The organism is Spiribacter curvatus, assembly GCF_000485905.1.
GTDB classification, from domain to species: Bacteria; Pseudomonadota; Gammaproteobacteria; order Nitrococcales; family Nitrococcaceae; genus Spiribacter; species Spiribacter curvatus.
Genome location: NC_022664.1, coordinates 339,698 through 451,972, shown reverse-complemented (window position 1 = coordinate 451,972; position 112,275 = coordinate 339,698). Strand labels below are relative to the sequence as shown.

Here is a 112,275-nt window from a genome sequence, read left to right as displayed (position 1 = left end):
ACCGGGTCCGGACACTGCTCGGCGCGGCGGCCATGGTCGGCGTGCTGGCGTTGTCGCCCGCCCCGGCCTCCGCCCAGCAGAACGGTCTCGACCTGTCTCTGCCCGACCTCGGCACTCCATCGAGTCAGGCACTGCCGGCGAGCGAGGCCGCGCGCATGGGCCAGGAGATGATGCGCGAGATCCGTCAGGAGGTCGATCTCGTCGACGATCCGGCCGTTAACGCCTATATCCGCGACCTGGGATCGCGTATCGCTGCGGCGACCGATACCCCGGCCGCAGCGTACCGTTTTTTCGTAGTGGATGACCCACGCATCAACGCCTTCGCGATGCCCGGTGGTTATATCGGCGTCCACAGCGGGCTGATCACCGCAAGCCGCAACGAGAGTGAGCTCGGGGCCGTCATCGCCCACGAGCTTTCGCATGTCACCCAGCGGCATATCGCCCGCCGGATCGCCGCCGCCGAACAGACCAGCCTGCGTACCGCCGCCATGGTCCTCGCCGGGCTGGTGATCGGCTCGCAGAGCCCCCAGGCGGGCATGGCCGCCGTCACCACCGGTATGGCTTCCGGTATCGACAGCCAACTGGCCTACTCCCGCGATCACGAGCGTGAGGCGGACCGAACCGGAATGCGGATCCTCGCCCGCGCCAATCTCGATCCCACAGGAATGGCGGATTTCTTTGAGGTCCTTCAGGCCGACAATCGCTACCGCAGCCGTGCACCGGCATTCCTCAGCACTCACCCGCTAACGCGGGCCCGTATTGCTGATACACGGTCGATGGCTCGGGACATGAAGCCGGAGTCGGTGTTCGAGAGCCCCGATTTCGCCTACGTCCGGGCGCGGGTCCAGGTGGCGACCGCCAGCAGCCCGGAGGACGCGGTCGAGGATTTCCGCGCCCGGCTCGAGGCGGACGCGTCACCGGCACTCCGCTACGGGCTCGCCATCGCCCTGATCGCGGACGACAGGCCGGATGCCGCTGTCGATCGCCTCGAGACACTGCTCGATTCAGAGGGGGCACACGACCTTCTCCATGTCGGCCTTGCCGAGGCGGCACTGGCGGATGATCGGATCGACCAGGCGCTGGCACGGATTGAGGATGGCCTGAGCCTGTTCCCCGAAAGCACCGGATTACGGGTGGGTCGCGTCGAGGCGCTCCTACAGGCGGACCGGGCTCAGGATGCGCTCGCCACAACCCGTGACCTGACGCATCAGCAGCCCAATGCACCGGGGATCTGGGCGCTGCACGCACGTGCGGCCAGCGCCGCCGACGACCCCAACGAATCGGCGCTGGCAATGGCCCATCACTACGCGGTACAGGGCGATCTGCAAGCCGGTCTCTCTCAGCTCCGACGGGTGAGCGAGATAAGCGCCACCCCGCAGCAGCTGGCCCGCGCGGATGCACTGCGCAGCCGCTGGGAGGAGCGGTTGACCACCGCCGGCTGAGCGGCCGGGTGATCGGGGTGTTAGCATGACCCTGTCTGAAAGGAGGGGGTCATGGTCAGCGACGGGTCAAGCGAACAGCGCGGTACCGAGTCCAACGTCTGGGCAGCGTGGCTGAATGAGTTCGCGACGCATGCCGATCCACTCGGCATACACGGGCTGATCATCCGCAGTGCGGAAGCACTGGATGGTGTCCGGACGCCGGCCGGTGCGATTCAGGCGCTGACTGATGCGATCGAGGCGGAGCGCGCGCAGCGCCAGGCGCATGGAGAACAGCTCGAAACACTACTCAAGCAGTGGTCGAATACCCTGCAGGTGATTGCCCCCGCCTTCCCCGACACGCCTGCCGCGGACCTTCCAAGCCTCGGTCCCTACCCGCGCCGCCAGACCCAGTTGCGCGCGCTGACCGAACAGCTCGACAACTACCAGACAGCGCTTTGCGGTCATCTCGAGGCCATGACGGACCTTGGCGAACGATGCATTGCCGATCTGCAGACCGAGCTTGGCAATCAACCGCCAACCCAGGTCGATCCCGCGTGGCTGGCAGAGCGCTGGTCCGCCATCGCCGAGCCGCGCTACGAGGCCTGGCTGGCAGAGCCGGATACCCAGCAGCGCATCGCCGATCTCGTCAATGCCTGGAGCCAGCTGGTCCAGATCCTGCGTGGTCTTGCCGATGAATGCCTTGAGGGTCTGGGTCTGCCCTCGGGCCGTGGCATGGACGACATCGCCGCGGAGCTCCAACGCCAGCGGCGCCGTCAACGCCGCGAAACCGCCGCCCTGCGTGCGGAGATCGCCGCCCTGCGCCGCGAGCTCCACGGCGATGGTGAGTCGGCGATCTAGCGCCCATGGCTTCGTCATCGATGCCGTTTCCGGATGACCTCCAGCGCGTTCTGAGCCGCGCCGCCCGCATCGGCCGACGCAGCGAGGACATCACCCCCAGCGAGCCTGTCGCTGACACAGACAATGGCACGCTCCATCGCTACGGCGATCCCAGCAATCCACCATTGCTCATCGTCTATTCGCTGGTCAATCGACCCGCCATCCTCGATCTCAGTCCCGAGCGCTCAGTGGTGGCGCGTCTGATCGCCGGCGGCTTCTGCGTCTACCTGCTGGCCTGGCACCCACCGGGGGCCGCACGGCGTTATCTCGGGCTTGCGGATTATATCCTCGGGGATATCGCAGATGCCGTGGACTGGGTGACCGACCGGCATGAACGCTGCCCGCACCTGCTCGGTATCTGTCAGGGCGGTGTACTCGCCCTCTGCCACGCCGCCCTGGCCCCGGACCGTATCCGCAGCCTGGTTACCCTCGCCACCCCTATCGATACCGCCAGTAACGACGACCGCCTCGCGCAGCTGGCTCGAAGCATTGATTTCGATGCGCTGGTGGCGGCCACGGGCAATGTCACCGGCCAGGGACTGGCAACGGTATTCGCGAGTCTCAAACCGTTCGCACTTGGTCCGCAGCGCTATGGCGATCTGGCGGCGCTGGCCAGAGCCGATGATGCAGCGCTTGAGGCGTTCATGCGCATGGAGCGCTGGATGTACGACGGGCCCGATCTAGCCGGTCGTGCATTCGCCGAGTTCGCCCGCGAGATCTATCAGAACAATGCGCTCATGCACGATACGCTGGTCCTCGATGGGCAATCGGTCCGTCTGGCTGCGATTGATACGCCGGTGTTCAATGCCTGGGCAGAGCACGACCACCTTGTTCCGCCGGCGGCGGCGCAACCGCTGAGCGCCTGCATTGACAGCGACTGCGAGTGCCATGGTGTCCCCGGTGGACATCTGGGGCTTTTTATCGGTGGGCGGGCCCACAAGCAGCTCTACCCCACCCTCATCAACTGGCTGAGGAGCCACTGACCATGTCCACTGTCACGGTACTCGGCCTTTTCTGCGCCGATCTGATCACCCGAACCACCCGCATGCCTGCCTGGGGAGAGACCCTCCATGGCCGGGGTTTCAGCCTGATGGCCGGCGGCAAAGGCTCGAATCAGGCCGTCGCCGCCGCCTGCCAGGGTGCATCGGTGACGTTCATTTCACGCCTTGGCGACGATGCCTTCGCGCCGCTGGCGCAGGACCTGTACAGGCAGGTAGGCATCGATACCACGTATATCGGGATCGATACGGCGGCCAGCACTGGCACGGCCACCATCCTGGTGGATGACACAAAGGGTGATAACGCCATTGTGATCGATCCCGGCGCATGCGCTGGAATGACCGAGGACGACATCAGCGCCGCCGCCGAGCGCATCGCCGCGGCGGACGTCTTCGTCTGCCAGCTGGAGCTGCCCCTGGCACTCTGCAGGCACGGCATCGCACTGGCACAACGCGCGGGAGTGCCCGTCATCCTCAATCCGGCCCCCGCCTGCCAGCTACCCAAGGCGTTTTTCCAGTCGATTGACTATCTGACCCCGAATGAGTCCGAGGCCGCGGAACTGGTCGGCCATACGGTGGAGACCGATGACCAGGTGATCCGGGCGGCGAAAACGCTTCGTCAGTGGGGCGTGGGCAATGTCCTGATGACTTTGGGTGCGCGAGGCGTGTATATCGACAGCGACGGTTTTCAGGGGATCGTCCCAGCGATCAGCGCTGGACCGGTGGCGGATACCATTGGCGCCGGCGATGCATTCAACGGTGCTCTGGCAGCGGCCCTGGCTGACGGCGAGGATCTACCGGCCGCGGCGCGCCGGGCATGTGCGACGGCTGGGATCTCGGTCACCCGGTCGGGCGCGGCCGCTTCCCTACCGACCCGCGGCGAGGTGGAGGCGCAGCTTGCCAACCCGGTCTGAAAGGCTGTGACAGCGTCGTGCGGCGCAACAACGAAAATCCTTGCGTCGGGCTGGCCAGCCCATTACGGTCAAAAGCGTAGAACGATAAAGCGCCAAGAGGAGGAGGCGGCGCTCTCCACCGATGATCCGTCATCAGAATGCGTGGAACGTCCATGGATAAAGCACCCCGACACGAGGGTGCGGTTTATCAGGGAGACTCGGTCTCCCCTTTTTTGGCGTGACGTGCTGCAGCGCAGCACGTCGGCTTCATCAGAAGCTGCAGAAAAGCGCACCGTTGACCGGCAGGTTAGCGCCATTGATGTAGCTGGCTTCATCCGCGGTCAGAAAAGAAACGGCACGGGCGATGTCTTCGGGCCGTCCCATATCCCCGGCGGGGATCTGCGAGACGATGGCCTCACGCACTTTATCCGGCATGGCGTCGGTCATGCTGGTCTTCACATAACCCGGCGACACCGTGTTCGCCGTGACCCCCTTGGGGGCGCCTTCCTTCGCCAGCGCCATGGTGAAGCCGTGCATGCCCGCCTTTGCGGCCGAGTAGTTGGTCTGGCCAAACTGCCCGCTCTGACCATTCACCGAGGAGATGTTCACAACCCGGCCAAAGCCCTGCTGACGCATCCCGGCAACGAACTGGTGGGTGACGTTGAATACACCGCTGAGATTGATGTCGATGACTTTCTGCCAGCTGTCCGCTGACATCTTGTGAAGGAAGCCGTCACTGGTAATGCCGGCGACGTTAACGAGGATATCCACCGTTCCGAAACGTTCCTGAACCGTCTCGGCCATCCTGACGCAGGCGTCGTGATCGCTCACGTCACACTGGACCCAGTCGGCCTCAATCCCATCACTGCGCAGCGCCTCGACCCAGGCCTCGATATTCTCGGCCTCCGGGTCTACACAGGTGCTGACGATACGGCGGCCGTCCGCGGCCAGCTGCCGGCAGATCGCGGTACCGATACCACCCGCTCCGCCCGTTACCAATGCCAGTCGCTGCGTCATCATTCATCTCCTTATCAGTTGTGCGTTGCACAATAATTTGTGCTGCGCATCATAAGGAGGATGCAGTTGTGCTGTCAACGCCCGCCAGGAGCGTGGTATCACCTCGCGGCGGTCAGCAGAAAATGACCGGCACGGAGCCGGTCATGACGATCAGGCTGGACGGGGTCAGTCGCCTTTACTCCCGACCATCATCGCTCGACGATGAATCATTGCCCTTCGCGTCATCGGTGGATTGCTCCTTGCCGGTTGGGTCAGCCTGCTCCTGACGGAACCGATCCATGGTCTGCTGCCACATCGACAGATTCTGTTCGGTAATCTGCGAGAGCACATGTACCGGGTTGCTGGCGTCCATGAAGGTTCGGGCCCGCTCGCGGAGTTCCTTTTGCTGACCAGCCCAGAGATCCATGCTTTTTTCGAGATAGCTCGTGAGCAGGCTCTGCATATTGCCGCCGTAGGCACGGATGACTTGCGCCAGTAGCTCACTGGAGAAGATCGGCTCGCCCCCTTCCTCCTCTTCGCTAATGATCTGGAGCAGAATTGTACGGGTCAGATCAGTGCCGGTCTTGGCATCAGTCACCTTAAAATCGACACTGTCGAGCACCAGGGCTTTTACGTCCTCCAGCGTGACGTAACTGCTGATGGCCGTGTCATATAACCGGCGGTTTGGATACTTCTTGATCAGACGCTTGTCCGCCATGGCTCTTCACCCTCTCTGGGTTAACGTTCCACGGCCAGCGCTACGCCTTGACCGCCACCGATACAGAGCGTTGCGAGACCGCGATTGACATCCCGACGCCGCATCTCATGGAGCAGCGTAACGAGGATTCGTGCGCCGGACGCGCCAATGGGATGGCCGATCGCGATCGCGCCACCATTGACGTTGATCTTGTCCGGATCCCAACCCAGCGCCTTATTAACCGCGAGCGCCTGCGCCGCAAAGGCCTCGTTGGACTCAATCAGCTCGAGGTCGTCGATCGACCATCCGGCCCGCTCGAGACAGCGCTGTGTGGCCGGAATGGGCCCGCTGCCCATGACACTTGGTGCGACACCCGCGTTGGCATAGGCCTTGATACGGGCGATGGGCTCAAGGCCGAGCGTCTTCGCCCGGCTCTCGGACATCATGAGCACAACGGCGGCCCCATCGTTAATCCCTGAGGCATTGCCGGCGGTAACGCTACCTTCCTTATCAAACGCTGGCCGCATCCGTCCGAGTCCCTCAGCCGTGGTGCCATGACGCGGGAACTCGTCGGTATCAAACACCACCGGATCACCCTTGCGCTGGGGAATCTCCACCGGAATGATCTCGTCATCGAAGCGCCCGGCCTTCTGCGCGGCCTCGGCGAGCTGCTGGGAGCGTGCGGCAAACGCATCCTGTTCCTCGCGGGTGATGCCGTATTCCTTGGCCAGGTTCTCCGCGGTGACGCCCATGTGATAATTATTGAAAACGTCAGTCAGGCCGTCCTTGAGCATCGTGTCCTCGAGTTTCCAGGGCCCCATCCGCTGACCATTGCGGGAATTGGGCAGGGCATGCGGGGCCTGGCTCATCGACTCCTGGCCACCAGCCAGCACAACGCCCGCATCCTCCATAGCGATGGACTGCGTGGCCATGTGGGTTGCCTTCAGACCGCTCCCGCAGACCTTGTTGATCGTCATCGCCGGTGTCGTCTCGGGCAGTCCGGCATTGAGGGATGACTGACGCGCGGGATTCATACCACAGGCCGCGGTAAGCACCTGACCGAGCACAACCTCATCGACCGCCGCTGGATCCACATTCGCCCGTGAGAGCACCCCCCGAATCACCTGCGTGCCGACGTCAGCGGCTGACAGGGGCGCCAGCGTCCCACCGAATGATCCGACCGCACTGCGTCCAGCCGCTACAATGACCACGTCTTCCATTGATTCACCCTCCTGTCCGACCGAAGTCGCTGCTTGATTGTGTCTTTACCCTATCACTGCCGGTGCGCCGTTGCCCCGCGCTGGAATGCTCCTCACCAATGGCGATCAGATGCCGGAAGGCGGCCGCCTTGGATTCGGTCTCGTCAAACTCCGCCCGGCAGTCGGAATCATTCACCAGACCACCGCCGGCCCGATAGTCGAGCTCACCACCGCGAGCGGTCAGGGTTCGGATCGCGATACTGGTGTCCATGGCCCCATCGTCGCCGATATAGCCAATCGACCCGCAGTAGATCCCGCGTGGCTCACCCTCGATTTCGTCGATTATCTGCATGGCCCGGTACTTTGGTGCGCCGGTGATAGAACCGCCCGGCAGGCAATCCCGCAGCAGGTCGGTCGCGCTCCGGTCGCCCCTCAACTGTCCGGTCACGGTGCTCACCATGTGATGTACCGTGACAAACGATTCCAGCGCGAACAAGCGCGGCACCCGGACAGAGCCGACCTGGCAGGCCCGGCCCAGATCGTTGCGCAGCAGATCCACGATCATCAGGTTCTCGGCCCGATCCTTCGGGCTTGTCAGCAGATCATCGCGCAGGAGCTCGTCCTGAGCCGGATCCGCCACCCGCCGGCGTGTTCCTTTAATAGGCGCCGTTTCCACCCGTCCGTCGCGCAGACTGAGGAAGCGCTCGGGTGAGCCACTGAGGATGGGCCCACCGGGGAGCTCGAGGTAGGCCGCAAACGGGCCACCGGCAGCGTCACGAAAGTCGGCATAGACGCCGAGCGGATCACCCGCAAACGACGCCCGCAGGCGACGCGCGAGATTGACCTGGTAGCAGTCACCGGCCTGCAGATAATCGCTCACCCGCTGGAAGGTCCGGCCATAGGACGCGTACCCCGGCGTCGCGCACACATCGCCCGGTGACCACCACGCGCCCGGTGTGGCATGCGGACTGTTGCCGAGCCAGTCCGCAATGTGCGCGGGCGGCTCGCCCGCGAGCCAGGCCCTGCGCTGGCGATGGTCCAGTACCAGTGCCCAGTCGTAGAGTCCCACCGCCATGTCTGGCATCCCCGCGTCGGCGCTCGGCTGCTGCTGCAGCCGGCGGCCCAGCTCATAGCCAAAATAGCCGATCGCCCCGCTCGCGAAGGGCAGGGAGGGGTGCGGACGGTCATCCAGATAGGTGTTGAGGATGGCGAGCGGGTCACCGTCGCCAAGATCGCGGCCGGCCTGGGGATCATCGGCCACGCTGCGGTGAGCATCGCCCGGAAACCACCGCGTGCGCCCCCAGCGACTGACCAGCTGGCCGCGCGGGGCCGCACTCATAATGCTGTACCGCCCTCCGGCGGCCCCGTCGAGCCAGACCGCCGCCGACTGATGCGCACGCAGTGCCGCGAAGGTCGTCAGTGGACAAGCCGGGAAGGCGAGCGGGATGTCGGTCATGGGCTGTCAGCCACCCATCGGTGCCGGGTATGCGGGCATGGTAATCTTATCCGTCGACAAACACGATCAGCCGGTTGAGACGAGGGGGATCATGGCAGGGCACAGCAAGTGGGCCAACATCCAGCACCGCAAGAAGGCCCAGGACGCAAAGCGCGGCAAAATCTTCACCAAGATGATCCGCGAAATCACGGTGGCAGCCCGTCATGGCGGGGATGACCCGGATTCCAATCCGCGGCTGCGCCTGGCCGTTGATCGCGCGCTCGCGGTGAACATGCCCAAGGACAAGATTGACAAGGCCGCTGCCCGTGGCGCCGGTAATGACGAGGGCACCGCCTATGAGGAAGCCCGCTTCGAGGGCTACGGCCCGGGCGGCGTCGCGATTATGGCTGACTGCATGACCGACAACCGCAACCGGACCGTGGGCGAGATCCGCCACGCCTTCAACAAGCATAACGGCAACATGGGGACCGACGGCTGTGTCGCGTTCATGTTCCAGCAGCGCGGCGTCATGATCTTTCCGCCCGAGACCGGCGAAGATGCATTGATGGAGGCAGCTCTCGAGGCCGGTGCCGAGGATGTCATCAGTAACGATGACGGCTCATTCGAGGTGCTCACCGCACCCGAGGACTTTACAGAAGTCCGCGATGCACTCGTGCAGGGTGGCTTCGAGCCCGCGGATGCCGAAGTGACCATGCGGCCCGAAAACACCACCGAGCTGGCGGATGATGACGCTCGCAAGGCAGTCAGGCTGATAGAGCGGCTGGAGGACCTGGACGACGTTCAGCACGTCTACACCAATGCCGAGCTGCAGGCCGCCGCCTACGAGGATACCTAGCGCGACATGACGGCGATGGCGGATGAACGCCGGGTGCTTGGCATCGACCCCGGTTCGGTGCGTACCGGCTTTGGCATTATCGCCGTCGATGGCGTCCGCAGCCGCTATGTCGCAAGTGGCGTCATCCAGGCAGGACGGGGCGCCTTCGCCGAGCGCCTGCATACGATTTTCACCAGTCTCGCTGCAGTGATCGCCGAACACGGCCCGACCGAGAGCGCTGTCGAGGAGGTATTCGTCAACCGCAATGTCCAGTCAGCGCTCAAACTGGGACAGGCACGGGGTGCGGCCATCTGCGCCTGTGCCAGCGCGGGACTGGCGGTGGATGAGTACAGCGCCCGTGCCGTCAAACAGGCGCTGGTCGGCCGCGGCGGCGCTGATAAGGATCAGGTCGGTTACATGGTGCGCACCATACTCACGCTCAAGGGCGACCTGCGCGAGGATGCCGCCGACGCCCTCGCGGTCGCTCTGACTCATGTCCAGCATGACCGATTGACCGCACAGCTCGCCGGCCAGAGCCGCGGGGGAGCGACATGATCGGTCGTATCACCGGAGAACTGGTCGAAAAGCAGCCACCATTGATCGTCGTGGATGTGCATGGCGTTGGCTATGAGATCGAGGTTCCAATGTCCACCCTCTATCAGCTGCCGACGCTGGGCGAGACCGTCGGTCTGCGGATCCATCAAGGGGTGCGTGACGAGGTGGCCGTCCTCTACGGGTTTTTCAGCGAGGGTGAACGCGAGCTGTTCCGAGCCCTGATCCGGGTCAACGGCGTTGGCCCGAAAATGGCACTCGCTATCCTCTCGGGCATCAGTGCCGAGGAATTCCGGCGCTCGGTGGAACAGCGTGACACGGCCACCCTGACCCGACTGCCCGGCATCGGCCGGAAAATCGCCGAGCGCCTGACCCTGGAGATGCAGGATCAGCTCGATGGTCTCACCAGCACCCCGGGCAGACTGCCCGGGGCACCGGCCGGAACCGCCGCCGGCACAGTCCCCGACGATCCCATGGCCGAGGCCAGCGCGGCGCTGGTCGCGTTGGGCTATAAACCCGCCGAGGCACAGCGGCTGCTACAGGGCCTGGAGGGCGACGACAGCGAACAACTGATCCGCGCGGCCCTGAAAAAGGCGGTACGCTAGTCCATGCAGCGACCCGAGACGCCATGATCGATAACGACCGCATCACCACCAGCAACGCAGCCCCCGACGATGAGGCCGTGGATCGTGCGATCCGGCCCCGGAAGCTGAGCGACTACATCGGTCAGCAGGGCGTTCGTGAGCAGCTCGAGATCTTTATCGGCGCAGCCCGAGGCCGGGCTGAGGCACTGGACCATGTCCTGGTATTCGGCCCACCCGGCCTTGGCAAGACTACCCTCGCGCACATCATTGCGCAGGAGCTGGGCGTCAACCTGCGCCAGACGTCAGGCCCGGTTATCGACCGTCCCGGCGACCTGGCCGCACTGCTCACGAATCTCGAGCCCGGTGACGTGCTGTTCGTCGACGAGATCCATCGCCTCTCTGCCGTGGTGGAGGAAGTCCTCTACCCGGCGATGGAGGACCAGCAGATCGACATCGTGGTTGGTGAGGGCCCGGCGGCCCGCTCCATCAAGCTCGATCTACCGGCATTCACCCTTGTCGGCGCCACCACCCGCGCCGGGCTATTAACCTCTCCGCTACGCGATCGCTTCGGTATCGTCCAGCGACTCGAATACTACTCAGTGGATGAACTCACCACCATCGTCGATCGCTCGGCTGGTCTGCTCAACCTGGCGATGGAGGCGGATGGTGCCACCGAGATCGCCCGTCGGGCACGGGGCACCCCACGCATTGCCAACCGCCTGCTGCGCCGGGTCCGCGACTATGCCGAGGTACGCGCCGATGGGCGTATCAGCCAGGGCGTCGCGGCGGCCGCCATGGACATGCTCAAGGTCGATGACAGCGGCTTCGATATCCAGGATCGGCGACTGCTGTCCGCCATTATCGAGAAGTTTGACGGTGGGCCGGTCGGCGTCGAGAGCCTCGCCGCCGCCATTGGCGAGGAGCGTGGCACCATCGAGGATGTCATCGAACCCTATCTGATCCAGCAGGGCTTTCTGCACCGGACACCGCGGGGGCGTATGGCCACCCGTCATGCCTATGTGCATCTCAATGTTCCAGCGCCGCCGCGTATCGAGGATCCTAATGGTGAGCTGTTCCGGGGCGATTGATGGCGCTGGTTGCGCGGTCCCGGAGCGATCGTTAGTGTTTCTAAGCAATAGCACCGCCGGTGGCCCCGCCATGGCGGGGATTGTCCGACCCGGGGAGACCAATGTCCGTTGACCTGTCCATCACTCAACTCATCATCGAGGCGAGCTTTGTTGTCCAGCTGGTGATGCTGGTGCTGCTGTTCGCATCCATCAGCTCCTGGGCAATCATCCTCCGCAAGAGCCGGACGTTCCGGCAGGCCCAGCGCGGCGCGGTTCGATTCGAGGACATGTTCTGGTCGGGCGGCAACCTCAACGATATTTACGCGCAGAGCGAACAACCGGACATCACCACCGGCGGCATGGAGCGCATTTTCCGCGCCGGGCTCCGCGAATTCAGGCTGATGCGCCGCCAGAACGCCCAGCCCGAATCCACCATCGAGGCCGCGCAGCGCGCCATGCGAATCGCCCTGAGTCGTGAAATGGACCAGATCGAGCAGTCGGTCCCCTTCCTTGCGACCATCGGCTCGACCAGCCCATATATCGGGCTTTTCGGGACGGTCTGGGGCATCATGAACGCATTCCTGGCACTGGGGGCGATGCAGCAGGCGACACTCGCGACTGTGGCGCCCGGAATCGCTGAGGCGCTCATCGCGACCGCCCTTGGCCTGTTTGCAGCCATTCCGGCGGTGATTGCCTACAACCGCTTCGCCAACCGCTCCGAGCAGATGACCAGTCGCTACGAGATCTTCATCGAGGAGTTTACCGGGATCCTCCAACGGCATCTCCAGGGCGGGTCCGCCAACGCCAAGGGACGACTGGATCGTGAACCGTAACCCGCCGCTGCGCCGCCGCAGCCACCGCAAACCCATGGCGGAAATCAATGTCGTTCCCTACATCGACGTCATGCTGGTGCTGCTGGTGATCTTCATGGTGACTGCGCCGCTGCTCTACCAGGGCGTCGAGATCGATCTTCCCCAGTCCAGCGCCGAGCCGCTCCCGCCCCAGGACCAGGAGCCGGTGATCGTCGAAGTGGACGAGGCGGGCCGTTATTACTTGAGCATTGGCGAGCAGGCGGACGATGAGCCGGTCAGCGCCCGTGAGGTGGTGCTCAACATCACCGCGGTGATGCGCGCCCGCCCCGAGACTCCGGTCTATGTCCGTGGCGACGGCGATGTGGCCTACTCGCGCGTGATCGATGTCATGTCCGCATTGCAGCGTGCCGGCGTGCCACAGGTCGGTTTGATGACTCAGCCGTCGGGCGATGGCTCGACCCGTAGCGGGTAGGGTACGGCGCCGATGCAGGGCTTCAGAGAGATCGGTCTATCAGTGCTGGCACATGCCGTACTGCTCGGTTTTTTCGCCGTCAGTTTCCAGATGAACGGGGTGACCGATCAGGCTACCCCTGGGACCGAGCAGGCGGTGCAGGCAGTGGCCGTTGACGAGGCCGACGTCCAGCAGACCATCGATGCGCTCGAGGCGCAGGAGGCAGCAGAGCAGCGTCAGCAGCAAGAGGCACTCGACGCGTTGGAGACCGAGCGTCAGCGCGAGGCCGAACGGCTGGCAGCGGAGCGTGAGGCGCTGCAGGCGGCGGAGGAGCGTCGGCGTCAGGCGGAGGCGGAGGCGGAAGCCGAGGCCCAGCGCCAGCGCGAAGCTGAGCAGGCACGCCGTGAAGCGGAAATAGCAGAGGCAGAGGCAAAGGCCGAGGCACAGCGCCAGCGAGAGGCTGAGGAGCAGGCCCGCCGTGAGGCCGAAGCGGAGGAACGGCGCCAGCGCGAAGCCGAGGCCCGGGCACAGCGTGAAGCCGAGGCCGAAGCCCAGGCCCGCCGTGAGGCCGAAGCGGAGGAGCGGCGCCAGCGCGAAGCCGAGGCCCAGGCACAGCGTGAAGCCGAAGCAGAGGCGCAGGCCCGCCGTGAGGCCGAGGCCCGGCAACAGGCACAGGCCCAGCGCCAGGCGCGCGGGACTTATGATGCCGCTATCCGCCAGAAAGTCGAAGGAGTCTGGCGTCGGCCTGCCGGTATTCCCGACGGGCTGAGCGCGCTGGTAGCCGTCCGCCTGGGTCCCGGCGGGATCGTCCTCTCCGTCGAGGTCACTCGGTCAAGTGGCAACGCCGCGTTCGATCGCTCTGCTGTGACCGCAGTGCGACGGGCCGACCCGCTGCCGATGCCCGACGATCCGGCACTCGCCGAGCCCTACCGGGAGGGGGTGGAAATGGTGTTTGCACCGGATGCCTGACAAGCAGCACAAGCCACCGCCATCCGTTACGATAGAGGTCCAATGAAAGCCCTTGCCGAGGTGGGATCGTCCCCCATGAAAGCGCTCGCCCTTGTCCTCATCATGTTGATGGCCTCGCCGGCCATGGCACAGGTCCGCATCGAGATCAGCGGTGGCGAGGCCGCCGCGCTGCCCATCGCGGTGGTCCCATTCACGATGGAAGAATCCGTAGCGCCCGACGTCGAGATCGCCGCGGTCATCCGCGATAACCTCTTCCGCAGCGGGCTATTCGCGCCGCTTGATCCGGCCAACCATCTGGGCCAGCCGGCTCAGCTCGGGGATATCCGCTTTCAGAACTGGCGGGCACTGGGCGCCGACACGATCGTGGTCGGTCGAGTCGCACCGCTGGAGGATGAGCGCTACAGGGTCCGCTATGAGCTCGTGGACATCTATGCCGGCGAACGCATCACCGGTCAGCGCTTTCGAGTGACACCGAATGGGCTTCGCAACCTCGCCCATACCATCAGCGATCAGATCTTCGAGTCCCTGATCGGTCGGCCCGGCGGCTTCAATACCCGCATCGCCTATGTTGAGGAAGCCGGCGGTGTTGATGAGCCCTCGTACCGGCTAACGGTCGCCGAGGCCGACGGTCAGCGGCCGCAGACCATCCTGACCTCGAACGAGCCCCTCCTCTCGCCAGACTGGTCACCGGATGGCGGGCGCATCGCCTACGTGTCGTTCGAATCCGGTCGCAGCTCGCAGATCTTCGTGCAGGATGTCGCCTCGGGTGATCGCCGGGCGGTGGCGCGCTTCGAGGGGATCAATGGTGCACCCGCCTGGTCCCCGGATGGCGAACAGCTGGCTGTGACGCTGTCCCGCGACGGCAACCCGGACATCTTTCTGATTGATCCGGACGGCGAACGCGAGCCACGAGCACTGACCCGGCACTTCGGCATCGACACCGAACCGGCCTGGTCCGCGGACGGTGATGCGATTTACTTCACATCGAACCGTGGTGGCAGCCCGCAGATCTACCGAATGCCCGTTGATGGCGGTGACGCGGAACGCATCACATTCGAGGGCGGCTATAACGCCAGCCCCAGCCTCTCTGACAACGGCCGTTTCCTCACTTTCGTCCATCAGGGTGGGGACGGCTTTCAGATCGCCATCCAAGATCTGGACGAGGACGTGATGCGCGTTCTCACCGATGGCCCACTGGATGAATCGCCCAGCTTTTCGGCGAGTAGCAGTATGATCGCCTATACGCGGGATACGGACGAAGGGACCGAGTTGGCAACCGTCTCGGTCTTCGGCCGCGTTCAAGGCGAACTGACCCGCTTCGAGAACACCGTGCGCGAGCCCGATTGGGGTCCGCTGCCCTCAGACAGCAACAACTGAATCATCTGACTCAATGGAGAACGACCCATGAAACCGATCCGATACTGGCTGATCCCGCTCGCATTGACCGCCCTGCTGGCCGGCTGCGCAACCACCGATGACGCGATTGACGACGCCGAAATGGCAGAGATCGATCAGGCAGCCGCCGCTGAGGCAGAGACTGGCGGTGACGGCGCCGACAGTAACGGCGCTGATGCAGCCGGCGCCACGGACGCCACCGGCGTTTCCGGCGAGCCGCTCGAAGATCCGGACAGCCCGCTGTCTGATCGGGTCATCTATTTCGAGTACGACAGCTCCACGCTGAGTGACGAAGCAATGACGCTGATCGAGGCGCATGGCGAGTATCTCGCCGACAACGGCAACCGTCAGATGCTGGTTGAGGGACATACCGATGAGCGCGGCGCCCGGGAATACAACCTTGCACTCGGCGAGCGGCGCGCGGAATCGGTCAAACAGGCACTGCTGATTGCCGGAGCCGACGAGGAGCAGATCGAGATCGTGAGTTATGGCGAGGAAAGCCCGGCGGTCAGTGGCAGCGGTGAGTCCGTCTGGTCTGAGAATCGGCGGGCCGCGCTCGTCTACGAGCGCTGATCAGTGAAGCGGAGAGCACTACCCATGGCGTTTGCACTATCCAATCAACACGCTGCCGGCCGCTCGCGCGCCGGTGCGCTGGGACTGGCCGTTATGATCGGGCTCGGCTCGGTGCTCGCCGTCAGTCCGCAGACCGGGATGGCCCAGACGCTTGAGCGTCGGGTCGACCGGCTGGAAGAGCGTGTCTCGGGGCCCGCCATGATGCGGATGATGAACCAGACCGAGACCCTGCAGCGCGAGATCACGACCCTGCGGGGTGAAATCGAGCGCCTCCAGCGCCAGATAGACGACATTCGCGATCAGCAGCGTCAACTCTATCTGGATCTGGATGGGCGGTTGCAGGCACTGGAAACCGCTGACAGTGGCGACAATGCTGATGAAGCTGCCGAAAATGCTGCTGAAAACGCTTCTGACAGTGCTGCAGCCGATCAGGCAGAGCCGTCCGACAGCAGCAGTGAAGCGGTGGATGACAGCTCGTCAGCTGATCAAACGGCGGCCCGCGACGCCTATGAGGCGGCCTTCAGCGAGCTACAGGCGGGACGATACGATGCCGCTGTAGAGGCCTTCCAGCAGTTCCTTGACGATCATGCCGATGCGGATCTTGCCGCCAACGCCCGCTATTGGCTCGGTGAATCACACTACGTCGTTCGCGATTTTGACGCGGCCATGACGGCCTTCCAGCAAGTGGTTGATAACCACGCCGACAGTCGCAAACACCCCGATGCGCTGCTCAAGATCGGCTATGTCCACCTGGAACAGGATCGGAACGAGGAAGGACGCGACACCCTGCAGCAGGTTATCGAGGCATTTCCTGACAGCACGGCCGCCAAGCTTGCCAGGACACGGCTCGACGAGCTCTAGAACCGGTTCATCGCGACGTCATAGAGGATTAATAATCCTGTCATAAGCGCTCCGCAGAATGACGGTTTAATTCGTCAGGAAGCGGAGCAACAACATGTTCAAGACGATCCTCAGCGGCGGCGCAGCCGCCCTTGCACTCAGCGGTGGCCTGATGGGGACCGCCCTCGCCGACAATCATCCGGCCGATGTCTGCCCATCGTCCCTGTCGATGGCCGATACGGGCATCGAGGGAATGGGAACGCTTGAGGAGGCATTCGCCCCGTTCGCCAACGACTTCGAAGAGATGACGGGCGTTGAGCTCGAGCTCTACTCGATCGCCAACCGGACCGCTGCCGGTACGGCCCTACAGTACGACGAAGTCGACATGGTCTTTGCGGGCCCCTCGGAGTACGTACTGTTCGAAGAGCTGGCTGACCTCGATGTCCTTTTCTCGATTGTCCGGCCAAACTATGGCTCGAGCTTCGTCGTCAAGGCGGATAGCGACATTCAGGAGCTCTCGGATCTCGCCGATAAGCGGATCGCGCTGAAGGATGTGGGCTCCACTTCCGGGCACATCTTCCCGTCCAAGCTTCTCGCCGAAGCCGGTCTGAATCTCGACCAGCTCGACATCGTGATGGCTGGAGACGCCCGCGTGCAGACCCTCATCAATGGTGACGTCGATGCCATGGGTGGCGGTAACAAGGACTGGGATGCGGTCCGCGAACAGGATCCGGATACCGAGTACCGGCTGCTCGCTCAGACCGACACGCTGCCCGGTGATCCGGTCATCATGCGCGCTTCACTGGCCCAGGACTGCCGCGATGCCCTGCGCACGACGCTCTCTGAGAATAGCGATCAGGTCTGGGAGTCGCTGACCTCCACCGAGCGCAACGCGGATAAGTTCATCGAGCGTGACGCCTACCTCTCGTTCGAGACGGATCCGGCGATCTACGACCAGGTCCGTCAGGCTTACGACGCCGCCGGCATTCCGCTCGGCGAGTAAGCAGTCCGTCTTTGCCGGTTGCGCCCACAGGCCAGCCGGCTGAGCCCTGAAGGCCGCCCCGACCGCGTCGGGGCGGTTTCTTGTTTTCAAGCAGGAAGCACTCCATGAGCGATACCAGCCATCCCGTGAGCGTTGACTCTGTTCATGTCCGCTACGGCAGTCTCGAGGTGTTGCGCGGCGTTACCTTCGACATCCAGGCCGCACAAGGCGTTGTGCTACTGGGGGCGAATGGCTCCGGCAAATCGACGCTGATGCGCACTCTCAATGGCCTCTCCCGCGCGCAATCCGGCCAGATCCGGATCGGAGGCGAGGCGGTCACCACCGCCCGCGGGGCTCACCTCCGTGGCATTCGCCGACGCATGGGCTACGTTTTCCAGCAATTCAACCTGGTCGCTCAACTGACAACCTTTCAGAACGTCCTGATGGGTGTCCTCGGCCAGCGCCGGTTCGGCCTGATCAACTGTGTGGGCGGATTTGCATCGGCCACCGATCGCGAGCAAGCCATGGCCTGTCTCGAGCGGGTCGGCCTCGCTGATCGCGCAGGTCATCGACCCGCCGAGCTCTCCGGCGGCCAGCAGCAGCGCGTCGCCATTGCCCGAATGCTCATGCAATCGCCCGAGGTCGTCATCGCCGACGAGCCCATTGCCAGTCTCGACCCCCGCGGTGGACGTGAGGTCCTCGAGCTCCTCTGGGAAATCGTTCGCGAGCGCAATCTCGCCATGCTCTGCACGCTGCATCAGCTGGAACTGGCCACGGACTACGCCGATCGCATCATCGGTCTCAAGGATGGTGTCGTGGCGCTGGACGAGGCGACCACGGACGTGAGTGAGGCCCGCCTCGGCGAGCTCTACAACCGGGCAGACGACACCCCGGTCGAGCCCGCACGCCAGCCAGTCGGCACCCGTGATATGCCGGAGACCATGACCTCATGAACACCACGACCACCCGCAACGCCATGCCGCCGCGCTTCCGGCGCCCCTCCCCCATCGCCTGGGCCATTGGACTGGGCTTTTTCGCGTTCTTCATCCAGGGGATCATCGCGGCCGATATGACGATCGGCAGGCTCATCGCCGGGGCTGGCAATCTCGTCCGCTTCCTCGGTCAGGCGATGCCGCCCGACTACAGCGGCGCTGGCGGCATCGCCTCAGCCATGCTCGAGACATTGAATATCGCCATCGTCGGCGTGACTTTCGGATGCCTCTTCTCAGTCCCGCTCGGACTACTGGCCGCGCGCAATACCACCCCCAATCGCGTCGTCCATGCCGTTGCGCGACTCGTCATCGCTATTGCCCGAACCATCCCCGATCTGATCTGGGCACTGATCTTCGTGGTAACCGTCGGACTCGGCCCGCTCGCAGGGATACTCGCGATCATCATGGATACCATCGGACTCGCCGCGCGCTTTTACTCGGAGCGATTCGAGGAAGTGAGCGATGGTCCTTCACAGGCACTGACATCCACCGGCGCGGGCCGTATTTCGGTGATTTTCGGTGCGGTCATCCCGGAGAGTTTTGCATCGATGACGGCGGTCTCGCTGTTCAGCGTGGAGAAGGCGATTCGTTCGGCCGTCACGCTCGGGCTTGTCGGTGCCGGCGGTATTGGCGTTGAACTCTCCACCGCCATGCGGCTTTTCCGCTACGACGAGGCCGCTGCCGTCATCCTCTCGATCCTTGTGGTTGTGATTGGTTTCGAGCAGCTGTCATCGGCCATTCGGCGACGCATCATCGGCGGCGCGGGCGCGATGGGCTGACCCATCCGCCCACGCGGCACGATTCAATATTGCCGCAAAGCCGGGCGCGCCGTATCATATCGGGCTGTTGGGTCGTTAGCTCAGGTGGTAGAGCATCGGACTTTTAATCCGCTGGTCGCAGGTTCGAATCCTGCACGACCCACCACTTCTCAAGGCTGAGAGCCAGTGAGAGGTTCGCGCTGCATGCTCTGATATTCCTTTCGGTCCCGTAATTTCGAGAGACGGACCGATGATCCGCACCGCATCCCCGAATGCCGCCACCCCCGACGGCCGCACACGCCGCGGCCAATTCCGTGTGCCGATCGTGACGGTTCTAATACCCGGGGTTTTGGGGTAAAACCGGGGATATGCGCGCTCATCCACCCCCGGGACTCCGCCCGATGGCCTATGCCGTCCTGGTCGCGCTGGTGCTACTGACCCCCTCGCTGGCATCGGCCTACACAGCGGAGTCAGCACTTGCACACCAGCTCTACTACTGCCCGCCGGAGGGACGAGCGGATACGCCCGAAGCCCTGCGCCGCTGCACGCTGACCGAACGCCCGGCGGCGCAGAGCGGCCAGCTTGGCAACCAGCCCCAGTGGATGCGCGTGCAGATCGACAACCCCCGCTCCATCACCCAGCCCGGCCGTCTGATCATTGGTCCTTACTATCTGGCCACTGTGGAGGTGTTCAGCACCAGAGATGGCATCCAGCCGATCGGAACGGGCGGAGCGTATGCCGGCGGGGCCAGGGCCAGTGCCCGCATCGGCGGGCATGCCTTTGCGGTTGCGCTCGATCCCGGTCGCAATGACTTTCTGGTGCGCATCGCAGCGCCAGGGGTCGCGCATCTCACGGTGCGTGCCGAGGCGATCGGCGGCGCCGGTGCCGGTATGGATCCGATGGCCTTTTCCATCGGCCTGCACCTGGGCATGCTCGCGATCCTCGCCGGGCTCGCGCTCGTCCCGGTCGTGCTGCGACCGGGGCCCGTCAGCCGCCGGCTTCTGCTGCTCAATAGCGTGATACTCGTGCAGGTCGCCCTCGGCAGCGGGACCCTCCCGACTCTGCTGCCCGAGCTGCCCGGCAAGGCGGCGATGCAGGCGTTCATGATTTTGATCATGCTCCGGACGGCCGCATGGGGATGGCTCTATCAGGCGCTGATCAGCCCGCACTATGCTGCTCCCGGCTATCGCTGGAGCTGTAACCTGAGCTATGCCGCCGCGGCGCTGGCGGGCGGCCTGTACCTCATCGACTGGCTGGAGCCCGCCCGGGTGATCAGTCTGCTCCTGGTACTTGCGATCCCGGTGATTCACACCATTGCCGGTCTGCGCGCGCAGACCCTGATGCCCTCGCTCAAAGGCGCGCTGGTGGGCTCGCTGATTGTTTATGATGTCCTGCAGATCGCCGCCATTGGGCTTTTGATGCTGGCCAGCGGCCAGTCGGATCTGCCGGTCATGATCTCACGGTTTCTGGATCTCGCCGTACCGCTGCTTGCCATCGGCATCGTGCTATTACGCAACCGCGCGAGCGATCACCAGCTTGCCGCCACGGAACAGGCGCTGGCCCGCCGCGAAGCGCAACTTGCCGCCGAGACCCATGCCCGCGAGGAGATGCGCACCCTGATGGACATGCTGACCCACGAGATCCGCAACCCGCTCGCGACGCTCAAACTCGCCACCCGCGGCCTCCAGCGGCCGTTGGTGGACGCCGGGGCAAGCGCGCAGCAACGACTCGATCGGATCGGCGAGAGCATCGGCGCCATCGACGCGGTCATCGAGCGCTGTGATCAGCACAGTCGACTCGAGACACCGGGTATCGCGGCACAGTCACGGCGGGTGGATATCAATCGCCTGCTCGATGACCTCATCCACCGATATGGACTGACGGCACGGGTCCGCCGCGAGGGGGATGACTTGCCCGAAACCGACACCGATCCAGTGCTGCTGGAGATCCTGCTCAGCAACCTGCTCGACAACGCACTCAAATATGCCCCCGCCGGTACGCCGATCACCGTGACACGTCTCGCGCCCTCGGTACCGACGCCCGGAGAAGGTTGGGGTATTCGGATCAGCAATGCGGTCGAGCCCGCGATGATGCCTGATCCCGACCGGCTCTTTGAGCGCTACTACCGCCACGATCACGTCCGTCGCGAAGGGGGATCAGGCCTTGGGCTCGCGCTCAGCCAGCAGGTGGCCGGGCTGCTGGGCGGTCGTCTGACACCGCGCCTTGAAGCGTCCTGCATCCACTTCGAGTTGCGTCACGAGGGGCATTGATGCGTCACGAAATCGCGGTGGTTGAGGATGATGCGCTGCTGCGCGAGGAGCTGGTCAGTCTGTTTGAGGACGAGGGCTATGGTGTGCACGAAGCCCTCAATTACGAGGGGCTGCTGGATGTGCTGCGCCTGCACGCGGTGCGCCTGGTGATTCTTGATCTCAATCTACCGGGCGTCAGTGGCTATGAGATCGCCCGCAAGCTACGCGAGACCCAACCGGCCATCGGGCTGATCATGCTCACTGCCCGGGCGCGCATCGGGGACCGCGTCAAAGGCTATGATGTCGGTGCCGATCTCTACCTCACCAAGCCCGCCGACCCACAGGAACTGACCGCCGCCGCGGCCAGCCTCAGCCGCCGGGTGCTCTCGGACCAGCGCGCCGATGATCTGTGTCTGGACTGCGCCCGCCAGTGCCTGAGCGCCGGTGGTGGCGAGGGCGTCATCCTGACCGGCGCAGAGACCCTCATCCTGCGATCGCTGGCGCTGGCACCGGACATGACGCTGGACAGCGGATCGCTGATGGACCTGCTCGCGGAGAAGTTCCCCGACCGCACGCCGACTCAGCGGTCGCTCGAGAACACGATCAGTCGCATTCGCGGCAAGGCCACAGGGCAGTTGCCCGCCGACGCCACCCTGATCCGCTCCGTCCGCGGACTGGGATATCAGCTCGGCCTACCGCTGCGATTGATTGACTGACCGATCCGCGTGAGAGGCATTGAGAGGCTGGCGCCGACCGCTGTGCTTTATTGCCGCCTTGAACCTGTAATCGAGCGGTTTGCAATGGCAAGGCGAGAGGACAACATTACGGGGCACCCGCGATGGCAGCCAGACGGACCCATCCGCAGCCTCGATACGCTTGAGCCCGATGCCACGGGTCCGCGGGAGCGTCTCCGTCGCGAGGCAAGCAGTGCCCGCCAGGTGGACGCCGATCTGGCCGCGGCGGGGTTATCACCAATGGATCGCGTCGACGCCCTTCAACTGCCCTGGCTCGAGGCGCTGTTCCACCAGCCCCAGCACAGTGCCAGCGTTCTCGATGCGCGTGCCCTCGCTGTTAAGGTCGATGAGGACGCAATGGCCGCGGCCCAGGGCTTACCTGCCTCCGCGCTGACCTCGGAAGTGGCATTGATGGAGGCCGTCTACCAACAACTCACGGTCGCCCGTCGACTGTGCCGGATCACCGCCCGACCCGGACTCGTTCGCGCTCAGCTCAAGCGCCGCTGGACGACGCTCACTGGTTTGCTGGCAGTCTGGGAAGACACTCTGCGCGATTGAGGTGCGCGTGTAACCAACACAGCTCCTTGTGCTCGCGCTCCAACGCCTTTCTTTGGAGATCCGGATAGCGATGTAGTCGAATGTCCATTGTTAATGGGCAAGGTCACGCTCGAAACCTGCACGACCCACCCCATATCAGTCAGTTAATGAGGCGCGCCAGGGCGCTGGCTTCAGCCAAGAGTTTTTCGTCCTGGCCTACGGGCCGGAGAAGTGTCAGGCCGGCCGGAAGCTCGCCCTCCCGAGTCGCCATGGGCACCGTGATGGCCGGCCAGCCGAGCATGTTGGCCGTCAGATTAGAGAAAGTCATCGCGTCTTGGGTGGATACAGTCCCACTTGGCAACTCTACTCTGCTCTGCCCCACTTTTGGGGCGACAATGGGCAGCGTAGGCATACAGATGAGATCGTAACTGGCAGCAAGCTCGGCGATGTGACGACCATAAAAGGCGCGGAAACGCTGCGCCTGCAGGTATGTCGTCGCGTTAACGTGTCGGCCTGCCTCAAGCTGGGTGCGGACGGTAATGTCGAAATCACTATAGCGCTCGTCGAGCAGGCGCTCGTAACGAGCGCTCGCCTCAGGGTACATGATGGCGAGCCAGCTCTGATGACCCTCGCGGGTATAGGTCAAATCGAAATGATCGACGACATGGCCAGCCCCCTTGAACGCAGCCAGAGCCTGACCAAAGCGCTTGCCTACATCGGGATCAAGGGCTAAGTCCGGGAAGCGAGCGACACCGATCCGAAGCTCCGATGGCGATGGCGTCAAGGCTGCGGTGTCACCCGATCTGGTTAGAACAGCGGAGAGGGTAGCGGCATCCTCAACGGTTCTGGCAATGGGTCCGACGTGATCCAAGGTCCAGGATAGGGGCATCACGCCGCGGACGGAGATATGATCAAAGCTGGGCTTGAACCCAACCACACCGCAGGTGGCAGACGGGATACGCACGGAGCCGCCAGTATCTGAGCCGAGCGCGGCTGGCACCATGCCCGCAGCTACCGCAGCGGCGGATCCGCTGCTCGAACCGCCTGCCAGGCGGCCGGAGTCCCGTGGATTACGGATCGGTCCAGCGCTGGAAACCTGCCCGGTACCGCCGTAGGCAAGCTCGTGCATGTTGGTCTTGCCAATAATGATGGCGCCGGCCTCACGCAGTCGGGTAACGACCTCGGCATCCGACGCGGCGATATTGTCACGCAGAGCTTCACAGCACCCGGTGGTGGCATGACCGGCACAGTCGAAGTTGTGCTTGAGTGCAACGGGAACGCCATGCAGCGGCCCGAGGTCGAGACCGGATGCGCGTTTCTCATCGGCTCGTTTGGCGGAGGCGAGAGCCTCCGCTTCGAAAACGACCGCAAAGGCGTTGATCCGGGTATCATCCGCGTCGATGCGCTCAAGGCAGAGCTTGGTGAGATCCACGGCATCCAATTGACCCTCGCGCAGGGCGCGGGAGAGACTTGTGATGGTTTCGTCGGGGGTGGCGCGCATCACTCCCGCACCGCGGCTGCGCCAGGTTGAGGCTCATAGGCCAAAGGTAGGTCGCCATCAAGCAGTTCGTCGGGGATCATGTTGACCCCATCGATATAAGCAACGAACCCGCAAATGGTCTCAATCTCCCCAGCGTCGATGCCACGGCTGCGCAGCGCCTCAGAAAGCGCCCGGCTCTTTTCTTCCATCTCTGCGTCCTTCATACACCCAACATCTCCTGAACCAGCTGGGGATTGCTCTGGATATCCGCCATAGGCATCTGCTGCTCCATTCGACCTTTGTTCATGAGGTAACACTCTTGAGCGAGGCCGCTGACGAAATCCAGATTCTGTTCAGCGAGCAGTATGGTCACGCCTTCACTGCGATTGAGGTCCCGGAGAATGCCTTGTATCTCCATGATGATCGAGGGTTGGATGCCCTCGGTCGGTTCATCAAGGATCATGACACTCGGCCTGAGCGCTAGCGCCCGGGCAATGGCGAGGATCTGCTGCTGACCACCGCTCAGGTTCCCGCCCATCACATGAGCCCGTTCGCGTAGCGCGGGAAACTGCTCGAATGCACTCTCCACAGCATCATGGGCATCATGACCACAGGCGTGGGCGGCCACCTCGATGTTCTCGATGGTCGTCAGTCGGGGGAAGATTTCTCTGCCTTGCGGGACGTAGGCAACGCCAAGTCGAGCCCGGTGGGCCGCCGAGACCGGTAGGTCCTCACCCCGTAGGGAGACTGTCCCATTTCGCGCCGGCAGTACGCCAGCGATGCATTTCATCAGCGTACTCTTGCCCACACCGTTGCGCCCAAGCACCGCTTTTATCTCCCCCGCGCCCAGGTCGAGGCTGACTTTCTCGATGATGATGGCGGATGTATAGGCAGCGGTGATGTCGCGTACCTCAAGCATCAGTGGGCCTCCCAAGGTAGATGTCGAGCACGCGCTCGTCCTCTCGCAATTCGTCAATGGTACCGCTGGCGAAGACACCACCTTGGTGAAGCACTGTTACAGGCGAGTCCAACTCGCGTATGAAATCCATGTCGTGCTCGACAACCACCACACCGGCGAACTGCGAGATGCGCTTTAGCATGGCTACGGTGTGCCGGCGCTCCTCACCGGTCATGCCCGCAGCTGGCTCGTCCAGAAAGATGAGTTTGGGCTCGAGACTGAGCACGACGCCGATATCGAGCCACTGCTGCTCACCGTGGGATAGTGCGCCACCCAGTTCATCCGCCCGGGCGGCGAGCCCGATGGTCTGGAGCACGAGCCCTACCCGCCGCTCGGCAGCCGCCTTATCCCTGAGCTTGCTGTAGGCGGCGAGCCAGAGGTTTTCCCGGACAGTGCATTCCTCGAGGATGCGCGCCACCTGTAACTTGATGCCAAGCCCTTCGCGTACTCGGCGATACGGCGCCCAAGCAGTGATTTCCTGGCCCTCGAACAGCACCCGGCCATTGTTGGGTTTCAGCAGACCCAAGCAGGTAGTAAGGAAAGTGCTCTTACCAGCGCCGTTGGGGCCGATAAGGCAGTGGATGCCACAGTCCTGGAACTGAAGGGAAACGTTATCAGTGGCGGTAACGCCGCCGAAGCGCTTCTGCAGGTCCACGGTCTCAAGGAGCACACGACCCGTGACCTCCCGACCGAAGAGCTCGTCTACGCCAGAGAGATCTCCGCGCTCGGTCGTCGTGCTGTGCTGCTCGCCGCCGGCAACACGGCGGCGCCTGACGATACCAAGGATCCCCCGAGGCGCAAGCAGGATGAGCAGGATAAGCCCGCCACCAAGCACGAGCGTGGTCTGACCACCGACCACGCCGCCACCGAGCCAGAACGAGAGCCCACCGACAAAAACTGCCCCGAGAAATGCGCCCCACAAGCTACCGCGACCACCCACGAGTACGTATATAGGAATGAGCAGTGCTTGAGTGACACTGAATATATTGGGGCTGACATACATGGCCCAGGCGCCATAGATCGCGCCACCGATGCCAGCGATCGCTCCGGAGAGAGCGAACAGCAACAGGCGGTAGAGCCGAACGTCATAACCCAGTAGCTCGGTTTTGAGCAGATTCTGGCGTATGCCGCTGATCACCAATCCAAATGGGTTGCGCAACAGCGCCAGAACACCGATGAAAATCACCAGCGCCAACGCCAGGGTCACCAGAAAAATACCGTGGGGTGACAGCGGCGCAGCCCCGTCACCGAATCCGAGGGTCAACATGGGCACCGTCGTCATGCCGTTGGCCCCGCCCACATAGGCGTCACCTACGTTGAAGGTTAGACCGACAGCCGCTGTATACATGACCAGCACGAGAGCATACGTAATAATTGTCGTCTGAAGCGGGCCAAGCCGGCCATAGAACAGGAAAAAGGCGACCACGGCCGCGGCCAGCGCGCCGATAAGCGCGCCGGCGACGATGCCAATGACAACTGTGCTGCCGATGAGCGGCGCCAGGTTGGTCCCCGCGATGCCATAGGCATAGGCGCCCAAACCAAAGAAAACGGTATGACCGAGACTTAAATCACCGCCCTTGCCCCAAACCAGATCGAGGCCCAGGGCCACCAGACCGAAAGCGAGCCAGGAAGTGGCGATATGGGCAACGTACTGGTCTGCATTCCAACCGAGTACGGCGGCCATGGCGGCGACAGCGATGGGTAACGACCACCAGCTGATTCGTTTGAGTCGCTTAGAGCTTTCCACGCCACCCCCTGGAAATGCCGTTCGGGAAGAAGCGCAGGATAACGATGGTGACGACGAAGAAAGCCACATCACCGGCCACTGAGGTGAAGATACTGCTCGTTAGACTGGATAGCCCACCAAGCCCGCCCATGGAGGCGAAGGTACCGGTCAATGTCAGAGGACCAGCCATAACGACCGCCAGGAAAGCCTTGGACACGAAAGCAAGGCCCATGTCGGGCGTTGCCGGAAAAGCCGGCACCAACAGCCCGCCGGCAAGCCCGGCGAGGCCGGCCCCGAGGCTGAAGGTGATGGTATTGATGCGCTTGGTTTCGATGCCGACAGACGCGGCCATGGACGGATTCTGGATCGCTGCCCGAGCCATTATGCCGTAACGCGTCTTCACAAAAATGAGGTATACCGCAATAAAGGTTATCCCGGTAACAGCTGTGAGGAACAGGTAATACACCGGCATGGAATAGCCCCCGACATGGAAAGAACCCATGGGCAACCCGATCCCGGAGGTAGAAGCACCGAACATCAAAATGGCGAGCTGGTAGAGGATCATGCCAAGCCCCCAGGTCGCCAAGAGGGTGTCGAACAATCGTCCGTACAGGAACTGAATGATAGATTTTTCGACAATGGCACCGAAGACGGCAAGGCCGAGTGTGGCGAGGAGTACGGCGAGTGGGAACGGCACCCCGGCCTTTGTGGCGACTAAAGTGGCGTAAGCACCCATCATCAGGAATTCGCCGTGGGCGAGGTTGATGACGCCCATCATCCCGAATATGACCGCGAGCCCCACGCTCGCAATCAGCAGAAAGCTGACGCTGAATAATGCCGTCAGAGCTGTAGAAGCCAGCTGATCGATTCCCATGCGCCCCCCTGTGCTTGCGAAAACCTCGGAAATGGATAGCCGCGACGGCGGTATCACCGCCGCGGCTATAGGTCTGACCACTTATTGCTGTGGCGTAAACTGCTTGGAGACCTGGGGATTCTCAACGAGGTTGCAGACGTCCTGCTCGTAGCTTGGCAGCACGTCCTCGAAGTGCTGAATGACCTCAAAGCTGTGGTTGTCGTCGCCACGCACCAGATAGACCTGATGCATGAGGTGGTGGGATGGCAGCATCTCCACCCGTCCCTCGGGGCTATCGATGCCGATACCCTGCTCGAGAGCATCGATCACGGCCTCGGGCTCGACGGAACCGGCTTCCTCGGCCGCTGCCGCCCACAACATCACCGCGTTCCAGGTGTCGTTGGCTTCGGAGATGATGGGCTCATCGATGCCGTCGTACTCCTCACGCCAAAGCTCGGTGAATGCCTCGTTCTTCGCCGTATCGACCACCATGAAGTAATTCTGCGAAGCATGGATGCCATCGCCGGCCTCCGGCGAGACCACAACCTGCTGGTTCCCCGAGCCATAATTGGTGGAGATAATGCCGGTGTCCGCCTTCATCCCCGTTGCGGCGAACTGCTCATACAGAGACGTCTGGCTGGCTCCTACGGGTAGGGCCACGACGACGTCTGGCTCGGTGTTCTGGATCTTCTGCAGAGTGCTGGAGAAATTGCTCTGGGACAGCGGCAGGAAATCCGTACCCACTACCTCGCCACCCATTTCCTCAGCGTATTGCTCCACCCAATGCGTGGAGATGGTGCCGAAGTTGTAGTCCGGCGCCACAACATAAAAGCGATCCCCGTACTCTTCCGCCGCCCAGTCCATCATGACCCCGAGCTGCTGCGAGGGAGTCACCCCGGTGAGAAAGGTATAGCGGTCGCAGACACCTCCCTCGTAGAGCGCACTGTAGAAGTAAGGAACCTTGCTCTGCCGCGCCACCGGTCGCACTGCCTCACGTGAAGAGCTGGCCAAGCCGCCGAACATGGCGCTGACGTTGTCGCGGAGGTTCAGCGTACGGGCGTACTGGGTGTATTTGGAATCATCAGACTGTGTGTCGTACTCCACGACCTCAACAGTGCGTCCGTTGACACCTCCATCCGCATTGATCTTTTTGACCGCCAGATGCAGGGCCTGACTCTGTTGGATGCCGTAAATGTTGAGGCCGCCGGTGAGGTCGTGCATAGCGCCGATGGTGACACTATCCTGGCCCTGCACAACGCCGCCGACGAGCAGCGAAAGCGCGGCGATACCACTTTTGATAATCCCTTTGCGGTGCATGAGATGGCTCATATTCGTTCTCCGTTAATGATGTAACATATCAAGCTGGAAAAATGGCTCACAGCAATCGGTCGGCGAGAAAGCGGTAGCTCGTCCGCGCCTCCGCCAGTTCCTCCGTGCTGAGCACTGCGCCTATCACCTCCTCTTCCGTTCCACCGGCCCAGGCCAGTCGCCGGCCAGTTGGCGCTACGATCTGGCTTAAGCCGAGACGCTCCCAGGTGCCTGCCTGGGTGCCCATATCCAGATTTCCACAGGCACTGCAGGCAACCACAAATGCCTGATTCTGGATGGCGGTGACCATGGGCAGCGCTGACCAGTAGTCCCGCTTGAGGTGCTCCACGCCAACTCCGCCCTTATCACCACCCGCCCAGATCGAGCCGGTGATGACCGCAATGTCGGCTCCCTGATCGGATAAAGCCTTGAAATACTCCGGGAACATGGAGTCATAGCAGATCGCGATTCCGATACGGCCGAGCCCGCATTCAAAGACTTCCACAACCTGGCCCGGGGTGTAGTAGAGCTTCTCCAGCCCCGGCATATGGAGTTTCCGGGTAATCCCGACGATGCCTTCGGGACCAATGAGGGCTGCGCTGTTATGGATGATCCCCGTCACTGATGTCTGTTCTGCGAAGCCGACGACCGTATAGGCATCCAGCTCTCGAGCCGCGTCGGTGATGGTTGTCAGCTCCGGACCGTCCAGCCTTACAGTGCCCTGTTCCCAATAACGGCGCAGTCCGCCAGGCTCGTGACGGAAGAAGCTGGTGATTCCGACCTCAGGGAAAACGACGAGCCGGCTGCCGCGGCCAGCTAGCTCATGGAACCGGGAAAGGATGTATTCGACGTTATTGCTGCGCCGGTCCATCGCCTCGGGCTCGTGCTGGACCACCGAAACCTCAATGTCCTGCTGCATCATTCGCCCGTTCCACGTTTCCAGATCGAAAATTACGTCTGGATTAAACGTAGCGCCTTACCGGGCCTAGGGGTACAAAAATAAAGTTACACGCCTTATAAGCTGAATTACAGGCGGGGCAACCAGGAACTAATTGCGGAATAACAGCCGTTGATCGGCGGCGCATTGCTTAATGATGAAATGCCAGACAAGGCTCACCGCCTCGAAACGGTGCAGATCTCGGTTGGTTGAGATCCAATAATGACGCACGAACTCGACCTCCGGCAGCACCCGCACCAGTCTGGAATCGTCCTTGGCCATGTAACTCGGGAGTATCGATAGACCGAGACCTTCCCGCGTCGCCTCCTGCTGAGCGCGGATACTAGTACTCTGAAAGATAAAGTTGAGCTCCGAAGATATCTCGTAATGGTATTTGAGCTCTTCGGCAAACAGCATGGTTTCGATGTAGCCGATCCAAGAGTGCATCACCAGCTGCGAACGATTAGTAATGGGTCCGTGGGCATCCACATAGCAGCGGCTGGCATAAATCCCAAGCAGGTAGTCGGTCAGCACACGGCGAATCACGTATTCACCCTGGGGCTCTTCGAGCGTAATACTGATATCCGCCTCACGGTTGGTCACACTCGTGGGCTTGGGCAGGGAGATGAGGTCCACATCCAAGGCATGGCCGCGCATCCAGGCGGCGATCCGTGGTGAGAGATAATTATCCCCAAGCCCTTCGGTCACACCTACTCGAACCTTGGGCCTAACCCGGACGTCCCGCTCCGAGCCCTCCAGGCCAAGAATCAACTGGCGCTCGAGCTCCTCGGCGTGACGAAAGAACTCGGCGCCGGCCTTGGTAAGATCAAAGCCACTGTCACTGTGACGCAGCAACTGCGTTTCCAGCGCCTGCTCGAGGACGGCCATGCGGTTGGCTACGGTCACGTGGGTAATGCCGAGCGCCCTCGCGGCCCGTGTCAGCCTACCGTGGCGTGCGAGCGCCACGAACACTTTCACGTCATTCCAATTCATCGCGAGGAGTTTGTCCTCGTTCGGCATTCACTCGGCCTCGCTTGAAACCCGGTAGCGCTCGAGACACTCTCCCGAAACGCTCTTTCTCTAATGGCGTGAGCGGCCGAGCTAGCCTGCCGCCGCCAGCGCCTGATCGACGTCGGCGAGGATGTCGTCGATGTGCTCGATACCCACCGATATCCGCACCATATCGCGGCTGACCCCGGCGCTCGCCAGCTCCTCGTCGTTCAACTGCCGGTGCGTGGTGGTGGCCGGATGGCAGGCCAGAGACTTGGCATCGCCGATGTTGACCAGACGCACGATGAGCTGAAGCGCGTCGATAAACTTTGCCCCCGCTTCTTCGCCGCCCTTGATCCCAAAACTGAGAATGCCACCGGCATTGTTGCCGCCCATATATTTCTGCACCAGCGGATAGTAGGGACTGTCAGGCAGGCCAGCGTACTTCACCCAGGTCACGCCCGGATGCGCTTTCAGATGCTCGGCCAGCGCAATGGCGTTTTCGCCGTGACGGGCCATGCGCAGGGGCACGGTCTCAATGCCCTGCATCAGCAGAAAGGCATTCATCGGCGAGAGCGCCGCGCCCATGTTGCGAAGCGGTGCGACCCGGCAGCGCCCGATATAAGCCGCCGCCCCCAGCGCCTCGGTGTAGACCACGCCGTGGTAGGAGGGATCGGGCTCGGTGAGCATGGGGAATTTCTTGGCGTAGTCGGCCCAGGGGAAGTTGCCCGAGTCGACGATTACGCCGCCCACCGTGGTGCCGTGCCCACCCATGGCCTTGGTCAGCGAGTGGATGACGATGTCGGCGCCCTGCTCGATGGGCCGCCAGAGCACGGGCGTCGGCACCGTATTATCGACGATCAGCGGCACGCCGTGGCGATGGGCGATGGTGGCAAAGGCCTCGATATCGACGACGTTGCCGTTGGGATTGCCGACGGTCTCGGCGTACACCGCCTTGGTATTGTCATCGATCAGCGCCTCGATGGCGGCTGGATCGTCGCCGCTCGCAAACCGCACCTCGATGCCCATATTGGGCAGCGCGTGGGCGAACAGGTTATAGGTGCCGCCGTAGAGCTGGCTGGTGGTGACGATGTTGTCGCCAACCCGAGTGATGCACTGAATGGCGTAGGTGATCGCGGCCATGCCGGAAGCAACGGCCAGACCGGCGATACCGCCTTCCATCTCGGCCACGCGCTGCTCGAGTGCCCCGTTGGTCGGGTTCATGATGCGGCTGTAGATGTTGCCTTCGACCTTCAGGTCAAACAGGTCCGCCCCATGCTGCGTGTCGTCAAAGGCATACGAGGTGGTCTGGTAGATCGGCACCGCCACCGCCTTGGTGGTCGGATCTGGCGAGTAGCCGCTGTGGATGGCCTGGGTTTCGAGTTTCATGGAGGGATCTCGCTGTTGGTCTGTGATCGGAGCGCGTTATCTCTCGAAACTCTAACGCGTTTGAACGCAGGCGTCTGGAATATGTGGTGATAAGGAAAGACTGGGATGGAATAAAGGCCGGCTATCAGGTGGTGGGCACCGCCTGGCGTCGCGGGCGGCGATATCGAAGGGGCGTGTTGTTAACTGTCTTCCGCAGCCCGCGCACACGCTGAATACACACGCCCGATACACACTAACCAGGCAGACGAAGACATGGTTCTCGGCACTCGAACACCCCGTATGCCGCTTGAGAAAAAGCGGATCAATGTCAGCATCGATCCCGAGCTCCTCGACGAGGCCCGGGCGCTGGAGATGAACCTCTCAGGATTCTTTGAGGATCATCTGCGTGAATCCCTGCACGCGCTGCGCTGCCGTGCCTGGCTCAAGCGCAATCGCCGCGCCCTGATTGAGAATCGGATCGACCCCCCGAGCGCCCGGAACAATCCGCCGAGCAGGCCAAGACCATTCATCAATATCGACGATATCGACGATGCCGATGGAGCCGATGGAGCCGATGGTCATGACGATTTTCTGACCGACGAGTGGGTCCGGGCGATGATCGATCGCGTGCCGATTCTCAAGGAGTCGGTGGATCGACGGCTAAGCGGCCAGCTAGCCGCGACAACCTACCCGGTATACCGCGCCGACAAATTCCGCATCGACTCGCGGGCGCCGTTTCTGGTCAGCCTGCAGAACGCCCGGCTCCAACCCCTTGGCCGGGCGATTGTCGCGCCGCTTGTACCCACGGGCCATTTTGAACGCCCGCTGCAGGAAGCCCACCCAATCGTTGCGCTCGAGTGCTCGCCCGGCAGCCATTTTGTCGTGGTGGTCGACCGGCTCATGACGGTATCGGATAACGCGCTCGGCAAACCGGCGGGATCCCTCACCGGCGAGACACCGCAGATCATGCGCGCCATCGACTTTGTGTTCGGCGGAATATAGGCGCGCCTCTGCCCCGCGTGTATATCGCACCCACATTCTAGTGATGTGGACTAGGCGTGTGGATAGCCCGTGTGTTGCGCGCGTGTTCACGGGACAGGAAAGGGGATGACAACGCGCCCTCCACAAAAAAACGACCGGGGGCAGACGCATCCACCCCCGGCCGCGACGGCGATCAACGCCGTATCAGCTATTCAAGCCGAAGCATCACTCCTGCGAGCAATCCAGCGATCACTCCAGCGATCACTCCAGCGATCACTCCAGCATGCTGCGCAGCATCCACGCTGTCTTCTCGTGGAGCTGCATACGCTCGGTCAGCAGATCGGCGGTCGGCTCGTCATGCGCCTCATCCGCCGTGGCAAACACCTCGCGCGCCGTGCGGGCGACGATCTCGTGGCCGGTGACCAACTGACGGATCATCTCCTGGGCATCCGGTGTGCTGCTCTCCTCGGGGATCGAGGTCAGCTTTGCATACTCACTGTAGCTGCCGGGCGCGCGGGCACCGAGTGCGCGGATGCGCTCGGCGATGTCATCCACCGCCGTGGCGAGCTCGGTGTACTGCTCCTCGAACATATTATGCAGGGAGTTGAACATCGGCCCAGTGACGTTCCAGTGGAAGTTATGGGTTTTCAGGTACAGCGAATAGCTGTCGGCCAGTACGCGACTGACCCCATCCGCGATCTCCACGCGGGCGTTTTCCTCGATGCCGATATTGATTGCCGGTGTGGCCATGATGACCTCCTTTTTGCGTCGTCCTGACGCGCTGTTTGAAACCATTCCAATTTAACATTGCGGCATCCCAAGCCCAAGCTCAAACCATTGATGCCCTGTCCGTGAGATATCCCACCTCAACCGGCCAGATTCAACCCCACCAGCCCCAGGATGATCAGCAGCAGGCTCCCCGCCTTAACCCAGCTCATCGTCTCACCAAAAAAGAAAACCCCCACCAGGGCCACCAGTGCGGTGCCAAGCCCGGCCCACACCGCATAGGCCACGCTCACCTCCATACGCTTGAGCACCAGACCCAGCGCGATGAACGCGAGCCCATAGCCCGCCACGACAATGAGGCTCGGCCATAGGCGTGAGAAGCCGTCGGATAACTTGAGCGCCGTGGTGCCGATCACCTCCATCGTGACCGCTCCCACCAGCAGCAGCCAGGCAGGCATAGGATCTCCTTGTCTGAATCAACCGACCCAGCTTAGCAGCAAGTGAATCAACCGCGGCAGACGTCACCCCGCCGATCCGGTAGCCTTTAGCCCATGAAACGCTGGATAGTCCGTATTATCGCCGGTCTCGTCCTCGCCGGCGCCATCCTACTGGGCAATGCCGGGTTAGTGGGCGATAGCGCGGGTGCCCGCTCCGAAAGCGGGGCGGCGGAACGGCCGACGGCCTGGCAGTCGATGGCCGCTGGCGAGGTCATCATTGAACCGACCACCGACGCCGAGTCGCGGCGGATCCGCGTACGCATCGCCGACGAGGCCTCAGAACGCGCACAGGGTATGCAGCACCTCCCGCCGGAAGTCATCCGCGCGACGCCGATATGGTTCGAGTTTCCAGTACCGCGGCGTACAAGCTGGCACATGCGGAACGTGCGTGCCGCCCTCGATATCGCCTATGTCGACGATAACGGCAGGGTCATCGGTATCGAGCGCATGACGCCCGGCGGTAGCGGCTATGGTAGTGATGCGGCGATCGCCGCCGCCCTGGAGCTTGCCGCCGGCGAGGCCGAGCGGCTGGGCATTCAGGTGGGAACGCGCCTGCGCAGAGCACGCTGACGCATGACCGGGTGCAGGGTCAGCCCTTCTGCGGGCGCCGGACCCGGATATGGAGGTCATCGAGTGCGCCGCTATCAACGCCGGCTGGCGCCTCGGTAAGCAGACAGGTGCCGGTCTGGGTCTTGGGGAAGGCCATGACATCGCGAATGGAGCTGGCGCCGCCGATGAGCATCACCAGCCGATCCAGCCCGAAGGCAATCCCGCCATGCGGAGGGGCCCCATATTCCAGCGCGTCCAGCAGGAATCCGAATTTCTCACGCGCCTCGTCCGCGTCGATTCCCAGACGCTCAAACACTGCCCACTGCATCTCCGGGCGATGGATACGGATCGACCCCCCTCCCAGCTCAGTACCGTTCAACACTAGATCATAAGCGCGGGAGATCAGCGCTTCGGGATCGGCAGCGCGCAGCTCGTCCACCGAATCGGTCTGCGGCGCCGTAAACGGATGATGGAGCGCATAATAGCGCCCGTCGGCCTCGTCGTACTCGAACATCGGGAAATCCACCACCCAGAGCGGCTTCCATTCGCCTTCGAGCAGATCGAGGTCATGGCCAACACGCACTCGCAGCGCCGCCAGCGACTCGTTGACGACTTTGGCGCTATCGGCCCCGAAGAAAACGAGATCCCCGGCCTCGGCGCCGGTCCGCGAGAGGATGTCGGTCACCACCGATTTCGGCAGGAACTTCACAATCGGACTCTGCAGACCATCGACGCCGGCACTCGGATCATTGACCTTGATATAGGCGAGCCCCTTAGCGCCATAGCGGCCGACGAAATCGGTGTAGCCGTCGATCTGCTTGCGGGTCAACGAGGCACCACCCGGCACCCGCATCGCCGCCACGCGGCCACGGGGATCCTCAGCCGGTCCGGCAAAGACCTTGAAATCCACGCCAGTGAGGAGATCGCTCACGGTCACGAGTTCCATGGGGATGCGCAGATCCGGGCGATCGATCCCAAAGCGCTCGATGGCCTCCGCATAGGTCATGCGCGGGAAGGCATCCGGCAGATCGATCCCGGCGACGTCGTGCATCAGCCCACGGATCATCTCCTCCATCAACGCTGTAATCTCGCCCTCGTCCATGAACGATGTCTCGACATCGAGCTGGGTAAACTCGGGCTGGCGGTCTGCGCGTAGATCCTCGTCACGGAAACAGCGCACGATCTGATAGTAGCGGTCGAGTCCCGACATCATCAGCAGCTGCTTGAACAGCTGCGGCGACTGCGGCAGGGCGTAGAAGCTGCCCGCATGCAGCCGGCTTGGCACCAGGAAGTCACGCGCTCCTTCGGGCGTCGCACGGGTCAGCATCGGCGTCTCGATATCGAGAAAGCCATAACCATCGAGGAAGCGGTGCATGAAACCGGTCACCCGCGCACGGGTGACCAGGTGCTGCTGCATTGCCGGGCGGCGCAGATCCATGTAGCGATGGCGCAGACGGACGTCTTCACCAACGTCATCCTCATCGAGCTGGAACGGCGGCGTCTTGGCCTGATTGAGCACCTCAATGGTCTGCCCGAGCACCTCGACCTGGCCGGAACCGAGTGTGTCGTTGGCCGTGCCCTCGGGCCGGCGACGAACCCGGCCCTTGATCTTTAGCACCCACTCGGGCCGGACCCGGTCAGCGGTGGCGAATGCGGCCTCGCGATCGGGATCGAAGACCACCTGCAACAGGCCTTCACGATCGCGAAGATCGATGAATATGACGCCACCGTGATCACGCCGCCGGTGCACCCAGCCGCAGATTTCCACATCCTGATCAAGCAGGGCCTCGGTGACATCGCCACAGTAGTGCGTGCGCATAGGGATCAAACCGCCATTAATGAATCGTTGTAACCGGCAAATGTTAAGCGGTGGGGGGTCGGCAGGCAAGCCGCCGGAAACGGCGGGGCCAGTGCGATTCAGCTATCCTTCGCGCGACTGGCCTGCTTGCCCGAGGCCTGCCCAGCCCCCTTAGCGCTGCCTTCGCCCTTGCCGGAGGCGCTCGCGTTATCAGCGGGCTTCTTTGCCTCCTTGCCCGTGTCCTTACCGCCCGATGACTGCTCGCCGGCGATATTGCGGCGGTTGTCCTTTTTGAAATCGGTCTCGTACCAGCCGCTGCCCTTCAACCGGAAAGCCGCGGCCGAGATCTTGCGCCGCAGCGTGGCATGCCCGCAGTCGGGACAGTCAGTCAGCTCCCCGTCCCTGAGCCCCTGCAGAGCCTCGAGCTCGTGGCCGCAGTCGTCGCAAACGTATTCATAAATCGGCATGCTGTGAATCTCCCTGATATCGACACACTATGATAGCCGAATAAAGACCGCCCATGCCGCTTCAGATACTCGCTGCGATCTTTCTATTCGCCACGCTGTTCGTGTTCATCCAGATCGGCGTGGTCACGGTTGCCTTTGACAAGCTGGGCCTCTCGCAGGGATCGGCCATGCTGCTGCTGATCACCTCACTGGTGGGCAGTGGCATCAACCTGCCGCTGTTCACCGTCGATGCGACCCGCGAGCCCGACCCACGCTGGGCCGAGCGGCTGCGCTGGATGGCTGCTTTTTACCGCAACCTCGATCCGAAAAAGGTACTGATCGCGATCAACGCCGGTGGAGGCATCATCCCGGTGGCATTCTCGGTCTATCTACTCAATCACAATCCGTTGTCGCCGCTGATCGTACTCGCGGCGATCGCGATCCAGAGCGGCATCTGCTACGCATTCAGTCGCCCGATCGCCGGCGTCGGAGTCGGCATGCCGATCCTGATTGCACCGATCAGTGCAGCGGTGACCGCGGTCACGCTGGCGCCCGATAACAGCGCTCCGCTCGCCTATATCTGCGGAACCCTGGGCGTGCTGATGGGGGCCGATGTGCTACGGCTGCGCGACGTGCGCGGTCTGGGGTCGCCGCTCGCCTCGATCGGCGGTGCCGGTACCTTTGACGGGGTTTTCATTACCGGGCTCGTCGCAGTCCTCCTCGCCTGAACCCACGCATTGCACACAGGAGCCGCTCATGGACTTCAACGCGTACCGTGACAAGCTTGCCCAAACGGTTGGCCGCCAACCACTCGCGTTCGACGAGGCCGAATATACACGCCGCCGGCACGAAGTTGCCGACGCAATGGGCGGTGACGCGCTGGACGCGCTGCTGGTGACAGACCCCGCGGATATCGGCTATCTCACCGGCTACAACACTTTCGAGGTCTCGGTGCATACAGCGCTGCTGCTGACCGCGGGCGATCCGGGGAGTGCGATACTGCAGGTACCCTCCATCGAAACCGGGCCAGCGGTCACAACCGCTCGGGTAGACGCCGTTTTCGGTTACCGCTGGGAGGGGGCAGCGGGCGCCGTCGATCAAATGGCGGCGATCATCCGTGACCTCGGACTCACGCCAACCGGAACGCGCATCGGCATGGATCGCTGGAGCGCCTCACTGCGCAGCGGCTTTCGGGACGGGCTTGCCGCCGCCCTGCCCGAGGCGGATTTAACCGATGCCTCAGGGCTCGTCGACGCCATCAGAATCGTTAAAAGCGACGCCGAAATCGCCCTGCTCCGGGAAAGCGCCCGGATCACCGAGACCGGCATCGCCGCTGCCGAACAGCTGATCGCCCCGGGCGTGACGGACCAGCAGCTCGCCGCCGCTGGATCGGCGGCCATGATCAACGCCGGCAGCGAGTTCATGAGCCTGCAGCCGATCGTCACGGCGGGCTGGCGATCGAGCGTCATCCACTGCAACCACCAGCGTCACACCGTGGCGGCCGGTGACCCGGTATTCCTCGAGTTCGGCTCGGCCTGGCATCGCTACACGGCCCCGATGATGCGCACACGCGTCGCGGGGTCGGTAACCGATGACATGCGTCGGGTGGCGGATGGCATCCGTGACATCCACACAAGCCTGATTGAGCAGATGCGCCCGGGTGTGTCGATCGATACCGCGGCGGCCGCGGCCGAGGCCGCCCTCGCGCCACTGGCCGACCGGGTTTTCTTCTCGGGTGTGTTCGGTTATACGGTCGGTCTGCAGTTCCCGCCCTCTTGGGTGGAGGGTTCCGGGTTCATAGCCCGCGGCGTCGAGCGCGAGTTCCAGGCCAACATGGTCTTTCATCTACCATTGATGCTGCGTATTCCCGGCCAGTGGGGCATCGGGATGAGCAACACGGTGCGGGTGACCGAGGCCGGCGGCGAGCCGCTGACCCATAACGACCTGCGACTGACGGGAACGGACCATGCCTGAGACCCCGCAACGCGGCGAAACAATACCAGTCATTCTGATTACCGGCTGCTCGAGCGGCATTGGGCGGCACTGTGCGTTCGCCCTTCAGACCCGCGGCTGGCGGATATTCGCGACGGCCCGCCGGGCGGGTGATGTTGAGGCACTGCGAGCCGATGGTCTGACGGATGCGCTACTGCTCGACGTCGATTGCGATGACAGCATTCAGCATGCCGTTGACACCATGCTTGCTCGGACCCGGGGCCGGATCGATGCCGTATTCAACAACGCGGGGTTCGGTCAGCCGGGTGCGCTGGAGGATCTGCCCCGCGCAGCACTGCGCGAGCAGTTTGAGACCAATGTCCTCGGCGCCCATGCTGTCACCCGCAGGGTGCTGCCAGCCATGCGCGCTCAGGGGCATGGACGGATCATCCAGCACAGCTCGGTACTCGGCTTTATCGGCCTGCCCTGGCGGGGCGCCTATAACGCCTCGAAATATGCCCTCGAGGGTCTCACTGACACGCTGCGCCAGGAGCTCCACGGCACCGGGATTGAGGCGGTGCTCATCCAGACCGGTCCGGTCACCAGCCGGTTTCGGGCGAACGGCCGGTCGAAATTCGAGCGTTGGATCGACGCAACCGCCAGCCCGCACCGGCAGGCTTACGCGGCGGTCACAGAGCGCCTCTCACGCGCCGGTGACCCGCCTTTCACGAAGGACGCCGACGCGGTCGCGCGACGACTCATTGCGGCGCTCGAATCGACACGGCCCAAGCCGCGCTATCACGTCACCCTGCCGACTCATGTCTTCAAGGGACTCAAGCGGGCCCTCGGCACACGGACATTGGATCGTATCGTTCGCCGGACCGGCGGATGAGCGACGGAATGGACCGCTCGATTCCAGGTTCATTCACTCGATAGCAGGCGGGCAACGAAAGCCTCGGCGGACAGGGGTTCCGCGTACAGAAAGCCCTGCCCGAACTCGTAGCCATGTTCACGCACATAAGCGGCCTCCTCCGCGGTCTCCACCCCTTCGGCTACGCGCTTGAGGCCGAGCGCCTCCGCCAGGGTCGAAACACTGGCCACCACTGCCGCACCCGGACCATTGGGGCTGTCGGAGACGAATGCGCGATCCACCTTGAGAACCTGAAAGGGCAGATGCGTCAGCCGGCTGAGTGAGGAGTGGCCGGTACCAAAATCGTCGAGAGCCAGCGAGAAACCCGCTGTTATCAGCCGTTCCAGCACTGTGCCGATGGAATCGGCCTGCTGCATCAAACCGCTCTCGGTGATCTCCAGGCGAATCTGGGCCGGCGTGACGCCGGCCTGCCGGGCAATCCGCTCGAGCTCGCTGGCGAGTGCGGAGTTGGCGAGCTGCCGTGGCGAGACGTTCACCGACATCCATAGCGTGCGGCCGGTCTGCTCGCACCCGTGCCGAAGCGTTCGACACGCCTGCTCAAACACCCATTGGCCGAGTTGGTCGATCACCCCGATCTCCTCGGCCAACGGCACAAAAACACCAGGACTGATGCTCGGCCCGGACGGCTGTGGCCAGCGTACCAGGGCCTCGGCGCCGACGATTCGATTGCCTGCGGTCAGATCCACGATCGGCTGGTAGACCACGCGCAGCGACCCTTCCTCGATGGCCTGACGCAACCGATTCTCCAGACCGACATCCTCTTGGTATTCCGCCTCCAGCCCTGAATGACTCCAGCACAGCCCGCTTTCATCCGGGTAATCACGCCGCGCCTTGTATACTGCGCCATCGACGCGGTCGAGAAGCGTGTAGAGACTGACCTGACGGACGCTCGCATACGCGACGCCGAGCTGTGGAATCAGGTGTAACGGGGTATCCTCATGGCGGAACGGCGTCTCGAACTGTTCCATGACCGCCTCGGTCCGGGCCTCAAGAGCGGCCGCGAGCGCCGACTGGACGTCCGGCTCGTGCGCACCGGATTCGATGCGAGCAATGAGCAGTTGCGCATCACTGATCCGGGCTATCCACTCAGTCCGGGCCAGCAGCGGCCGGAGGCGGTCGATGGCGGCGCCAAGGACCTGATTGCCGAATCCGCTGCCATAGGCGTGCTTCAGGCGGGCGAGACCGTGCAACCGAATCTGAATCAGGCCGACGCCAGCGTGTCTCGCAGTGCTCGAATCGAGTGATTCAACGAGACGCGTCGTTAGCCCCCACCGGTTCAGCAAACCAGTCACCGCGTCCTCTTCGCCCACGCGAAGCAGACGCTGCTGGCTGGAGCGATGAAGATCACGCAGTGCCATGGTTTGAACCACGGCCTCCGCAAGGTCCCGATAAACCGCGACCTGGTGGTCCGAGAACGCCCGGTGGATGTTGGCCCGGCTGTCCAGCAGACACAGGGTGCCGATCACATAGCCCTCGTCGGTTCGCAGCGGCATGCCGGCATAGAATCGCAGCTGCTCGGGCCCGGTCACGAACTCGCTCGCGCTGAATCCAGTGTCCTCGCGCAGATCGGGGATTAACACCAGATCCTGATACAGCACGGTACGTTCGCAAAAGGTTTTTCCCAGCGGGACATCCGGCGCACAGACCCCGTCGGAAGAGGCCTGCACAGACTGCCGCTCATCATCCACCAAGTGAACCGTTGCACGCTCGACGCCAAAAAAGCGAGCAGTCACTCGCGTGAGCGCCTCAATCGCCGCTCCGGTCCCCCGGTCAGCCACCTCCAGTCGATCCAGCGCCTCGAGCCGGGCTGGATCGGACAGATAATCGCGAGCGCTCATCGACCCCCTCACTCTTCAGGCGGCCGCCTCTCTGTCAGGCGTCCGCGGGTTCGCTAATACGCTCCAGTTTCAGGGTGTCGCCCGCCGTTTCATCCGTCGACGCATCGGCATCCACCCGGATGCGATCGCCTGGACTGAAATCACCCGCAAGGATGCCCTGCGCAAGGGCGTTTTCCACCCGCTGCTGGAGAATGCGCCTGAGTGGCCGCGCCCCGTACATCGGGTCAAACCCGGCCTCACCAATCAGATCCAGCGCCGCATCGGTGAGCTCAAGCGCCATGTCCCGCTCGCGCAGCCGCTCGGAGAGGTCGCGCACCTGGATCTCAGTGATCCGGCGGATCTGCTCGCGCTCGAGGGGGTGGAACACCACCACGTCATCGACCCGGTTGATGAACTCCGGCGGGAAGTGCTGGCCGACCACGCCCATCACCTCGCGCTTCATCTCGTCATACTGCGCCTCGCCGGCATGCGACTGGATGAGGTGCGAGCCGAGGTTTGAGGTCATCACGATCACGGTATTGCGGAAATCCACCGTGCGTCCATGGCTGTCGGTCAGACGACCGTCATCGAGCACCTGCAGCAGGATGTTGAAGACATCCGCGTGGGCCTTTTCCACCTCATCGAGCAGCAGCACCGAGTAGGGCTTGCGGCGCACGGCCTCGGTCAGATAGCCTCCCTCCTCATAGCCGACATAGCCCGGAGGTGCCCCGATCAGGCGCGCCACGGAATGCTTCTCCATGAACTCCGACATATCGATGCGGACCATCGCTTCTTCGGTATCGAAGAGGTAAGTCGCAAGCGCCTTGCAGAGCTCGGTCTTACCCACACCGGTCGGGCCCAGGAACAGGAACGAGCCGTTGGGCCGATTGGGATCGGACAGCCCTGCCCGGGAGCGACGGATGGCATCAGAGACCGCCGCGACGGCCTCGGACTGGCCGATCACCCGCTCGCCAAGGCCCTCTTCCATGCGTAGGAGTTTGTCACGCTCGCCCTCGAGCATCTTCGAGACCGGGATACCGGTCCACTTCGAGACCACCTCGGCCACCTCTTCCTCGGTCACCGAGTTACGCAGCAGTTGCATCTCCTGATGGCCCTCGGCCTGGGTGGCCGCTTCGAGCTGGTGCTCGAGCTCGGGGATGCGGCCGTACTGGAGCTCGGACATGCGCGTCAGGTCGCTTGCCCGACGCGCGGTCTCGAGCTCCTGGCGCGCCTGCTCCAGCGCCTCCTTCAGTCCGGTCGTCCCCTCGACCGCGGCCTTCTCGCTGTTCCAGACCGACTCCATTTGGTTGTACTCGTGCTCGATCTCGGCGATCTCCTCCTCAAGGGTGGCGAGCCGCTTTTTCGACGCCTCGTCCGCTTCCTTGTTGAGGGCCTCGCGCTCGATCTTTAGCTGGATGAGCCGACGCTCAAGCCGATCCATCGCCTCGGGCTTGGAGTCGATCTCGATGCGGATGCGGCTGGCGGCCTCATCGATCAGATCGATCGCCTTATCCGGCAGCTTGCGATCGGTGATGTAGCGCTGCGAGAGCGTCGCCGCGCTGACAATGGCCGGGTCAGTGATCTCGACACCGTGGTGGACCTCATAACGCTCCTTGAGGCCACGCAGGATGGCCACCGTATCCTCGACACTGGGCTCGTCGACCAGCACTTTCTGGAAACGCCGCTCCAGGGCTGCGTCCTTTTCGATATTGGTGCGGTACTCATCCAGCGTCGTCGCGCCAATGCAGTGCAGCTCGCCCCGCGCCAGGGCCGGCTTGAGCATGTTACCCGCATCCATCGAGCCCTCGGCCTTGCCGGCGCCGACGATGGTATGGATCTCGTCGATGAACAGGATGATCTCGCCTTCCTGCTTGGCGAGATCCTTGAGCACCGCCTTCATGCGCTCCTCGAACTCGCCGCGGTACTTGGCGCCGGCGACCATCGCGCCCATGTCCAGTGACAGGACACGCTTTTGCTTCAACGCCTCAGGGACCTCCTGATTGACGATCCGCAGTGCCAAGCCCTCGACGATCGCGGTCTTGCCGACGCCGGGATCACCGATCAGCACCGGATTATTCTTGGTCCGCCGCTGCAGGACCTGGATCGTGCGTCGGATCTCCTCGTCACGGCCGATCACCGGATCGAGCTTGCCCTGCTCGGCCCGCTCAGTGACATCGATGGTGTACTTCTCAAGCGCCTGACGCTGATCCTCGGCGTTGGGGTCGTCGACGCTCTCGCCGCCGCGGGTGTTGTCGATGGCCTTTTCCAGCGCAGCCTTGTTACCGCCGGCCTGCTTCAGCGACTCGCCGAGCCGGCTCTTGCCATCCTCGAGCGCGGCCAGCAGAAACAGCTCGCTGGAGATATAACTGTCGCCCCGCTTCTGCGCCCGCTTGTCGGTGAGGTTGAGCAGCCGGTTCAGATCATTGCTGACATGCACCTCACCACCATCGCCGGAGACCGTTGGCAGCCGATCCACCGCGTCGCCCAGCTGCGAGCGCAGCAGGTTGACGTTGATGCCCGCCTGCTGGAGGAGGTGCCGGACACCACCGCCCTCCTGATCGAGCATGGCGAGGGTCAGATGCTCGGGCTCGATCATCTGGTTGTCGCGCCCGACGGCCAGCGATTGCGCATCCGCCAGGGCCATCTGGAATTTCGTCGTCAGTTTGTCCGTTCGCATGTCACAGACTCCTTCAATAACCGTTCGATTCTGTTACCGAAAGATATTGGGGACAGGCGGACGGTTTACAAGCCAGTGCCGGTGATTGGATCGGCGCTCGGAATCAGGGCCTGGATGGCGGCGCGATCAGCCCCGCCATGCGACCGGTCGTCCCTTCTCCACGGTGGGAGTAGAAGCCGTTCGAGCCGCCCCGGACAGCTGCATCGATGACATGGACCCGGGCGACGCCGGATTGATCGAGAACGCAACGTGCAGTCGCACTCAGGTCGAGGTGGAAGGGCGGGCGCATGCAGCTGGGGGGCCCGTCGGCGAGCTGCGGCTCAACGCCCGCGGTCATCATCCGCTCGACCACCTCGGCACCCACCTCATAGGCATCGGGCCCGATACAAGGGCCGATACAGGCGCTGATCCGCGAGGCGGTGACAGGCATCGCTGCCACCGTCTGCTGGATCACGCCGGCCACCAGCCCGCGCCAGCCGGCATGCACGGCGGCCACACAGTCGCCATCGTCTGATGCCAGCAGGATGGGGATACAGTCTGCGATCAGCACGGCACAGACCTGGCCCGGCTGATCCGTCCACACCGCATCGGCCTCGGTGCGATCGCGCTCAACGTCACTGGCATGGACGACGCGGCGACCATGGACCTGGGAGAGCCAGCGGGGCGGTTCCGGCAAATGTTCATGCTCGATCAGTCGGCGCCGATTCTCGTGCACAGCCATTGGATCGTCGCCAACGTGCAGGGCCAGATTAAGACGATCGTAGGGCGGCTGACTGACCCCCCCATAGCGGCGGGTGAATCCCGCCTTCACCGGGAGCGTCCAATCCGGACGCACCAGCTCGATCGCGGTTACTGGATCGCTCATGGCCGCCATCGCCCATCGCCCGCCTCGTCGGCGGCAATGGCCTCGCGATGAGTGCGCAGAGCAGCCAGCAGCTGCTCGTAATCCGCCGGCAGTGGCGTTGACCAGGTCAGTGTCTCGCCGGTGACCGGATGAGCCAGACTGAGGGTTTCCGCATGCAGGGCCTGGCGGTGGAAGCCCCGCAGCACATCGGCGATAGACAGCGATGACCCGACCCGCAGTTGCTCGGCGCCCGAAGGCAGCTGCAGTCGGCCGCCATAGAGCGGATCCCCCACGATCGGATGCCGGATCGAGGCCATGTGCACGCGGATCTGATGCGTCCGACCACTCTCCAGCCGGCATCGCAAAAGTGTATGCGCGGCAAAGCGCTCTTCGATCCGATAGTGCGTGACGGCCGGTTTACCGGAGACTTCCCGCACCGCCATGCGCAGACGATCCCTGGGGTGACGACCGATGGGTGCATCGACCCGGCCGCCGGCGGTGAACGTCCCCAGTGTGAGCGCCAGATAGGCACGTCCCATCGTCCGGGCCTGGAGCTGCTCGACCAGGTGAGCATGGGCCTCGAGCGTTTTCGCCACCACCATCAGACCGGTGGTATCGCGATCGAGGCGGTGGACGATGCCAGCGCGGGGGATCGCATGCAGCTGCGGGTCATGATGCAGCAGGGCGTTCTGCAGGGTGCCATGCGCATTGCCGGCGCCGGGATGAACGACGCGCCCGGCCGGCTTATTGATCACCAACAGCGACGCATCCTCGAAGACAATATCGAGCGGGATCGGCTCGGCCGCCACCGGACCATCATCTGGCAGGTGCGCCTGGATGGCCACCTCCTCGCCGCCCTGTACGGTCATCCGCGCCCGCGGCGAGGCACCGTCCACGGTGAGCTCACCGGATTTGAGCCAGCGCTGCAGGCGTGATCGCGAGAACGCGGGGAAACACTCGGCCAGCACCGCGTCGAGCCGACGACCGGCGGCCTCATCGGGGATCCATGCCCGTTCATTGATTGTTGGTTCGGTCACGGATACCTCATCCTGCTGGGCGAAGCCCTCGGTTTTGTCTAGACTGCGCAGCATTGCCGCTCGCATTGGAAACCAGCTGCCATGACGCGTCTCATCCTGATTCTACTGACAATCACCCTGCTTGCGGGCTGTGCCAGCAACAAGGATAACGCCAACCGTCTCGATAATGCCGAGGCGGCATCGCTCTACGAAGCAGCCGATCGAGCGGCCGATCGGAATGACTGGCAGACGGCCATCTCCGAACTGGAGTCACTGCAGGCCCAGTACCCGTTCGGACTCTATGCCACACAGGCGCAGCTCGACATCATCCATGCCTACTATCAGGCCGGCGAAGTGGCCTCCACGGTAGCCGCCGCGGAGCGCTTCCGACGCATCAACCCCCGCCACGACGCCGTTCCCTACAGCTGGTATATGCAGGGCCTGGCGCTGGAGGAGAAAAACCGCGGTCCGGTGAAAGACTGGGTGGGTGTCGACGCGACGCTGCGCGACCCGGTGCCGCGCCGGCAGGCCTTCGATGCCTATACGACACTGGTCGAGGACTTCCCGGACAGTGATTATACGGACATGGCACGGCGGCGCCTCGATGACCTGTATGAATCAGGCGGACGTTTTCAGCTGAGTGTTGCCCGCTTCTACGCCGATCGGCAGGCATGGGTGGCGGCCGCGCGACGGGCCATCACGGTCATCGAGGCCTTTGAAGACACACCGTCAGTAGAGCCGGCCATGGACCTGCTGATCGAGGCCTACCAGGCGCTTGAGCTCAACGACCTCGCCGAGGGCGTGATGGCCGCCCGCAACCGCCAGCCCACGGCAGATGACCGCGACGTGCCCGAGACACCCGCACTCTACGAGGAAGAAACGACGGAAGTGCCACCCGCGCCGACATCCGAAGGGCCCTCCGGCGGCTCAGGCGGTCTGGGATCCCCAACGGGTGGCGGTCTCTAGCCGCCGTCGGGGGCGCTGGCGATCAGAGTGCCTGGTCGCCGGAATCGCTGGTGCGGATGCGAATCGCCTGTTCGACCGGCATGACGAAGACCTTGCCATCCCCAATCTTGCCGGTATTCGCGGCGCCGACGATGGATTCCACCACACGCTCGACCTGATCATCGGGAACGACGACCTCGATGCGCATTTTGGGCAGGAAATCCACCACGTATTCCGCGCCGCGATAGAGCTCGGTGTGGCCCTTCTGGCGACCGAATCCCTTGACCTCGGTCACTGTCATGCCGGTGATGCCGACTTCGGCGATCGCCTCGCGCACGTCATCAAGCTTGAACGGCTTGATGATGGCCTCGATTTTCTTCATCCAATTTCTCCGCTAGTCCATGGAGGCGTGAGTGTATCAGGCGATCAGTCAGTGCGACTGACGACCAAATCCGGAGGTGATGGGATAGCGCCGATCACGGCCGAATGCCTTGGTGGTGACCTTGACGCCGGGAGCCGCCTGACGGCGTTTGTACTCATTGCGATGGAGTAGCTTGACGACCTTGAGCACCGTTTCCCGGTCATGCCCCTGCTCGACGAGGAGATCGATTCCGGCGTCATCCTCTACATACGCGGCGAGAATGCTATCGAGCTCGGCATAGTCGGGCAGGCTATCGGTATCCTTTTGATCCGGCGCCAATTCGGCACTGGGTGCACGGGTAAGGATACGCTCCGGGATGACGGGTGCCAGGGCATTCCGGTAGGCCGCCAGACGGTAGGCCTCGGTCTTGAAGATATCCTTGAGTGGCGAGAATCCGCCCACCATGTCGCCGTAGAGCGTGGAGTAGCCGACCGCCATCTCGCTCTTGTTGCCGGGCGCGAGCACCAGACCACCAAGCTTATTGGAAACCGCCATCAGCAGCGTCCCGCGGATCCGTGACTGGAGATTCTCCTCGGTGACATCCGCCGGTCGGTCACCGAGCACCGGCTGGAGGATCTCGCGGAAACCATCGAACACCGACTCGATCGCCACCGTGTCATAGCGCACGCCCAGCGTATCCGCGAGCGTGGCGGCATCGGTCTGGCTCATACCGGCGGTATAACGAGTCGGCATCATCAGGCAATGCACCCGCTCTGGACCCAGGGCATCGGCGGCGATGCAGGTGACCAGCGCCGAGTCGATCCCGCCGGACAGACCGATCACTACGCTCGGGAAGCCGTTCTTCTCGACATAATCACGGACCCCCCAGACCAGCGCCTCATAGACCACCGCCTCGGGGGAGAGCGAGGGCTCGATCCCGCCTTCCAGCGGCGTCCAGCGCCCGTGAATGCGCTCCACATCCACTGCGTGCAGACCGGTGTCGAAATGCGGGGCGCGCACCATTAAGTCGCCCTCGCCATCAAAGGCGCAGGAGCCACCATCGTAGACCACCTCATCCTGGCCGCCGGCCATATTGCAGTAGAGGATGGGCAGTCCGGTCTCGGCGACGCGGTCACGCAGCACGGACTCCCGGGCGGCACTCTTGTAGTGATCGAAGGGCGACGCGTTCAGGTTCACGACCACGTCAGCGCCGGCCTCCGCCGCCTGATCGACCGGGCCGCGATGCCACGCGTCCTCACAGATCGTCACGCCCACCCGGCAGCCATCGACATCGACCACACAGGATGACCGACCCGGCGTGAAGTAGCGCAGATCGTCGAACACCCCGTAGGTGGGCAGTTCCTGCTTGGCGTAGTGGCCCACCACCGCTCCGTCGCGAATGACGCAGGCGGCGTTGTAGAGCTGGCCCTCGACCAGCTGCGGGGCACCAACGATGACCGTTATGCCGCGGGTCGCGGTAGCGATCCGCTCAAGCCCCTGATCCACGGCGGCGATGAAGTCCGGCCGCAGCAACAGATCATCCGGCGGATACCCGGTGAGCGTGAGCTCCGGGAAACACACCAGCCGCGCGCCCAATTGGTCCCGCGCCTCGTGCGCGGCCTCGATCACCGCATCGGTGTTCCCCGCCACATCCCCGACGAGCAGGTTGAGCTGGGCCATGGCAAATCGAAGGCGCTCATTCATCCGCCGGGGTGCCCCTCGATCAGCCAGTGAATGCGTCGCTGACGCGCTGACCGATCTCAGCAGGCGAGCGCACAGTGGCCACGCCAGCACGCTCAAGCGCGCCGAACTTGTCAGCCGCAGTGCCTTTCCCGCCGCTGATGATCGCGCCCGCATGCCCCATGCGCTTGCCGGGCGGTGCTGTGACACCGGCGATGTAGGCCACCACGGGCTTGCGGGCATGATCCTGGATATACTCCGCGGCCTCTTCCTCGGCGGTACCGCCGATCTCGCCCACCATGACAATGCCCTTGGTATGACGGTCGGCCTCGAAGCGCGAGATCACGTCGATAAAGCTCATGCCCTGGATCGGGTCGCCGCCGATGCCGACACAGGTGCTCTGCCCCATGCCGATATCCGTTGTCTGCTTGACCGCCTCATAGGTGAGCGTCCCCGAGCGGGAGACGATGCCGATCGACCCGGGCATGTGGATGTGACCCGGCATGATGCCGATCTTGCACTGATCCGGCGTAATGATGCCGGGGCAGTTGGGGCCGATCAGCGTCGCGTCATAGAAGTCCAGCGCCGCCTTGACCTTGAGCATGTCCAGCACCGGGATGCCTTCGGTGATGCAGGCGATGACCTTGATCCCCGCCTCGGCGGCCTCGAGAATCGCATCCGCGGCGAAGGCCGCCGGCACATAGATCATCGAGGCATCGGCACCGGTCCCATCCACGGCGTCACGCACCGTATTGAACACCGGCCGGTCGAGGTGCGTCTCGCCCCCGCGACCCGGCGTGGTACCGCCAACGATGTTGGTGCCGTAGGCGATGCACTGCTCGGCGTGGAAGGTGCCCTGCTTCCCGGTGAAGCCCTGGACAATGACCTTGGTGTGTTTGTCCACCAGAATACTCATGTGAATTCCTCGTCTGCTGTCCGGGTTACGGGATCAGGCGCTGACCGCGCCGACCACTTTGTCTGCGCCATCGGTCAGGTCGTCCGCGGGGATGATGTCGAGCCCGCTCTCGGCCAGGAGCTGCTTGCCCTGCTCGACATTGGTGCCCTCGAGGCGCACCACCACCGGCACATTAACGCCCACTTCCTTGACGGCGGCGATGACGCCCTCGGCGATCATGTCGCAGCGCACGATACCGCCGAAGATATTGACCAGAATGCCCTGGACGTCAGGACTGGCGGAGATGATCTTGAACGCCTCGGTGACGCGCTCTTTGTTGGTCCCGCCACCGACATCAAGGAAGTTGGCGGGCTCGCCGCCATGCAGCTTGATCACGTCCATGGTGGCCATCGCCAGGCCCGCACCGTTGACCATGCAGCCAATGTTGCCGTCGAGGGTGATGTAGTTGAGGCCGTGTTCGGCGGCCTGCACCTCAGTCTCGTCCTCCTGGCTCAGGTCCCGCATATCGGCGATCTCGGCCTGGCGGTTCACCTCGATGGCGTTGTCATCGACATTGATCTTGGCATCCAGCGCAAGCAGCGTGTCGTCAGCGGTCACGATCAGCGGATTGATCTCGATGAGGCTCAGGTCGCGCTCTTCAAAGCAGCGGTAGAGGCCTTTCATGATCTGGGTGAGCTGCTTGATCTGCACAGGCGTGAGCCCCAGCGCGAAGCCCATCTGCCGGCACTGATAGGGCTGCAGCCCGGCCACCGGATTGACTCGCACGGTCACGATCTTTTCGGGCTCGGTAGCGGCCACCTCTTCGATGTCCATGCCGCCCGCGGCGGAGCCCATGAATACGACCCGCTTGCTGGCGCGGTCGACCAGCGCGCCGAGATAGATCTCGCGGGCGATGTCGAGGCCCTCCTCGATCATCACGGCGTTGATCGGCATGCCGTGCTCGTCGGTCTGGTGAGTCACCAGACGGGTGCCGAGCATGCCCTCGGTGTACTCGCCGACCTCGTCAAGGCTCTTGGCGAGCTTGACGCCACCGGCCTTGCCCCGGCCACCGGCGTGGACCTGCGCCTTGACCACCTGCACCGAACCGCCCAGCTCCTGCGCAGCGGAGCGGGCCTCGGCCGCGGAGCGGGCCACGAAGCCCCTGGGGATGGGAATACCGAACTGGCTGAAGATATGCTTCGCCTGAAACTCGTGAAGGTTCATGGGCGCTCCGCCTCCTCCATTAAAAGTGCCGTCATTCTCCACGATTCATCGGACCGATTCAAAAGATCAGCGACCCGGTGGTAACCGCCGCTTGTCCGGTCCACCCGCGCGGCGGGTGGGTTGTGTGACCCTGCCCGCAGATCGGCAGCGGCGCCTGGGGCTGAATGGACCGGCAGGCCGCGGTCCGGCCTGAGCATGACAACGGAGGTTTTCCATGAGAATGCGACAGAAGGGGTTCACCCTGATCGAGCTGATGATCGTCGTCGCGATCATTGGCATTCTGGCGGCGGTGGCCGTACCGGCGTACTCGGACTACACGGTGCGGGCCAAGGTCACCGAGGCCATCACCGCCGCCGGCGCCGCCAAGACCAGCGTGGCCGATTACTACTATGCGAATGGTGAGTTGCCGGCAAACAATGATGAGGCCGGACTGGGACCTAATACTGATTATGAAACAGATGTCATTAGCGCCGTTTCCGTGGGAACCGAGACTGGAGCTGGCTTCGCCCTAGGGACAGTAACCGTGAGCTTCAAAGACACTAAGGGTATCGAACCAGCTAGCGTTCTCAGCTTCGTACCGGACACCTCTAACAACAGCCTGGCCTGGAACTGCGAGATCCCGGATACTGACGGCCTCCCCGCTCAATACGCCCCGGCCAATTGCCGATCCACGACCAGCGCCACCAACTGAACGGTCCATCGGTCATAACCCGGCCCTGAGCATGCGCCGACGTGCCGGCCAGTCCACCTCACGCGGCAGCGGGCGCATCACCGGCAGCATCATGCTGGAGACGGTGATCGCCCTGCCGGTTGTGCTGGTGCTCGGGCTATCGATCACGCAGTGGGCACTCATCCATCAGGCGCGGGCGATGACCGATCACGCCACGCTGATGGCGGCCCGTGCCGGGGCACTCAACCATGCGCAGATAGCCCCCATGCGCAATGCATTTGCCCGGGCGATCGTGCCGATGCATCTATCAACGGCAAGCGCGACGGGGTTTGAGACGGCGTTTCTGACCCGCGCAATGCCGGACGCCCGGATCAACCTCCAGCTCAACATCCTCAACCCCACCCGCGAGGCATTCAGCGATCACGCCCTACGCGATCATCGCGGACGCCGCTACCTTCCCTTCCGCAATCTCGAGCGCGCATCAACCCGCCCCGGACGACAGAGCCATATCAACGTGCAGGACGCGACGCTGCTGCGCGTTCAGGCGGTCTATGGCTATGAACTCAAGGTACCCTACGCCGGCGCTTTCATACTCCAGGCCGTGCGCATGGCCACGCGCTGGACGAAAGCCTTTGGGGCGCGTGAGCGTGTAATGATTGCATCGGGCCGGCTGCCGATCGTCACGACGGCAACGGTGAGAATGCAGACGCGGGCTTTCAGCGGGCGGCAGTTCCCGCTCCGTTCCGATCTACCCGGAGTCGCCCGCGAGCCGCTGAATTCCGATTAGATCGCGCCATTATCGTGCATTTTCCGCATCATTTTGGCGCGAATCGCATCGACTTGACCGCCATCAACAGCGCGGGATAGCGTTAACCTGTCTGTCACATCCGTGACGGCTGGTAATCGGCAAGTGCTCGGCGTGTTGCCGTCACCCGAAACAGCAAAAGGGAGACTCGTTAATGAAGTCATCCGCACTCTTTACCCGCACCGCGGTCGGTGCCCTCGCCTTTGGTCTATCCACAGCTGCCTTCGCTGAAACGTGGCGTTATGCCCATGAGGAGTTCGAAGGGGACGTGCAGGACGTCTATGCAGTGGCCTTCAAGGAGTATATCGAGGCCAACTCTGAGCATACCCTTGAGATCTACCGCTTTGGTGAGCTGGGCGAGTCCGACGACATCATGGAACAGGCCCAGTCCGGGATCCTCGAATTCGTCAACCAGTCGCCGGGCTTCAGTGGCGCGTGGCTGCCCCCGGCGCAGATCTTCTTTGTTCCCTACCTCCTGCCCACCGACGAGCAGACGGTTCTTGAGTTCTTCGACGAGAGCAAGGCCATCAACGAGATGTTCCCCGAGCTCTACGCCGAGCATGACCTGGAGCTGCTCAATATGTACCCAGAGGGCGAAATGGTGGTGACGGCCGATGAGCCGATCACGAGCCCGGAGGATCTGAACAACAAGAAGATCCGGGTCATGACCAACCCGCTGCTCTCCGAGACCTATGACGCATTCGGCGCCAGCCCGACCCCGCTCCCCTGGGGTGAGGTCTACGGCGGTCTGCAGACCGGCGTCATCGACGGCCAGGAAAACCCGATCTTCTGGATCGAGTCCGGCGGTCTCTACGAGGTCTCGCCCAACCTGACGTTCACCGGTCATGGCTGGTTCGTCACCGCCTCGATGGCAAACCAGGACTTCTTCAATGGGCTGTCCGACAGCGATCAGGAGGTGGTGCGTGAGGCCGCCGATGTGGCCTATGATCACACCATGGAGCACATCCAGGGTCTGGCCGATGAGTCGCTGGAAAAGATCCGCGAGGACTCCGACGAGGTCACCGTGACGCGCCTGACCGACGAGCAGCTCGAGGCCTTCAAGGCCCAGGCGCCGCAGGTCGAGCAGGCGTATCTCGAGATGACCGGTGAGGATGGCGAAGCGCTGCTCGAGCAGTTCAAGGCCGACCTCGAGGCGGTTCAGTCCGACTGAACCCAATCCTGACACCCTGTCAGGCCAGAGGCGGTCCGCCATGCGGGCCGCCTTTCCTTATTCAGAATCCATGCGGGAGGCGGACCGGATATGAATGCCGAAGACGAAGCCGCGGAAAAAGCGTACCGGTCCGACCTACCGGGTCCCCTCGGGACCCTGGACACCTTCCTGTCACGCCTCGAGGCCGTCATTCTCGCCTCAGGCGTCCTGCTCATGGCCACCAATACCATCGCCAACGTGGTGGGGCGCTTCGCGCTGGGGCAGAGCATTTCCTTCTCAGGGGAGATCAATCGCATCCTGATCATCCTGATCACCTTTGCGGGCATCGGCTACGCGGCCCGTCACGGTCGCCACATCCGCATGTCGGCGATCTATGATGCTTTCCCGGTTGGCGGTCGCAAGTTCGCCATGATCATCATCGCCCTGATCACCTCGTCAACGATGTTCTTCCTGCTCTATTTCTCGGTCGGCTACATCATCGAGGTCCGTGAGAGCGGGCGCGTACTGCCGGCGCTCGGCTTTCCAATCTGGACGATCTATGTCTGGGTACCGCTCGGATTCGGTATCACAGGCATCCAGTACCTGCTCACCGCGGTGAAGAACCTGCGGGAGAAAGACGTTTACCTGTCGACCGCCGTGATCGACGGCTACCGCGACACCGAAACCGAGGTATAGACCATGGCCGCGATCATGTTCAGCGCCATGGTGCTTTTACTTCTGCTCGGATTCCCCATGATGGTGCCGCTGATTACCGGGGCGGTGATCGGCTTTACCATGATGTTCGGCGGCTTCGGGCAGATGGAAACGCTCATCCAGCAGATGCTCGCCGGTATCCGGCCGGCCTCACTGATCGCGGTGCCGATGTTCATCCTCGCCGCCGATATCATGACGCGTGGCCACTCGGCGGAGCGATTGATCAACATGGTCATGAGCTTTATCGGCCATATCAAGGGCGGGCTCGCCGTGAGTACGGCCGCGTCGTGCACGCTGTTCGGCGCGGTCTCGGGCTCCACCCAGGCGACGGTGGTGGCGATTGGGTCACCGCTGCGGCCGCGCATGCTCAAAGCCGGCTATAAGGACCCGTTCACCCTGGCGCTGATCATCAACGCCAGCGATATCGCGTTCCTGATCCCGCCGAGCATCGGCATGATCGTCTACGGCGTCATCTCCGAGACCTCGATCGGCGAACTGTTCATCGCCGGCATCGGCCCGGGGCTGATGATCCTCACGATGTTCTCGATCTACTGCATCATCTACGCGCATATCAAGGACGTTCCCACCGAGGACAAGGCCAGCTGGCGTGAACGACTCTCGTCGGTGCGCCTCGCCCTCTGGCCACTGGGTTTCCCGGTGATCATCGTCGGCGGCATCTACGGCGGCGTGTTCAGCCCCACCGAGGCCGCGGCCGTCTGCGTGCTCTACGCGCTGATCCTCGAATTCGTGATCTTCCGCTCGCTGAAAACCACCGAGATTTGGGCGATTGCCAAGTCGACTGGTCTGATCACGGCGGTCGTGTTCATTCTGGTAGCGGCCGGTAACGGGTTCTCGTGGATCATTTCCTTTGCGCAGATCCCTGAAGCGGTGTTGAGCGCAGTGGGGATCAACGAGGCCGGCCCGGTGGGCGTGCTGATCGCGATCTGCGTGGCGTTCTTTGTTGCCTGCATGTTCGTTGACCCGATCGTGGTGATTCTCGTGCTCACACCGATCTTCATGCCGGCGGTGGAGGCCACGGGCCTCGATCCCGTTCTGGTGGGCATCCTCATCACACTGCAGGTGGCCATCGGCTCGGCGACGCCTCCCTTCGGCTGCGATATATTCACCGCGATCGCGATCTTCAAGCGTCCTTATATGGAGGTCATCCGGGGGACACCGCCATTCGTCATCATGCTGGTGGTCGCGGCCGCGTTGTTGATTATGTTCCCGCAGATCGCCCTGGGTCTGCGCGACCTGATGTATAACTAGGGGCAGCGTATGGCGTTATTCAACCGAATCCTGGTCCCCGTCGATGGCTCAAGCGGTGCGATGTCGGCCCTGCACAAGGTCATCGGCCTGCAGCGGCTGACCGATGCCGAGGTGTTCATACTCTGCGTTTTCAAACACCACAGCCTGCGTGAGGCATCGCTGTCGATGGTCCGGCCCAGCCGCGCAAACATGCCAGACGACGCGCTCAAGGAGTATGCGACCGATATCGCCATGTCCGCCAAGCAGTCGGTCATCGATCACCATGTCCCACGTGATCGGGTCAGAGCATTCGTCAAGGGCGGTCGACCCGCCAGTACGATTGTCCAGTTCGCGCGTCAGCGTGATTGCGATCTGATCGTGATCGGGGCCCAGGGCACCACGGACGAAACCAGTATGCTGCTCGGCAGCGTTGCCCATCGGGTCGCCGGCGGGGCCCACTGCCCGGTCCTGGTGGTATAGCCGGCGGTCAGCCGATCGCGAACAGGACGCCTGCGGCCACTAGCGCCAACCAGACGTAGATCGTGCGCCGCAATAGGGCGTGAGCGTCGTCCACGGCATCGGCGGTCAGATCCCGCGGGGCATCAGCCAGCGGCACGCCCAGCGCCGCCATCCCGGTCTCCGAGAGTCGGCGTCGTGGCGGTGCAGCGGACTCCTCTTCCCAAACGTTCCAGGCGGCGCTGAAATGCCCCGCCAGCGCGAGGGCCATCGCCATCAACCGATCCGGCAGCCAGTCCAGCAGCGCCAGGAGTTTCTCGGCACGACCGCAGTAACCCGGACCCGCGTTATCACGACAGTCACCGAATGCCCGTGCCATCACCACCACCCGATAGCCGAAAGCCCCGAGTGGGCCGATCAGGACAAACCACAGCACCGGCGCGAACAAGCGCGTCCGGGCCCGCAGCAGCAAATGCCCGATCGCTGCCTCCGGCATGGCCTCGAATGCCACTGCGTCATCACGGCCGCCGGCGAGCTGCTTGAGCGCCGCCGCAGCACCCGCCTCATCGCCGCGGCGCCAGGCCGCAGTAAAGGCCGCGACCTCGACCTCCAGCGCCTCACCTCCGCCAAACGCGAAACACAGCGCGGCCACGCTGAGTGCCAGACCGACCAGGCCCGACAGGGCTCCACCCAGCGTCCACTGGATCAGTGCGACTGGCAGCAGCAGCGGCAGCAGCACGAGTGCCAGGCCCAGACCATTGTCCCAGGCGCGCAGCGGCATGAGTCGGGCCTGCAGTCGGGCCGCGTAGCGAAAAAAGCCCCGCGCGCTACGCCAGCCACCGGACGGAAGATAACCGTTGATCAGCAGCGCCGCGATCAGGGCCAGCAGCTTCATAGCGAGAGCGACCGACGCTGGGTGATCGGACAGCGGATACCAAGATTGCGGTGCAGCCGCTGCCACTCGAACCCGGGCCCCGGATCACTCTTGCGCCCGGGCGCGATATGGCAATGGCCGACGATCCGATCGTCACCGATGGCGGGATAGGCCTCACGCAGCGCCACGATCAGGCCCTCGAGGATCTCGTACTGGATCGGGCGATAGCCCTGCGTATCCGTGCCCTCGAGCTCAATGCCGATGGAAAAGTCGTTGCAGTCATGCCGCCCCTCAAACACCGATTCACCGGCATGCCAGGCGCGCTGATCCAAGGGCACATACTGAGTGACATGCCCATCCCGGGCGACCAGCAGGTGAGCCGAGACCCGCACCCCGGCCAGATAAGCGAATCGGGCATCACCCCGGGTATCGAGCTGATTGGTGAAAAGCTGGGTGATGAAGCCACCGCCGTACTGCCCGGCGGGCAGGCTGATGCCGTGGATAACGATCAATTCCGGCACCTGCCCGGCTGGCCGCGCGCCCCGATTCGGTGAATCCACGAAGGACGCATCGACAACCCGCCCCGATGCCTCATCTACTCGCATGACTGCCCGTTCCCGTTCACCGCCACCCCATCAACCCGGAATGATAGCATTCTGTCCGCCACACTACTGTCGGGGATCATGCCATGTCCCAATCGCCGCTCTCCACCAACCGCCTGGCGGACGCCAGCAGCCCCTACCTGCGCCAGCATGCCGACAACCCTGTGCACTGGCAGCCCTGGGACGACACCGCACTCGCCGCGGCCCGGCAGCTGGATCGCCCGATCCTGCTCTCGATCGGTTACTCGGCCTGCCACTGGTGCCATGTCATGGCGCATGAGTGCTTCGAGCATCCGGCGATCGCCGAACAGATGAATGCATCGTTTATCAACATCAAGGTCGACCGCGAGGAGCGCCCGGATCTCGATCGTATCTATCAGACTGCCCACCAGCTGCTGGTGGGCCGCGGTGGTGGCTGGCCGCTGACGCTGTTTCTCACGCCCGATCAGATGCCGTTTTTCGCGGGCACCTACTTCCCGGCGGAACCGCGGCAGGGGATGCCCGGCTTTGGCGATGTCATGGACCGCATCGCCCGTGTCTGGCGCGACCACCGCGACGAAATCGACGCGCAGAATGCCGACCTCCAGCGCGTCCTCGACCGGCTGAGCAGCGTGGAGAGCCGCGGCAGGATCCCGGACAGCGCTCCCATCGACACCGCCCGTCGCCAGCTGGGCGAGCGCTTTGATCCCGCCCATGGAGGGTTTGGTAGTGCCCCGAAATTCCCACAGCCCATGGCCCTTGAGCGCCTGTTGCGAGGGTATGCGCGCAGCCAGCAGCGCGGTGAGACCGATCGCGGTGCATTGCACATGGCCTGCCACACGCTGCGACGGATGGCGCTGGGCGGGATCTATGACCAGATCGGCGGGGGATTCGCCCGCTACAGCGTCGACGGCGAGTGGATGATCCCGCATTTCGAGAAGATGCTCTGTGACAACGCGCTTCTGATCGGTGTGGCCAGCGACGCCTTTCAGGCCACCGGCGACCGGTTTTTCCGCCGCATCGCCCGTGAATCCGCCGAGTGGGCGCTACGCGAGATGGCATTGCCCGACGGGGGCTTCGCGACCTCACTGGACGCCGACAGCGCTGACGGGGAGGGAGCGTTCTATCTGTGGACGCCCGAGGCGGTGCGCGAGGTCGTGAATGAGGACGAGGCCGAGCTCGTCATTCGCCGGCTCGGCCTTGATGAGAAACCCAACTTCGATGGGCGCTGGCATCCACAGGTGCATATGGCGTTCTCAGAGCTCGCCAAGGCGCTACAGACACCGCGGCAGACACTGGTCGAGCGCTGGAAATCGGCCCAGCAGAAACTCCGCGACGCCCGCGAGCAGCGGCCTCAGCCCAGTCGTGATGACAAAGTGCTCACCGCCTGGAATGCCCTGATGATCCGTTCACTGGCGCGCGCTGGTCGCTTTCTTGAACTGCCTGAACTCATCGATGCCGCCGAGCGGACCGAGGCATTCATCCTTGCCCGGCTCAGGGATGGGTATCTGGATGACTACGCGTTTCTCCTGACCGCGCTGATCGAGCTGCAGCAGGCACGCTGGTCGGATGCGCGGACACAGTGGGCGCAGACCATTGCCGAGACGTTGCTGACACGGTTCGAGGACAGCGATGCCGGTGGGTTCTATTTCACGGCGCAGGATCATGAGGCCCTCATCCAGCGGCCACGCACCTGGACCGACGATGCCCTGCCAGCGGGCAACGGCCTGGCGGCGCTGTCACTCAATCGCCTCGGTCACTGGCTGGGCGAGCCGCGCTACCTGAAGGCGGCGGAACACACCCTTGCCGCCGCGGCGGACAGCATCGAGGAGGCACCGGCGGCGCACTGCACGTTGCTCGACGCCCTCGATGAGCAGCTCGATCCCCCGCAGCTGGTCGTCATTCGCGGGGACAAGGCCACCCGGGCGGATCTGCGCGACACCGCGGAGGGAAGCTTCCAGCCACAGCGGCTGATCTTTACGCCCGACCCGGCTCAAGCCACCGCCGCCGCGCCCATCGAGGGCACGGGGGCATGGGTCTGCCGCGGACAGACCTGCCTGCCCCGAGCCACTAGCGCCGCCGAGCTCAGGGACCGCCTCGCCAACACCCAGTAAGCGCTCGATCGTCTCGTCGCCGCCACAATCACCCGAGCAATCCGGATGAGTCGTTGGCGGCGCGCGACGCCCTTCATCGCCTTGCAATATCGCTGTCACTGAATCGAAAACGATTTGTCATCAAACCCTCATCGCCTCGTCACATTGTCCCGGCATTGTCATCGCGAGTCGGGACAGCGGTTGATCCAGCCGCCTGTCGCGTCAGCGCAACGCCACAATCAAACGAGGATTCAAGTGATGAAGCACACATCGAAGCTGGCCCTTTTCATGGCCGCCGGCATGGTCTCTGCCGGTGTCCAGGCTGCTGATTTCGAGGTCGGCGAGGACACCGTTCTGACGCTCGGCGGCGAGGTCGTTCTTAACTATATCGACACAGATGAGATTGGTGGCGACTCGACCACCGAATTCAAAGACGATGGCTCGATCGTGATCCTCGGCGGTGAGCGGGATCTCGGCAACGGCTACACGGCGTACATTGAGACGGAGTTCGCGTACGACACGCTAGGTGAAGGCGACGGCTTCAGCCGCGACGCTACCGTATTCGGCTTCACGGGCGACTTCGGCGAGATCCAGGTCGGTGACAGCGATAACGTCTTCGTAGACTTGATCGCCGATCCCATCGACCCCTTCGAGAACGCGACACTGTCCCAGGTCAGCGTCACCGACGAGGACAGCATGATCACCTATTACAGCCCGGACATGCAGGGCTTCTCCTATCGGCTCCAGACCCGGGTCAAGGATGAGACCGACGGCCGTCAGACCGGCAATGAGGTCAGCCTGATCGGCGCTGCCCAGTACGACTTTGGCAACTTTGCCCTGTCCGCTGGTTATGATGATCGGGGCTCGATGGATACCGGCAGTGGTAACAGCTTTGAGTCCGAGGATGGCGTCTACGGGCTTGCCGCGACCGCGAACCTTGGCGACAACCTCGAGGCAGGTTTCCGCTATGCCCAGCAGAGCAACAAGAACGGCGATGACGCAGACGCCTCCGGCGCCGCGCTGGTCTACAACTACGGCGCAGGTGATCTCTACGGGGCCGTTCAGGATTACTCCGAAGACAACGCTGACAGCCGCACCCAGTTTGCCGGTGGCGTGAACTATGGCGTCGCCGATGGGCTGCTGATCTTCGCCGAGTATGGCAACTTCGACGGTGTCAGCAGTGGCGATGACGACAAGCTGGCGGTTGCCGGCCTGATCCTCGAGTACTGATCCCGACGCCGGGTTTTCCCCCACGCCAACCGTCAGCCGGCATCGCTACCCGGCTGGCGGTTTTTTATGCCTTAGAGATCGAGCTCGCCCTGACCGGGGGCCTGATGACGGCGGGTTGGCCGCGGGCGCTCGGGACTGGGGCTTCGGCTCGCATGCTGACGGCGTACCCGGGCGGACTCGCGGGCCAGATCGCGACCGGCGCGGTGGGCCTTGATCTTCTCTCTTGCCTCGCGGGCGGCCTGTTCGTGATCCACGATCGGCCACGGGTAATCCTCCCCCAGACGCACGCCATAACGGCGCTGCAGCCCTGCCGGCAGGCGCCAGGGTTCATGCACCCAGTCCGCGGGCAAGCGCCCGAGCTCGGGCACCCAGCGGCGGATATAGGCCCCGTCGGCATCCTGGTCCCGGGACTGCTTGATCGGGTTGTAGATGCGCAGGGTGTTGATGCCAGTGGTCCCCGACTGCATCTGGAACTGGCAGTAGTGGATGCCCGGCTCGTAGTCGGTGAAAAGCCGCGCGAGATGTTGCGCGGGCTCCCGCCAGTGCATCCACAGGTGATAGCTCGACACCGCCACGAGCATCGCCCGCATGCGAAAGTTGATCCAGCCCTCGGCGCGCAGCTGACGCATGCAGGCATCGACGAACGGCAGACCGGTACGGCCCTCGATCCAGGCGGCCAGACGCTCGGGATCGGCGCGGGTCTCATCACGCAGGCCATCATAGCCACGGTGCATGTTGCGGTGCTCGAGCGCTGGCTCATCCTCGAGCTTCTGGATGAAATGACAGTGCCAGTGCAGGCGTGATTCGAACGATTTGAGCGATCGTGCCCAGTTCGAGCGCGGCGCTTCGGCCTTGAGCGCCATCCAGCGCCGGCGGTGGGTCTGCACGATCTCGCGCAGCGACAGGGTGCCGTAGGCGATATGCGGCGAGAGCCTTGAGCAGACACGCCATGCCGACGCTGGGCTCGACATGCCCTGGCGGTAGGTCTCGGCACGCTCATCCAGAAAACTCGATAACAGCGCCTCACCCGCCATCCGGCCACCGCCCTGACGGCCCGGACAGGCGATATCGCCCGGGCCGGAGTGCTCGGGCAGGGCTTCGATGGGATGGGTGGCCGAGCGCACGACTGGCCCCGGATCGAGCGCGGCGCCCCGATCCGGCAGTGCCACCGGGCTCCGCTTCATGCGCCGCTCCCAGTGCCCCGCCCACTCGTCGCGATTCGCCAACGGCCGGACCACGCCGAACTGCGGGACCTCATGGAAAGCAATGCCGGCCTCGCGGCACATCCGACGCACGGCGTGGTCGCGCCGATAGGTCCAGTCATTACCGGTCTCCTCGTGGGCATGAATCGCCGCCACACCCACTGTCTCATGCAGCCAGCGAAAGATCGCCACGGCCTCGCCCTCGAACACCCATAGCCGCAGCCCGTGGCACGCCAGTGCGGTATCCAGCTCGATCAGGCTCTCGCGGATGAATGCCCAATGCCGCTGGGCCGTATCCGGCTGGCGCCAGTAATCGGGTTCGATCACATAGACCGGCAGCACCGGCCCCTCCGCCATGGCCCGGGCCAGGGGTGCATGATCGGCGGTGCGCAGGTCGCGCTTGTACCAGACGACCTGTGCGCTCACGAGCGCCGCCGTGCCCTGCCACTGGGAACGGGGCGCGGGCTGTCGGCTTCGCCTTCGTCATCCGCCAACCGCCGCTGGCGTCGGCAGCGCTCCGAGCAGTAGCGCACGTTCTCCCAGTCGCGCGCCCACTTACGGCGCCACTTAAAGGATCGCCCACAGACCGGACAGGTCTTGCTTGGCAGCGGCTTTTGCGCCATCAGTCCGCCACCGCCCCGGCGGGCAGCGCCCGGATGATCCGCGCCAGACCCTCGGCGCAGTCGGCGGTCAGCCGCCCGCTGGCCTCAGCGTCGCCGCGGGTGACGCCCAGCCCCAGCACATAGACGGGTTTGCCGGCGGCGGCGGCGGCCCGCACGAACCGATAGCCCGACCAGACCATAAGTGACGAGCCCACCACCCATAGTGCGGAGGCGGCTTCCAGCGCCGCGAATGCCGCGGCCACCCGGGGCTTCGGGACCATCTCACCGAAGAAGGTCACGGCCGGCTTGAGCATGCCACCACAGGCCTCGCAGGCAGGGACTACGAAGCGATCATAGTCGACATCGCCGAGCTCCACGTCGCCATCCGGCGCCGTATATCGGGCCTGCGCAGCGGCAGCCCAGTCGGGGTTGGCGACCTCGAGCTGTGCCTGATGGAGCGATCGCGGGATGATCCGACCGCAGTCACGACACTCCACCCGGTCGAGGCGGCCATGCAGATCAAGGACATTCGGGCTGCCGGCGGCCTGATGCAGGCCATCCACGTTCTGGGTAACCACCGACCCGACCACACCGCGATCACCCAGCGTCGCCAGCGCCCGGTGCGCCGCGTTGGGCCGCGCCTGCTCCACCGTCCGCCAGCCCACCAGGCTCCGCGCCCAGTAGCGCTGACGGCCATACTCGCTGCCGGTGAACTCACTCAGTTGCATGGGTGAGCCACGTTTCCAGCTCCCCTGGTGATCGCGGTAGTCGGGAATGCCCGAGCCAGTGGAGACCCCGGCCCCGGTGATCACCATGACCGGGGCATGCGCCTCGAGTGCGGGCGCCAGGTCCGTCACCGACCATTCATCGGCGGCATCGGGCAGTGGCCGGGATTTCGCCACGATGGTGGAACTCCTCTGTCTGATCGGCCTCAACAACGCTACGTTATACTGACAGGTTCAGGCGACCGGAATTCGGTGGCCGGATGCCCCAGGAGAGCCAACCCTTGTTCGGACCCGTCAAACCCGCTCGCGCCAACGGCGTGGCGATGATCGTCATTCTCGGTGTCATCACCGCGTTCGCGCCCTTGTCCATCGATCTTTATCTGCCCAGCCTGCCACTGATCGAGGAGGATCTCTCAGTCAGCCCCGGGCTCACCCAGCTCAGTCTGGCACTGTTCTTTATCGGTCTCGCGGTGGGCCAATTCTTCTATGGGCCGCTCGCGGATCGTTATGGGCGCCGTCGCCCGCTGCTGGTCGGTATCCTGCTCTATCTGGTCGCGACGCTGGTCTGCACGTTCTCCATGAACATCGAAATGCTGCTCGCCGGGCGCCTCACGCAGGGCTTCGGCGCCGCCGCCGGACCGGTCATCGCCCGCGCGGTGGTCCGCGATCTCTACGCCGGCCGTCGCGCCGCCCGAGTGATGTCGTTCGTCATCCTCGTGATGACGATCGCACCGCTGATCGCGCCGGTCCTGGGCGGCTGGATCAGCACCATGCTCGGCTGGCGGGCGGTATTCTGGGCGCTGACCCTCTTTGCGCTGGCCTGCGGCGCGACGCTGCTACTGGCGCTGCCAGAGACGCATCCGGTCGAGCGGCGTCAGAGCGATCGGCTGGGTCGGCTGTTCATGGGCTATGTGCCCATCGTGCGCGACCCGCTCAGCCTCGCCTATCTGGGCGCGGGCGGCATGGCCTTCGCCGCGCTGTTCGCCTATGTCGCCGGCAGTCCGTTCGTCTATACCGAGGTATTCGGCGTCTCGCAGGCGAACTTCGGCTACTTCTTCGCCCTGAATGTCGTCGGGCTGCTGATGGGTAATCTCACCAACGGCCAGCTGGTCATACGCTTCGGGCACCGTCGCATGCTCACCGCGGGTGTATTGACCATGGCGCTGGGGACCTCCGCGCTGGTGGCGATGGTGGCAAGCGGGATCAGCGCCCAGTGGCTGATCACGCCAGTGCTTTTCGTCACCCTCAGCACGGTCGGGATCATCGCCGCCAACACGGTTGCCGGGCTGCTCGATCGGCACCCGGATCATGCCGGTTCGGCATCGGCGTTATTCGGTGTCATGCAGTTCGGGCTGGGCGCGCTCAGTGCCGCACTGGTGGGAACGATCGAGGGCGATCCACTGGTGACAATGGTCATGGTGATGGCGTTGACCGCAGCGCTGGCCCTCGCCTCGCTCTCGGTGCTCTGGCACCAGCAGCGGCGCATCGCCGCGGTGGGCTGATCCATGGCACGCGAAGACGACCGCATCGGCAGCCGCATTGCCTGTCTGCGCACCGATCAGCTGCCCGCCAGTCTGATCTCAGACGCCGGCTATCACTGCGAGGTGTGGCGGAGTAGCGGCAGTGTCCTCCGCGATGGCGAGCGCCAGATGCTGGATCGGGTGATCAAGGTACCCCGGACTCGCACGCCAGCGCGGGAGGTCGAGATCCTCCACCGCGATCACCGCCGCCTGCGTGAAGCCCTCGGCGGCATCGTCCCGCCAACGGTCTTTGTGCGGACACGCATTGATGGCGAGGAGAGTGTCATTGCCATGGCACCCAATATCCGGCGCTGGTTCGATGTCGCCAACCCCAGCAATGAGGCCGATCTGGCGCCGATGATCAACCGTGATCCGCGTCTGCGCGACGCCCTGGCGCATTTCATTACCACCGCCGAGCGCTGGTACCGACAGGAGGATCGAGTCCTCGACCTGTACGGCATCGACAACCTCGTCCTCGACAGCAATCATCACCTCCACTACATCGACAGTTTCGGTGTTTTCTTCCATGCTGATCTGTTGACGATACTGCCTGACCCCGACCCGGGGCTCGCGGAACGAATCCGGCTGTCACGGATGCGTCTGGAATATCTCAATCACCTCCTGGAGATCGCTCATGACCCGAACGAGAACCGCGATGCTGAATCCGCTGGCGATACTGACGGCAACGCTCATCATGCTGGGATTGAGCACCGGCACCGCTACCGCTGAGACGGATGATGTCCCCGCGACACCCAAAGCGGTGGTGGAGCACGTGGTCACCGATGCCCTCAACAGCATCGCCGAGCGTCAGGAAACCCTGGCTGCCGATCGGGACGCCGCTGTGGAAATCTTCAATGACCAGGTCCGGCCGTGGGTCGACACGCAGCTGATGGCGCGCTTTGCCATGGGGCCGGCCGCGCGTACCGCAGACCCGGCGGATATCGACCGCCTCGCCGAAGCGCTCGCCGATCGGGTCGCCAATCTCTACGCCGGAGCCCTGCAGCGCTATGCCGAGGATGCAGCCGACTTCGCAGAGCGCGGCAGCGTTGACCTGCGCCTGGTCAGTGAAAAGGACGAGCGCGCCATCGTGAGTGCGCTGGCCGAGGGTCCCGGGATCGATAAACTCCAGCTCCGCATCCAGCTCTATCAGCGCGATGATCGCTGGCGGGTCTTCGATATCGAGACGAGCGGCGTGAGCATCCTGCTGGTCTTTCGCGATGCCCTCCAGTCGGCCGCCGGTCGTGATGGCGGCGTCGACGCGATGATCGAGGCGCTCGAGGACGGCGCCGTGGATGTCGAGGAGGCCTGGGAAGAGGAAACCGTAAACGGCGACGGGGCCTGAGCGGCCACCCGCGCTCAGTAGCCGGTCATCTCCAGATAACCGACACCCTCGGCACTGCCCGTCACGGCTACCGCGCCTTCCCAGTAGCGCACCGTGGTGGGCATTTCCTGATCATCAAGACGAGCCTCCACACTCAGCTCCATGCCCTCCCCCGGGAGCTGCAGCCGCCACGCCACCGGATAGCGTGATCCGGTGCGGGGGCTCTCCCAGTAGCGCTCGGCCGTGAGCCGGAAATCATCGGCCGCCAGACGACGGCTCTCGCCGTCCGGTCCCACCAGGATACCGGCGGAGTGCCGATCGGTGCTGCCATCATTGCGCCGCAGCCGATACACCATCAGATCCCGGCCATCGGCGAGCTGCAGCGCGAACCAGTCCCAGCCCGCCTGACTGGCATCCAGCGCGCTGGTGCTCCACTCCCGATCCAGCCAGGCGCTGCCGGTGACCGATGCGGCGGTATTCGCGAACGATACCGTCCCCTCGGCGGCAAGCCGCGTATAGGAGTAATACCGCGAGGCATTGGCAGGATCCTCGCCCTTCTGGCTATAGCCCCGCTCCCCCTGCAGGACATGTGGCTTGTCGGCATCGATGGCCAGATCGATGGCAATGCCATTCGCCGGATCACTCGCCTCGACCTGCAGCGGAAAGAGCCGATCCGGGCCCTCGCTTCGGATCTGCCAGTCATCCATCCACACCCGCACCGGACGGGTGGTGGCCCCGGCGAGGCCCAGGGCCCCACGCTGATAGCGCTCCGCAGCCCGGTGCTCCCCGGCACCGAGATCGGTCACCGCGAAGTGCCCCATCCACACCTGGCGTGTCGCCCAGTCGGATGCCCGCTCAGGGGACTCGGGCGCCAGTGCAGTGCGGAACAGCGTTAACTGAAAGCCATAGTCCTCACCGGTTTCGCTGGTGAGATTGCCCGTGAAATACCACCACTCGGTCCGGTGGTCGGGATGGGCGCCATGGTCGGCGGGGAATGACAGCGGGCGCGGCCCGGTGACCCGGGCGAATTCATCGGCATCGCCAGTCGGCCCCATCACCGCCGCCAGACTCTGGGCCTCGGGGGTTGGAGCGGCGCTGGGGAGGCCAAAACGCAGCGCTCCAATAATGACCGCCCCGAACAGCAGCCCCAGTAGGCCCATCAGACCCGCATCGATGCGTTCGCGCATCACTCCCCCTTCAGCGCCGCGGCGATCCGCAGCCGTGTTGCCCGCCATGCCGGATAGAGCGTCGCCAGTAAGGCCGCGATCACCGCGAGCATGACGCCCTCGATGATCGGCCCGGCCTGGAGCTCAAAGCCCATGGTCCAGCCATAGGCACGGCGGTTGATGACAAAGACCAGTAACGCGGCGAGTGTCACACCCAGTGGTATCGCCCAGAGCCCCGCAATCAAGCCGAGCAGACCACTCTGCCCGCCGATCAGACCTGCCAGTCCAGTACGGCCGAGGCCAATCGCCCGCAGCACCGCGAACTCGCGCAGGCGATCGAGCTGCAGGGCCATGAGCGCCGAGATCACGCCCACGAACGCCACCAGCCCCGCCAGCCAGCGCAGGACCTCGGTGATCGCGAAGGTCCGGTCGAAGATGCGCAGCGACTGCTCGAATACCGCCGCATTATCGGTGACCCGCGCGCCTGGAACACCGGCAAGGCCAGCCTCCAGCCGCCCGATCAGGTCCTCGCGATCGGCGTCATCACTGGCATGGACGCCGATGCCGGCAAGACCGGCATCGTCGTAGAGCGCGCGATAGAGCCCCCGGCGCATCAGTACTGCGCCGGTGGGTGAGGCGTAATCGCGATAGACGCCGGCGACCGCAAGACTGGCGCGATCGCTACCTACCGGCAGGGTCAGGGTATCGCCGGGCTCAAGGGACCGGCGGGCCGCGAATGGCTCGCTCACCAACACCGCCTGATCGGCCTCGAACGCGGCCAGCGCCGTCTCGGCCCCGGGCCGGCGGATATCGATCTGTGGGGACTGGTCCGCCGGCAGGCCCAGCGCCCAGATCGTCACCGGCCCATCGTCGGTGGCAAGGTCATACCACTGCGAGCGGCTGACGAAATCAACGCCGGCCATCCCGGCCAGTCGATCGGCCTGGGCGTCATCGAGGGCAGCGGGCGCTGAGACATAGAAATCCGCGGCGAGCGATCCCTCCAGCCACTCGATCACGCTGACGCGGAAACTCGCGATCATCACCGCTACGCCGATCACCGCCGCGACCGCCACCGACAGCGCGGCCACGGCAACACCGGTGCGACTGAGCGAGGCCACCGCCCCCTCGACGATCAGCCCACCCACCGGGCGGCCCCGCATCAGCGGCCGCAGCAGGGCGCCGACACCCAGGATAATGGCCGGTGCCAGAAAGGCGGCGCCGAGGATCAGTGCGAACAGGCCCACAAACGCGGGCACCAGCCCATCACTGAGGATAATCACAAGCGCACCGGCGGCCAGCACGCCACCGCCGGCCCAGCCGCCCCGCCGGGCCAGCTGCCGGGCGCGCTGCTCGAGATCGGCGCGTGACAGCGCCGCCCGCGGTGGCGTCGAGGCGGCATCCCGCGCCGGCGCCAGCGCCGCGGCGATGGACCCGACAAGCCCGACCAGCAGCCCCGCCGCCAGACTCCAGGGCGAGAGCACCAGATCACCAGCAGCGCGCTCGAAGTACACGTCATTGACCGTCTGTAACACCAATCCCACGAGTCCGTGGGCGAGTGCGAACCCCAGCCCCAGTCCGACCACCGTGCCAACGACACCAATCAGCAGGGCATCACCGATCATCTGCCCCATCACCTCGCGTCGCTGCACACCCATGGCCCGCAGGATGCCGATGGTCGCCCGCCGGCGGACGCCCAGAAAACTCAGGGTGTTGAACACCAGAAAGGCGCCGACCACGACCGCGAGCAGCGAGAGCGCCGTCAGGTTGATCTGGAATGCCCGGCTCATCTGCAGCACCGACTGGGCACTCGCGGCGGCGGGCACAATGCGCACGCCCTCGCCGAGCGTCTCACCGAGGGCCTCAGCACGCGCGTCGGAGAGGATCAGGTCAATACGATCAAGCCGGCCGATCTGATCGAGCAGGGTCTGCGCGGCGGCGATGTCGGTGAGCAACAACCCCCGGGCCTGGTCCTTGGGATCGTCGACGACGGAGACCACCGTGACCGGCCTGCGCCCGCCCTCGACCCGCAGCGTCAGGGTGTCACCGGCGCTGACGCCAAGCCGCGCCGCCTCGCCACTGCCAACGGCTACCGCATCATCGCGCAGCAACAGGGCATTGAAGGCATTTCCCATACTAATGGTACTGCCCAGTGGGCGCTGGAACGGTGCCTCGGCAAAGGCATCCACGCCCAGCAGGGTCAGGGAGCGCTCGGTACCACCCGCCCGCACAACGCCGCCCTGTACCACCGGGGCGGCACGGCGGAGCCCCTGCTCGGTCCGAAGGCGGGTATAGAGGCGCTCGTCAACGCCCGCCGGCCCGGCCACGATCTGATGGGTGGCGCTGCCAGTCACCGACTCCAGCGACACCCGCATGGCCTCGCGGGCGGAGTGGTTGGCGAGATCCACCGCGACCACCACCGCGACGGCGATCGCCACACCGAGCATCGCCAATCCCGTCTGGAGCGGATGGCGGCGCAGATCGGCACGCCCGATACGCCCGATCAGTCGGTTCATTCGGCATCCACCAGGCGGCCATCACGGATGGTGAGCAGCTGATCGGCCAGCCCCACCACCTCCTGGGCGTGAGTGACCATGATCAGGGTGCGCTGCTCGGCGCGGCAGAGCCCATCGAGCAGCGATACGATGCGCTCGGCATTCTCCAGATCGAGGTTGCCCGTCGGTTCGTCGGCAAGGATGAAATCCGGCTCATGGATGAGCGCCCGGGCGATGGCGACGCGCTGCTGCTCACCCCCCGAGAGCCGATCCGGCCAGTCGCCGCCGCGTCCCTCAAGATCGACCCGGGCGAGCCACTGATCCACCCGCCCCTCATCGTCGAGGCCATTGAGGCTGAGTGGCAGCCGCAGGTTGTCGGCGACGCAGAGGGTGGGAATGAGGTTATAGGCCTGGAACACAAACCCCATCCGCCGGCGCCGCAGCGCGGTGAGGGGGCGATCGCCCAGGCCGGCGATATCCGTGCCGTCGATGCGCACCACCCCCTCGCTGGGGGACTCGAGGCCGCCGAGGAGGTTGAGCAGGGTGGACTTTCCCGACCCGCTTCGCCCCACCACGACCACGAACTCGCCCGCGTGGATGGTGCCGGAGACGCGATCGAGCACCGTCCGCTGCGGCGCCTCGCCATACCAGCGGCTCAGCGACTCGAAGGCAATATCGGCCATGAGGGTGGGCTCCGTTGTTGATTGGAAGGACGAGCGTGACAGAGGCACGAGCGTCGATTCCAGCACCGGCTCTGTTATTCTCAGGGACCGACTTTCGCGCAAGAGATTCCATTATGACCGACCCCGAGGGCCCGACCGCCGGGCCACGCCGCTACCAGATCCCCGATGGCGACGACCGTGAGCGGCTCACCTGCCCGGAATGCGGATTCATCGCCTATGAAAACCCTCGCATCGTCGTCGGCGTTGTCGCCCGGGCGGATGATGAGCGCATCGTCCTCTGCCGCCGGGCGATACCGCCCCGGATCGGCTACTGGACGCTGCCCGCGGGCTATATGGAGCTGGGCGAGACCGCCGAGGCCGGCGCCTGCCGCGAGGCCTGGGAAGAGGCGCGGGCCCAGCTCAAACTCACCGGCCTGCTCGCGGTCTACAGTCTGGCACGCATTCATCAGGTCCAGCTGATCTATCGCGCCGTGCTCACCGACCCGCATGTCGAGGCGGGGCCGGAATCGCAGAGCGTGGGGCTGTTCCACTACTCGGAACTGCCCTGGGACGAACTGGCGTTTCCCACCGTGCGATGGGCACTCGAGCAGGACCATCAGGCCCACATGGAAGGCCATGGCGAGGCTTTTGCCAATCCAACCGCGGAGGAAGACTGAATGGCGACAGCAACACTGGGCGGCGGCTGCTTCTGGTGCATCGAAGCGGTATTCCAGCGCCTGCAGGGCGTCCACTCCGTCACATCCGGCTATGCCGGCGGCGACACCCCCGATCCGGACTACCGCAGTGTCTGCACGGGGCGGACCGGCCATGCCGAGGTCGTGCGGATCGACTACGATCCGGCGGTCATCGACTTCGACACGCTGCTGTCGGTTTTCTTCGCGATCCATGACCCGACCACGCCCAACCGTCAGGGCGCGGACGTCGGGCCACAGTACCGCTCCATCGTGCTCTATGAGGATGAGGATCAGCGGGCGAGTGCGGAGGCGCATATCCAGCGACTGAGTGACGAGGGGGCGTTCCGCGCACCCATCGTGACCGAGGTCCGGCCGCTGGCGCGCTTCTACCCGGCCGAGGGCTATCACCAGGACTATTATCTTCAGAACGCGCCGATGCCCTACTGCCAGGCGGTCATCGATCCGAAGCTGGAGAAAGCGCGCACGCTGTTCGCGGAGCGGATGAACGACTAGTCCGCCGACGCGGGCTCCTGCACCAGCACCCAAGGCGCGGCGACCACCGCCCAGAGGTCGGGGTCGCGGTCGTGCCAGCCCCGGGCATCCTCAGCGGTGGCCCGGGCGATCTGCCCGTCGGTCATCCACGCCATTACGGCCTCCTCATCGTCGCGCACGAAGGCGGCGGCCACCGTGACCAGATCCAGACCGGCATCCACCCGCACAACGACGCCACGCGCGAAGTGGCGCTCCAGCTCCGACCAGCGCACGCGCCCGGTTTCGGTATTGAGCTGCGTTTCTAACGGAATCTCGGCGTCGGTCATTGCTCGCTCCCGGTTGATGGCTTTGCGTTGCGCACAAGCAACGTTGTGAGGACGATTATAAGCGTCATCCGCCAAGCCCCTGAAAAATTCTGCAGTTTCGTTGATCAAAGGGTTTGCAAGGGAAATAAAACTAGGCTACCGTTCAACTCGTGCGCAACAGCCGCTTCCCGTTTGTGGTAAGAATCCAACGGTGAGCGCTCAACAGCACACTATACGAACAGTCGGGGTAGCTACCCGACATGATTGTTCAAAACCTATCCCATATGGGGGAAAAGCAATGATGAAGAAGACAACTTCGGCCCTGGCCATCGCGGCCCTGCTGGGCACCGGCGCGGCCACTGCCGCCACCTTCCAGATCAACGACACGACCACGGTCGGCGTCGGTGGCGCGTTCTATCCGTTCTATGGCGACGTTAACGACGCCAACGGCGACAGCTCATCTTTCAACGGTGATGCGAGCCGGTTGATCTTTACCGCTGAAAAGGCTGCCGTCAATGGTATGACCGCCTCCCTCTACTATCAGCTCCGGCCGCAGGATGGTCTCGGTGACGGCGCTGACGGCTCTGACGATAACAATGGTGTTTCGACCCATGTTGCGCATGCCACACTCTCAGGTGACTTCGGTTCCGTAACCTATGGTAAGAACGATAACCTGATGTATCGGTATATCGACGTGCTTCGTGACTACAACGACACGCTCGTATTCACGTTCTCAGACGCCATTCAGCGTCGTCGCGTAGCGACATATGCGTCGCCGGACTTCGGCGGATTTGGCTTTGAGGTCGAAGCGGAGCTTGAAGCTGACGACTCCAAAACCCCCGTCTCTGATGGCAGCTCGAGCAGCTTTAATGCCGCTGCCTACGCAGATCTGGATCCGGTGCGGGTCCATGCGACCTACACTGCGGGTGATCTGCAGGACGCCGATTCTGATGGTGCTTATGGTCTGGCCGCAGTTACCAGCATCAACGTCGTCGACCTGAGTGCGGTATACACCAATAGCCAGATCAATGCCGATGACCAGGTCATTACCGGCCTCTATGCCTCGACCGATTACGGTTTCGGTTCGCTCCATCTGGGCGCCCAAGAAGTGGACGTTGACAACGCGGAGAGCCGCACTGAGGTCATCGGCCGCGTGACCTACGACATCGCCGACAGCGTTTACACGTCGCTTGAATATGCTAGCAAGGACGCCGATAACGATGCCGGCGACGGCTTCGGCGTTGCACTCTGGTACGGCTTCTAAAACTGCCTAGCAGTTAGAGCCCTTAAAGGCGGCCCTCGGGCCGCCTTTTTTATGGGCGGGTGCTGGACGTAGCGGGTTGAGCGGCCTAGGCTTGCCCGCCATGAACGCCCGCGACTGGTTACTCCTGCTGATCCTCTCCACTGTCTGGGGTGGATCGTTTTTCTTCTTTGAGCTTGCGCTCGAGACGCTGCCACCGTTCACGATCGTGTTGGGGCGGGTGAGTCTGGCGGCGGCTGCGCTGCTCGTCATCGCCCGGCTCCGTGGGGTGGTCCTGCCTTTCAACGCGACGCTGGTCCGCCGGTATCTGATGCTGGGTCTGATCAGCAATGCGATGCCGTTTTCCTTCATTGTCTGGGGGCAGACCCAGATCCCCAGTGGTCTCGCCTCGATCATCAACGCCATGACACCCATCTGGGCGATGCTCGTGGGGCTTTTAATCGGCAGTGATGAGCGCCTCACCCCTGGCCGAACCATTGGCATCGTACTGGGATTCTCGGGGGTTGCGGTCCTCATGGGCCCGGACCTGTTACGCGAGATCGATCCCTACAGCCTCGGCCAGCTCTCGGTGCTCGGTGCAACGATCTGCTACGGGTTTGCGGTGCACTACGGCCGGGGCTTCAAGGGTACACCGGCGCTGGTCAACGCTGCCTATATGCTCACGGCCGCGACGGTCTGGTTGATCCCCGTGGCGCTGATCGTCGATCAGCCCTGGACCCTGACACCCGGTATATCCGGCTGGGGCGCACTGCTCGGGCTGTCGCTACTCTGCACCTCGTTCGCCTACCTGCTCTACTTCCGGCTGCTGGCCTCGGCCGGCGCCAACAATATGTCGCTGGTGACCTTTCTGGTGCCGGTCTCGGCCATCACCCTGGGTGCGGTTTTCCTCGACGAGCGGCTGGGCTCCACGGCATTCCTCGGCATGGGTATCCTGTTTGTGGGACTGGCGGTGATCGATGGCCGGCTCTGGCGCCGGCTGCGCGGTGGCTAGACCCTAGTCACGGGCAGGATCATCGCCGCCCAGCGGCTCAAACAGTGTCTCGATGGCCTCGGCGTCGAGGGCATCACCCGCCCGGGTCGTATCCCCCTCCCCCAGCAGCCGCTCACCCAGATCCGCCTTGTCGCGCTGCATGGCCATGATGCGGTCCTCCACTGTGTCACGAGTCAGCAGGTGATAGACGAACACCGGCTGATCCTGACCAATGCGATGGGCCCGATCGGTGGCCTGCCGGGTGACCGCCGGGTTCCACCACGGATCATAATGGATGACGCTGTCGGCGGCCGTGAGGTTGAGCCCTGTGCCGCCCGCCTTGAGGCTGACCAGGAAAATCGGCACCTCACCGGCCTGAAACAGCGCCACTGGCGCCTCGCGGTCGCGGGTCTCGCCAGTGAGCAGGGCATAGTCCATGCCACGCGCCTGCAGCGCCGATCCGATCAGCGCAAGCATACGGGTGAACTGCGAGAACACCAGAATGCGGCGGTCGGACTGGCGCAGGTCATCGATCAGCGACAGCAGCCGATCGAGTTTCGCCGAGCCCAGGGCAGTCTGTGGGGCATCGCGGACCAGACGTGGATCACAGCAGACCTCACGCAGTTTCAGTAGCGCATCGAGGATCTGCACCCGGCTCTGCGGCTGATCGGGTCGGGCCAACGCCGCTCGTACCCTCGGCTCCTGGCCCAGGCGGAGCTGCTCGTAGAGCTCACGCTGATCGCCACTGAGCTCGGCATACACTGGGATCTCGGTCTTCGCCGGCAATTCCTCGGCGATCGCCCCCTTGGTCCGGCGCAGCAGAAACGGCGCTACCCGGGTGCGCAGGGCCGCCAGCCGGCTGTCATCACCCTCATCCTCAATGGGCCGGCGATACATCCGCTTGAACGAGGCGGCCGTCCCCAGCAGCCCCGGGGCGATGAAGTCGAACTGCGACCAGAGCTCACCGAGGTGATTCTCGAGCGGCGTCCCGGTCAGACTCAGCCGCTGAGCGGCCGAGAGGGTGCGGACCGCCCGGGCGGCCTGGGCACGCGGGTTTTTGACCGCCTGTGCCTCATCGAGCACCAGCAGATGCCAGGGCTGCGCCTGCAGGCGCTCAATGTCACGCACCACCAGGCTGTAGGTGGTGAGCACCAGATCCTGATCGGCCAGATGGGCATAATCGGCGTGACGCTGCGGACCATGCAATCGCAGCACACGCAGTCCCGGTGCAAAGCGCTCGGCCTCGCGCTGCCAGTTGAACAGCAGACTGGTCGGGACCACCACCAGACTCGGCGTCCGCGCCCGGCCACTGGCCTTTTCGATCAACACATGACTGATGACCTGCAGCGTCTTGCCAAGCCCCATATCATCCGCCAGCACACCGCCCAGCCCGAGCTGGGCGAGCCGCTGGAGCCAACCCACACCCTCGCGCTGGTAGGGACGGAGCTCGCCTTCGAGGCCGGGCGGCGTGACGGATGGTTCGGCCGCCGGATCGTCGCGGTTGAGCGCCCGGCCAAGCCGACGCAGATCGGCCTCGTCCTGCCACTGCAGGGTATGATCCTGCGCCTGCGCCAGATCATCGAGGACATTGGCGCGACTGGTCGGGAGCACCAGCTGCCCGTCATGCAGCTGCGTGGTCGGGTCATAGAGTTCGGTCAAGCCTTTGAGGAGCGGAATCAGCCGGCGGGCGGGGAATGGCACGAGCCGGCCGTCACCCAGATCCACCAGCAGACTGCTATCCGGATCGATGGCATCGAGATGACGGCTCGCCATTGCCTCGGGATTGTCGCGGATGAGCGCCAGTAACAGCGGCATGACCGGCTGCCACTCGCCGTCCACTTCAATGCTCAGCCCGAATCCAAACCAACCCGGCTGCCTGGACTGCGACCGGGTCTGCGCCTGCCACTGATCGGGTGTGACCAGCCGCCACGGGAAGCCGCGCTCCACCGTCACCCGCCAGCCCTCAGCCTCGAGCGCCGGAACGGTCTCGACCACGAACTTTCGCCAGTCGCGGGTGTGATCAGGCACCAGCCGGCCCTCGGCCATGGTGCCGGTGGCATGCAGCCCGGCCTTGATCAGCCGTTGACGGGCGCGGGACTCCGCGGCGGTATCGCGGCGGTAATCGAGGATCTCACCCGCCACGAACACCGATAGCCATTGACCGCTGGTCTCGGCGTTAACCCGATGATCGGCATAATCGAAATGCAGCTCGGCGACCGCTTCCTCCAGACGCGTCAGGCGCAGAACCGGCGTAGGGCGGATGTTATCGATCCGACGCCGCCGGGGCGCCTCAGGGACGGGGATAGGCAGACTGTCGCCATTGAGCGCCTCGGCCACCGCCGGCACTTCCTCCGGCGGGATAACGGGACCTGCCTGTAACTGGGCAACCAGCGCCGCGGGGATACCCGTATCAATGACACCGAATGCACCCGTCTCTGATGCCAGCCAGATCGGTGGGTGCGCAGTCAGCGCGATGCGCTGGGCGCCCGCGTCCACCGTGAGCCGCTGACTGCCATCCGCCAGCGACTGCCAACTGAACCCACCATCAATCGCCGATGACTCATGGATCGCCGGGGCCTCGGCGCGTTGCCAGTGGGCCCGATGCGTAGCGGCAAGCGCCTGGAGCAGGAAGTGCGCATCATCGGGCGCTACCGGACAGCCAGTCTCCGGGAGCAGTCGCAGCAGCCGGCGATCCGCGGCGGTAAGCATTCCCTCCGGCGCGCGTCGGACGCCGGCGAATGGCAGCAGTCGGCCGTAGCCACCGCGCCGCCGCAGCCGGGCGCGCTGCAGCGTGACCGTGAGCTGGCCATTGGCATCGCGGTCGAGCAGATAGATGAGCGCCTCACCCCGTGCCGCGGTGGTGGTCGCTGATGCCCTGTCGGCGGTAAGGCGCCGGGCCCGATCGAGCCACTGGCAGACCGCCGGGTTCGCACGCGTCATACCGGCAGGCGCCGTGCGCCCCAGATAGTAGAGAATCGCCGCGACGGCATGGCCGCAGCCCCCTCCCGCCGGACAGCTGCAGAGGGTCGTCACCGGTCGGTGCGAGGGCAGCGGGTGAACGCGGATATCGACGGAATGGATGTGCCGGTGGTCCGCCTGGACACGGGCAAAGAACCCCTGCCCGCCAGGACTGCAGTCGAGGACGGCTCTTGACTGGATCAGGCGCTCACCGGCCTCCAGTGCCTCGCGCGGGAAATCCGCCCAGATGGCGGCCTCACCGTGTTCCGAGATCCATTCCGTGAGAGGGTCGGTCAACGCGTTCGCTCCGGTCGGCTGTCATACACAACCCGACAGCATACCGCTTAATGACCGCAAAGGGTGGCGTATGAGTGCTGATCAGCCACCACTGACCGGCGGCAACAGCACGAGGGTCTCACCGCCATACAGATAGTCCTGACGGGCGCGCATCGCGTCACCGACAGCGCAGGCCACCCGAGGCAGCTGATCACTGAGTGCGGGGTAGTGCTCAATCAGCGCCTGTAGCACGTCGGCGATCAGGCAGGGGACCCTGACGGGTATTTCAACGGCGTCTGCACCGGCGACTTCGCGGAGTACGCCATAAAGCTCGATTTTGATAATCGCTCCCTGTCGAACCTTCCAGCTTCGAACCCTGGCTCTCAATTATCCATAAAAAACCCCGCCGGGGGCGGGGTCCTTTATGGATGGCTGGGGGACCAGGATTACTCGGCCTGCGGCCTCGCCCTTCGGGCCGACACGCGCTGTGCGCGGTCGTTCTGCTCCCTCGCGGTCGCAGTCGAACCTTCCAGCTTCGCACCCTGGCTCTCAATTATCCATAAAAAACCCCGCCGGGGGCGGGGTCCTTTATGGATGGCTGGGGGACCAGGATTCGAACCTGGGTTGACGGATTCAGAGTCCGTAGTCCTACCGCTAGACGATCCCCCAATAAACCCTTTAGCGCTTGGAGAACTGCGTCGCGCGCCGTGCCTTGTGAAGGCCGATCTTCTTGCGCTCCACCATGCGGGCGTCACGGGTCACGTAGCCAGCCTTGCGAAGGCCGCCCTTGAGCTCCTCATCGTAGTTAATGAGTGCCCGGGTGATGCCATGACGGATGGCGCCAGCCTGGCCACTGGAGCCCCCACCAAAGACGCTGACCTTGATATCAACCTTTTCCTTGGTGTCGGTGAGCTCGAGCGGCTGGCGGACAACCATCCGTGCCGTCTCGCGACCGAAATACTCATCAAGCGGCTTACCATTAACGGTGATCGTACCGTTGCCGGGGCGCATGTTCACGCGTGCCGAGGACTTCTTGCGCCGGCCGGTTCCGTAATACTGTTCGACTGCCATCGGTTATCGTCGCTCCGATTCAGATTTCCAGCGCCTGAGGCTGCTGGGCGTGGTGCTGGTGTTCGCCGCCGCTGTAAACCTTGAGTTTCTTCAGCATCTGGCGGCCGAGACGATTCTTCGGCAGCATTCCCTTGACGGCGAACTCGACGGCGCGCTCAGGATGCTCCTTGATCAGTGTCTCGAAGTTCGTCGCCTTCATGTGACCGACATATCCCGTAAACCGGTGATACGTCTTCTGCTCGGCTTTACGGCCAGTCACTTCCACCTGCTCGGCGTTCACGACGACGATGTAATCGCCCGTGTCGACGTGCGGCGTGAACTCTGCCTTGTGCTTGCCCCGAAGCCGGAATGCGATTTCCGAGGCGAGTCTTCCGAGGGTCTTGCCGGCGGCGTCGACAACGTACCAGTCGCGCTGGACGTTCTCAGCTTTGGCGCTAAACGTTTTCATGGGTGCTGTATCTCCGAAGCCAACGCTCCCGAATTAAGATGCCAGAGTGTACAGAAAGGCCGTCACGGCGACAAGCCGTGACTGACTTCCCCGGCATCGATCACTTCATGGCTGTGCGTCACCTGGCAGGCCTCCGCCAGCATGATCGAAGCCGAGCAGTATTTCTCCGCCGACAGTTTCACCGCACGGCCTACAACCGCATCCTTTAGATCGCTGCCACTGACGCGGAAGTGCAGATGGATCGCAGTGAAGACTTTGGGTGGGGTATCGGCCCGGCTGGCCTCGATATCCACCTCGCAGCCCGTCACCGAGTGGCGGCCGCGCTGGAGGATGTACACCACATCCACGGCCGAGCAGGTGCCCAGTCCCTCGAGCAGCACCTCCATGGGCCTTGGCCCCTGATCCCGACCACCGAGATCCGGCGGCCCATCCACCGTCAGTCGGTGCCCGCTACCCGATTCAGCCTCAAATGCCATCCCGTCAAGCCAGCGTACATGCGCTTTCACGGCCAATCCTCCCTGCCAGACCCCTCCATATGGGGCATTTCCCGGTATCAGTCCTCAGTATAACGTCGATTGCCCGGGTCACCGACAAGCAAACAGAAAACAGGGAGGTTTTTATGTCACCCGCGAGCTATCGGTTCTTCCAGCGTCCGTCCATTGTCGAGCTGTTGCGTCATTGCGGTCGCAGCCGCTATCGCCCCCATTCAACACTCATCCACCAGGGAACGATCAGTGACCGCCTGTACCTGTTGCTGCGGGGATCGGTGAGCGTGGTCGAGGAAGACAGCGATGGGCGGGAGCTGATTCTGGCCTATCTCAACCCCAGTGACTTCATTGGCGAGATGGGGCTTTTCCTGGAGGCACCACAACGCAGTGCCTGGATCCGGACGCGGACGACCTGCGAGTTCGCGGAGATCAGCTATAAGCGGTTCGCGCGTCTGCAGACCGAACACCCCGTGGTGCTGCAGCCCCTGCTCGAGCAGATCGCATGCCGCCTGCGGGACACCAATCGACGCTTCCGGTCGCTGGCGTTCGAGGATGTGCGCGGTCGGGTCACAGCCACCCTGCATGATCTGGCGGACCAGCCCGATGCGATGACCCATCCCGACGGCATGCAGCTCAAGGTCACGCGCATCGAGCTTGGCCGCCTGGTGGGTTGCTCACGGGAGATGGTCGGCCGTGTGCTGCGGGATATGGAGGATGAGCGGCTCATCTCCGCAAAGGGGCGGACCATCGTGGTCCACGCCGCGGACTAGTCAGTCGAAGAGCTCGGCGAGTCGATCGCCGGGTGAATCGGCCCGCATGAAGGCCTCACCCACCAGAAAAGCATCAATCCCCCGCGCGCGCATCGCCGCCACATCGTCGCGGGTATGGATACCGCTTTCGGTAACCAGCCGTACGCCCTCGGGCACCGAGGGCGCGAGACGCGCCGTGGTCTCGAGCGTCGTCTCAAAGGTCCGCAGGTCGCGGTTGTTAATGCCGATGAGATCCGCGCCGAGGGTCAGCGCACGATCCAGTTCGGCGCTGTCATGGACCTCCACCAGCACGTCCATCCCCAGCGAGCGGGCCCGCTCGTAGAGTGCCAGGAGCTGGCCATCATCCAGCGCCGCGACGATCAGCAGAACGCAGTCGGCGCCCAGCACCCGGGCCTCGAGCACCTGGTAGTCCTCGGTAATGAAGTCCTTACGGATCACCGGGCACTGACAGGCTGCACGCGCCTCCTTGAGGTGGGCATCGGCACCCCGAAAGAAGTCCTCCTCGGTGAGGACCGACAGGCAGGCGGCCCCGCCCTGCTCGTAGCTGCGGGCGATCGCGGCCGGATCGAAATCCTCACGCAGTACCCCCTTGCTCGGCGAGGCCTTCTTGATCTCGGCAATGACACCCGCCTGGCCCGCCGCAACCCGCGCCTCGAGTGCCGCCCGAAACCCGCGCACCGGCGGCGCATCGGCGAGCTGCGAGTCGAGGTGCCCGGCGCTGACTTGCCGGCGGCGTGCGGCCACTCCCTCGGCCTTTAGCGCGATGATCCGGCGAAGGATATCCGGCGTGTCGGGCCGGCCGCTCATGCCGATGCCCCGAGCTGCTGACTGGTGGCGACGAAACGATCGAAGCGGGTGCGCACCTCACCACTCGCCAACAGGCGGCGGGCGTGGGCGACGGCATCACCGAGGTGATCCGTCAGGCCCGCGACATGGATGGCCGCTCCGGCGTTCAGCGCGAGGAGATCCGCGGCGGGTCCGGGCAGGCCATCGAAGATCGCCTTGATCACCTCCAGACTGCGCTCGGCGGAGTCGACGCGCAGATCATCGAGCGACGCCGACTGGAGTCCGAAATCCTCCGGCCGGATGGTGTACTCACGCACCTCGCCATGACGCAGCTCTGCCACCTGAGTGGGTGCGGCAATACTGATCTCGTCGAGGCCGTCTTCGGAATGCACCGCCATCACACGCTCACTGCCAAGGGTGCGCAGCACTTCCGCCACTGGCCGCACCCAGCGCGCGTCATAGACGCCCAGCAGCTGGTTGGGGGCGCCGGCGGGATTGGTGAGCGGCCCAAGGAGGTTGAACAGCGTCCGGACGCCCATTTCCTTGCGCGGGCCAATGGCGTGACGCATCGCCTGATGGTGTTGCGGGGCGAAGATGAAGCCGACGCCGACCGTATCGATGCACTCAGCCACTGCCGCTGGCTCCAGGTCGAGGCGAGCGCCAGCGATCTGCAGCAGATCGGCACTACCCGAGGCACTCGAGACCGAGCGGTTGCCGTGCTTGGCGACACGGCCGCCGGCGGTCGCCACCACGAACGCCGTTGCCGTGGAGATATTGAAGGTGCCCCGCGCATCGCCCCCTGTGCCGCAGGTATCGACCAGGTGGGTGGGATCGACGGTCACCCGCATGGCGAGCTCGCGCATCACTCCAGCCGCCGCGGCGATCTCGGTGACGGTCTCGCCTTTCATCCCCAGACCGACCAGAAAGCCGCCGATCTGCGCCGGTGTGGCATCACCGGTCATGATCCGCTGCATCACTGCAGTCATCTCGGCATCCTCAAGATCGCCGTGCGCCATGACCCGGCGAATCGCCGCCTGCATTTCCATCGTTGCTCTCCCCGTATCAGGCCGCGGCCGCCGGCCGGGTCAGAAAATTGCGTAACAGGTCATGACCGGTCCGGGTAAGGATCGATTCGGGGTGGAACTGCACACCCTCGACATCCAGCTCGCGATGCCGCACGCCCATGATCTCCTCCCGGTCGCCGCTATCGAGCGCCGTCCAGGCCGTCACTTCAAGGCAGGCTGGCAGCGTCGCCGACTCGACCACCAGCGAATGGTAGCGCGTTGCCTCGAGCGGGTTGGGCAGGCCGGCGAACACGCCCTGATCGCGGTGATGCACCCACGAGGTCTTGCCGTGCATCACCGTCTGCGCCCGGATCACCGATCCGCCAAAGGCCTGACCGATCGCCTGATGGCCCAGGCAGACCCCGAGTATCGGCAGTCGCCCGGCAAAGCGCTCCACCGCCGCCAGCGAGATGCCCGCCTCATCAGGGGTGCACGGCCCTGGCGAGAGCACGATGCGCTCGGGCCGCAGCCGCTCGATCGTTTCCAGATCGATGGCGTCGTTGCGGTGCACCTCGACGTCGGCACCGAGCTCGCCGAGATACTGCACAAGGTTATAGGTGAATGAATCGTAGTTATCGATCATTAACAGCATGGGTCACTCCTGCTCAGCGCTGATCGAGGCCGGCTTCCGCCATGGCAACGGCCCGGAACAGCGCCCGGCCCTTGTTGACCGTTTCTTCCCACTCCGCCGCCGGGTCGGAGTCGTGGACGACGCCACCGCCGGCCTGCACATGAACCCGGCCGTCCTTGATGACGGCGGTGCGGATAGCGATGGCGGTATCCATGTTGCCAGACCACGACAGATACCCGACCGCGCCGCCATAGACACCACGTTTGACCGGCTCGACCTCGTCGATGATCTCCATCGCCCGAATCTTGGGCGCACCGCTCAGCGTGCCCGCCGGATGCGTGGCGCGCAGCAGATCCATCGGTCCCAGTCCCTCACGCAGGCGGCCAGTGACATTGGAGACAATGTGCATGACATGGCTGTAGCGCTCGATGGTCATGCGATCGGTCAGTCGCACGCTGCCCAGTTCGCTCACCCGCCCGATGTCGTTGCGGCCCAGATCGATCAGCATGAGGTGTTCGGCGCGCTCCTTGGGATCATCCAGCAGCTCCGCCTCCAGCGCCCGGTCTTCATCCGCCGTGGCCCCACGGCGGCGGGTCCCGGCGATGGGGCGCACAGTGGCCTCACCGTCCTCAAGCCGGGCGAGAATCTCTGGTGACGAGCCAACCACCTGGAAGTCACCGAAATCCAGGAAGAACAGATACGGTGAGGGGTTGGTACAGCGCAGCGCGCGATAAAGATCCAGTGGCCGGCCATGATAGTCGGCACTCATGCGACGCGACGGCACCACCTGCATGCAGTCACCGTCGATGATGTAGTCACGGATCCGCTCAACGATCGCCTCATAGTCCTCGCGCTCGATGGAGGAATCGAAATCCTCCTCAGCCACCACCCTTGGTGGCGTGCGCGGCCGGTCGCTCAGAGCCTGAATGCGCAGCTGCTCGGCAAGCGTATCGAGCCGCGCCTCGCCACGCTGCAGACCGTCGGCCTCCGCCGGGTCGATGTTGACCACCAGATAGAGCCGGCCGGCGAGATTATCGAAGACCAGCACCTCTTCGGATTCCATGAGCAGGATATCCGGCACGCCGAGGGTGTCCGGGTTGGGGCATTCCGCGAGCCGTGGCTCGATGTAGCGGATGGTGTCATAGCCGAAATACCCGACCAGCCCACCGATAAAACGCGGCAGCCCGGGCAGGTTTTCCGGCGGTGCGGCGCGTACCGCCCGATGACGACGCTCGACCCAGTCAAGCGGATCACTCACCGATTCGTTGTGACAGCAAACGCCGTCTTCCCAGGTCTCGATGCGGTGACCATGGATACGGTACTGGCGTTGGCAGGGCAGTCCGATGATCGAGTAGCGCCCCCACTTCTCGCCGCCCTGCACCGACTCGAACAGGTAGCTGCCGGCAGCCGCCGCCAGCTTGAGGTAGGTGGACAGCGGCGTTTCCAGGTCCGCGAGCAGCTCGCGGGTCAGGGGCACGCGGTTAAAGCCCTCACGGGCACGCTCAGCGATGGTTTCCTCGTTCATAGCACCTTCCTAGGCTCGGCCAGCCCGACGGCGAGCTGATCAACGGTGAGGGTCATCGCTGCCGGATGGTCGGCAAAGATAGCATCGTCACCGGGATAGCCGTAAGGCACCCGAACCAGCGGGGAACCGGCCGCTTCGGCCGCCGCCCGATCCGCATCGGAGTCGCCTACATAGAGGCAGTCTTCGATGGCGACACCCAACTGCCCGGCGGCATGGATGAGCGGCGCCGGGTCAGGTTTTTTGACATCGAGGGTATCGCCACTCACTGCTACGCCAAAGTATCCAGCAATCCCCAATGACGCCATTAACGGCGTCGTAAAGGCCGCGGGCTTGTTGGTCACCACGCCCATCGGCAGTCCCATCGCCTGCAGCCGCTCGAGGCCATCACGCACCCCGGGATACAGACGGCTGCCCTCATGCAGGCAGTCGTGGTAGTGGACGAAAAACCGGGCGAGCGCTGCGTCGGTGGCGGGTGGTTCAGCGGTGATGTCGCGCCTGCCAGCCAGTGCCCGGGCCACCAGCCGGCGCGCGCCATTACCGATCCAGGCACAGACCTGATCCTCGGTCAGGGCCGGACGGTCGATGTCGGCGAGGCTGCGATTGACGGCGGTGGTCAGATCCGGGGCGCTATCCACCAGCGTGCCATCCAAATCGAAGAGCACCGCGGCCGGCCGGAACCGATTCATGAACCCGCCTGGGCGGCGCGCTCGCGCATGTCGGTGAGCACCGCGGCGTAATCAGGCTGGCCGAAGATCGCCGAACCCGCCACCACGGTGTCCGCCCCCGCCGCGACGACCGCTTCGATATTATCGGGGCCGACACCGCCATCCACCTCGAGGCGGATCGGCCGCTCCGCCGCATCGATCATCGCCCGCGCCTCGCGCAGCTTATCGAGGGTGTCCGGCAGGAATTTCTGGCCCCCGAACCCGGGATTGACCGACATGAGGAGGATCAGGTCGACCTTGTCGAGCACATAGCGCAGGCAATCCAGCGGCGTCGCCGGGTTGAACACCAGCCCGGTCTGGCAGCCCTGATCGCGAATCAGCTGCAGGCTGCGATCGAGATGCTCGGTGGCCTCCGGATGGAAGCTGATCAGATCCGCCCCCGCCGCCGCGAAATCAGGAATGATGCGATCCACCGGCTTCACCATCAGATGCACATCGATCGTTGCGTCGATGCCATATCGGCGCAGTGCCTGGCAGACCACCGGACCGAAACTGAGGTTGGGCACGTAGTGGTTATCCATGACATCGAAGTGCACCCAGTCGGCACCGGCGCGCAGAACATGATCGACTTCCTCGCCCAGACAGGCGAGATCAGCGGCGAGAATCGAGGGCGCAATAATCAGATCATTCATGGCCCAAATCCTAGCAGAACCACGCCTCAGACGCCCTCTGAGATCAGCCCCGCGAGGATCGCCCGGCGCACCGCAGCAAAGTCGCTGCGACCATGAACGCGAGCGAGCTGCAGACCGCCCTGCGCCGCCGCCATGAGCGCCCGGGCCTGATCGCCGGCCTCACCGGGGAAATCGAGCCGTCCTGCCGCTCGACCATCGATCAGTGTCGCCGTGAGCCAGTCGAGCAGGTCGTCGCACAGGGCCTCGGCCTCGGCACAGGCGCCGGCAGGCAGGCTGGCATACTCCACCGCAGCGACCCCCAGCGGACAGACCTGCTCGCCATCGATGTTGCGCGCCTCCAGATCGACGAAGCGCTCGATCTGTTCGCCGGCATCGAAGCGGCTATCCGCCATCTGCGCCCGCCACCGGGCAAACGCTTCACGGTACTGGCGGAACAGAGCGGTGGCCAGATCCGCTTTGGTCGGGAAGTGATAGTGGATGGCGCTGCTCCGCACCTCGAGTGCCTCTGCCAGCTGGGCGAAGCTGAAACCGTGATAACCGCGCTGCTGGAGCCAGTCGGCGGCCAGACGCAGGATCCGCCGCCGCATCTGACCGCGGGGGCGTTGCTGGTGCACGGCCGCCATCAGACCCCGAGGGCGAGCTCGGCGAGGTTGCAGGGGCGATGGCGGACATCGAGCTGCTCATGGAGGATGCCCTGCCAACCATCCCGACAGGCACCGGGAGACCCGGGCAGTGCCGCGATCAAGGTGTGGTTGGCAATGCCCGCGATAACCCGCGATTGCAGGGTCGAGGTGCCGACAGTTGCGTACGATAGCTGCCGGAACAGCTCGCCAAAGCCAGGCACCCCGCGATCAAAGAGCACTTCAACCGCTTCCGGTGTGACGTCGCGCTGGCTGAATCCGGTCCCACCGGTGCAGATCACCGCGTTCACCGCCGCATCCGCGATCCAGACCGAAACCGCCGCCCGGATCGCATAACGGTCGTCTGTGACGATCGAGCGGCCGGTGATGCGGTGGCCATCGGCCTCCGCCAGCTCCGCCAGCAGCTGCCCCGAACGGTCGTCATCCGGGCACCGGGTATCGGAGATGGTCAGCACCGCCAGATTGAGCGGGGTGAATTCACGCGTGGGGGTCACGGTCTACTCCGGTGTCATGAGGGCGAATGTCATCTGTCAGCGGTCAAGATACCGCGCCGCCGACCGCCCGCAAAGGCTGTAGAATGTGGCGCCTCAACCAACAGTGAGTTTTGCATGGAATCTCGGAAAATCGCGGTAGTCGGCGGCGGTGTCGCCGGTATTGGTGCCGCCTGGCTCCTCTCGCAACGCTACGAGGTCACGCTGTTCGAGGCGGCCGACCGGCTCGGCGGTCACAGCAACACGGTGGCCTGCGATCTGCCTGAGGGTTCGATCCCCGTGGATACCGGTTTCATTGTCTACAACGAGCCCAATTACCCGCAGCTCAAGGCATTGTTCGAGCATATCGATGTGCCCACGCAGGCATCGAACATGTCGTTCGCATTCGCCGCGACCGATATCGACCTGGAGTATGCCGGCAGTGGTCTGGGGACGCTGTTTGCGCAGCGCCGCAATCTGTTCCGCCCGCGGTTTCTGGGTATGGTGCGCGACATCCTGCGTTTCAATAAGGCCGCCAACGAGCGGCTGGCAAGCGGTGCGCAGGGTGATGACATCAGCCTGGGTGAATTGCTTGATCAGCTGGGCATGGGCGAGGCATTCCGACGCTATTACCTCCTGCCCATGAGCGCGGCGATCTGGTCCTGCCCGCAGGACGTAATGCTGGCGTTCCCGGCGCGGTCCTTCCTGCAGTTTTTCTACAATCATGGCCTGATCCAGCTTAAGGACCGGCCTCAATGGCGGACCGTGAGCGGCGGGAGTCGCGAGTACATCCAGCGCATGCGCCCGTCCATTGCCCACATCCACACGGCCATGCCCGTGCGCTCGGTCTGCCGGACTGAGACCGGGGTGCGTCTCAGCGGCAGGGATGGCGAGCTGGGTGAGTTCGACGAAGTGGTGATGGCCGCGCACGGGGATCAGACCCTCGCCATGCTGGAGGCCCCCCATGCCGATGAGGCCGGGCTACTGTCGGCCTTCGGCTACAACACGAATGATGCCTGGCTGCATACCGATACACGCCTGATGCCGAGGCGGCGCGCCGTGTGGTCATCGTGGAACCATCTGACCACTGAAGGCGTCGATGGAACACATCCAGTGTCAGTGACTTACTGGATGAATCGCCTGCAATCCCTGGCCACCGGGACGGACGTGTTCGTGAGCCTCAACCCACTGCAGACGCCCGAGTCGGAAACGGTCATCCGCCGCATGCGCTATGACCATCCGGTCTTCGATCAGGCGGCCATCGATGCCCAGACGGATCTGCCGACCATTCAGGGCAATGACCGGATCTGGTACTGCGGGAGCTATCACGGCTATGGCTTCCATGAGGATGCGCTGGCGAGCGCCGTCCGCGTCGCCGAACGGCTCGGCGCCCCCGCCCCCTGGCAGGGAGTGTCCATGGCATGACGGCGGCCGACGCACTCACGCTCTACAGCGGCCAGCTGGTTCACGAGCGCCGGATCGAGCCCCGGTATCACTTCAGCTACCGGGTGTTCAGCCTGCTGCTCGATATCGACCGTCTGGATGAGGCGGCCCGTCGTCATCGGCTGTTCTCGCACAACCGCTTCAACCTGATTGGATTCCGCGACAGCGATCACGGCCCCAAGGATGGCTCCCCCCTACGCCCGTGGATCGATGCGCGACTCGCGGAGGCAGGCATCGAGCTTGACGGCGGCCGGGTGCAGATCCTCTGTTACCCGCGGGTGCTGGGCTATGTATTCAATCCGCTCACGTTGTGGTTCTGCCGGCATGCCGACGGGACGCTCCGCGCCGTCCTCGCGGAGGTCCGCAACACCTTCGGGCAGTGGCATGGCTATCTGCTCCACGAAAAGGGCGATGCGCTCCCGGAGCGACTGCGCGACTCGGCGACCAAGGTCTTCCATGTCTCGCCGTTCCTGCCCCGCAACGGCCACTATCAGTTCCGCATACAGGCCCCGGACGAGCGCTATGGTGCGACCGTGAACTGGCATAATGTCGATCACCCGGAGACACCTGCCCTGATTGCGGTGCAGACCGGTGAGCGCCGACGCGGGGGGGACCGGGGCTTGCTCCGCGCCGCCGTGACGGTACCCTTTATGACGCTGAAAGTGATTGCTGCCATTCACTGGCAGGCCCTCAAGATCTGGCTCCGGGGTGGACGCTTCCACCGCAAACCGGCGCCGCCGGATTCGGAGATCAGTCAATGACGAGTCACCAGGAGTCGGTCATCGACCTACCCTCGCCCCTTCCCCTGGCCGGACGCATTCTGCTGGGCTGGCTCAGCCGTCTGCGCCGGGGCCGGATGGAGGGTCAGATGCCCGACGGCGAACCCTTCCTCATTCAGGGCCGCGAGGCCGGCCCCACCGGTACGATGCGGCTGCATCGGCCCCTCCGCATGGTGGCGCGGATCGCCACCCGCGGGTCAGTGGGCTTTGCCGAGAGCTATATGGCCGGTGAATGGTCGAGCCCCGACACGGCACATCTGCTCGAGCTGATGCTGCGCAACGAGGACGCCTTTCAGCAGCGCATGGAGCCCTCCTGGCTGCATCGCCTGCGTCTGTCACTGCACCATCGCGGGCGCCGGAACACCCAGCAGGGCAGCCGCCGCAACATCGCCGCCCATTATGATCTCGGTAACGAGTTCTATCGCCACTGGCTCGACGACACGATGACCTACTCGGCGGCGATCTTCGAGCGCCCCGATCAGCCCCTCGTTGAGGCGCAGCGCAATAAGTATGACCGGCTGCTCGACACCCTCGGTGCCCAGCCCGGTGAGCATATCCTCGAGATCGGCTGCGGCTGGGGCGGCTTTGCAATGGCCGCGGCGCGCCGGGGCATTAAGGTCACCGGCCTGACCCTGTCCACCGAACAGCTCGCCTGGGCCCGGCGCCAGATCGCCGAGGCCGGGTTCGCCGACCAGGTGGATCTGCGCCTCGAGGACTATCGCGATACCCGCGGTCGCTTTGACCACGCCGTGTCCATCGAGATGCTCGAGGCGGTGGGCGAGGACTACTGGCCCGCCTACTTCCGGATGCTCCATGACCGCGTCCGCCCCGGCGGGCGGATCGGGTTGCATGGCATTACGATTGATGAGGACCGATTCGAGGAATACCGTCGCCGGCCGGATTTCATCCAGCGCTATATCTTCCCCGGCGGCATGCTACCGACGCCGCAGCGGCTGGCGCAGGAGAGCAACAATGGCGGTCTCGAGGTCCTCGAGTCCACTGGCCTTGGCCAGCACTACGCCACCACGCTGCTGCAGTGGGATGCCCGCTTCGTACAGGCACTGCCGCGGATCCGCGCACTCGGCTTCGATGATTACTTCATCAATATGTGGCGCTATTACCTGGCCTACTGCTATGCCGGATTCCGCACCGAGAGCATCGACGTGAAACGCGTGCTGCTGCGTCGGCCGTGAGTCTGAGCCGCGCACAGATCCTGTTCTATGGGCTGCCGGCGGTCCCGCTGGCGGTCATGGGCGTGCCCATGTACGTGTTCCTGCCGGGGTTCTATGGCGAAACACTTGGCCTTGCCGCCGTGGGCACCGCGTTGCTGGTCGCACGGCTCTGGGATGTGGTCACCGACCCGCTCATCGGCAGCCTCGGTGATCGTCTGCAGACCCGCTGGGGCCGACGCCGACCACTGATCGCCGCCGGCATGCCGGTGTTACTGGTCAGTGCCTGGGCGCTGTTTCGGCCGCCCGAGGCAGTCGGACTGGGCTATCTGCTGGGCTGGGGGCTCGCCGCCTATCTTGGCTGGACGCTCATGTCGCTGCCCTATACCGCCTGGGGTGCCGAGCTCTCGGAAGACTATGATCAGCGCTCCAGCCTGACCGCAAGCCGCGAGGGCTTTATGCTCGCCGGCACCCTGCTCGCCATCGCCTGGCCGACCCTTGCCGGCGCCGGTCGGGCCGATGCCGAGACGCTCTCGGGCCTCGCCTGGCTGCTGGTCCTGGTGCTGCCGCCGGTGGTCGCACTCACGCTCTGGCGTGTCCCCGAGTACCGACTCACCTCGCATCCCGTTGGCTGGCGGGAAGGCTGGCACCTGCTGCGCAACAATCGCCCCTTCCTGCGTCTGCTGGCCGCCTATGTCATGAATGGCCTGGCGAACGGTCTGCCGGCATCACTGTTCACGCTGTTCGTGGTCCATGTCCTGCGCGCCGAAAGCTGGACTGGCCCGCTGCTGCTGGTCTATTTCGTGGTCGGTATCGCGGCGCTGCCGGGCTGGCTGTGGCTGTCGCAGCGGATCGGCAAGCATCGCGCCTGGGCGCTGTCGATGCTCTGGACCTCACTGATCTTCGCAGCGGTGCCGTTCCTGGGGCCCGGCGACACCACCGCGTTTCTGATCATCTGCCTCCTGTCCGGGGTCGGCGTGGCCGTGGACATGGCCCTGCCGGCGGCCATCCAGGCCGATCTGGTCGACCTCGACACCGCCGCCGGTGGTGGCCGGCGTACCGGGCTCTACTTCGGGATCTGGAACATGGCGACCAAGCTCGCCCTTGCCCTGGCCGTGGGCATCGCCTTCCCGCTTCTGGAGTGGTTCGGATTCGATGCCACCCAGGTCGAGGACCGGGATGGCACCTTCGCCCTCGCACTGTTCTACGGCGCCGTCCCGATCGGCTTCAAGCTCGCCGCGACCGCGCTGATGTGGCGATTCCCCCACGACCGGCGGGCGCAGGTCGCCACTCGGGCGCGGGTCCACGACGCGGAGAGCGGGCCCAGCGCAGCAGTCGACCCGACGCGCTAACGGTCGGCGACGGCGAGCCGTGAGCGCAGCCAGCGCATCAGCCCCCCAATGACCGGGAACTGCTCATAGAGCTGGCCGGCGGCATCCCAATAGTCGATATGTTCACGGACGCGCCCGTCTTCGGCGAGCACCACACGCGACACCCCATCGACGGGGCGACGCTTGCGCCGGTCGCGCTTGAGACGGAAGTGAAAACGCCAGCGCAGATAGCCGACCCGCTCTCCGCCCACCGACTCGAGCACCTCGAACCGCGCTTCAGCGCAATTGGCGTACATGTGCTCGAATACCGCCCGGATCGCGGCGATTCCCTCGACTTCGTTGAACGGATCGCGAAAGCGTGCGTTTTCGACGAAAACGATATCGAGGCGATCCAGATCGGTCGGCTGCATGCCGGCAAAGAACTCGCCATAGCGCTGCAGCGCCGTCACGACTGGACCATGCGCCGGGTCAGCGCGAAATACAGCTTATAGGGCAACAGCCGCAGCAGTTTGAGTGTGTAGGCGAAACGCTTGGGAAAGACGATCTCGAATCCCTCGTCGTCGATTTCATCCTGAATATAGTCCGCGGCGCGTTCCGGCGAGATGAGCTGCGGCATGTGGAATTGGTTCTTCTCGGTCAGACGGGTCTTCACGAAACCGGGGTTGATCACACGCAGTGATACGCCCGTTCCCTGCAGCGCCGGCTGCAACGCCTCGGCCATGTTCAGAACGGCCGCCTTACTGGCGCCATAAGGCGCTGCCTGGGGCAGACCGCGATAGGCCGAAAGGCTGGCAGTGACCAGGATCTGGCCCCGGGCGCGGGGACGCATGAGCGACAGCGCGGCGCCGACGCCGTTGACCGTGCCCAGATAATTGACCTCCGCCAGGCGCCGGAACACCGCCGGATCGAAGTCATCGAGGGGCATTGGGTCGTAGTCACCAGCATTGAGGATGATGGTGTCGATCTCGCCAACCTCGTCCTCGACCGCCGCGAAGACCTGTTCACAGGCCTGCGGATCGGTCACATCCAGTGGATAGGGATGGATTCGGTCAGCGATGTCCGGATGCGCCTCGCCGATCGCGCGCAGTGCCGCCTCGCGACGGGCACTGACGACGACCTGCCAGTGATCCCGGGCAAGCTTGATCGCCAGCGCTTCACCAATCCCTGCACTCGCCCCGGTAATAAGGACGACGCGTCCGCCCTGTGTCGTTGTTGCTGTCATGGTTTCCCTGTGCCCCTGATGACCGTATCGGTATGATTATGCGGTGAGACAGCCGCGGCTGGCCAACGACTCCGCTTAACACGAGGACTCCCTCCATGCGCCCTGCCCTCTACTGGATCCGTCGTGACCTGCGCCTTGCCGACAATCCGGCACTGCATGCCGCGGCGCGCGCGGGACGCCCCGTGATCCCGGTGTATATCCATGCCCCGGCCGAGGCGGGCGACTGGGCGCCGGGAAGCGCCAGCAACTGGTGGCTGCACCACAGCCTCCAGGCCCTGGCGGACGCCCTGGCCGCCCGGGGGCTGCCGCTGATCGTCCGCGAGGGCGAGAGCCTGGCGACGATCGTTGAACTGATCGCCGAGACCGGGGCGGAGGCAGTGCACTGGAACCGGCTCTACGAGCCGGCGCGGATCGAGCACGACACCCGGGTCAAGCAGCGTCTCAAGGCCGAGGGCATCGACGCCCACAGCCATAACGCCGCCCTGCTGCACGAGCCCTGGACCATCCAGACCGGCACCGGTGGCGATTACAAGGCGTTCACGCCGTTCTGGCGTGCCTGTCGGCGACAGGCCGAGCCCGCCCCACCGCTCTCGGTGCCGACCGATCTCGCCGCGCCCGATGGGGCCCGGGATCTGGCCGGTGCAGTCGTCCCCCCGGCGGGTATCACCGCCCCGCTGGACGCGCTCGATCTACTGCCGCGTGTCGACTGGGCGGAGGGGCTGCGTCGCACCTGGCAGCCCGGCGAGCAGGGCGCTCAGGATCGGCTTGGCGGCTTTATGGAAACCGCCCTTGCCGACTACCGCGAGGGTCGCGAGCAGCCCGCCGTGGCCGGTACCTCACGACTCTCGCCGCATCTCCATCACGGCGAGATCAGCCCACGCCAGATCTGGCAGGCGGTACAGACACAGCTCGCCCGGCATGGCGCCGAGGGCGACCGACTCGACAGTGCCGAGATGTTCCTCTCCGAGATCGGCTGGCGGGAGTTCGCCCAGCATGTGCTCTATCACCATCCCGAATTCCCCGATGCCCCCCTTAATCCGCGGTTCGCCGATTTCCCCTGGCAGGAGGATCCGGGTGATCAGCTCCTCGGCGCCTGGCAGCGTGGTGAGACCGGCATTCCGCTGGTCGATGCCGGCATGCGCGAGCTCTACACCACGGGCTGGATGCACAACCGCGTGCGCATGGTAGTGGGCTCGTTTCTGGTCAAAAACCTCCGTCTGCCCTGGCAGGCCGGCGAGGCCTGGTTCTGGGAGACGCTGGTCGATGCCGATCTGGCCAGCAACAGCCTGGGCTGGCAGTGGGTGGCGGGCAGCGGCGCTGATGCCGCGCCCTATTTCCGGGTGTTCAATCCAATCCGCCAGGGTGAGCGCTTTGATGCCGATGGCGCCTACATCGCACAGTGGCTGCCGGCGCTCGCCGGGCTGCCGGCCAAACATCGCCAGGCCCCCTGGCAGGCCCCGGCCAGCGTCCTGGGTGATGCCGGCGTCACGCTGGGCGTGCACTATCCGCATCCGCTGGTCGACCTGAAGGAAAGCCGTCAGGCAGCCCTGGCGGCATTCGAGCAGATCAAGAAAGGAGCCTGAATTGCCGCCCGAGCACCTCTATCAGAGTGAGATCCAGAGCCTGCCACTCCTGCAGCGGGGCAAGGTCCGCGACGTCTACGCGGTCGATGACCGCACGCTGCTCGTTGTCACCACTGATCGACTGTCGGCCTTCGACGTCGTGCTACCGGATCCGATTCCCGGCAAGGGCGCGGTCCTCAACCGATTGTCGGGCTTCTGGTTCGAGCGGCTCGCCGGTCAACTGCCAGACCAACGCCTCGACCTGCCGCTTGAGGCTGTTCTCAGCGACCCTGACGAGCGCGAGCAGATCGACGGTCGGGCGGCGATCGTCAAACGGGTCGAACCGCTGTCGTTCGAGGCGATTGCACGCGGCTATCTGATCGGTTCGGGCTGGAAGGACTACCAGGCAACGGGCCACCTCTGCGGAATCCGCCTAGAGCGCGGTCTGCGGCAGGCCGATCCGCTCCCGCAGCCGCTGTTCACGCCATCAACCAAGGCGGCGGCGGGTGATCATGATGAGAACGTCGGTTTCGAGGCGGTGGTGGCGGGGCTCGGCCGTGACATGGCCGAGCGCCTGCGCCGCATTACGCTATCGCTCTACAGTGAGGCCGCGGCGTTTGCCCGCGAACGCGGCATCATCATCGCCGATACCAAGTTCGAGTTCGGTCTCGACAGCACCGGTGACCTGGTCTGGATCGATGAAGCGCTGACTCCCGACTCCAGCCGCTTCTGGCCGGCCAGCGAGTACCGACCGGACAGCTCTCCGCCGAGCTTCGACAAGCAATACATCCGGGACTATCTCGAGATGCTGGACTGGGACAAGACCCCACCCGCCCCAGAACTGCCGGAAACAGTCATTGAACAGACAGCGGCGAAGTATCGGGAGGCGGAGAGGCGGCTCACCGGTCATTGAGACCGGTGAGCGCAGGGCGGGCTAGATGATCTCGCTGACCTTCACCACCTTCATGGCGTTGGTCCCACCCTGCTCGCCGGCAAGGTCCCCCTTGGTAATGACCACGAGGTCGTCATCACCGACCGCACCGAGCCCCTTGAGCTCCGCCACCGCTTCTCGGTTCACCGCATCATGCTCACGCTGGGTCGGATCGAACCGGATTGGGTTGACGCCCCGGTAGAGGGTCACCTTACGTCGCGTCCGCGGCTGCTCCGAGAGGGCGTAGATCGGGATATCCGTGCCGATCCGTGACATCCACATAGCGGTTGCACCGGATTCGGTAAGCGCCGCGATCGCCTTCGCCCCAAGGCTGTTGGCCGTGGTTATCGCCGTCTTGGCGATAGACTCGTCAATGCGATCGAAATGCACGCCGGGTGTCAGCCCACCCACCGGGCGCGTCTCGTCGGCATATGTCTCGGCCCCCACGCAGACCCGCGACATGGCGCCAACCGTCTCGGCCGGGTAATGCCCCATCGCGGTCTCCTCGGAGAGCATGACCGCGTCGGTGCCGTCGAGCACCGCATTGGCCACGTCCAGCACCTCAGCGCGGGTGGGCATGGGACTGTCGACCATCGACTGCATCATCTGGGTGGCGGTGATCACCACACAGTCCCGTTCGCGGGCCATGCGCATGATGCGCTTCTGTACGCCGGGCAGCTCGGCATCGCCGATCTCCACGGCGAGATCCCCGCGGGCGATCATCACCGCGTCGGCGGCTTCCATGATCTCGTCCAGGGCCTCTACCGCCTCGTGGCGCTCGATTTTGGCGACAATGCCGCCATGGCCACCGGCCTCGCGCAGCAGCGCCCGCGCCTCGTCAATGTCGGCGCCGTCGCGGGGAAAGGACACGGCCATGTAGTCGGCCTCGAGCTCGGCGGCGAGCTTGATATCCACGCGATCCTTATCGGTCAGGGCACGAACGGACAGCCCCCCGCCCAGCCGATTGATGCCCTTGCGATCACCCAGCGTGCCACCCACCTGCACCGTGGTGTGAATGCGGGTCCCCTCGATGCGCTCGACCTGCAGACGGATCAACCCATCGGCGAGCAGCAGGATATCGCCTGGGGCCACGTCAGTGGGCAGCCCGGCGTAGGCCACGCCCACTCCCTCGGAACTGCCCGCATCGCCATCGAGTGTGGGATCGAGGAAAAAGGCAGCGCCCTCGTCGAGCTCCACCGATCCGCCGGTGAAACGCTCGACACGGATTTTCGGCCCCTGGAGGTCGCAGAGCATACCGACCACCCGGCCGGCGGCCCGTGCGGTGCGACGCAGGGTCTGCTCGCGGTCGCGGTGCTCGTCGTGATCACCGTGCGAGAGGTTCATTCGAACCATGTCGACGCCGGCGTCTACGATCCCCCGCAGCGACGCCTCATCGGTGGTTGCCGGACCGAGGGTCGCAACTATTTTTGTCTGACGGCTCATCGTCGATTCTCCCTTATCGATCCAGCACAGCCACGGCGGGTAGCTCACGACCCTCGAGGAATTCGAGGAATGCGCCGCCGCCGGTGGAGATATATGAAATGCGATCCTCAACGCCGTACTTCGCAACCGCGGCCAGCGTGTCGCCACCCCCCGCGATGGAGAACGCCGCGGATTCCGCGATGGCGCCGGCCAGTGCCCGGGTGCCGGCACTGAAAGCGTCGATCTCGAACACCCCCACCGGACCGTTCCAGACCACTGTTCCTGCCTGGCGCAGACGCTCGGCGTAGGCCGCCGCCGTCTTCGGTCCCACATCGAGGATCATCTCGCTGTCAGCGACCGCATCAACGTCACGCACCCGCGCCTCGGCCGAGTCGCTCAGCTCATCGGCAACGATCACGTCCTCGGGAATGGGGATCTCGCCACCGGCGGCCCGGGCCTTGTCCATCAGCGACCGGGCGGTGTCGACGAAATCGGCCTCGATCAGGGACTTGCCCACCCCGTGACCGGCCGCAGCGATGAAGGTGTTGGCGATGCCACCACCGACAATGAGCTGATCCACGCGGTCGGTGAGCTGCTCGAGCACAGTGACCTTGCTGGACACCTTGGAGCCACCGATGATCGCCACCAGCGGTCGATCGGGGGACTTCAGTGCCTTGCCGAGTGCCTCGAGCTCCGCCGCCAGCAAAGGCCCGGCAACGGCGTCGGGCGCGAAACGGGCCACTCCGTGCGTCGAGGCCTGGGCGCGGTGAGCGGTACCGAAGGCGTCCATGACGAATAGATCGCAGAGCGCGGCCATCCGTCGCGAGAGCGCCTCATCGTTGTCCGTCTCGCCGGCGTTGAAGCGCACGTTCTCGCAGAGCATGATCCCACCAGCCTCGGGCACGGTCTCGCCATCCAGCCAGTCGCGCACCACCGGCACCTCGCGGTCCAGCAGTTCACCGAGGCGTCGGGCCACCGGCGCCATTGAGGCCTCGGGATCGAACCCACCACTCTTGGGCCGCCCCAGATGGCTCATCACCATGACCCGAGCGCCGCCATCGAGCAGCCGCTGCAGTGTCGGCAACGCCGCCCGCAAACGGGACTCGTCAACAATCGCGCCCGCCTTCAGCGGTACGTTCAGATCCTCACGAACCAGTACCCGCTGATCCGCGAGACTGACATCGTCCAATGTGCGTACCGTCATTACTTGGCCTTCATCATGGCCAGCGCGGTATCGAGCATCCGGTTGGAAAAGCCCCACTCATTGTCATACCAGGCGCAGGCCTTCACCAGCCGGCCGCTCACTTTGGTGAGGGTCGCATCGAACGTCGAGGAATGCGCGTCGTGATTGAAGTCCACCGATACATAGGGCCCGTCGCTGTAGGCCAGTACGCCCTTGAGTGCCCCCTCGCTGGCCTCATGGACCACGCGATTGACTTCCTCCACGGAGGTGTCCCGCGAGGCGATGAACGAGAGGTCAACGCTGGAGACGTTGATCGTCGGCACGCGCATGGCATAGCCATCAAGGCGGCCGTCGAGTTCGGGCAGCACCAGGCCGACCATGGCGGCGGCACCGGTCTTGGTCGGGATCTGCGACATAGTCGCGCTCCGGGCGCGGCGCAGGTCCTTGTGATAGACGTCGGTCAGCACCTGGTCGTTGGTGTAGGAATGGATCGTGGTCATCAGCCCCTGCTCGATGCCGATTGCATCGTTGAGCGGCTTGACCAGCGGCGCCAGGCAGTTGGTGGTGCAGGAGGCATTGGAGACCACCTGGTGTTCGGCGCGCAAGACGCTGTGGTTGACGCCATAGACCACCGAGGCGTCGACGTCACTACCACCCGGCGCGGAGATCAGCACCTTGCGGGCACCGCCCTGCAGATGCGCCGAGGCCTTTTCCTTGCTGGCGAAAAGCCCGGTGCATTCCATGACCACGTCAACATCCAGATCGCCCCACGGCAGTTTGGAAGGATCGCGCTCGGCCATGACCTTGATCTCGTCGCCGTTGACGACCAGGTTGCCATCGCGGACCTCAACGGTGCCGGGGAAGCGGCCGTGGGCGGTATCGACGCGGGTCAGATGGGCGTTGGTCTCGGCATCGCCCAGATCGTTGATGGCCACAACCCGGATCTCGTCACTGCGGCCGCCCTCGTAGAGCCCACGCAGCACGTTACGGCCGATACGGCCATAACCGTTGATTCCTACCTTGATCGCCATATTTCCAGACTCCTGTTATTGCTCTAATTGCTGCTCAAGGGCACTCACCACCGCTTCGGCGGTCAGCCCCATATGTTCATAAACGGTATCACCAGGCGCTGAGGCGCCGAACTCACGGAGCCCGACCAGTCCTACCTCGTTGCCCACCAGCGCCCGCCAGCTGTCAGGGACGGCCGCTTCGACCGCGGCCCGGACACCAATCGCGGCCGGCAGGACCGTCTCGCGATAGTCGGTCGGCTGAGCGAGGAATCGCTCGAGGCATGGAACCGAGACCACCCGTATCGCGTAGCCCCGCGCTTCGAGTGCATCGGCGGCCTCGACGGCCATCCCCACCTCGGAGCCGCTCGCCATGACGATACCCTGCGGATTCACCGCCGGTTCGCGCAGTATATACCCGCCGCGGCGGATCCCCTCGATCCCGTCATTCTGCCGCGGCTGGTGGGGCAGCTTCTGGCGCGACAGGGCCATGGCGCTCGGGCCGTTGGTGCGGGTCAGTGCCATCTGCCAGGCGACCGCCGTCTCGGTCAGATCACAGGGCCGCCAGACATCAAGGTTGGGGATGAGTCGCAGGCTGGGGAGCTGCTCGATGGGCTGATGGGTGGGTCCATCCTCGCCCAGACCGATGGAATCGTGGCTGTAGACCAGGATGCTGCGCACGCCCATCAACGCCGCCATGCGAACCGCATTGCGGGCGTAGTCGGAGAACACCAGGAACGTCCCGGCATAGGGGATGAGTCCGCCATGCAGTGCCATCCCATTCATGATGGCGGTCATGCCGAATTCGCGGACGCCATAGGACAGGTAATTGCCGCCCGGGTCCTCGGCGCTCACCGCCGAGCAGTCCTTCCACCAGGTGTTGTTGGACCCCGTCAGATCAGCGGATCCCCCGGTGAGCTCGGGCAGATGCGGACCGAAGCCATTGAGCACCGCCTGCGAGTGCTTGCGGCTCGCATCATTCCCACCTTCCGCCTGGGCTTTCTCGATGAACGCCTGGGCATGCTCAGCGAAATGCGTTGGCAGCTCGCCCGCCATGCGGCGCTCGAAGTCGGCGGCAAGCTCGGGATGCGCCTCACGATAGGCGGCCAGCGTCTCTCGCCACTGCGCCTCGGCGGCGTTACCGCGGGCCCGGGCATCCCAGCGGTCATAGATCGCGTCCGGGATCTCAAATGGCGCGTGGGTCCAGCCGAGGAACTCGCGGCTTGCCTGTATTTCCTCATCGCCCAGTGGTGCGCCGTGAACGCCGTGGGTCCCGCAGACATTGGGCGCGCCAAAACCGATCGTGGTCTTGGCACAGATGAGCGACGGCCGGTCAGTCACCGCACGGGCCGTCTCGATGGCGGCCCGAACCGCCTCGGCATCATGACCGTCGACTTCCTCAACCACATGCCAGCCATAAGCACGGAACCGGGCGGGCGTGTCATCGGTAAACCAGTTCCGGACCTTGCCATCGATGGAGATGCCGTTATCGTCGTAAACCGCGATCAGTTTGCCCAGCCCCAGCGTGCCGGCGAGCGAACAGGCCTCGTGGGAGATCCCCTCCATCAGGCAGCCGTCGCCGAGGAAGCAGTAGGTGTGATGGTCAACCAATGGGTGCCCGGGGCGATTGAACTGACCGGCGAGGATATGCTCCGCCAGCGCCATGCCCACCGCGTTGGCAAGCCCCTGTCCCAGCGGACCCGTTGTGGTCTCGACACCCGGCGTGTCGCCCACCTCTGGGTGCCCGGGTGTCCCCGACCCGAGGTGTCGGAAATGCCGCAGGGCATCCATCGGCACGTCATAACCACTGAGATGCAGCAGCGAGTAAACGAGCATCGAGCCATGGCCGTTGGAGAGCACGAATCGATCGCGATTGGGCCAGTGCGGATTGGCTGGATTATGCCGGAGGTAGTCATTCCAGAGGACTTCTGCGATGTCCGCCATTCCCATAGGGGCACCCGGATGACCGGACTGGGCAGATTGAACAGCGTCCATGGACAGGGCGCGGATGGCATTCGCGAGTTCGCGGCGAGTGGGCATGGGGCGGTTTCTCCGGCGCAGCGGCAATGGATGGAAGGCCTCAATTCTCCAGAACTTCCCGCATGCAGGCAACCAACGGTACACTTCTGGGCTAATCAGTGTTCGAACCACAGGGAGCGAACGGCCAAGCATGGGCAGTCAGTACCTCTTCACATCGGAATCGGTCTCGGAAGGCCATCCGGACAAAGTCGCCGACCAGATCTCCGACGCCATCCTCGATGCAATCCTCAAAGACGATCCCGCGGCGCGGGTCGCATGCGAGACCCTGGTCAAGACGGGCATGGTCATTGTCGCCGGCGAGATCACGACGTCGGCCTGGATCGATCTGGAGGATCTGGTCCGTCGCCGCATCGTCGATATCGGCTATAACAGCGCCGAGGTAGGATTCGACGGCGCGACCTGCGCGGTGCTGAACGCGATCGGCAAGCAGAGCCCCGACATCAACCAGGGCGTGGATCGCGAACTGCCCGAGGAGCAGGGGGCCGGCGACCAGGGCATGATGTTCGGTTATGCCTGTCGCGAGACCGACGTCCTCATGCCCGCACCGATCACCTACGCCCATCGTCTCGTCAAGCGCCACAGCAACGTGCGGCGCAGTGGCGTCCTGCCCTGGCTGCGGCCAGACGCCAAATCGCAGGTCAGTTTTGTCTACGAGGACGGTCGCCCGGTGGCGGTGGATACCATCGTGCTCTCGAGCCAGCATGACGACAGTGTCTCGCAGGCCGACCTGCGGGAGGCGATCATGGAAGAGGTGATCCGACCGGTCATTCCCGCCGAGTGGATCAGCGACCGGACGCGGTTTTTCATCAACCCGACCGGTCAGTTCGTGATCGGCGGCCCCGTCGGCGACTGCGGGCTCACCGGGCGCAAGATCATCGTCGACACCTATGGCGGCATGGCCCGGCACGGCGGCGGGGCGTTCTCGGGCAAGGATCCGTCCAAGGTCGACCGGTCCGCGGCCTATGCCTGCCGGTATGTTGCCAAGAACATCGTTGCGGCAGGGCTGGCGGACAAATGCGAGATCCAGGTGGCATATGCCATCGGTGTCGCCGAGCCGATGTCGATCTCCATCGATACCTTCGGCACTGGACAGATATCGGAGACGCGGCTGGTGGAACTTGTGCGTGAGCACTTCGATCTACGCCCATACGGAATTCTGCGGATGCTGGATCTGGTTCGACCCATCTATCAGCCCACCGCAAGCTTCGGCCATTTCGGCCGCGAGGAAGAGACGTTCACCTGGGAGCGCACTGATCGGGCGGACAGCCTGAGAGACGCCGCCGGGTTATAGCGCTAACCCAATCGCCCGGGCATCGAGGAGCGCTGCACCACGCCAGATGACAGGGTGGGAGGCTCGATGCCGGGGTTTCAACGAACAACGGCGCTCAACCGCAACACATGGAGTCAACCCATGAACGCTGTCGTTGAGACTAAGCTTTCTGGATCGATCATCGCCGACGCGGGCCTGGCCCCGTTTGGCCGTCGCGAAATGGATATCGCCGAAACCGAAATGCCCGGCCTGATCGCCCTGCGCGAGAAGTATGCCGGTGAAAAACCGCTGAAGGGCGCCCGCGTGGCGGGATCGATCCACATGACCATTCAGACGGCGGTCCTGATCGAGACCCTCGAGGCGCTGGGCGCCGAGTGCCGCTGGGCGAGCTGCAACATCTACTCCACTCAGGATCATGCCGCCGCGGCCATCGCTGAGAATGGCACGCCGGTCTTTGCCTACAAGGGTGAATCGCTGGAGGATTACTGGGAGTTCACCCACCGGATCCTCGAGTGGCCCAACGGCGAGCCGAACATGATCCTCGACGACGGCGGTGATGCCACCCTGGCCGTCACGCTGGGGGCCCGGGCCGAACAGGATCCCTCGGTGCTGGACAATCCGGACAGCGACGAGGAACGCGCCCTTTTCGCCGCTATCCGTCGGCGCCTGCAGGAAAATCCTGGTTTCTATGCGCGCACTCAGGCCGCGATCAAGGGCGTGACTGAAGAGACCACGACCGGTGCCAAGCGGCTGTATGAAATGCAGCAGACTGGCGAGCTGCCCTTCCCGGCCATGAACGTCAACGATTCGGTCACCAAGACCAAGTTCGACAACCTCTATGGCTGCCGCGAGTCACTGGTGGACGGCCTCAAGCGCGCTACCGACGTCATGATCGCCGGCAAGATCGCGGTGGTGGCCGGCTACGGCGACGTCGGCAAGGGCTGTGCACAGAGCCTGAAGGCACTGGGCGCCAGCGTCTGGGTCACCGAGATCGACCCGATCTGCGCGCTGCAGGCGGCGATGGAAGGCTACCGCGTGGTCACCATGGAAGAGGCGGCTGATAAGGCTGATATCTTCTGCAGTGCCACCGGCAACTACAACGTGATCAACCACGATCACATGAAGGCCATGAAAAACGAGGCCATCGTCTGCAACATCGGGCACTTCGACAACGAGATCGACGTGGCCGGACTGCGTCAGTATGAGTGGGAGAACATCAAGCCGCAGGTCGACCACATCCGCTTCCCCGACGGCAAGAAGATCATTCTGCTCGCCGAGGGCCGTCTGATGAACCTGGGTTGCGCCACCGGTCATCCGAGCTTTGTGATGTCGGCGAGCTTCACCAACCAGGTGCTCGCCCAGATGGCGCTGTTCAACAACGACGGCAGCTACGAGAAGAAGGTCTACGTGCTGCCGAAGGACCTCGACGAGGAAGTGGCCCGCCTGCACCTCGAAAAGATTGGCGCCCAGCTGACCGCGCTTCGTAAGGACCAGGCCGATTATATCGGTGTCACTGTCGATGGTCCGTTCAAGCCCGAGCACTATCGCTACTGATCCCGCAACCCGCCTGCATGTAACAGGCATTCCGCCGGTCGGAGAGGTCATCGACCTCCCCGACCCGGCGATCCGACATATACAGGCCCGTCGACTGCGAAGCGGTGACGGGCTTGTGCTTTTTGATGGCACCGGTGGCGAATACACCGCCCGCATCGAGACGCTGCAAAAGCGCCGCGCGCAGGCGCGGATCGAGGCCTTCTCGGCCCGCGAGGCCGAGGCTCCGGTCGGTGTCACCCTCCTGCAGGGCATCAGCAAAGGTGAGCGCATGGACTACTCCATGCAGAAGGCCACCGAGCTGGGCGTTGCGCGCATCATCCCGGTCATCAGCGCCCGCTGCGTGGTCCGGCTTGATGCCGAGCGCTGGGCCAAAAAGCAGCGCCACTGGCAGGCCGTGGCGGTGGCCGCCTGCGAGCAGTGCGGCCGCAATCGCATTCCACCGGTGGAAAAGCCCTGCGCGCTGGACGAGGCCCTGGCCACCGTGTCCGGCCTGCCCGGCGTCATCTTTGACACCGACGGTGACCGCGCCGCGCAGGACCTCGAACCCACCACCGAGCTGGCGACCCTGATCGGCCCCGAAGGCGGGCTGGCGCCCGAAGAAATCCAGCGCGTCACCGAGTGCGGCTGGCAGCGCATCCGCCTGGGCCCGCGCATCCTGCGCAGCGACACCGCCCCAGTCGCCGCGCTCGCGGTCATCCAGACGGTTATCGGGGATCTGGGGTAGCGCTCCGACCGGCGATCATGGCGTTGAACTGACTGACTCGCGCTGCGGATCATCCAGCTCCACGCCACCCAGCGGTTCGATACGGCGACGGATTGCCTCATAGAGCGATCCCGCCTCGGCATCGTCACTGGTCAGGGCAACCCGCAGGATGTCCCGGGCTTCATCCTCCATGGAACGACCATGCACAGCCGCCTGAATGCGCAAGCGGCGCTTCAGTGCTTCATCCAGATGACGAATTGTCATTGCCGCCATGACACATCCCATTTTGCGATCAATGAGTGCAAATTATTCTTTGATACAGAGGTAAGCAAGGCGCGGGCGACGCATTCGCAGTGATGGCTTATACTGCGCGCCTGCCAAAGGAGTGCCCGCTATGCCCTACCGCCTCGGCGTTGTCATGGATCCCATCGAAGGGATCACCCCGTACAAGGACACCACGCTCGCCATGCTGCTCGAAGCGCAGCGGCGCGGCTGGACGGTCCACTACTACACCCTGGCCGACCTGTCCCTGCGCGACGGGGTCGCCTACGGGGACGGGGCCGAGCTGACGGTGCGCGATGACAATCACGACTGGTTCAGCCTGGGCGAGCGCCGCGAAGCCCCCCTCGACCAGCTCGATGCCCTGCTCATGCGCAAGGACCCACCGGTGGACAGCGCCTTTGTCTACGCAACGCATATCCTTGAGGTTGCGGAACGCGCCGGCGTCCGAGTCATCAACCGCCCCGCCGGGCTGCGCAAAGTGCAGGAAAAACTCGCCATCGCCCATTTCCCACAGTGCTGCACGCCCACCGTCGTGGAAATGAAAGCTGCACCCCTCAAGGCCTTCATCCACGCGCAGGGGCAGGCGGTCCTCAAGCCGCTCCACGGCATGGGTGGCGAGGCCATCTTCGTGGTCCGGGCCGGCGATCCGAATACCAGCGTGATCATCGAGCAGCTCTCCGAACGGGGCACCCGGTACGTCATGGCGCAGCGCTATCTGCCCGAGATCAGCGACGGTGACCGGCGCATCCTGGTGATTGATGGCCGACCGGTTGACTTCGCACTCGCTCGCCTGCCCGCCGCTGGCGAGAGCCGCGGCAACCTGGCCGCCGGTGGTCGCGGCGTTGCCCGCGCCCTGACCGATCGCGAGCGCTGGATCGTCGAGCAGGTGCGACCGCTGCTGATCGAGCAGGGGATCCTGTTTGCCGGTCTGGATGTCATCGGGGGCTACCTCACCGAAGTCAACGTCACCTCGCCGACCTGCGTGCGCGAGATTGACACCCAGCAGGGCACGAATATCGCCGGCGAGCTGTTCACCGCCATCGAGGGGCAGCTGAGCGGCGATCGCTGATCATTCATGGAAGATGCCGCCCTGGTCCGTGATCGCCTGGTGATGGCGGTATTGCTGTCGGCACTGGTGCACCTGATCGTGATTTTCGGCCCCTTCGGACCCAATGCCCTGTCCTCACCCCGGATCGAGACGCGGGAACCCCTCGAGCTGGCCCTCAGGACCGCTTCAACAAGCCGGCGTTCATCGCTACGCCTGATAACCGGTGCCGCACCCGAGTCCTGGCAGGCGGAACCGACCTCCAGCACCCGTCAACGGTCGGTCGATGGCACCCCGGATGACGCACCGACAGCACGCTATCTGCGCGACTGGATCGTGCATACCGAGACCATCGGCAATCGGGAATATCCGCACGAGCTGATTGAGGCCGGCATCACCGGTCGGGTGATCATGGCCATTTCGCTGGATGCGGACGGCCAGATCGTCGGGATACGGATCATCGGCGGCAGCAATCATTCGGCCCTTCGCGATGCGGCACGCGCGCTGGTGCGCGACGCCGCCCCTTATCCTGCGGTGCCGCCGGAGGTGCTGCAGGGCAATGATGAACTGATCATCACCCGCACCTGGTCATTCGGCGAGGAACAGTCATGAGTGACACTTATCTGGGATTCGACGCCGGTGCCAAACGCCTCGGCATCGCGGTTGGCGAGGCCATCACCGGTCACGCACGGGCGCTGTCGGTGCTTGACTGCGACCAGGGCATACCCGACTGGCCAGCACTCGAATCGCTGATCCGTGAGTGGCGCCCCCGCGCACTGATCGTCGGCATCCCACGTCACGCCGACGGCAGTGCCTCGCACAGTACCCGCCTTGCTGAGCGTTTCGCAGGGGAACTGGCGCGACGGACCGGCTGCAGTGTGCATCGCATCGACGAGCATCTATCGAGTCATGAGGCGCGGAGCGAGCTGCGGGGGCGCGGCCACCCGGCAAAGGTGATCGATGCCGAGGCGGCGCGTATCATCCTCGAGACCTGGTTGAGTGAGCAGAGCCCGTGAAGATAGATCTACCTGACATCGAGCCCCTACTGGCGGCCCTGACCGAGCGTGTTGCGGCACTCGCCGAGGCTGAGGGCCCATCGCGGTGCACACTGGTCGGTATCCACCAGGGCGGAGCCTGGCTGGCACAGGCCCTCCAGCAACGGCTTGGCTGGCAGGATGCGCCGGGCACCCTGGATATCGCGTTCTATCGCGACGACCTGACGCGTGGCGGCCTACCCGATGCCGTGCGGCCATCGCGGATGCCGCTCGATATCGATGACCGCATCATCATCCTGGTCGACGACATCCTCTACACCGGGCGTACCATCCGCGCCGCGCTGAACGAGCTATTCGATTATGGGCGTCCAGCGGCGGTGCGACTCGCCGTCCTACTCGAGCGCTCCGGCCGCCAGCTACCGATTGCTGCGGACATCGTTGCCGCACCCATCGATCTGGCGCCGCGCCAACGGGTCAAACTGCGTGGACCCGATCCGCTGCATCTGGTGATCGAGGAGGCAAGCCCATGAGTGTGCAGCTCAACGAACATGGCGAACTCCGTCACTTTCTCACCACCGAAGGCCTGGATCCGCAGCTGCTGACGCGTATTCTCGATACCGCCGAGTCGTTTGCTGGGGTCATCGGCAAATCGATCAAGACCGTTCCGCTGCTGCGCGGCCGGACGGTGGTCAATCTGTTCTTCGAGTCGAGCACACGCACACGGACCACCTTCGAGCTCGCGGCCAAGCGCCTCTCCGCGGATGTGCTCAACGTCGCGGTGGATACCACCGCCACCAAAGGTGAGAGCCTGCTCGATATGCTGCGCAACCTGCAGGCCATGCAGGCCGACATGTTCGTCATCCGCCACGATCAGAGCGGCGCAGCGGAATACTTTGCCCGCCATGTCGATCCGGGCGTGGCGGTTCTCAACGCGGGTGACGGCTGGCATGCCCATCCCACCCAGGCGATGCTCGATGCCTACACGATCCGCCAGCAAAAGGGGGCATTCGAGCCACTTCGCGTGGCGATTGTCGGAGATATCCGCCACTCCCGCGTGGCGCGCTCACAGATTCATGCGCTGAACGGCCTCGGCGTCGGCGAGATCCGGGTCATCGCCCCGAACACCCTGCTGCCTGCCGACGTGGATACCCTCGGCGTCCAGGTCTATAACGACCTGGGCGCCGGACTGCGGGATGTGGATGTGGTCATCGCCCTGCGCCTGCAGCGCGAGCGTATGCAGGGGGCCTTGCTACCCGGCGAATCGGAGTATTTCCGCCATTACGGTCTGACTGAATCCCGCCTGCGCGCCGCCCACCCGGAGGCGATCGTCATGCACCCGGGTCCCATCAACCGCGGCGTGGAGATCGACTCCGAGCTGGCGGACGGGCCGCGCTCGGTCATCCTTGATCAGGTCACCAACGGCATCGCGATCCGCATGGCGATAATGACCATGGTGCTGGGTGTTCAACCCGAAACCCCGCGGGAGGCCACATGAGTCGTATCCTCATTCGTAACGGCCGGTTGCTCGATCCGGAAAGCGGACTCGATGAGGTGGGCGACATCGCGATCGCGGATGGCCGCATCGTCCAGCTCGGTGGCCGGATCGATGATTTCACCCCCGAAAAGTCCGTGGACGCTACGGGACGCTGGGTCATCCCGGGACTGATCGACCTGAGCGCGCGGCTACGCGAACCGGGGGCCACCCGTAAGGCGGATATCGCCAGCGAGAGCCACGCCGCGGCCGCCGCAGGCATCACGACGCTGGTGATGCCACCGGACACACACCCGGTCATGGACAGCCCGTCGGTCGTCGAACAGGTGACCCATCGGGCCGATCATGCCGCCGGGGCGCGGGTCGTGCCACTCGGAGCCCTGACCGTGGGACTGGCCGGCGAGCAGCTCTCCGGCATGGCCGGGCTGGCCGCGGCCGGCTGCCCGGCGGTCGCCGACGGCGGTCGTCCCATTCAGGATTCACTGGTATTGCAGCGGGCCCTCGACTACGCCTGTACCTTTTCGCTCCCGGCACTGCTAACGCCCGTGGATCCGTGCCTGGCAACCGGCTGCCTGAACGAAGGGCCAACCGCGACACGGCTGGGTCTGCCCGGCATCCCCGCCGCGGCGGAGACCGCCGGCCTCGGCCGTCAGTTGGCGGTCGCCAGCGCTGGCCGGGCCCGAGTCCATTTCGGTCGGCTGTCCAGCGCCGAGGGCGCACGTCTTCTGACCAGTGAGCTCGGCGAGAACCGTCACCTAACCGCGGATGCGGCGATCCATCAATTGTTCCTCACTGATCAGGACGCGATGGAGTACGATTCCCGCTTCCATCTCGACCCACCGCTTCGTGACATCGTCGATCGCCAGGCGCTTCGGCAGGCCGTTGCCGATCGGGTGATCCGTATCATCTGTTCAGACCATCAGCCCCATGATCAGGACGCCAAGGATGGCCCGTTCGCGAGCACCTCGCCCGGTGCCAGTGGCATCGACACGCTCCTGCCATTGGTGCTCCGTCTGGTTGAGGATGAAGTCCTGTCCCTGCCGCGTGCGCTCGCCACGGTCACCGTCGAGCCAGCCCGGCTGTTGGGACTTGAGGGCGGCCGTATGGCAGTGGGCGGTGCCGCCGACCTTGCCGTCATCGATCCCGTCTCGCCCTGGTTCTGCACCCGGGAGACACTGCGCAGCCGCGGTCACAATTCGCCGTTCCTGGGCTGGGAATTCAGCGCCCGCGCTACGCATACACTGGTCGCCGGCCGGCTGGTGCATCGACCCGACGAGGCATGACACCGGCGCGACTGATCGACGCAACGCCGGTCGTGGATGACTGGTGGCTGCTCCGCATCGAGTGGACTGCCGAGCCACCCGCGCCCGGGCAGTGGCTGTGGCTGGATATCAATGGCGAGCGTTGCTGCCTGCCGGTGCGTGATGCGGATACCCGCGAGGGATGGCTGGCGGGCATCCTCCCCGGCGCTCGACTGCCACAGGGACTGCGGCCGGGCCTACCGGTGACCGTATCATTCCTGCAGGGACAACCGATCCAGACAGACGGTGATGACCGGCTGCTGATCGTCGGCGTGGATCTTGGCGTTGGCCCGGCCATTGCTCTGGCCGAACGCCATGCCGAGCGGACGCGGCTGGCACTGCTCGGCGGGGGATATGGCATCCCTGGCCGTCTGGTCCCGTCACGATTTTTCATTCCGGCGCTGGCGGATGTCGCAATTGCCGGCCTGACGGCGCTGGAACAGGCTGGCGTGCCGGCTCGGGTTGCCCTCAACGACGACCGGCCGGGCGTGCATACGGGTAGCGTCCTCGACCTTCTGGGGCGCTATCTGAGTGACACACCCGCGGAGACGCGTCAGGCGCTGCGGCTCATCGCCTTCGGACCCTGGCACAGCCTGCATCCGTTCCGCGATGGACTGGCAGCGAGCATCGGCGCGGTGGAGTGGGTGGAGTTGCCGGTTACAAACCATTGATGATGGGCCGCACTGAGCCGACATTCGACGCCGTGACACCTCCGGCCGTATCATTTCCCCATGACGACAACCGAGCATGATGACATTGCCCGGCGGCTGGCCGCCGTACGCCAGCGAATCCGCGATGCGGAGGCCGCTTATGATCGTGAAACCGGCAGTGTCGAGCTGCTCGCGGTCAGCAAGCGCCAGCCGGTCTCGGCCCTGCGCACGGCAATCGCCCAGGGGCAGCATGCCTTTGGCGAGAATTACCTCCAGGAGGGGGCGGAGAAGCGCGAGGCACTCGCCGGCGAGCCGATTGAGTGGCATTTCGTCGGGGCGATTCAGTCGAACAAGACCCGGGCCGTTGCCGAGGGATTCGACTGGGTGCATACCGTCGATCGGCTCAAGATCGCGCGGCGCCTCTCGGAACAGCGCCCCGACGGGCTACCGCCACTGCAGTGCTGCCTGCAGGTCAACGTCAGCGGTGAGGCGAGTAAATCCGGCGCCGAGCCGGCCGAGGTGCGGGCGCTGGCGCATGCCATCGCCGCCCTCCCCAACCTCCGCCTACGCGGCCTGATGACCCTGCCCGAGGCAGTCACCGCGTTTGATGCCCAGCGCGCCGCATTCCGGCAGCTCAGTGAGCAGCAGACCGGGTTGATCAATGACGGGCTGGCACTCGATACCCTGTCCATGGGCATGTCCAACGATCTGGAAGCGGCGGTGGCCGAGGGGGCGACGATGGTTCGCCTGGGTACGGCCGTTTTCGGACCCCGACCGGAGAAACCGTCTTGAGTGAAAACACCATCGCCTTCATCGGTGGCGGCAATATGGCCCGCAGCCTGATCGGTGGGCTCATTGCCGATCGCCACCCAGCCGTCGGCCTGCGCATCGCCGAGCCTGATGCCGAACGTCGCGACGCCCTGACCCGGGATTTCGAGGTTCAGGCCTTCGAGGACAATGCCACGGCGATCCGCGGTGCCGATGTCATCATGCTGGCGGTCAAGCCGGCGCGCATCGCCGATGTCGTCCGCGAGCTCGCGCCCCATATCCGCGACCAGAAAAGCCTCGTGATCTCGGTGGCAGCGGGGGTGCGTTGTGCCGACATCGATCGCTGGCTGGGCGGCGAAAGCCCGGTCGTGCGCGCTATGCCCAATACGCCGGCACTGGTGCAGACCGGCGCGACGGCGCTCTATGCCAATGAGCAGGTCACCGACGAGCAGCGCGACCTCGCCGAGACCATTCTCCGCGCTGTGGGGATGGTCGTGTGGCTGACCGACGAGCGGGACATGAATGCCGTCACGGCGATCTCCGGCAGCGGTCCCGCGTATTTCTTCCTCACGATGGAGGCGATGCAGGCGGCCGGTGAGTCAATGGGTCTGGATGCGAGAACAGCGCACCTGCTGACCCTGGAGACCGCACTGGGGGCGGCA

The 112,275-nt window shown here is 64.3% G+C and carries 113 protein-coding genes, 2 tRNA genes, 1 other RNA gene, 1 pseudogene and 1 riboswitch (2 of these 118 only partly in view); of the genes and pseudogenes, 61 read left to right on the top strand and 56 right to left on the bottom strand.

Annotated elements, in window-relative coordinates; genetic code table 11:
• The 4 genes in view from SPICUR_RS02245 to rbsK are tightly spaced (at most 51 nt apart) and all read left to right on the top strand, a layout consistent with a single transcriptional unit that may run on beyond the window.
• Positions 1 to 1,442, top strand: partial view of a M48 family metalloprotease gene (locus SPICUR_RS02245; RefSeq protein ID WP_077176306.1) — the 3' portion only. It extends 49 nt beyond the left edge of the window; only the last 1,442 of its 1,491 coding nucleotides appear in the window; its start codon lies beyond the left edge, outside the window; the stop codon is at positions 1,440 to 1,442.
• 51 nt (positions 1,443 to 1,493) lie between these two features.
• On the top strand, positions 1,494 to 2,279 hold the full coding sequence (locus SPICUR_RS02240) for a poly(R)-hydroxyalkanoic acid synthase subunit PhaE (protein WP_023365626.1): 786 nt from the start codon (positions 1,494 to 1,496) through the stop codon (positions 2,277 to 2,279).
• 5 nt (positions 2,280 to 2,284) lie between these two features.
• Complete coding sequence (locus tag SPICUR_RS02235; RefSeq protein WP_023365624.1) at positions 2,285 to 3,301, top strand: alpha/beta fold hydrolase; 1,017 nt, start codon at positions 2,285 to 2,287, stop codon at positions 3,299 to 3,301.
• Positions 3,302 to 3,303: 2 nt separating this feature from the next.
• Positions 3,304 to 4,230 carry a ribokinase gene (gene rbsK, locus SPICUR_RS02230; RefSeq protein WP_023365622.1) on the top strand — a complete coding sequence of 309 codons (927 nt, stop codon included), beginning with the start codon at positions 3,304 to 3,306 and terminating at the stop codon, positions 4,228 to 4,230.
• Positions 4,231 to 4,479: 249 nt separating this feature from the next.
• Here rbsK and phbB read toward each other — a convergent pair whose 3' ends face one another.
• The 4 genes from phbB to pabB all read right to left on the bottom strand — a co-directional run bounded on the left by phbB (position 4,480) and on the right by pabB (position 8,557).
• The gene (gene phbB / locus SPICUR_RS02225) at positions 4,480 to 5,226 is read right to left on the bottom strand and encodes an acetoacetyl-CoA reductase (protein ID WP_041382049.1); all 747 of its coding nucleotides are present in this window, start codon (positions 5,224 to 5,226) and stop codon (positions 4,480 to 4,482) included.
• 175 nt (positions 5,227 to 5,401) lie between these two features.
• Positions 5,402 to 5,923 (bottom strand): polyhydroxyalkanoate synthesis repressor PhaR, encoded by a 522-nt coding sequence (gene phaR / locus SPICUR_RS02220; RefSeq protein ID WP_023365618.1) that lies wholly within the window; start codon positions 5,921 to 5,923, stop codon positions 5,402 to 5,404.
• Positions 5,924 to 5,943: 20 nt separating this feature from the next.
• Complete coding sequence (locus SPICUR_RS02215) at positions 5,944 to 7,122, bottom strand: acetyl-CoA C-acetyltransferase (RefSeq protein WP_023365616.1); 1,179 nt, start codon at positions 7,120 to 7,122, stop codon at positions 5,944 to 5,946.
• Positions 7,123 to 7,126: 4 nt separating this feature from the next.
• Complete coding sequence (gene pabB, locus SPICUR_RS02210) at positions 7,127 to 8,557, bottom strand: aminodeoxychorismate synthase component I (protein ID WP_023365614.1); 1,431 nt, start codon at positions 8,555 to 8,557, stop codon at positions 7,127 to 7,129.
• A gap of 91 nt (positions 8,558 to 8,648) precedes the next feature.
• Between pabB and SPICUR_RS02205 the strand changes: the two genes are divergently transcribed.
• The 17 genes from SPICUR_RS02205 (at position 8,649) to SPICUR_RS02125 (ending at position 22,887) form a co-directional block, all read left to right on the top strand.
• Positions 8,649 to 9,392, top strand: coding sequence for a YebC/PmpR family DNA-binding transcriptional regulator (locus SPICUR_RS02205; RefSeq protein ID WP_023365612.1), 744 nt, complete (start codon positions 8,649 to 8,651; stop codon positions 9,390 to 9,392).
• Between the two features lie 15 nt (positions 9,393 to 9,407).
• Positions 9,408 to 9,926 carry a crossover junction endodeoxyribonuclease RuvC gene (gene ruvC, locus SPICUR_RS02200; RefSeq protein ID WP_023365610.1) on the top strand — a complete coding sequence of 173 codons (519 nt, stop codon included), beginning with the start codon at positions 9,408 to 9,410 and terminating at the stop codon, positions 9,924 to 9,926.
• Positions 9,923 to 10,528, top strand: a complete 606-nt coding sequence (gene ruvA, locus SPICUR_RS02195; RefSeq protein ID WP_023365609.1) for a Holliday junction branch migration protein RuvA — start codon at positions 9,923 to 9,925, stop codon at positions 10,526 to 10,528. Before ruvC ends, ruvA begins: the two co-directional genes overlap by 4 nt.
• Positions 10,529 to 10,551: 23 nt before the next feature.
• On the top strand, positions 10,552 to 11,595 hold the full coding sequence (gene ruvB / locus SPICUR_RS02190) for a Holliday junction branch migration DNA helicase RuvB (protein ID WP_023365607.1): 1,044 nt from the start codon (positions 10,552 to 10,554) through the stop codon (positions 11,593 to 11,595).
• A 101-nt stretch (positions 11,596 to 11,696) separates the two neighbouring features.
• Positions 11,697 to 12,407, top strand: coding sequence for a protein TolQ (gene tolQ / locus SPICUR_RS02185; protein WP_023365605.1), 711 nt, complete (start codon positions 11,697 to 11,699; stop codon positions 12,405 to 12,407).
• 34 nt (positions 12,408 to 12,441) lie between these two features.
• Entirely contained in the window at positions 12,442 to 12,858 is a 417-nt protein-coding gene (tolR, locus tag SPICUR_RS02180; protein WP_023365603.1) for a protein TolR, read from the top strand.
• Positions 12,859 to 12,870: 12 nt separating this feature from the next.
• Positions 12,871 to 13,806 carry a cell envelope integrity protein TolA gene (gene tolA, locus SPICUR_RS02175; protein WP_023365601.1) on the top strand — a complete coding sequence of 312 codons (936 nt, stop codon included), beginning with the start codon at positions 12,871 to 12,873 and terminating at the stop codon, positions 13,804 to 13,806.
• A 75-nt stretch (positions 13,807 to 13,881) separates the two neighbouring features.
• Positions 13,882 to 15,183: a Tol-Pal system beta propeller repeat protein TolB gene (gene tolB, locus SPICUR_RS02170; protein WP_023365599.1), complete on the top strand. Its 1,302-nt coding sequence runs from the start codon at positions 13,882 to 13,884 to the stop codon at positions 15,181 to 15,183.
• Between the two features lie 27 nt (positions 15,184 to 15,210).
• A complete protein-coding gene (pal, locus tag SPICUR_RS02165; RefSeq protein WP_023365597.1) occupies positions 15,211 to 15,774 on the top strand; it encodes a peptidoglycan-associated lipoprotein Pal in 564 nt (187 codons plus the stop codon).
• Positions 15,775 to 15,798: 24 nt separating this feature from the next.
• Complete coding sequence (ybgF, locus tag SPICUR_RS02160; RefSeq protein ID WP_023365595.1) at positions 15,799 to 16,635, top strand: tol-pal system protein YbgF; 837 nt, start codon at positions 15,799 to 15,801, stop codon at positions 16,633 to 16,635.
• 94 nt (positions 16,636 to 16,729) lie between these two features.
• Positions 16,730 to 17,617 carry a phosphate/phosphite/phosphonate ABC transporter substrate-binding protein gene (locus SPICUR_RS02155; protein ID WP_023365593.1) on the top strand — a complete coding sequence of 296 codons (888 nt, stop codon included), beginning with the start codon at positions 16,730 to 16,732 and terminating at the stop codon, positions 17,615 to 17,617.
• Positions 17,618 to 17,721: 104 nt separating this feature from the next.
• Positions 17,722 to 18,549, top strand: coding sequence for a phosphonate ABC transporter ATP-binding protein (locus SPICUR_RS02150; protein ID WP_023365589.1), 828 nt, complete (start codon positions 17,722 to 17,724; stop codon positions 18,547 to 18,549).
• Entirely contained in the window at positions 18,546 to 19,367 is an 822-nt protein-coding gene (gene phnE / locus SPICUR_RS02145) for a phosphonate ABC transporter, permease protein PhnE (RefSeq protein ID WP_023365587.1), read from the top strand. Before SPICUR_RS02150 ends, phnE begins: the two co-directional genes overlap by 4 nt.
• Positions 19,368 to 19,436: 69 nt before the next feature.
• Positions 19,437 to 19,512: transfer RNA gene (locus SPICUR_RS02140), tRNA-Lys, on the top strand.
• Between the two features lie 235 nt (positions 19,513 to 19,747).
• A complete protein-coding gene (locus tag SPICUR_RS02135; RefSeq protein WP_023365585.1) occupies positions 19,748 to 21,616 on the top strand; it encodes a sensor histidine kinase in 1,869 nt (622 codons plus the stop codon).
• Positions 21,616 to 22,311: a response regulator transcription factor gene (locus SPICUR_RS02130; protein WP_023365583.1), complete on the top strand. Its 696-nt coding sequence runs from the start codon at positions 21,616 to 21,618 to the stop codon at positions 22,309 to 22,311. Before SPICUR_RS02135 ends, SPICUR_RS02130 begins: the two co-directional genes overlap by 1 nt.
• 84 nt (positions 22,312 to 22,395) lie before the next feature.
• Positions 22,396 to 22,887, top strand: a complete 492-nt coding sequence (locus SPICUR_RS02125; protein WP_023365581.1) for a hypothetical protein — start codon at positions 22,396 to 22,398, stop codon at positions 22,885 to 22,887.
• Between the two features lie 139 nt (positions 22,888 to 23,026).
• On the opposite strand, the gene SPICUR_RS02120 is transcribed toward SPICUR_RS02125, so the two are convergent.
• The 9 genes from SPICUR_RS02120 to SPICUR_RS02080 all read right to left on the bottom strand — a co-directional run bounded on the left by SPICUR_RS02120 (position 23,027) and on the right by SPICUR_RS02080 (position 32,507).
• Complete coding sequence (locus tag SPICUR_RS02120) at positions 23,027 to 24,367, bottom strand: amidase (RefSeq protein WP_023365579.1); 1,341 nt, start codon at positions 24,365 to 24,367, stop codon at positions 23,027 to 23,029.
• A complete protein-coding gene (locus SPICUR_RS02115; protein ID WP_023365577.1) occupies positions 24,367 to 24,570 on the bottom strand; it encodes a hypothetical protein in 204 nt (67 codons plus the stop codon). The genes SPICUR_RS02120 and SPICUR_RS02115 overlap by 1 nt, the downstream gene beginning before the upstream one ends.
• Positions 24,567 to 25,265, bottom strand: coding sequence for an ABC transporter ATP-binding protein (locus tag SPICUR_RS02110; RefSeq protein WP_023365575.1), 699 nt, complete (start codon positions 25,263 to 25,265; stop codon positions 24,567 to 24,569). The genes SPICUR_RS02115 and SPICUR_RS02110 overlap by 4 nt, the downstream gene beginning before the upstream one ends.
• Entirely contained in the window at positions 25,258 to 27,051 is a 1,794-nt protein-coding gene (locus tag SPICUR_RS02105; protein ID WP_041381595.1) for an ABC transporter permease subunit, read from the bottom strand. Before SPICUR_RS02105 ends, SPICUR_RS02110 begins: the two co-directional genes overlap by 8 nt.
• Complete coding sequence (locus SPICUR_RS02100; protein WP_023365571.1) at positions 27,038 to 27,904, bottom strand: ABC transporter permease subunit; 867 nt, start codon at positions 27,902 to 27,904, stop codon at positions 27,038 to 27,040. The genes SPICUR_RS02105 and SPICUR_RS02100 overlap by 14 nt, the downstream gene beginning before the upstream one ends.
• 81 nt (positions 27,905 to 27,985) lie before the next feature.
• The gene (locus SPICUR_RS02095) at positions 27,986 to 29,212 is read right to left on the bottom strand and encodes an ABC transporter substrate-binding protein (protein ID WP_023365569.1); all 1,227 of its coding nucleotides are present in this window, start codon (positions 29,210 to 29,212) and stop codon (positions 27,986 to 27,988) included.
• Between the two features lie 46 nt (positions 29,213 to 29,258).
• Positions 29,259 to 30,113 carry a carbon-nitrogen hydrolase family protein gene (locus SPICUR_RS02090; protein WP_023365567.1) on the bottom strand — a complete coding sequence of 285 codons (855 nt, stop codon included), beginning with the start codon at positions 30,111 to 30,113 and terminating at the stop codon, positions 29,259 to 29,261.
• Between the two features lie 126 nt (positions 30,114 to 30,239).
• Positions 30,240 to 31,148, bottom strand: a complete 909-nt coding sequence (locus SPICUR_RS02085; protein ID WP_023365565.1) for a LysR family transcriptional regulator — start codon at positions 31,146 to 31,148, stop codon at positions 30,240 to 30,242.
• Positions 31,149 to 31,229: 81 nt separating this feature from the next.
• Positions 31,230 to 32,507, bottom strand: a complete 1,278-nt coding sequence (locus SPICUR_RS02080) for an O-acetylhomoserine aminocarboxypropyltransferase/cysteine synthase family protein (RefSeq protein WP_023365563.1) — start codon at positions 32,505 to 32,507, stop codon at positions 31,230 to 31,232.
• Positions 32,508 to 32,786: 279 nt separating this feature from the next.
• On the opposite strand from SPICUR_RS02080, the gene SPICUR_RS09505 reads away from it, so the two are divergent.
• Complete coding sequence (locus SPICUR_RS09505) at positions 32,787 to 33,488, top strand: type II toxin-antitoxin system CcdA family antitoxin (protein ID WP_023365561.1); 702 nt, start codon at positions 32,787 to 32,789, stop codon at positions 33,486 to 33,488.
• Positions 33,489 to 33,740: 252 nt separating this feature from the next.
• Here SPICUR_RS09505 and SPICUR_RS02070 read toward each other — a convergent pair whose 3' ends face one another.
• Entirely contained in the window at positions 33,741 to 34,217 is a 477-nt protein-coding gene (locus tag SPICUR_RS02070) for a Dps family protein (RefSeq protein ID WP_041382031.1), read from the bottom strand.
• Between the two features lie 116 nt (positions 34,218 to 34,333).
• Positions 34,334 to 34,651, bottom strand: a complete 318-nt coding sequence (locus SPICUR_RS02065; protein WP_023365557.1) for a DMT family transporter — start codon at positions 34,649 to 34,651, stop codon at positions 34,334 to 34,336.
• Positions 34,652 to 34,744: 93 nt separating this feature from the next.
• On the opposite strand from SPICUR_RS02065, the gene SPICUR_RS09500 reads away from it, so the two are divergent.
• Entirely contained in the window at positions 34,745 to 35,260 is a 516-nt protein-coding gene (locus tag SPICUR_RS09500) for a DUF192 domain-containing protein (protein ID WP_023365555.1), read from the top strand.
• A gap of 19 nt (positions 35,261 to 35,279) precedes the next feature.
• Here the strand turns inward: SPICUR_RS09500 and aspS are convergent, their stop codons facing one another.
• Both aspS and SPICUR_RS02050 read right to left on the bottom strand, forming a co-directional pair.
• Positions 35,280 to 37,058, bottom strand: coding sequence for an aspartate--tRNA ligase (gene aspS / locus SPICUR_RS02055; protein WP_023365553.1), 1,779 nt, complete (start codon positions 37,056 to 37,058; stop codon positions 35,280 to 35,282).
• Between the two features lie 98 nt (positions 37,059 to 37,156).
• On the bottom strand, positions 37,157 to 37,504 hold the full coding sequence (locus SPICUR_RS02050; protein ID WP_023365551.1) for an FmdB family zinc ribbon protein: 348 nt from the start codon (positions 37,502 to 37,504) through the stop codon (positions 37,157 to 37,159).
• Between the two features lie 53 nt (positions 37,505 to 37,557).
• Between SPICUR_RS02050 and SPICUR_RS02045 the strand changes: the two genes are divergently transcribed.
• From SPICUR_RS02045 to SPICUR_RS02035, 3 genes are read left to right on the top strand one after another with little or no spacing between them, the layout of a single operon-like run.
• Positions 37,558 to 38,211, top strand: coding sequence for a DUF1614 domain-containing protein (locus tag SPICUR_RS02045; RefSeq protein WP_023365549.1), 654 nt, complete (start codon positions 37,558 to 37,560; stop codon positions 38,209 to 38,211).
• Positions 38,212 to 38,239: 28 nt separating this feature from the next.
• On the top strand, positions 38,240 to 39,457 hold the full coding sequence (locus SPICUR_RS02040) for a M24 family metallopeptidase (RefSeq protein WP_023365547.1): 1,218 nt from the start codon (positions 38,240 to 38,242) through the stop codon (positions 39,455 to 39,457).
• A complete protein-coding gene (locus tag SPICUR_RS02035; protein WP_023365545.1) occupies positions 39,450 to 40,307 on the top strand; it encodes an SDR family NAD(P)-dependent oxidoreductase in 858 nt (285 codons plus the stop codon). Before SPICUR_RS02040 ends, SPICUR_RS02035 begins: the two co-directional genes overlap by 8 nt.
• Positions 40,308 to 40,336: 29 nt before the next feature.
• Here SPICUR_RS02035 and SPICUR_RS02030 read toward each other — a convergent pair whose 3' ends face one another.
• The 4 genes from SPICUR_RS02030 to rluD form a co-directional block, all read right to left on the bottom strand.
• On the bottom strand, positions 40,337 to 42,184 hold the full coding sequence (locus SPICUR_RS02030; RefSeq protein ID WP_023365543.1) for a putative bifunctional diguanylate cyclase/phosphodiesterase: 1,848 nt from the start codon (positions 42,182 to 42,184) through the stop codon (positions 40,337 to 40,339).
• 34 nt (positions 42,185 to 42,218) lie between these two features.
• Positions 42,219 to 44,840, bottom strand: coding sequence for an ATP-dependent chaperone ClpB (clpB, locus tag SPICUR_RS02025; protein ID WP_023365541.1), 2,622 nt, complete (start codon positions 44,838 to 44,840; stop codon positions 42,219 to 42,221).
• Positions 44,841 to 44,943: 103 nt separating this feature from the next.
• Positions 44,944 to 45,705, bottom strand: a complete 762-nt coding sequence (pgeF, locus tag SPICUR_RS02020) for a peptidoglycan editing factor PgeF (protein ID WP_041382025.1) — start codon at positions 45,703 to 45,705, stop codon at positions 44,944 to 44,946.
• The gene (gene rluD / locus SPICUR_RS02015; protein ID WP_051373281.1) at positions 45,702 to 46,775 is read right to left on the bottom strand and encodes a 23S rRNA pseudouridine(1911/1915/1917) synthase RluD; all 1,074 of its coding nucleotides are present in this window, start codon (positions 46,773 to 46,775) and stop codon (positions 45,702 to 45,704) included. Before rluD ends, pgeF begins: the two co-directional genes overlap by 4 nt.
• An 18-nt stretch (positions 46,776 to 46,793) precedes the next feature.
• Between rluD and SPICUR_RS02010 the strand changes: the two are divergent.
• Positions 46,794 to 47,666 (top strand): annotated as a pseudogene (locus SPICUR_RS02010) (outer membrane protein assembly factor BamD); the annotation flags it as partial.
• 22 nt (positions 47,667 to 47,688) lie between these two features.
• Here the strand turns inward: SPICUR_RS02010 and SPICUR_RS02005 are convergent.
• The 4 genes from SPICUR_RS02005 to sucC are packed head-to-tail and all read right to left on the bottom strand — an operon-like array spanning position 47,689 to position 51,805.
• Entirely contained in the window at positions 47,689 to 48,027 is a 339-nt protein-coding gene (locus SPICUR_RS02005) for a P-II family nitrogen regulator (RefSeq protein WP_023365533.1), read from the bottom strand.
• A gap of 48 nt (positions 48,028 to 48,075) precedes the next feature.
• Positions 48,076 to 49,710, bottom strand: coding sequence for an NAD+ synthase (locus SPICUR_RS02000; protein WP_023365531.1), 1,635 nt, complete (start codon positions 49,708 to 49,710; stop codon positions 48,076 to 48,078).
• Between the two features lie 19 nt (positions 49,711 to 49,729).
• Positions 49,730 to 50,602, bottom strand: a complete 873-nt coding sequence (sucD, locus tag SPICUR_RS01995; RefSeq protein ID WP_023365529.1) for a succinate--CoA ligase subunit alpha — start codon at positions 50,600 to 50,602, stop codon at positions 49,730 to 49,732.
• Positions 50,603 to 50,635: 33 nt separating this feature from the next.
• Positions 50,636 to 51,805, bottom strand: coding sequence for an ADP-forming succinate--CoA ligase subunit beta (sucC, locus tag SPICUR_RS01990; protein ID WP_023365527.1), 1,170 nt, complete (start codon positions 51,803 to 51,805; stop codon positions 50,636 to 50,638).
• Between the two features lie 220 nt (positions 51,806 to 52,025).
• On the opposite strand from sucC, the gene SPICUR_RS01985 reads away from it, so the two are divergent.
• The 6 genes from SPICUR_RS01985 to SPICUR_RS01960 all read left to right on the top strand — a co-directional run bounded on the left by SPICUR_RS01985 (position 52,026) and on the right by SPICUR_RS01960 (position 56,872).
• Positions 52,026 to 52,496, top strand: a complete 471-nt coding sequence (locus SPICUR_RS01985; RefSeq protein WP_023365525.1) for a pilin — start codon at positions 52,026 to 52,028, stop codon at positions 52,494 to 52,496.
• A gap of 31 nt (positions 52,497 to 52,527) precedes the next feature.
• Positions 52,528 to 53,262, top strand: a complete 735-nt coding sequence (locus SPICUR_RS01980) for a TadE/TadG family type IV pilus assembly protein (protein ID WP_023365523.1) — start codon at positions 52,528 to 52,530, stop codon at positions 53,260 to 53,262.
• A 172-nt stretch (positions 53,263 to 53,434) separates the two neighbouring features.
• Positions 53,435 to 54,451 carry a TRAP transporter substrate-binding protein gene (locus tag SPICUR_RS01975; RefSeq protein WP_023365521.1) on the top strand — a complete coding sequence of 339 codons (1,017 nt, stop codon included), beginning with the start codon at positions 53,435 to 53,437 and terminating at the stop codon, positions 54,449 to 54,451.
• A gap of 90 nt (positions 54,452 to 54,541) precedes the next feature.
• Positions 54,542 to 55,126, top strand: a complete 585-nt coding sequence (locus SPICUR_RS01970) for a TRAP transporter small permease (RefSeq protein ID WP_023365519.1) — start codon at positions 54,542 to 54,544, stop codon at positions 55,124 to 55,126.
• A gap of 3 nt (positions 55,127 to 55,129) precedes the next feature.
• Positions 55,130 to 56,413, top strand: a complete 1,284-nt coding sequence (locus SPICUR_RS01965) for a TRAP transporter large permease (RefSeq protein WP_023365517.1) — start codon at positions 55,130 to 55,132, stop codon at positions 56,411 to 56,413.
• Between the two features lie 9 nt (positions 56,414 to 56,422).
• A complete protein-coding gene (locus SPICUR_RS01960) occupies positions 56,423 to 56,872 on the top strand; it encodes a universal stress protein (RefSeq protein WP_023365515.1) in 450 nt (149 codons plus the stop codon).
• Between the two features lie 7 nt (positions 56,873 to 56,879).
• Here SPICUR_RS01960 and ampE read toward each other — a convergent pair whose 3' ends face one another.
• Both ampE and ampD read right to left on the bottom strand, forming a co-directional pair.
• The gene (gene ampE, locus SPICUR_RS09495; protein WP_023365513.1) at positions 56,880 to 57,743 is read right to left on the bottom strand and encodes a regulatory signaling modulator protein AmpE; all 864 of its coding nucleotides are present in this window, start codon (positions 57,741 to 57,743) and stop codon (positions 56,880 to 56,882) included.
• On the bottom strand, positions 57,740 to 58,327 hold the full coding sequence (gene ampD / locus SPICUR_RS01945; RefSeq protein ID WP_023365511.1) for a 1,6-anhydro-N-acetylmuramyl-L-alanine amidase AmpD: 588 nt from the start codon (positions 58,325 to 58,327) through the stop codon (positions 57,740 to 57,742). The genes ampE and ampD overlap by 4 nt, the downstream gene beginning before the upstream one ends.
• An 83-nt stretch (positions 58,328 to 58,410) precedes the next feature.
• On the opposite strand from ampD, the gene SPICUR_RS01940 reads away from it, so the two are divergent.
• Both SPICUR_RS01940 and SPICUR_RS01935 read left to right on the top strand, forming a co-directional pair.
• Entirely contained in the window at positions 58,411 to 60,417 is a 2,007-nt protein-coding gene (locus SPICUR_RS01940) for a thioredoxin domain-containing protein (RefSeq protein ID WP_023365509.1), read from the top strand.
• 237 nt (positions 60,418 to 60,654) lie between these two features.
• Complete coding sequence (locus tag SPICUR_RS01935; RefSeq protein WP_023365507.1) at positions 60,655 to 61,626, top strand: porin; 972 nt, start codon at positions 60,655 to 60,657, stop codon at positions 61,624 to 61,626.
• A gap of 71 nt (positions 61,627 to 61,697) precedes the next feature.
• Here SPICUR_RS01935 and SPICUR_RS01930 read toward each other — a convergent pair whose 3' ends face one another.
• From SPICUR_RS01930 to SPICUR_RS01925, 3 genes are read right to left on the bottom strand one after another with little or no spacing between them, the layout of a single operon-like run.
• Positions 61,698 to 63,254: an FAD-binding domain-containing protein gene (locus SPICUR_RS01930; protein ID WP_023365505.1), complete on the bottom strand. Its 1,557-nt coding sequence runs from the start codon at positions 63,252 to 63,254 to the stop codon at positions 61,698 to 61,700.
• On the bottom strand, positions 63,251 to 63,451 hold the full coding sequence (locus SPICUR_RS09690; protein WP_076742126.1) for a DUF2256 domain-containing protein: 201 nt from the start codon (positions 63,449 to 63,451) through the stop codon (positions 63,251 to 63,253). The genes SPICUR_RS01930 and SPICUR_RS09690 overlap by 4 nt, the downstream gene beginning before the upstream one ends.
• Positions 63,451 to 64,332, bottom strand: a complete 882-nt coding sequence (locus SPICUR_RS01925) for an NAD-dependent protein deacetylase (RefSeq protein WP_023365503.1) — start codon at positions 64,330 to 64,332, stop codon at positions 63,451 to 63,453. The genes SPICUR_RS09690 and SPICUR_RS01925 overlap by 1 nt, the downstream gene beginning before the upstream one ends.
• 104 nt (positions 64,333 to 64,436) lie before the next feature.
• On the opposite strand from SPICUR_RS01925, the gene SPICUR_RS01920 reads away from it, so the two are divergent.
• From SPICUR_RS01920 to SPICUR_RS01910, 3 genes are read left to right on the top strand one after another with little or no spacing between them, the layout of a single operon-like run.
• On the top strand, positions 64,437 to 65,657 hold the full coding sequence (locus tag SPICUR_RS01920; RefSeq protein WP_237220345.1) for a Bcr/CflA family multidrug efflux MFS transporter: 1,221 nt from the start codon (positions 64,437 to 64,439) through the stop codon (positions 65,655 to 65,657).
• 3 nt (positions 65,658 to 65,660) lie between these two features.
• On the top strand, positions 65,661 to 66,404 hold the full coding sequence (locus SPICUR_RS01915; RefSeq protein ID WP_023365499.1) for a hypothetical protein: 744 nt from the start codon (positions 65,661 to 65,663) through the stop codon (positions 66,402 to 66,404).
• On the top strand, positions 66,331 to 67,017 hold the full coding sequence (locus SPICUR_RS01910) for an MlaC/ttg2D family ABC transporter substrate-binding protein (protein ID WP_158499822.1): 687 nt from the start codon (positions 66,331 to 66,333) through the stop codon (positions 67,015 to 67,017). The genes SPICUR_RS01915 and SPICUR_RS01910 overlap by 74 nt, the downstream gene beginning before the upstream one ends.
• A gap of 14 nt (positions 67,018 to 67,031) precedes the next feature.
• Here SPICUR_RS01910 and SPICUR_RS01905 read toward each other — a convergent pair whose 3' ends face one another.
• The 3 genes from SPICUR_RS01905 to SPICUR_RS01895 are packed head-to-tail and all read right to left on the bottom strand — an operon-like array spanning position 67,032 to position 71,337.
• On the bottom strand, positions 67,032 to 68,231 hold the full coding sequence (locus SPICUR_RS01905; protein ID WP_023365495.1) for a lipocalin-like domain-containing protein: 1,200 nt from the start codon (positions 68,229 to 68,231) through the stop codon (positions 67,032 to 67,034).
• The gene (locus SPICUR_RS01900; RefSeq protein WP_023365493.1) at positions 68,183 to 70,675 is read right to left on the bottom strand and encodes an ABC transporter permease; all 2,493 of its coding nucleotides are present in this window, start codon (positions 70,673 to 70,675) and stop codon (positions 68,183 to 68,185) included. The genes SPICUR_RS01905 and SPICUR_RS01900 overlap by 49 nt, the downstream gene beginning before the upstream one ends.
• On the bottom strand, positions 70,672 to 71,337 hold the full coding sequence (locus SPICUR_RS01895) for an ABC transporter ATP-binding protein (protein WP_023365491.1): 666 nt from the start codon (positions 71,335 to 71,337) through the stop codon (positions 70,672 to 70,674). Before SPICUR_RS01895 ends, SPICUR_RS01900 begins: the two co-directional genes overlap by 4 nt.
• Before the next feature lie 113 nt (positions 71,338 to 71,450).
• On the opposite strand from SPICUR_RS01895, the gene SPICUR_RS01890 reads away from it, so the two are divergent.
• Positions 71,451 to 71,993, top strand: coding sequence for an NUDIX hydrolase (locus SPICUR_RS01890; RefSeq protein WP_023365489.1), 543 nt, complete (start codon positions 71,451 to 71,453; stop codon positions 71,991 to 71,993).
• Positions 71,994 to 72,524 carry a peptide-methionine (S)-S-oxide reductase MsrA gene (gene msrA, locus SPICUR_RS01885; protein ID WP_023365487.1) on the top strand — a complete coding sequence of 177 codons (531 nt, stop codon included), beginning with the start codon at positions 71,994 to 71,996 and terminating at the stop codon, positions 72,522 to 72,524.
• Here the strand turns inward: msrA and SPICUR_RS01880 are convergent.
• Positions 72,521 to 72,829, bottom strand: a complete 309-nt coding sequence (locus SPICUR_RS01880) for a DUF2288 domain-containing protein (RefSeq protein ID WP_023365485.1) — start codon at positions 72,827 to 72,829, stop codon at positions 72,521 to 72,523. The genes msrA and SPICUR_RS01880 overlap by 4 nt on opposite strands.
• A 277-nt stretch (positions 72,830 to 73,106) precedes the next feature.
• Here SPICUR_RS01880 and SPICUR_RS01875 point away from each other — a divergent pair, with 277 nt between their 5' ends.
• A complete protein-coding gene (locus SPICUR_RS01875) occupies positions 73,107 to 74,072 on the top strand; it encodes a porin (RefSeq protein WP_023365483.1) in 966 nt (321 codons plus the stop codon).
• Between the two features lie 76 nt (positions 74,073 to 74,148).
• Positions 74,149 to 75,060 carry a DMT family transporter gene (locus SPICUR_RS01870; protein ID WP_237220344.1) on the top strand — a complete coding sequence of 304 codons (912 nt, stop codon included), beginning with the start codon at positions 74,149 to 74,151 and terminating at the stop codon, positions 75,058 to 75,060.
• A 3-nt stretch (positions 75,061 to 75,063) separates the two neighbouring features.
• On the opposite strand, the gene SPICUR_RS01865 is transcribed toward SPICUR_RS01870, so the two are convergent.
• The 7 genes from SPICUR_RS01865 to SPICUR_RS01840 all read right to left on the bottom strand — a co-directional run bounded on the left by SPICUR_RS01865 (position 75,064) and on the right by SPICUR_RS01840 (position 80,298).
• Entirely contained in the window at positions 75,064 to 78,294 is a 3,231-nt protein-coding gene (locus SPICUR_RS01865; protein WP_023365479.1) for a DEAD/DEAH box helicase, read from the bottom strand.
• Between the two features lie 81 nt (positions 78,295 to 78,375).
• Entirely contained in the window at positions 78,376 to 78,660 is a 285-nt protein-coding gene (locus SPICUR_RS01860) for a MoaD/ThiS family protein (protein WP_237220343.1), read from the bottom strand.
• A gap of 42 nt (positions 78,661 to 78,702) precedes the next feature.
• A non-coding RNA gene (locus SPICUR_RS09685) (RtT sRNA) lies at positions 78,703 to 78,835 on the bottom strand.
• 33 nt (positions 78,836 to 78,868) lie between these two features.
• A tRNA-Gln gene (locus SPICUR_RS01855) sits at positions 78,869 to 78,942 on the bottom strand.
• Between the two features lie 9 nt (positions 78,943 to 78,951).
• Entirely contained in the window at positions 78,952 to 79,344 is a 393-nt protein-coding gene (gene rpsI / locus SPICUR_RS01850) for a 30S ribosomal protein S9 (RefSeq protein WP_023365475.1), read from the bottom strand.
• Positions 79,345 to 79,363: 19 nt separating this feature from the next.
• A complete protein-coding gene (rplM, locus tag SPICUR_RS01845; protein ID WP_023365473.1) occupies positions 79,364 to 79,792 on the bottom strand; it encodes a 50S ribosomal protein L13 in 429 nt (142 codons plus the stop codon).
• Between the two features lie 62 nt (positions 79,793 to 79,854).
• Positions 79,855 to 80,298 carry an OsmC family protein gene (locus SPICUR_RS01840; RefSeq protein WP_041381587.1) on the bottom strand — a complete coding sequence of 148 codons (444 nt, stop codon included), beginning with the start codon at positions 80,296 to 80,298 and terminating at the stop codon, positions 79,855 to 79,857.
• A 113-nt stretch (positions 80,299 to 80,411) separates the two neighbouring features.
• On the opposite strand from SPICUR_RS01840, the gene crp reads away from it, so the two are divergent.
• A complete protein-coding gene (gene crp, locus SPICUR_RS01835) occupies positions 80,412 to 81,050 on the top strand; it encodes a cAMP-activated global transcriptional regulator CRP (RefSeq protein ID WP_041381585.1) in 639 nt (212 codons plus the stop codon).
• Here the strand turns inward: crp and trpC are convergent, their stop codons facing one another.
• The 8 genes from trpC to moaB are packed head-to-tail and all read right to left on the bottom strand — an operon-like array spanning position 81,051 to position 87,488.
• Positions 81,051 to 81,857, bottom strand: a complete 807-nt coding sequence (gene trpC / locus SPICUR_RS01830; RefSeq protein WP_023365467.1) for an indole-3-glycerol phosphate synthase TrpC — start codon at positions 81,855 to 81,857, stop codon at positions 81,051 to 81,053.
• Complete coding sequence (trpD, locus tag SPICUR_RS01825) at positions 81,854 to 82,882, bottom strand: anthranilate phosphoribosyltransferase (protein WP_041381583.1); 1,029 nt, start codon at positions 82,880 to 82,882, stop codon at positions 81,854 to 81,856. Before trpD ends, trpC begins: the two co-directional genes overlap by 4 nt.
• Positions 82,883 to 82,898: 16 nt before the next feature.
• Positions 82,899 to 83,492, bottom strand: coding sequence for an anthranilate synthase component II (locus SPICUR_RS01820; protein WP_023365463.1), 594 nt, complete (start codon positions 83,490 to 83,492; stop codon positions 82,899 to 82,901).
• A gap of 13 nt (positions 83,493 to 83,505) precedes the next feature.
• Positions 83,506 to 84,996 (bottom strand): anthranilate synthase component I, encoded by a 1,491-nt coding sequence (gene trpE / locus SPICUR_RS01815; RefSeq protein WP_023365461.1) that lies wholly within the window; start codon positions 84,994 to 84,996, stop codon positions 83,506 to 83,508.
• Positions 84,993 to 85,682: a phosphoglycolate phosphatase gene (locus tag SPICUR_RS01810; protein WP_023365459.1), complete on the bottom strand. Its 690-nt coding sequence runs from the start codon at positions 85,680 to 85,682 to the stop codon at positions 84,993 to 84,995. Before SPICUR_RS01810 ends, trpE begins: the two co-directional genes overlap by 4 nt.
• Entirely contained in the window at positions 85,679 to 86,353 is a 675-nt protein-coding gene (gene rpe / locus SPICUR_RS01805) for a ribulose-phosphate 3-epimerase (RefSeq protein WP_023365457.1), read from the bottom strand. The genes SPICUR_RS01810 and rpe overlap by 4 nt, the downstream gene beginning before the upstream one ends.
• Before the next feature lie 26 nt (positions 86,354 to 86,379).
• Positions 86,380 to 86,976: a TetR/AcrR family transcriptional regulator gene (locus tag SPICUR_RS01800; protein WP_077176299.1), complete on the bottom strand. Its 597-nt coding sequence runs from the start codon at positions 86,974 to 86,976 to the stop codon at positions 86,380 to 86,382.
• A complete protein-coding gene (moaB, locus tag SPICUR_RS01795) occupies positions 86,976 to 87,488 on the bottom strand; it encodes a molybdenum cofactor biosynthesis protein B (protein ID WP_023365453.1) in 513 nt (170 codons plus the stop codon). Before moaB ends, SPICUR_RS01800 begins: the two co-directional genes overlap by 1 nt.
• Before the next feature lie 114 nt (positions 87,489 to 87,602).
• Here moaB and SPICUR_RS01790 point away from each other — a divergent pair, with 114 nt between their 5' ends.
• The 4 genes from SPICUR_RS01790 to SPICUR_RS01775 are packed head-to-tail and all read left to right on the top strand — an operon-like array spanning position 87,603 to position 92,207.
• Positions 87,603 to 88,889 (top strand): NAD(P)/FAD-dependent oxidoreductase, encoded by a 1,287-nt coding sequence (locus SPICUR_RS01790; RefSeq protein ID WP_023365451.1) that lies wholly within the window; start codon positions 87,603 to 87,605, stop codon positions 88,887 to 88,889.
• Positions 88,886 to 89,668, top strand: a complete 783-nt coding sequence (locus SPICUR_RS01785) for a DUF1365 domain-containing protein (protein ID WP_023365449.1) — start codon at positions 88,886 to 88,888, stop codon at positions 89,666 to 89,668. The genes SPICUR_RS01790 and SPICUR_RS01785 overlap by 4 nt, the downstream gene beginning before the upstream one ends.
• Positions 89,665 to 90,879: an SAM-dependent methyltransferase gene (locus SPICUR_RS01780; protein WP_023365447.1), complete on the top strand. Its 1,215-nt coding sequence runs from the start codon at positions 89,665 to 89,667 to the stop codon at positions 90,877 to 90,879. The genes SPICUR_RS01785 and SPICUR_RS01780 overlap by 4 nt, the downstream gene beginning before the upstream one ends.
• Positions 90,876 to 92,207 (top strand): MFS transporter, encoded by a 1,332-nt coding sequence (locus SPICUR_RS01775; RefSeq protein WP_023365445.1) that lies wholly within the window; start codon positions 90,876 to 90,878, stop codon positions 92,205 to 92,207. Before SPICUR_RS01780 ends, SPICUR_RS01775 begins: the two co-directional genes overlap by 4 nt.
• Here SPICUR_RS01775 and SPICUR_RS01770 read toward each other — a convergent pair.
• Complete coding sequence (locus SPICUR_RS01770; RefSeq protein ID WP_023365443.1) at positions 92,204 to 92,635, bottom strand: nuclear transport factor 2 family protein; 432 nt, start codon at positions 92,633 to 92,635, stop codon at positions 92,204 to 92,206. The genes SPICUR_RS01775 and SPICUR_RS01770 overlap by 4 nt on opposite strands.
• Positions 92,632 to 93,408, bottom strand: a complete 777-nt coding sequence (locus SPICUR_RS01765; protein WP_023365441.1) for an SDR family NAD(P)-dependent oxidoreductase — start codon at positions 93,406 to 93,408, stop codon at positions 92,632 to 92,634. Before SPICUR_RS01765 ends, SPICUR_RS01770 begins: the two co-directional genes overlap by 4 nt.
• Before the next feature lie 95 nt (positions 93,409 to 93,503).
• On the opposite strand from SPICUR_RS01765, the gene SPICUR_RS01760 reads away from it, so the two are divergent.
• Both SPICUR_RS01760 and SPICUR_RS01755 read left to right on the top strand, forming a co-directional pair.
• A complete protein-coding gene (locus tag SPICUR_RS01760) occupies positions 93,504 to 94,991 on the top strand; it encodes a cryptochrome/photolyase family protein (RefSeq protein WP_023365440.1) in 1,488 nt (495 codons plus the stop codon).
• 1 nt (position 94,992) lies between these two features.
• Positions 94,993 to 95,883, top strand: a complete 891-nt coding sequence (locus tag SPICUR_RS01755) for a phosphoribosylaminoimidazolesuccinocarboxamide synthase (RefSeq protein WP_023365438.1) — start codon at positions 94,993 to 94,995, stop codon at positions 95,881 to 95,883.
• Between the two features lie 21 nt (positions 95,884 to 95,904).
• Here the strand turns inward: SPICUR_RS01755 and pyk are convergent, their stop codons facing one another.
• Genes pyk through tkt form a run of 4 tightly spaced genes read right to left on the bottom strand, consistent with a single transcriptional unit; the run spans position 95,905 to position 101,553 of the window.
• On the bottom strand, positions 95,905 to 97,344 hold the full coding sequence (pyk, locus tag SPICUR_RS01750) for a pyruvate kinase (RefSeq protein ID WP_023365436.1): 1,440 nt from the start codon (positions 97,342 to 97,344) through the stop codon (positions 95,905 to 95,907).
• 13 nt (positions 97,345 to 97,357) lie between these two features.
• Positions 97,358 to 98,527 carry a phosphoglycerate kinase gene (locus SPICUR_RS01745; protein ID WP_023365434.1) on the bottom strand — a complete coding sequence of 390 codons (1,170 nt, stop codon included), beginning with the start codon at positions 98,525 to 98,527 and terminating at the stop codon, positions 97,358 to 97,360.
• Positions 98,527 to 99,537: a type I glyceraldehyde-3-phosphate dehydrogenase gene (gene gap, locus SPICUR_RS01740; protein WP_023365432.1), complete on the bottom strand. Its 1,011-nt coding sequence runs from the start codon at positions 99,535 to 99,537 to the stop codon at positions 98,527 to 98,529. The genes SPICUR_RS01745 and gap overlap by 1 nt, the downstream gene beginning before the upstream one ends.
• 15 nt (positions 99,538 to 99,552) lie before the next feature.
• On the bottom strand, positions 99,553 to 101,553 hold the full coding sequence (gene tkt / locus SPICUR_RS01735) for a transketolase (RefSeq protein WP_041381580.1): 2,001 nt from the start codon (positions 101,551 to 101,553) through the stop codon (positions 99,553 to 99,555).
• 130 nt (positions 101,554 to 101,683) lie between these two features.
• Between tkt and metK the strand changes: the two genes are divergently transcribed.
• The 3 genes from metK (at position 101,684) to SPICUR_RS01720 (ending at position 105,101) form a co-directional block, all read left to right on the top strand.
• On the top strand, positions 101,684 to 102,844 hold the full coding sequence (metK, locus tag SPICUR_RS01730; RefSeq protein ID WP_023365428.1) for a methionine adenosyltransferase: 1,161 nt from the start codon (positions 101,684 to 101,686) through the stop codon (positions 102,842 to 102,844).
• A gap of 18 nt (positions 102,845 to 102,862) precedes the next feature.
• Positions 102,863 to 102,947: riboswitch (S-adenosyl-L-homocysteine riboswitch) on the top strand.
• A 17-nt stretch (positions 102,948 to 102,964) separates the two neighbouring features.
• The gene (ahcY, locus tag SPICUR_RS01725) at positions 102,965 to 104,377 is read left to right on the top strand and encodes an adenosylhomocysteinase (RefSeq protein WP_023365426.1); all 1,413 of its coding nucleotides are present in this window, start codon (positions 102,965 to 102,967) and stop codon (positions 104,375 to 104,377) included.
• Positions 104,343 to 105,101 (top strand): 16S rRNA (uracil(1498)-N(3))-methyltransferase, encoded by a 759-nt coding sequence (locus SPICUR_RS01720; RefSeq protein ID WP_077176298.1) that lies wholly within the window; start codon positions 104,343 to 104,345, stop codon positions 105,099 to 105,101. Before ahcY ends, SPICUR_RS01720 begins: the two co-directional genes overlap by 35 nt.
• Positions 105,102 to 105,116: 15 nt before the next feature.
• Here the strand turns inward: SPICUR_RS01720 and SPICUR_RS01715 are convergent, their stop codons facing one another.
• Positions 105,117 to 105,353, bottom strand: coding sequence for a FitA-like ribbon-helix-helix domain-containing protein (locus SPICUR_RS01715; RefSeq protein ID WP_023365422.1), 237 nt, complete (start codon positions 105,351 to 105,353; stop codon positions 105,117 to 105,119).
• 121 nt (positions 105,354 to 105,474) lie between these two features.
• On the opposite strand from SPICUR_RS01715, the gene gshB reads away from it, so the two are divergent.
• The 9 genes in view from gshB to proC are tightly spaced (at most 60 nt apart) and all read left to right on the top strand, a layout consistent with a single transcriptional unit that may run on beyond the window.
• On the top strand, positions 105,475 to 106,431 hold the full coding sequence (gene gshB, locus SPICUR_RS01710; protein WP_023365420.1) for a glutathione synthase: 957 nt from the start codon (positions 105,475 to 105,477) through the stop codon (positions 106,429 to 106,431).
• 6 nt (positions 106,432 to 106,437) lie between these two features.
• Complete coding sequence (locus tag SPICUR_RS01705; protein WP_023365418.1) at positions 106,438 to 107,019, top strand: energy transducer TonB; 582 nt, start codon at positions 106,438 to 106,440, stop codon at positions 107,017 to 107,019.
• On the top strand, positions 107,016 to 107,423 hold the full coding sequence (gene ruvX / locus SPICUR_RS01700) for a Holliday junction resolvase RuvX (RefSeq protein ID WP_023365416.1): 408 nt from the start codon (positions 107,016 to 107,018) through the stop codon (positions 107,421 to 107,423). The genes SPICUR_RS01705 and ruvX overlap by 4 nt, the downstream gene beginning before the upstream one ends.
• 2 nt (positions 107,424 to 107,425) lie before the next feature.
• A complete protein-coding gene (gene pyrR / locus SPICUR_RS01695) occupies positions 107,426 to 107,932 on the top strand; it encodes a bifunctional pyr operon transcriptional regulator/uracil phosphoribosyltransferase PyrR (RefSeq protein WP_041382004.1) in 507 nt (168 codons plus the stop codon).
• On the top strand, positions 107,929 to 108,897 hold the full coding sequence (locus SPICUR_RS01690; RefSeq protein ID WP_023365412.1) for an aspartate carbamoyltransferase catalytic subunit: 969 nt from the start codon (positions 107,929 to 107,931) through the stop codon (positions 108,895 to 108,897). The genes pyrR and SPICUR_RS01690 overlap by 4 nt, the downstream gene beginning before the upstream one ends.
• On the top strand, positions 108,894 to 110,177 hold the full coding sequence (locus SPICUR_RS01685) for a dihydroorotase (RefSeq protein ID WP_023365410.1): 1,284 nt from the start codon (positions 108,894 to 108,896) through the stop codon (positions 110,175 to 110,177). The genes SPICUR_RS01690 and SPICUR_RS01685 overlap by 4 nt, the downstream gene beginning before the upstream one ends.
• On the top strand, positions 110,174 to 110,866 hold the full coding sequence (locus SPICUR_RS01680; protein ID WP_023365408.1) for a hypothetical protein: 693 nt from the start codon (positions 110,174 to 110,176) through the stop codon (positions 110,864 to 110,866). Before SPICUR_RS01685 ends, SPICUR_RS01680 begins: the two co-directional genes overlap by 4 nt.
• Before the next feature lie 60 nt (positions 110,867 to 110,926).
• The gene (locus SPICUR_RS01675) at positions 110,927 to 111,637 is read left to right on the top strand and encodes a YggS family pyridoxal phosphate-dependent enzyme (RefSeq protein ID WP_023365406.1); all 711 of its coding nucleotides are present in this window, start codon (positions 110,927 to 110,929) and stop codon (positions 111,635 to 111,637) included.
• Positions 111,634 to 112,275, top strand: the 5' portion of a protein-coding gene (gene proC, locus SPICUR_RS01670) for a pyrroline-5-carboxylate reductase (protein WP_023365404.1). 186 nt of this gene lie beyond the right edge of the window; 642 of the gene's 828 nt are visible here — the first part of the coding sequence; its start codon is at positions 111,634 to 111,636; its stop codon lies off the right edge, out of view. The genes SPICUR_RS01675 and proC overlap by 4 nt, the downstream gene beginning before the upstream one ends.

Bases quoted from the DNA above. Each gene is read 5' to 3' on its own strand.
- SPICUR_RS02240 (WP_023365626.1), top strand. From the start codon at position 1,494: ATGGTCAGCGACGGGTCAAGCGAACAGCGCGGTACCGAGTCCAACGTC.
- SPICUR_RS02235 (WP_023365624.1), top strand. From the start codon at position 2,285: ATGGCTTCGTCATCGATGCCGTTTCCGGATGACCTCCAGCGCGTTCTG.
- rbsK (WP_023365622.1), top strand. From the start codon at position 3,304: ATGTCCACTGTCACGGTACTCGGCCTTTTCTGCGCCGATCTGATCACC.
- phbB (WP_041382049.1), bottom strand. From the start codon at position 5,226: ATGACGCAGCGACTGGCATTGGTAACGGGCGGAGCGGGTGGTATCGGT.
- phaR (WP_023365618.1), bottom strand. From the start codon at position 5,923: ATGGCGGACAAGCGTCTGATCAAGAAGTATCCAAACCGCCGGTTATAT.
- SPICUR_RS02215 (WP_023365616.1), bottom strand. From the start codon at position 7,122: ATGGAAGACGTGGTCATTGTAGCGGCTGGACGCAGTGCGGTCGGATCA.
- pabB (WP_023365614.1), bottom strand. From the start codon at position 8,557: ATGACCGACATCCCGCTCGCCTTCCCGGCTTGTCCACTGACGACCTTC.
- SPICUR_RS02205 (WP_023365612.1), top strand. From the start codon at position 8,649: ATGGCAGGGCACAGCAAGTGGGCCAACATCCAGCACCGCAAGAAGGCC.
- ruvC (WP_023365610.1), top strand. From the start codon at position 9,408: ATGGCGGATGAACGCCGGGTGCTTGGCATCGACCCCGGTTCGGTGCGT.
- ruvA (WP_023365609.1), top strand. From the start codon at position 9,923: ATGATCGGTCGTATCACCGGAGAACTGGTCGAAAAGCAGCCACCATTG.
- ruvB (WP_023365607.1), top strand. From the start codon at position 10,552: ATGATCGATAACGACCGCATCACCACCAGCAACGCAGCCCCCGACGAT.
- tolQ (WP_023365605.1), top strand. From the start codon at position 11,697: ATGTCCGTTGACCTGTCCATCACTCAACTCATCATCGAGGCGAGCTTT.
- tolR (WP_023365603.1), top strand. From the start codon at position 12,442: ATGGCGGAAATCAATGTCGTTCCCTACATCGACGTCATGCTGGTGCTG.
- tolA (WP_023365601.1), top strand. From the start codon at position 12,871: ATGCAGGGCTTCAGAGAGATCGGTCTATCAGTGCTGGCACATGCCGTA.
- tolB (WP_023365599.1), top strand. From the start codon at position 13,882: ATGAAAGCGCTCGCCCTTGTCCTCATCATGTTGATGGCCTCGCCGGCC.
- pal (WP_023365597.1), top strand. From the start codon at position 15,211: ATGAAACCGATCCGATACTGGCTGATCCCGCTCGCATTGACCGCCCTG.
- ybgF (WP_023365595.1), top strand. From the start codon at position 15,799: ATGGCGTTTGCACTATCCAATCAACACGCTGCCGGCCGCTCGCGCGCC.
- SPICUR_RS02155 (WP_023365593.1), top strand. From the start codon at position 16,730: ATGTTCAAGACGATCCTCAGCGGCGGCGCAGCCGCCCTTGCACTCAGC.
- SPICUR_RS02150 (WP_023365589.1), top strand. From the start codon at position 17,722: ATGAGCGATACCAGCCATCCCGTGAGCGTTGACTCTGTTCATGTCCGC.
- phnE (WP_023365587.1), top strand. From the start codon at position 18,546: ATGAACACCACGACCACCCGCAACGCCATGCCGCCGCGCTTCCGGCGC.
- SPICUR_RS02135 (WP_023365585.1), top strand. From the start codon at position 19,748: ATGGCCTATGCCGTCCTGGTCGCGCTGGTGCTACTGACCCCCTCGCTG.
- SPICUR_RS02130 (WP_023365583.1), top strand. From the start codon at position 21,616: ATGCGTCACGAAATCGCGGTGGTTGAGGATGATGCGCTGCTGCGCGAG.
- SPICUR_RS02125 (WP_023365581.1), top strand. From the start codon at position 22,396: ATGGCAAGGCGAGAGGACAACATTACGGGGCACCCGCGATGGCAGCCA.
- SPICUR_RS02120 (WP_023365579.1), bottom strand. From the start codon at position 24,367: ATGCGCGCCACCCCCGACGAAACCATCACAAGTCTCTCCCGCGCCCTG.
- SPICUR_RS02115 (WP_023365577.1), bottom strand. From the start codon at position 24,570: ATGAAGGACGCAGAGATGGAAGAAAAGAGCCGGGCGCTTTCTGAGGCG.
- SPICUR_RS02110 (WP_023365575.1), bottom strand. From the start codon at position 25,265: ATGCTTGAGGTACGCGACATCACCGCTGCCTATACATCCGCCATCATC.
- SPICUR_RS02100 (WP_023365571.1), bottom strand. From the start codon at position 27,904: ATGGGAATCGATCAGCTGGCTTCTACAGCTCTGACGGCATTATTCAGC.
- SPICUR_RS02095 (WP_023365569.1), bottom strand. From the start codon at position 29,212: ATGAGCCATCTCATGCACCGCAAAGGGATTATCAAAAGTGGTATCGCC.
- SPICUR_RS02090 (WP_023365567.1), bottom strand. From the start codon at position 30,113: ATGATGCAGCAGGACATTGAGGTTTCGGTGGTCCAGCACGAGCCCGAG.
- SPICUR_RS02085 (WP_023365565.1), bottom strand. From the start codon at position 31,148: ATGCCGAACGAGGACAAACTCCTCGCGATGAATTGGAATGACGTGAAA.
- SPICUR_RS02080 (WP_023365563.1), bottom strand. From the start codon at position 32,507: ATGAAACTCGAAACCCAGGCCATCCACAGCGGCTACTCGCCAGATCCG.
- SPICUR_RS09505 (WP_023365561.1), top strand. From the start codon at position 32,787: ATGCCGCTTGAGAAAAAGCGGATCAATGTCAGCATCGATCCCGAGCTC.
- SPICUR_RS02070 (WP_041382031.1), bottom strand. From the start codon at position 34,217: ATGGCCACACCGGCAATCAATATCGGCATCGAGGAAAACGCCCGCGTG.
- SPICUR_RS02065 (WP_023365557.1), bottom strand. From the start codon at position 34,651: ATGCCTGCCTGGCTGCTGCTGGTGGGAGCGGTCACGATGGAGGTGATC.
- SPICUR_RS09500 (WP_023365555.1), top strand. From the start codon at position 34,745: ATGAAACGCTGGATAGTCCGTATTATCGCCGGTCTCGTCCTCGCCGGC.
- aspS (WP_023365553.1), bottom strand. From the start codon at position 37,058: ATGCGCACGCACTACTGTGGCGATGTCACCGAGGCCCTGCTTGATCAG.
- SPICUR_RS02050 (WP_023365551.1), bottom strand. From the start codon at position 37,504: ATGCCGATTTATGAATACGTTTGCGACGACTGCGGCCACGAGCTCGAG.
- SPICUR_RS02045 (WP_023365549.1), top strand. From the start codon at position 37,558: ATGCCGCTTCAGATACTCGCTGCGATCTTTCTATTCGCCACGCTGTTC.
- SPICUR_RS02040 (WP_023365547.1), top strand. From the start codon at position 38,240: ATGGACTTCAACGCGTACCGTGACAAGCTTGCCCAAACGGTTGGCCGC.
- SPICUR_RS02035 (WP_023365545.1), top strand. From the start codon at position 39,450: ATGCCTGAGACCCCGCAACGCGGCGAAACAATACCAGTCATTCTGATT.
- SPICUR_RS02030 (WP_023365543.1), bottom strand. From the start codon at position 42,184: ATGAGCGCTCGCGATTATCTGTCCGATCCAGCCCGGCTCGAGGCGCTG.
- clpB (WP_023365541.1), bottom strand. From the start codon at position 44,840: ATGCGAACGGACAAACTGACGACGAAATTCCAGATGGCCCTGGCGGAT.
- pgeF (WP_041382025.1), bottom strand. From the start codon at position 45,705: ATGAGCGATCCAGTAACCGCGATCGAGCTGGTGCGTCCGGATTGGACG.
- rluD (WP_051373281.1), bottom strand. From the start codon at position 46,775: ATGCTGCGCAGTCTAGACAAAACCGAGGGCTTCGCCCAGCAGGATGAG.
- SPICUR_RS02005 (WP_023365533.1), bottom strand. From the start codon at position 48,027: ATGAAGAAAATCGAGGCCATCATCAAGCCGTTCAAGCTTGATGACGTG.
- SPICUR_RS02000 (WP_023365531.1), bottom strand. From the start codon at position 49,710: ATGAATGAGCGCCTTCGATTTGCCATGGCCCAGCTCAACCTGCTCGTC.
- sucD (WP_023365529.1), bottom strand. From the start codon at position 50,602: ATGAGTATTCTGGTGGACAAACACACCAAGGTCATTGTCCAGGGCTTC.
- sucC (WP_023365527.1), bottom strand. From the start codon at position 51,805: ATGAACCTTCACGAGTTTCAGGCGAAGCATATCTTCAGCCAGTTCGGT.
- SPICUR_RS01985 (WP_023365525.1), top strand. From the start codon at position 52,026: ATGCGACAGAAGGGGTTCACCCTGATCGAGCTGATGATCGTCGTCGCG.
- SPICUR_RS01980 (WP_023365523.1), top strand. From the start codon at position 52,528: ATGCGCCGACGTGCCGGCCAGTCCACCTCACGCGGCAGCGGGCGCATC.
- SPICUR_RS01975 (WP_023365521.1), top strand. From the start codon at position 53,435: ATGAAGTCATCCGCACTCTTTACCCGCACCGCGGTCGGTGCCCTCGCC.
- SPICUR_RS01970 (WP_023365519.1), top strand. From the start codon at position 54,542: ATGAATGCCGAAGACGAAGCCGCGGAAAAAGCGTACCGGTCCGACCTA.
- SPICUR_RS01965 (WP_023365517.1), top strand. From the start codon at position 55,130: ATGGCCGCGATCATGTTCAGCGCCATGGTGCTTTTACTTCTGCTCGGA.
- SPICUR_RS01960 (WP_023365515.1), top strand. From the start codon at position 56,423: ATGGCGTTATTCAACCGAATCCTGGTCCCCGTCGATGGCTCAAGCGGT.
- ampE (WP_023365513.1), bottom strand. From the start codon at position 57,743: ATGAAGCTGCTGGCCCTGATCGCGGCGCTGCTGATCAACGGTTATCTT.
- ampD (WP_023365511.1), bottom strand. From the start codon at position 58,327: ATGCGAGTAGATGAGGCATCGGGGCGGGTTGTCGATGCGTCCTTCGTG.
- SPICUR_RS01940 (WP_023365509.1), top strand. From the start codon at position 58,411: ATGTCCCAATCGCCGCTCTCCACCAACCGCCTGGCGGACGCCAGCAGC.
- SPICUR_RS01935 (WP_023365507.1), top strand. From the start codon at position 60,655: ATGAAGCACACATCGAAGCTGGCCCTTTTCATGGCCGCCGGCATGGTC.
- SPICUR_RS09690 (WP_076742126.1), bottom strand. From the start codon at position 63,451: ATGGCGCAAAAGCCGCTGCCAAGCAAGACCTGTCCGGTCTGTGGGCGA.
- SPICUR_RS01915 (WP_023365499.1), top strand. From the start codon at position 65,661: ATGGCACGCGAAGACGACCGCATCGGCAGCCGCATTGCCTGTCTGCGC.
- SPICUR_RS01910 (WP_158499822.1), top strand. From the start codon at position 66,331: ATGCTGAATCCGCTGGCGATACTGACGGCAACGCTCATCATGCTGGGA.
- SPICUR_RS01905 (WP_023365495.1), bottom strand. From the start codon at position 68,231: ATGGCGGGCAACACGGCTGCGGATCGCCGCGGCGCTGAAGGGGGAGTG.
- SPICUR_RS01900 (WP_023365493.1), bottom strand. From the start codon at position 70,675: ATGAACCGACTGATCGGGCGTATCGGGCGTGCCGATCTGCGCCGCCAT.
- SPICUR_RS01895 (WP_023365491.1), bottom strand. From the start codon at position 71,337: ATGGCCGATATTGCCTTCGAGTCGCTGAGCCGCTGGTATGGCGAGGCG.
- SPICUR_RS01890 (WP_023365489.1), top strand. From the start codon at position 71,451: ATGACCGACCCCGAGGGCCCGACCGCCGGGCCACGCCGCTACCAGATC.
- msrA (WP_023365487.1), top strand. From the start codon at position 71,994: ATGGCGACAGCAACACTGGGCGGCGGCTGCTTCTGGTGCATCGAAGCG.
- SPICUR_RS01880 (WP_023365485.1), bottom strand. From the start codon at position 72,829: ATGACCGACGCCGAGATTCCGTTAGAAACGCAGCTCAATACCGAAACC.
- SPICUR_RS01875 (WP_023365483.1), top strand. From the start codon at position 73,107: ATGATGAAGAAGACAACTTCGGCCCTGGCCATCGCGGCCCTGCTGGGC.
- rpsI (WP_023365475.1), bottom strand. From the start codon at position 79,344: ATGGCAGTCGAACAGTATTACGGAACCGGCCGGCGCAAGAAGTCCTCG.
- rplM (WP_023365473.1), bottom strand. From the start codon at position 79,792: ATGAAAACGTTTAGCGCCAAAGCTGAGAACGTCCAGCGCGACTGGTAC.
- crp (WP_041381585.1), top strand. From the start codon at position 80,412: ATGTCACCCGCGAGCTATCGGTTCTTCCAGCGTCCGTCCATTGTCGAG.
- trpC (WP_023365467.1), bottom strand. From the start codon at position 81,857: ATGAGCGGCCGGCCCGACACGCCGGATATCCTTCGCCGGATCATCGCG.
- trpD (WP_041381583.1), bottom strand. From the start codon at position 82,882: ATGGAAATGCAGGCGGCGATTCGCCGGGTCATGGCGCACGGCGATCTT.
- SPICUR_RS01820 (WP_023365463.1), bottom strand. From the start codon at position 83,492: ATGCTGTTAATGATCGATAACTACGATTCATTCACCTATAACCTTGTG.
- trpE (WP_023365461.1), bottom strand. From the start codon at position 84,996: ATGAACGAGGAAACCATCGCTGAGCGTGCCCGTGAGGGCTTTAACCGC.
- SPICUR_RS01810 (WP_023365459.1), bottom strand. From the start codon at position 85,682: ATGAATCGGTTCCGGCCGGCCGCGGTGCTCTTCGATTTGGATGGCACG.
- rpe (WP_023365457.1), bottom strand. From the start codon at position 86,353: ATGAATGATCTGATTATTGCGCCCTCGATTCTCGCCGCTGATCTCGCC.
- SPICUR_RS01800 (WP_077176299.1), bottom strand. From the start codon at position 86,976: ATGGCGGCCGTGCACCAGCAACGCCCCCGCGGTCAGATGCGGCGGCGG.
- SPICUR_RS01790 (WP_023365451.1), top strand. From the start codon at position 87,603: ATGGAATCTCGGAAAATCGCGGTAGTCGGCGGCGGTGTCGCCGGTATT.
- SPICUR_RS01785 (WP_023365449.1), top strand. From the start codon at position 88,886: ATGACGGCGGCCGACGCACTCACGCTCTACAGCGGCCAGCTGGTTCAC.
- SPICUR_RS01780 (WP_023365447.1), top strand. From the start codon at position 89,665: ATGACGAGTCACCAGGAGTCGGTCATCGACCTACCCTCGCCCCTTCCC.
- SPICUR_RS01765 (WP_023365441.1), bottom strand. From the start codon at position 93,408: ATGACAGCAACAACGACACAGGGCGGACGCGTCGTCCTTATTACCGGG.
- SPICUR_RS01760 (WP_023365440.1), top strand. From the start codon at position 93,504: ATGCGCCCTGCCCTCTACTGGATCCGTCGTGACCTGCGCCTTGCCGAC.
- pyk (WP_023365436.1), bottom strand. From the start codon at position 97,344: ATGAGCCGTCAGACAAAAATAGTTGCGACCCTCGGTCCGGCAACCACC.
- SPICUR_RS01745 (WP_023365434.1), bottom strand. From the start codon at position 98,527: ATGACGGTACGCACATTGGACGATGTCAGTCTCGCGGATCAGCGGGTA.
- gap (WP_023365432.1), bottom strand. From the start codon at position 99,537: ATGGCGATCAAGGTAGGAATCAACGGTTATGGCCGTATCGGCCGTAAC.
- tkt (WP_041381580.1), bottom strand. From the start codon at position 101,553: ATGCCCACTCGCCGCGAACTCGCGAATGCCATCCGCGCCCTGTCCATG.
- metK (WP_023365428.1), top strand. From the start codon at position 101,684: ATGGGCAGTCAGTACCTCTTCACATCGGAATCGGTCTCGGAAGGCCAT.
- ahcY (WP_023365426.1), top strand. From the start codon at position 102,965: ATGAACGCTGTCGTTGAGACTAAGCTTTCTGGATCGATCATCGCCGAC.
- SPICUR_RS01720 (WP_077176298.1), top strand. From the start codon at position 104,343: ATGGTCCGTTCAAGCCCGAGCACTATCGCTACTGATCCCGCAACCCGC.
- SPICUR_RS01715 (WP_023365422.1), bottom strand. From the start codon at position 105,353: ATGGCGGCAATGACAATTCGTCATCTGGATGAAGCACTGAAGCGCCGC.
- gshB (WP_023365420.1), top strand. From the start codon at position 105,475: ATGCCCTACCGCCTCGGCGTTGTCATGGATCCCATCGAAGGGATCACC.
- SPICUR_RS01705 (WP_023365418.1), top strand. From the start codon at position 106,438: ATGGAAGATGCCGCCCTGGTCCGTGATCGCCTGGTGATGGCGGTATTG.
- ruvX (WP_023365416.1), top strand. From the start codon at position 107,016: ATGAGTGACACTTATCTGGGATTCGACGCCGGTGCCAAACGCCTCGGC.
- SPICUR_RS01690 (WP_023365412.1), top strand. From the start codon at position 107,929: ATGAGTGTGCAGCTCAACGAACATGGCGAACTCCGTCACTTTCTCACC.
- SPICUR_RS01685 (WP_023365410.1), top strand. From the start codon at position 108,894: ATGAGTCGTATCCTCATTCGTAACGGCCGGTTGCTCGATCCGGAAAGC.
- SPICUR_RS01680 (WP_023365408.1), top strand. From the start codon at position 110,174: ATGACACCGGCGCGACTGATCGACGCAACGCCGGTCGTGGATGACTGG.
- SPICUR_RS01675 (WP_023365406.1), top strand. From the start codon at position 110,927: ATGACGACAACCGAGCATGATGACATTGCCCGGCGGCTGGCCGCCGTA.